The organism is Bacillus sp. FSL M7-0307, from assembly GCF_038627835.1.
Classification (GTDB): Bacteria; Bacillota; Bacilli; order Bacillales; family Bacillaceae; genus Bacillus; species Bacillus altitudinis.
In genome coordinates, this window is record NZ_CP152023.1 from 2,151,195 (window position 1) to 2,265,388 (window position 114,194).

The following is a 114,194-nucleotide window of genomic DNA, read 5'->3' on the forward strand; positions in this document are numbered from 1 at the left end:
ATGAGGAGGCGAAGGTAATTGGAAACAAAGCTTTTTTCACCTTGGACATTAAAAGGTGTCACACTCAAAAACCGCATCGTCATGTCCCCGATGTGTATGTATTCATCCTATGACCGTGATGGAAAATTACAGCCTTTCCACTTTGCACATTATATTTCCCGTGCGCAAGGTCAGGCCGGATTAATTATGGTCGAGGCAAGTGCTGTTTCACCTGAGGGAAGAATTAGTGATCAGGACCTCGGAATTTGGAGTGATGAGCACATTGAAGGATTTGCCTCATTAAACGAACAAATCAAAGCGTACGGAACAAAAACGGCCATCCAGCTAGCCCATGCAGGACGCAAGGCTGAGCTAGATGGTGACATTCTTGCTCCATCCAGCATTCCATTTGACGAGCAATCTAAAACACCTCTTGAGATGTCTATCGATCAAATAAAAGACACAGTTCAGGCGTTTCAAGATGCCGCTGTCCGCGCCAAGAAAGCTGGATTTGACATCATTGAGATTCATGGTGCGCATGGCTATTTGATTAACGAATTTCTCTCACCGCTTGCCAATCACCGGACAGATGAATATGGCGGTTCACCAGAAAATCGTTATCGCTTCTTGAGAGAAGTGGTTGATGCAGTCAATGAAGTGTGGGATGGACCATTATTTGTCCGTGTATCCGCTTCTGATTACACAACAAAAGGACTAGATATTGCAGATTATATTGGCATTGCCGCATGGCTGAAAGAGCAAGGAGTCGATCTAATTGATGTGAGCTCAGGCGCTGTGGTGCAAGCCAGTATTAAAACATTCCCCGGCTACCAAGTCACCTTTGCTGAGAAAATAAGAGAAGGTGCCGGCATCCAAACAGCCGCTGTCGGTATGATCACATCTGGTGTACAGGCCGAAGAAATTTTACAAAATCAGCGTGCTGACTTAATCTTTATCGGCAGAGAATTTTTACGAGATCCGTATTTCCCAAAAACAGCCGCTAAAGAGCTTCGTACATCCATCGAAAGCCCGCGCCAATACGATCGTGCTTGGTAACATCTCTAAGCAAAAAGGTGTCTATTTTTTGAAATAGGCATCTTTTTTGTTTTTAAGAGAAACATCTTTGCCTTTTGTGCCGTCTTTTAGCTAAAGAACCACTTAGAGGAGATGGAAGAATGAACTCGGCATTGATTGAAAGAACGTATCATATAGATGGACATCACTTTTATACAAGGCATCGTCAAGGGAAAAAGGAAGCCACCATTATTTTTGAAGCAGGATATGGAATTTCAGGCGATACGTGGGCGAATATCGCTCGTGATATTGACCCAGAGCTTGGTGTTTTCTTATATGACCGTTTAGGTAATGGAAAAAGCAGCGAAAGCAAAGAAGGAAGAACTTTGCATGATCTTGCGGATGATTTAGATACACTCTTACATCAAGCCAATATTCAGCCGCCATTTCTCATTGTGGCGCACTCATTTGGCTCTCTTGTCAGCCGCTTATGGGCAAGCCGCAGAAAAGAAGATGTTATCGGTATGGTCCTTCTAGACCCAGCAAGTGAGGATCAAGAGCAGGTCATTCTGCCGCTCTTATCAAAGGAAGAACGCACTTCATATATGACGCAGTTCACAGCAGAATGTACACATGAGGACTTTGAGCAAATGCTGCGTACGATCAAAGAGGAGCAAACGCATTATGGGATGATGCCCCTTCTTGTCATTTCATCAGGCAAAAGCCGCTTGTTTCATCCAGCACATGAAGCTTGGCTCAGGCTTCATAAACGAATGCTCACATTGTCATCCCAAAGCGGATGGATTCAGGCGCAGAACAGCTCGCACTATATTCATCACGATGAACCACATATTGTGCAGCTTGCGATTTATGATGTATGGTGTGCAGCAAAACAGCCTGTCTCTTATTATCAAACAGCTAACTAAAAACAAAAACTCCTTGACCGGACATCAGTCAAGGAGTTTTTTCGTTATACCGTTGGTGCTGATTGACTTTTCTCAGACAGCAGCTTTTCAATGCTGACAAGCTGAACGCATAACGTAAAGATGTCAATCGCCTGCTCTAGTTCTTCAAGCGTTGGGAACGTTGGCGCAATACGGATGTTACGATCAAGCGGGTCGTTTCCATAAGGATATGTCGCCCCTGCACCTGTTAGTGTCACACCGGCTTCTTTCGCTTTTTGCACAACAGCTTTTGCACAATGATCGAGTGTATTTAAGCTAATAAAATATCCGCCATTTGGTTTGTGCCACTCAGCGATGCCTGTTCCACCAAGCTTTTCATCAAGGATCGAAAGAACGAGGTCAAATTTCGGCTTAATAATCGCTGCATGCTTTTTCATATGTTCCTTCAATCCTTCTGGATTCTTGAAGAAACGAAGGTGTCTTAATTGATTGATTTTATCTGGCCCAATGGTTTGAACTGATAGCTGTTTTTGAATAAAGCTGACGTTGTCCTGACTAGATGCCATCAGTGCAACACCCGAGCCTGGGAACGTAATTTTAGAAGTAGAGGCGAACATAAACACACGGTTTGCATGTCCTGCTTTGTCTACTGCTTGAAAAATATCTTTTAACGTATCAGGCGTATCTGTTAGATGGTGGACTGCATAGGCATCATCCCAAAAAATACGGAAGTCGTCTGCTTTTGTATGCATGGAAGCAAGACGGTCGACAACCTCATCTGAATACGTAATGCCGTCAGGGTTGCTATATTTTGGTACACACCAAATCCCTTTGATGGCTTCATCTTCTGCAACCAATTTTTCTACCTGATCCATGTCAGGTCCATCCGACTTCATATCTACCGTAATCATCTCTATGTTAAAATGCTCACAAATGGCAAAATGACGATCATACCCTGGGCTTGGTGCTAAGAATTTTACCTTTGGAAGCTTGCCCCAAGGTGTTTTGCTGCCATATACGCCGTGAGTCATGGCACGGGCAATTGTGTCATGCATCATATTCAGGCTAGAATTACCGCCAATGATGATTTGTTCTGGCTTCAGATTGAGCACACTTGCAAAAAATTTCTTTGTTTCAGGAAGGCCTGTCAAGCCGCCATAGTTTCGCACATCTGTACCATCCTCAGCTGTCATTGCATCCTTTGATGTCACGACATCGAGCATGCCCATAGATAAATCGAGCTGTTTTGGTGAAGGTTTCCCTCTAGACATGTCTAAGTGTAAGTTTTTACTTTTGTACGTTTCATACTCTTTTTGTCGTGCTGCATATAGGTCATTTAATTCTGCTTCACTTAACGCTGTAAAACCGCTCATCTTTGATTGTGCCTCCCGTATTCTTCATAGTGTAATTCGTCATTTGTTTTTTCTTCACCATTTTACCACTACCTGAAAAAGAGCGTCATCATAAATATCAAAAAAATCACACAACTTTTTTTGACGATTCATCCAATTTTTACAGGGTACGGTCAATAGGAAAAGAAAAGAAATCATGTGCAGCTTCAGTCAGCGGGAATATATCGCGGGCTTCTTTGAGTAATTGTTTCAGTGACTCTTCCCCTTGGTACCGTGCACTAATATGGGTCAAAATCAGTCTTTTTGCGCCTGCTTCCTGCGCTGTTTTTGCTGCCTGTTCTGTCGTACTGTGATAATAATTATAGGCTAGTTCTGCATCTTCTTTCCCAAATGTTGCTTCATGGACTAACACATCCGCATTCTTGGCAAGCCTTGTTATATTCTCGCACAAACGGGTATCTCCTGAAAATGCAACGATTCTCCCTTTTTTAGGGGGTTCCAAATAATCGGTTCCATCAATCATTCTTCCATCTTCGAGTGTAACGGTTTCCCCATTTTTCAACTTCTGATACAAAGGTCCAGGTTTTACACCGATTTTTTTTAGGTCTTCGGCTTTTAGTGCGCCGGGTACATCTTTTTCCACGACCCGATAACCGTAAGCTGGGATCCCATGAGACACTCGTCTTGCTTCTACTTGAAAGGTCTCATCTTCAAAAACGATCCCTTCCTCTATTTCTATGATATGCAGCGGATAAGTCAAATGCGTTTGTGTCGCTGAAAGTGCCGCGTTTACAAAAGCTTTAATGCCGCTTGGACCATATATCGTCAATTCATCCTCTCCGCCTTGAAAGGACCTGCTGCCAAGCAGACCCGGGAGACCATATACATGATCACCGTGCATATGCGTGATAAAGATCTTCTCAATTTTTCTTGGTTTAATCGTTGTATGTAATATTTGATGCTGCGTCGCTTCTCCGCAATCAAAAAGCCACACGGCTTTTCTCTCTTCTAAAAGCTTCAGCGCAGTGCAAGTGACGTTTCTTGTTTTTGCAGGAATGCCTGCACCTGTTCCTAAAAAGAGCAGTTCCATTACGATTTCCTCCTACAGCCGGTATACAATCTCTTCATTCATATAGAATACATGAAGACAGGATAAATGTGAATTCAGCGGAATTTTTGAAAAAAGTCAAACTCGGGCAGAAAAAGTCGAATCAAATGTTTGCTTTACGAACAATGAACCTTTAAAATAAAGAAAATGTACATACATTCTCGGTTTTTACAACAATGCTACGAATAAAGTGAGGTACTTTTCGTGAATACAGAAACTAACTATCCAAAAGCAGTCATTGTCATTTTTGGCGCAACAGGAGACCTTGCAAAACGCAAGCTCTACCCTTCTATACATAGACTTTATCATAGCGGAAAGCTTGGAGATCAATTCGCCGTTGTAGGTGTTGGACGTCGTCCTTGGTCTCATGAAGACCTAAGAGCTGTGGTAAAAGAATCGGTCTCTTCTGATGATGCAGAAGCAAAAGCAGAGGAATTTATTTCTCATTTCTATTACCATGATTTTGATGTCTCAAGCCCTGCTTCCTATCAAGCACTGAACACGCTTCTTTCTGGTCTTGAAGATACATACAGTATCCCGAATAACCGGATGTTCTATTTAGCGATGGCACCAGAATTCTTCGGAACCATTGCGAAGTTTTTAAAAAGTGAAGGCGTATCAGAAACGACTGGATGGTCTCGACTTGTTATTGAAAAACCGTTTGGTCATGACCTGCCTAGTGCCAAAACATTAAATGAAGAGATCCGAGATGCATTTACAGAGGATCAAATTTATCGTATTGACCACTATCTTGGTAAACAGATGGTGCAAAACATTGAGGTCATTCGTTTTGCGAATGCGATCTTTGAACCGCTTTGGACAAACCGCTATATTTCAAACATTCAAATCACATCGAGTGAATCATTAGGTGTCGAAGACCGTGCGAGATATTACGAGAGTTCTGGTGCACTGAGAGATATGGTACAAAACCATATGCTTCAAATGGTTGCACTACTAGCCATGGAGCCACCGATTAAGCTCAATACAGAGGAAATCCGTAGCGAAAAACGGAAAGCATTGCGTGCGCTTCGTCCATTCTCGAAAGATGAAGTGGATCAATTCTTTGTCCGCGGACAATATGATGCAGGAACGATTGATGGCAATATGGTTCCTTCCTATCTTGAAGAGCAAAATGTGGACCCAAACTCCAACACAGAAACATTCGTTGCAGGGAAACTTCTCATCGATAACTTCAGATGGGCCGGGGTACCATTTTACATTCGTACAGGAAAACGTCTAGAAAAGAAATCCACTCAAATCGTCGTGCAATTTAAAGACATTCCGATGAACCTGTACTACGGAAACGGGAATTCCATGCATCCAAACTTACTTGTGATTCACATTCAGCCAGACGAAGGCATCACCCTTCACCTGAATGCTCGCAAGCTTGATGGCGGAACGTATGCTAAACCAATTAAGCTTGACTATCAAACAAATTACAACGACATCATGAATACACCAGAAGCGTATGAAAAGCTAATTCATGACTGTTTGCTAGGTGACGCAACAAACTTTGCCCACTGGGATGAAGTAGCACTGTCTTGGAACTTTGTTGATCCAATTTCAGAAAAATGGGCTGAAACCAAAACGTTAAAACCAAATTATCCTGCTGGTTCTATGGGACCAAAAGAAGCAGATCAGCTTCTTGAAAAAGATGGATATCACTGGTGGAATATATAAAATCAACAAAAAAAGAGCAGTCTCCCGATTGAGGGGGTTCTGCTCTTTTTTTAAAGTCGTGTTTTCGTAATTTCAACCGTTGAAAAATCAAATTTATCATAGCGATGATGGCTAAAGGAATATTCAAACGGCCGGCCTGTGTTTAAATAAGCCACCTGCTCCACTTCTAGCACCGGATCCGTAGGGTCACAGCCTAAATATTGCTGATCAAGCTGATCTGATTTAGCCGCTCTAATTTTTTTGTGCGCTCCTGCCACTTTTAAATGAAGTGTGTTTGTAATGTAGCTATAGATAGACCCCAATAAAACCTCTTCATCTATTCCCTTAATGACATTGACAGGCATAAAGGTTTTTTCTAATACATATGGCTCTTCTTCCACCAAACGGAGCCGAATAATGTCATAGACGGGTGTGCTTGAGTCAATGGATAAATGAGCTGCCACCTCTTCACTTGGAAAATGCACATCAAAGCGAATGATTTGGCTCGTCACGTTTTTATCTGCCATCACTTTCGTGAACCCTTTATTTTCATGACCTGATACGTTGATCGCACCTTGATTTAGCGCTGCCTTCACAATAAATGTGCCATGACCTCTTTTTCTAAAGAGCAGACCTTCCGCCACTAAAAGATCAAGCGCACGCTTCATCGTCATTCTGCTGCATTTAAATTCAGCGGCAAGCGAGTTTTCATCTGGAATGGGTTGATCTTCTGGATAATATGCTGTTCCTATTCTTTTTCTAATTTCTTCTGAAATGAGTTCGTACTTTGTCATCTCACACCACCAACTGACTTGTTTTTTCATATCCTATCATAGCGCTTTCTAGCCTTCCTCTCATTCTACACTAAGCCTAGTGCGCTTAAAAGGTTCGAGCCACTTTCATTTCAATCCTTTCATCTTTACATAAGAAAAATACTTGCCCTTTTCAAGGAAAGAGCAAGTATCTTGATTAGAAACCATTATTCTCTGAAACCGATTGAAACCAGTAGCCACTTTTTTTGATGGTACGTTTCCCGTCTTTCTCAAGGTCCACTGAGACAAATCCATAGCGATTTTTATAGGCATTCGACCATGACCAATTATCCATAAACGTCCACAGATGATAGCCTTTTACATGACTTCCTTCTTGAATGGCTTGATGCACCCATTTAAGATGCTCAGAAATAAAATCAATGCGGTAATCGTCATGAATCATTCCTTCTTCATCCTGAAACCGCTCTTCTCCTTCGACACCCATTCCATTTTCAGAAATAAAGCATTCAATATTCCCATAGTCTGTCTGGACTTTTTTCAATATATCGTAAATACCCTTTTCATAGATTTCCCAGCCGCGGTACACATTCATTTTTCTGCCCGGCATTTCAAAAGAATCGAAATAATGGTCTGGCATAAATGGTGCATCAGGGTGAGGCATATGTTCCTTTGCTTTCACTCTTCTTGGCTGATAATAGTTGATGCCGAGAAGGTCGATCGTGTTCTCTTGAATGAGTTCAAGGTCTCCTTCCTCCATAGCCGGCATCAATCCTTCTTTCTTTAACACGTCCACTAGCTTTTCAGGGAAATGTCCTTTCACAGCTGGATCTAGGAAGGACCGGTTAAAGAAGGCGTCAGCCATCTCAGCTGCTTCGACATCCCGCGGATTCTGGCTTCGCGGATACGAAGGAGTAAGGTTGAGGATAATGCCTATTTTCCCATCCTGCTTCATCTCTTTATAAGCCGCAATGGCCTTAGCATTTGATAAAATCTCATGAAATCCAACTTGCACTGCCTTTTGGAAATCAACTTCGTTCGGATAATGGAAGCTATACATATATCCACCCTCTACAGGAACAATCGGCTCGTTATGGGTAAACCATTTTTTCACCCGGTCGCCAAATAGCTGAAAACACAATGTCGCATAGCTGACATAATCGTCTACGACCTGCCTGTTTACCCATCCTCCCGTCTCCTGAAGCGCCATTGGCATATCAAAATGATACAAGTTCACAAAAGGTTCAATGTCACTCGCTATCAGTTCATTGATCACATCATTGTAAAAAGCCACAGCTTCTTCATTAACAGCCCCTTTTCCCTCAGGTAAAAGGCGTGACCATGAAATAGATAGACGAAACGAGTTGTGCCCAATCTCCTTCATGAGTCGGATATCCTCTTTGTATTTACGATAAAATTGCGAGGTCACACCTGGACCGACGCCCTGAAAAAAACGAGTCGGCTCTTTTTCAAACCAGTGATCCCAAATGTTCGGTCCCTTTCCATCTCCTGGATAACTGCCTTCTGTTTGCGTAGCAGAGGCAGAAGATCCCCACCAGAAACCTTCTGGAAATGTATATGATTGACTGTTAGTTTCCATCGACATGTATTGAGTCTCCTTCACCTTTGATGTTTGTTTGTTTCGTTTTTTCTGTCGTGACTATTTTTTCATTTTTCACATTCATACGATCAATAAATTTTAGGAACGGGAACCAAATGACAAACACAATCATTAAATTAAACAGCTGAAGCAGACCGCCCGCTAATGAATTTGTTGCCATGACTCCGCTAATAAAGATCGGTACTGTCCATGGAATATTCACGCCTGTCGGAGGCGGCACAATACCTGCGGCCATCGCAAAATAAGAAATACAAGTAATCACCATTGGCGCCAAAATCCATGGAATGAGAATAAGCGGGTTCATCACAATCGGTAAACCGAAGATAATGGGTTCATTGACGTTAAATAAACCTGGTCCTAAGCCGAGCTTTGCTACTTGTTTCAATTGCTTACTTTTAAGAAAAATTAAAATCGTAAACACAACAGCTAGCGTCATACCGGTTCCACCCATACCCACTGTATAGATTTCGATAAACTGCTTGCTGATGATGTTCGGAACCTCACCTGTTTTTGTGTAGCTTTCTAGATTTTGAATGGACAATGTATTCCAAATTGGGTCCATGACAGAGTTGATAATAATTTGGCCGTGGAGCCCAAAGAACCAAAGAATTTGTATAAAGAAAATAGCGATCAAGGTTGGAATGATACCGCTTCCAAGTCCGACAAGCGGCGCCTGAATCGCATTGTAAATCAAGTCATGCATGTTGGTTTTGAACCCTTGTGTAATGATGATATTGATCAGTAAAAAGGTTGTGAGTGTCAAAGTAGCCGGGATGAGTGCAGCAAAAGACTTAGAAACAGCTGGCGGAACCCCTTGCGGCATATTGATGACAAATTTCTTTTGGACAAAATAGCGATAAATTTCAGCAGACAAAAAGCCTGTGATCATTCCAAGGAACATTCCCTTTGCGCCCAAACGATCGACTGGGATGACGCCTGCAATGGATGCACCGCCCTCTTGTTCTAGTAAAAATGGCGTAAGGAGCAGAAAAGAGGCTAAAGCGATCACACCGCCAAAGACAGCTTCCACATCATAGCTTTTCGATAAATAGTAACCAATCCCAAATACAACAAACACACTCATAATGCTGATGGTCGCACTAGGTGCAATATTCAGTGCAGACTGAACACCTTCCAGTGCTGTTTGACTCATGATCTTATCTAAAAATGGCAGATTCATTAATACGACCATGATGGAACCAAAAATCGTTAATGGGAACGCAAGCATAAAGGCATCCCTTAATACCCCTAGATAGCGATTGTTGTTCAATCTCCCAGCAATCGGAACCAAAATCGCACTTATTTTATCAAACATTGGTTTCCCCCCTTGTTTACACCCTTTATTGTTTCAGTGATTGCAATATCGGTAAGAGCTCTCCCACAAGCTCTTTTATCGTCATCGTTGACATGAAATGATCTTCGGCATGCATGAGCAGCAAGGAGAATGAAATCGTTTCTCCGCTTGCCTCTTGCTGTACCATTTGAAAATGGATATCATGTGCATTCCGCAAATCATCTTCCGCTTCTTTGAGAAGGTCAGATGCTACTGTTTCATGACCTTCTCTAAATTGTTTAAGAGATTGAAGCAATTTGCTTCGTGCATTTCCGCTGTGTAAGATCAATTGAAAACTGATTTGTTCTTCCGTGAGTCCTTCGAGTGTTTTCTTTTCCATCCTTTAAGATTCCCCCATCAATGAAACCGCTTGTTCATACGCTTTTTGTCCATCTGCTAGCCCATACGCCTGCATATCGATGACCTCTACTTCAATCCCATATTTTTGAGCTTCTTTTTGAAGATCCCCTTTTAAAAAGCTCATTTGCGGTCCAATTAATACAACATCGGCATGTGCCATTTCTTTTCTCGCTTGGTCTTGTCCGACTGCCCAAATCTCTGCTTCTTCCCCTATAGACTCAGCATGTGCCTTCATCTTTGTGACTAGTAAACTCGTAGACATACCTGAACTGCATGCTAATAAAATACGTTTCATTTCTCTCACCCCATTGTTGTAATAAAAGCGCTTCCAGTTAATATTATATATTTTTATTTTTAAATGTCTAGACATTTAATTATATATGTCTGTATTTTATTTTAAAAATGACCGTATCAATACTCACAACAAGCTTTCAGAACAAAAAAGATCTCATCCAGATATGAACGAGACCCCTTTTCTTTTAAAAAATACTCTCCGAATGAACCATAAAGTAGCTTCTTCTTCAGAAGACAGTCTTTGAGAACTTTGTTAAAATAAGTGCTAATGACTTAGCTCATTCAAAAACCCAATTTTTCATCCCATAAATCATGAGAAGTAACTGCCCAGAGATGGAAACAGATTCTATTCCCACTCAATTTGATGGATAGGTAAACGTCTTTTGCTGCTACTTTTCGAATCTATTCATATCTTTGCAATCAAAAGGAGTGGATATCATGGCAGTCACTCATTTGTGTGAAGCCTGTAAAAGAAACAAGATTGATGTTGTAAAAATTTCTGATGAACCAGCTCAGCCTTATCGATTATGCAATGATTGTCACAGGCGGCTCTTAACCTATTCTTTACGTCCAATTGAATGGTATCACTTAGCGATCATCCACTCTCCAAAGAAATTTTTATTGCACGATGATTTTTATGAAGAAGACGGAGAGGCTTGTCAGCCAGAAGAAGATGTATTGGTCACAGCAGAAGAGAAAATACCCACATTACAAGCGGTTCAACATGATTTGGAGTCTTTATTAGATTTCTCAATCACAAGATGGTTTCTTCAATACGATGTCATCAATGCCCTGAAAAAACACGATACACAAAAAATGTTGATGTCTGTGAAAGCTAGATTTTATGGAACGGAAAATCATGAAGTCAAATCAAGAATGCTGGAGATCGCAGCTGATGTTTTAGGTACTGCAGCTTCGGATTGGGTAAGAGAGCTTTGGGAGAATGATGCCGATAAATTTTTTCATCCGCTTTCTTGGGCAGCAGCCAGTAGTTTACCAGCCGAGGAAGGAATGAGACGTATTTTTGATCAATTGAAATGTGTAAGTGAAAAGGAATTGCCAATGATGGCTCTCTCCAGCCTATATCGTTTCCGTTCACATCACATACTTGATTGGATGGAGTCTCATTGCTCCTCTTTTAACGACAGTTGGGGCAGGTTGGCATCAGCATGCTTTCCAACATGGCTCAGAATGAAATCTTGGCTAAACAAAGGAAGACCTTTCAGTTTAATTGCACTCGATACAATGGCGAACTCTCTAGCAGTTAAAAACGATCCATTTATCGAGAAGTTATCACCTAAAATACTTCGTACAGATATCAATGAAATAGAACCCATTTTATATGATTATCTTCAAAAAGATGGCGTTCCTCGTATCAAAACGAAAGTAGGCATCATCGTGAAGAACAAAGAAGCCATATTTGAAAAAGGCGAATAAATGGATAAAAGCGTGTGCAATGTTTATGCTCACGCTTTTCACTAGCATGACAACATACTAGATCATAATTTGATGTTGTGTTATCCTCTGAGCCCAGCCCGTGATCAACATATGCACGATTATCCTTTTCCTGCTTGGAATCCCGGGTACTTGGTCATACCGCCGTCTACATATAACGTCAACCCTGTCACATAGCTCGCCTCTTTTGATGCAAGCCAGACAGCACATGCTGCCACTTCTTCAGGCTTTCCGATATAGCCAATTGGTATCAGCTCAATGACGCCCTTTTTCAATGCTGGATCATCAAATTTTTCGGCATTGATGGGGGTATCAATTGCACCTGGTGCAATACTGTTTACGCGAATTTTTTTAGGGGCATATTCTAGTGCCAGCGTTTCTGTCAAAAGCTTGGCGCCTCCTTTACTTGCTGCATAATGGACAAAATGAGGCCACGGAATTTGCTGATGGACCGACGACATATTAATAATCGACCCCTCGATCCCATGTTCTGTCATATATTTTAATGCATCACGGCAGCCTAAAAACATACCTGTTAAATTGGTAGACATCACTTTGTTCCAATTATCTAGCGTCATTTCAGTTGAAGGAACTTCATTTTCTATTCCTGCATTATTGATCATGACATCAAGACTGCCATATGTATCAACAGCTTGATCAATCATCGCCTTCATATCCTCTTCTTTTGATACATCCCCTTGAATTTTGACAGCCTGTCCGCCACTTTTTTGAATCTCAGCAATCGTGTCGTCCGGGTTTTCTTTATCGGAGAAATAATTGATCACTACATTGGCTTTTTCTTGTCCAAACCGGCGCGCCATCGCCTGACCTATCCCTGTACCTGCTCCTGTGATGAGAACTGTTTTTTCTTCCAAATCTGGATACATTCGTTTAACCTCCTATTTTGTAAAACCTAGCAGCACACCACCTGCGATAATCATCAAGCAGCCTGCAATAACAAAGCTTGTTTTAGATGCTTTCTCTTTTAATAAATAAATACCGCCTAAAGTCGAGATGACAATTCCTGTTTGAGACATGGAAAAACTTACTGCTACGCCAATGAGCGGAATCGCCAAGAGAAGCCCTAGATTTCCTGTCGACCACACAAGACCAGCAATGATATTTCTGAATGTATATTTGCTAAATGGGTCTTGCTTTAGACTGATCGCTAACGATGAAAGCAGCATGCCGACAGATTGCGGAACGAGCGCAGACCAGCCATCTATATGAAACCATCTTAAAATGACAACATATCCGACGTAGCCTACGGTTGAGATGAGCAAAATGATGATTCCCTTTTTAAAATTGCCGCCTTCGTTCCCGCCACTCTTTTTTTGACCCAGTGATGTCATGACAACACCAGCAATAATAAATAAAATAGCACAAGAACCAATAAGTATGACCGTCATGGTTTGCCATTCTTTGAAGACGATGACACCAAATAATGTCGTGCTCACAAGCTGCATACCCGTTGATAAAGGAACAGCCTTTGACACCCCTAGAAAGGCGACACTTGAAAGCTGATTCATTTGCCCTATACTCCAAAAGATCCCAGAGATAACGGAAACCGCAAAAATAAGCGGTGTCAGTTCCGGCATTTTGATCAAATAGGCGCCGATTGAAAACAAAAAAGCGCCGAGGGTAATGCCGAGTGTTTGCTGATAGGCATTCCCGCCAAGTTTGACACTGATGAGAACAATACTTCCCCAAAATATCGCTGGGAGAAGTGCATATAAAATGCCCACTTCTATCCCTACTTTCTGTTCTTTTTTACTTAGCATCCCTCTTTTTCGGATTTTTAGCCGAATAGATGTAAACACAAAAAAGACCTTACCAAGGTAAGGTCTTTTGAGGTTTTATACTTATTTCATCCATTCAGTATGGAAGACGCCTTCTTTATCTGTGCGCTCATACGTATGTGCGCCGAAGTAGTCACGCTGTGCTTGAATTAAGTTAGCTGGAAGGACAGCTGTACGATAGCTATCAAAGTAAGCAAGTGCACTTGAGAATGAAGGAACAGGAACACCTTGTTCTACTGCAAGTGAAATCACTTTACGAAGTGATGATTGATAGCTTTCTACGATATCCTTGAAGTAAGGATCAAGCAATAGGTTTTTCAATTCAGGGTTACGGTCATAAGCTTCTTTGATTTGCTGCAGGAAGGCTGCACGAATGATACATCCACCACGGAAGATCATCGCAATTTCACCGTATTTCAAATCCCAGTTATACTCTTCAGACGCTGCTTTCATTTGCGCAAAACCTTGTGCATATGAGCAGATTTTACTCATGAAGAGAGCTTTTCTAACAGCTTCGATTAATGCTTGTTTATCTTCAGCTGATTGAGTTGGCTCAGGCCCTTGAATTAATTGACTTGCTTCCACACGCTCATCTTTCATCGCAGAAATAAAACGTGCGAAAACAGATTCCGTAATGATTGGAAGCGGGACACCTAAATCAAGTGAGCTTTGGCTTGTCCATTTTCCAGTTCCTTTTTGGCCGGCTTTATCTAAGATGACATCTACTAGTGGCTGGTTCGTTTCCTCATCCACTTTTGTGAAAATGTCAGCTGTGATTTCGATTAAGTAGCTGTCAAGTTCGCCTTTATTCCACTCTGAGAATACTTCATGAAGCTCCCCTGCTGATAAACCAGCGACATGCTTCAAGATAAAGTATGATTCAGAGATCAATTGCATGTCTCCGTACTCGATACCGTTATGAACCATTTTGACATAATGTCCTGCTCCATCTGGACCGATATACGTTGTACAAGGCTCACCATCTACTTTCGCAGAGATGGCTTCTAAAATTGGTTTCACTAGCTCGTGCGCTTCTTTTTGACCGCCAGGCATGATAGAAGGACCTTTAAGTGCGCCTTCTTCACCGCCAGAAACACCTGTTCCAATGAAGTGAATACCACTTTCCGCAAGCTCTTGGTTACGTCTTTGTGTATCCTTGTAATATGTATTTCCACCATCAATTAAAATGTCACCTTTCTCTAGGTGAGGAAGTAATGATTGAATGGTTGCATCTGTTGCTGCACCCGCTTTTACCATTAAAAGAATTTTACGCGGCGTTTCAAGCGATTGAACAAATTCTTCAATGCTGTATGTGCCTACAACGTTTTTCCCTTGTGATTCTTGAAGAAATTCTTCTGTTTTGCTGCTAGATCTGTTATAAACGGACACGGAGAAACCGCGGCTTTCAATATTTAGGGCAAGGTTTTTCCCCATAACGGCTAGTCCAACGACACCGATTTGTTGTTTTGACATAATTCTGACGTCCCTTCTAACACACTATATTGATTACTGCTGAAATGATGTACCCTTTGAAATTACCACAACATCACCTCTTTTATCAAGTTTTCAGGCTAGTCATTTCCTCTTTCGTCCTGAAAAAAGTCTTTATTAAAACTTGTACCACTTGTTTTGCTCTCTTTTTCCTTAATGGTCACCCCTCTTTGAATGAGTGGTTTACCGTATTTTTCTTTCAATCCGTCTAAAAGAGATTGGAGCGGTTCGTCTTTTGCATCTTCTGTATAAGAGAATAAATCAAGCTGCTTGACGGCTGATTTTCGTTCCACAAGATCGGTCCCCGTCACACCTAAAAGTCTTACTGGCTGGTCATTCCAATGCTTTAGGAATAGCTGCTTTGCCGCCTCAAATAGATCTTCCTTTCGATCAGTTGGATTCGTGAGTGTGACGCTCCGTGTGATATTTTTCCAGCTTGCATAACGAATCATAATGAGCAGCCGATTCGCCATCACTTCTTTTCTTCGTAATCTGGCACTCACCGATTGCGACAGTTTCTCTATTAATGAGACCAGTTCATCTGTATCATCAGAATCGTGAGGAAGAGTGGAAGAATTGCCGACAGATTTAAATTCGTATATTCTTTCTGGATCTACAATCCCGTCATGCTCTCCGTTTGCCTTTTGCTTTAACCTCGGTCCATTGATGCCTAATAACTCTTTCAGCGCATATTCATTCGCTTTCGCTAAATCTTCAATTGTATGAATTCCGATGGTTTTCAGCTTATCTGCCGTTTTCTGTCCAACCCCATGCATGTCACCTGCCGGGAGCGGCCAGAGCATTCTCGGGACATCTCGTTTACGCAAAATGGTAATGCCCATTGGCTTTTTCCAATTAGACGCCATCTTAGCTAGAAATTTATTTGGTGCAATGCCAATGCTAGAAGGAAGCATGAGCTCTTCTACTAGCCTCGTTTGAATATCATGAGCGGTTTTCACGGCATGCTCCGCATAAGGGGTATTGGTTAAATCAATATAGCCTTCATCAATTGAAACGGGTTCAACTAAGTCACTATATTCTCTTAGTATGGTAAACATTTCTTGTGAGGAGCTGCGGTACCGGTCGAAGTTGGGTGTACGCACAATCAGTCCCGGACAAAGCCGCTTCGCTTCCCAGAGTGGCATCGGGGGCTTCACACCGAGTGCTCTTGCCTCGTAGCTGCAGGTCACAACAATCCCTTTGCGCTCTTTTGCATTTCCGCTAATGGCTAATGGTTTCCCTCTCAGAGAAGGGTCATACGCCATTTCTACATTGGCATAAAAAGCATTCATGTCTATATGAAAAATAATATTTGACATTGGAATAACCCCATTTTCTTGTCTACTTATATTTTTAATCGGTTCAGATTGAATCAATCATTGTAGATTACATTTATCCTCAATTATACATTGATTTGATTCACCTTTCCTCAAAAAAACCTTCTCCTAAAAAAGAGAAGGCTCCACAATCATTTAAACTTTTTCTTCAATGATACTATTTTGATATTGAATATCCTCATAGGTTAACACTTCATGTTTACTCTGATAGAAATGTTTAACAACCGGCGAGGGCTGTTGATTAAAATTCATACTCAAACTTTGATTAGAGTAGTGTCCAGCTGGATCAATATAATATTTAAAATCAATTACTCTTTCCACATCAATTTCAGCATAAGCAATCCCCTCTGTTTCAGCTGGAACCATATCACTGATCGGTTCTCCATCTGGACCGTAAATGCACGTATGCCCACTCTTAAATGTCTCAAAGTAATCTCTTTGCTCCTGTGTTAAACAAATCATCTCTTTCATTTCCTCAGTATATATAGATGAAGTCATTAGCACAAATGTCTGTGTCGCGATGGCATAATATCGACTTGAAATCTCATCATCAAAATAACCTGGCCAGGATGCAACATGTACCTGCTCATTTTGGGCATTCATCGCCATAAGGTCTAACGGCACTTGATGCTCCCAACACATCAACCCACCAAGATTTCCAATCTCCGTTTGAAAAACCGGCATCATACTTCCGCTTCCATCACCCCAGATTAGTCTTTCTGCTACAGAAGCTCTCATTTTTCGGTGTTTTCCTATTAAATCCCCATTTGGATTAAACCAAAGTTGAGCTAAATAGAGAGAGCCACCATCTTTTTCACTGCATGATATGCAAACGTACGTTTTATTTCTTTTTGCTGCCTCACTTATTTTTTGAATGGCTAAGCTGGGGATTTCCACTGCATTTTTATACAATTCATGATAGAACTTTCTTGTATATTCTGGATGACCAATAAAAGCAAACCAAGGATAACCAGGCAAAAATGCCTCTGGGAATGCCACAAGCTTTGCACCATTTGAAGCTGCCTCGTCAATCATTTTACATGACTTCTCAACTGTTGCCTCCAAATTTAAATAGATGGGTGCTGCTTGTACCGCAGCTGCTCGAAATTTAGGGTAAATACTTGTCATATTTCAAAACCTCCATTTCTTCTATTCCACTTCATTATAAGAGAAGAACTATGAAGTTTGGATGACAATTACCATTTTAGTTAAATTAAGTATTTTATTTAATAGAGGAAACGAATGGTTCAGTTAGACATTTAACAATGTGTATAGTACACTGTGAGTAATGAAATGGATGTGATAATCATGATTATTGATACATTCAATGAAGTCTTTTTCCTTGTTGAATTCTTTACGATTATTCTTCCAGCGCTGACCGCCATCGGTATTGCTTTCTTATTAAAAGACTGCCGAATGAACGAGCACCTCGGAGGACATCGTTTAGAAGAGTTGGACGCATCTTGTTTGAATCGAACAGACTTTCTGTTTATCATATATGATCGCATTACAACTTGGATTAGTAAAGTCATTCGAATGAAAAGATCATCAAATGATGATGAAGACCATTCGCTTCCTCTCTCTTATTAGATTTTATTATTGAGGAGGAAACGAATTGAAACGTTTATTGACTATTTGTACGACTTTATTTTTGATGATGGTAGCGTCACCGGCATTTGCTGCGAGTGCGCAAACAAATACAAGCTCTGATGGGTTTTTCCATCATTATTTTGTTCAGCCTTTTTCTGAGTTGATTATCTGGCTTGCGAACTTTTTCCATGATGACTACGGTTTATCCATTATGTTCGTGACATTGATTGTCCGGCTGCTTATTTTCCCGCTTTTTGCAAACCAATTTAAAAAGCAGAGAGTGATGCAAGAGAAAATGGCACTCGTTAAACCTCAGATTGACCAAATACAAAGCAAATTGAAAAAAACGAAAGAACCTGAAAAACAAAAAGAACTGCAAATGGAAATGATGAAAGTATATAAAGACAACAATGTGAACCCGCTGGCAATGGGCTGTCTGCCGATGCTGATTCAAATTCCAATTGTTCTTGGCTTTTACTCGGCAATTCGCTCAACACCTGAGATCGCAACGCATTCGTTCTTATGGTTTAACTTAGGACAAACTGATCTTTTGGTGGCAATCTTTGCAGGGGCCATGTATTTCTTGCAATTTTATGTCACACAAAAATTCGCAAAGCAATCAGGCACCCAAACAGAAGCTGCACTGAAACAAGCAAAAATCATGGGCATGATTTTCCCAGTCATGATGCTGTTTCTATCAATTAATGCTCCCGCTGCTCTTCCTTTATATTGGATGACAAGTGGACTTTTACTCACCATTCAAACGATTATTTTAAATGTGATGTACCAAAAATCAAAAACAAAAGCTGCGGCAAACGATTCAATTAACCCAGCAGCTGAATAAATTATAGCCCCCTTACCTAAACATGATAAGGGGGCTATATTTGTCTTCTGTAGAGCGCAACAAATAAAAGATTCGTGAGCTCCGGCACGCAAAATGACCCCTTATCCATGGATAAGGGGCCTTTGTTTATGCCAATTCCTCTTTCAATCGCTCAGGCAATTGATCAAGATCCTCAATTTTCCCAAGAAACTTATTAGGGTCCACTTGTAAAATCATCTTGTTCTCTCTCTCAACGACGCCGAAGAAATATTCAGATGCTTTTGTGTTCATATGAAATGGCTTGATCTCACTTAGCTCGATATCAATGATATCTTTTGCATCAGAAACAAGGCAGCCAATCATTTGATCGTTTAATTCAAATAGTAGAACCTTAGACTGTTCGGTTACATCCAGAGGTTTTCCGTGCAGCATGACACCTGTGTCACTGACTGGAATGACCTCTCCTCTTAACGACATGAGTCCTTTAATCTCTTTTGGAAGGTTCGATACTTCTTGTAAATAAGGGACCTTCTCAATCGAGCGTATATGCTCTACGCTGATACCAAAATCCTCTTGTCCCACTTGGAAAATAATGATCTTTTGCGTGCTCACAGAGTCTCCTGCCTTTACGATGGATTTGTCGTTTCTTCGATAATGGCGAGAACCATTTCAGCTGTCTTGACTAATTCTTCAATCGGCATTTTCTCATTTTTCGTATGAATATCTTCATATCCAACAGCTAGGTTGACAGTTGGGATGCCATTTCCAGCAATGACGTTTGCATCACTGCCTCCCCCGCTTGTCTGTAGTTCTGAAGGGCGGCCAATTTTCGCAGCCGCTTTTTTCGCCACTTCAACGACTTGATCGCCGTGTGAGAATTTAAAGCCTGGATACATGATGTCAATTTGTACATCGGCACTTCCGCCCATTTCTTTAGCGGTTTTTTCAAAGGCTGCTTTCATTTTTGCTACTTGTGCTTCCATTTTTGCCGGTTCTAAAGAACGCGCCTCTGCCAGAATATCCACTTGATCACAGACAATATTCGTTTGTGTTCCACCTTCAAAACGGCCGATATTCGCCGTTGTTTCTTCATCAATACGGCCAAGCGGCATGCTGGCGATCGCTTTTGATGCAATCGTAATCGCAGAGACGCCTTTTTCTGGTGCCACACCTGCGTGAGCTGTCTTTCCGTAAATGGTTGCGCGTACTTTCGCCTGTGTTGGCGCAGCCACGATAATGTTACCGACCTTGCCATCTGAATCAAGGGCATAACCATATTTTGCTGTCATCAGTTTCGGATCTAACGCTTTTGCTCCTACAAGTCCTGATTCTTCACCAGCTGTAATGACAAATTCAATCTTGCCATGCGGTACATTTTTCTCTTTTAGGACACGGATCGCTTCAAACATTGCAGCAAGCCCTGTTTTATCGTCAGCACCAAGAATGGTTGTGCCATCTGTCTTGACATAGCCGTCTTCAATGACTGGCTTAACGCCATTACCTGGTACAACTGTATCCATATGAGAAGTAAAATAAATCGTATCTGCCTCTTGATTCCCTTCAAGTGTGCAAATAAGATTGCCTGCTCCGTGGCCGGTTGTCTCTTTTGAATCATCTTCAACTACATTAAGCCCTAAATCAGTAAATTTCTCTTTTAGGACTTCAACAATTTTTTCTTCATGTTTTGTTTCTGAATCGATTTGAACAAGTTCTAAAAATTCGTCTAATAAGCGTTTCTCATTGATCATGATGAAGCTCCTCCTCTTATAGCGGCATGTTTCCATGCTTTTTTAACGGTCTATCTTCTTCCTTACTGCGAAGCAGGTCAAATGAGCGAATGAGCCGCTCTCTCGTTTCATCTGGCATTAAAATATCGTCGATTAATCCTAATTGTGCTGCCTTCATGACACTAGGTTCATTGTCCACCTCACGCAAAGCAGGATGAACAATTTCGTCTGCAAACGATTTTCCCATGACATCAATTTCTGCCTCTGGCCATGCATATACAAAGTCAGCACCTAATCCCTTACTATTCATCGCAACGTATGCGCCGCCAAACGCCTTTCTCAAAATCACAGTGATTTTTGGAACGGTCGCCTCAGCATACGCATACAGAAGCTTTGCGCCGTGGCGGATAATGCCTGCATGCTCAGCTTTCTCACCTGGCAAAAAACCAGGAACGTCCACAAGGGTTAAAATGGGAATATGAAATGCATCGCAAAATCGAATAAACCGAGCCGCTTTATCAGCAGCATCGAGGTCAAGGCTTCCTGCCAGCACCTTAGGCTGATTGGCTACAAGACCAATGGAAGACCCTTGTAATCTGGCAAAACCTGTGACGATATTTTTGGAGAAACAACGCTGCGTTTCAAAAAATGAGCCGTGGTCGGTGATCGCTGTCACCACTTGTTTGACATCATAAGTGCGTGATGGCTCCTTTGGCAAGATGTTCCCAAGATCGCTTGCATCATGCTTTTGCACCTTACGATGAATGACAGGCCGTCGTTTCGTTGGTATGTACGTTAAAAGCGTTCGAACTGCTTTTAACACGTCTCTCTCATCTTTCCCTGTATAGTGCACATTCCCGCTTGTTTGATGCTGAACTGCTGCACCTCCAAGCCGGTCAGGACAGACCGTCTCTCCTGTTGCTTTTTCTATCACTTTCGGACCAGTTAAAAACATATGAGCTGTTTGCTCCGTCATGAATACAAAATCCGTCAATGCAGGTGAATAAACTGCACCTCCCGCACAGGAGCCTAAAATAACGGATATTTGCGGAATTTGACCAGAGTAAAGCACATTCCGTTTAAAAATCTGACCGTATCCCTCTAATGATACCACACCCTCTTGAATTCTCGCACCACCTGAGTCTTTTAGACCGATAACAGGCATTTGATTTTTAGCCGCCAAATCCATTAAAGCCGCTATTTTTTTCGCATGCATGTCCCCTAGTGAACCCCCGTACACGGTCGCATCTTGTGCATAAACGCCTACTTGTTTCCCATGAATCAGTCCCGTCCCAGTGACAACGCCATCCCCTAAATGTTCTGAGCGGGAGCCTTTAGCAAATGACTGGATTTCCATAAAGCTGCCTTCATCAAGAAGTTCATGAAGCCGCTGACGAACAGTCAGCTTTCCTTTGTTTCGGTGAGCCGCTGCTCGTTTTTCACCGCCACCCCTTAAAGCTTTCTCGCGCCATTCAGACAAGTCATTGAACGATTCATGCATCTTCCTATTTCTCTCCTTTCAATGGCGCACACAATTCAAATAGCACACCTGACGTTTCTTTTGGTGAAATAAACGCAATGCGCTTTCCGTTCGCACCATTTTGTGCGTCCTTTTGAATGAGCTGCATGCCGAGCTCGTCAAGTTGACTGAGATCAGCCTGAATGTCACCTGACTTTAATGCAATATGATGAAGCCCCTCTCCTCTTTTTGTTAAGAAGGTATGTAATGTGCTGTGATTTGACATCGGTTCAATCAACTCAATGTGCAGATTACCTAGGGAAGCAAAAGATACTTTGACCCCTTGATTCGGAAGTACTTCTATGTCTGAAAATTCCCAGTTAAACAGCCTGGAGAACATACATGCTGTTTTTTGAATAGAAAAAACGGCAATGGCAATATGATCGATTTGATTCATCCGTTCACTTCCTTTGTACATCACTTGTCGCCTGCGTAAAAACGAGCTAGAATAAAGAAAGGTGCGCTCGTCGCAAAAACATTTGATTATAGGGGTGCGATATGTCTCAGAAATTCATGAAATTTATGGTATTGCTCATGATTAGCTTACTGTTAATTTCTTCACTTTTAGCAGGAGCGGCAGCCTTTTTATAAAGTGTTGATAAAAAAGCAGACAAGCAGGTGATTCGTTTTTTAACGAATGGCCTGTTTGTCTTTAGCCAGTTTTTCAAATGCATCGCTTGATTTCGTGATCCATACTTTTGTACCAACTGGAAGCTGATCAAATAGCCGTTCTACATCTTGATTATGAAGACGTACACAGCCTGCCGTAATAAATTTCCCTATCGATGTCTCATCACTTGTTCCATGAATGCCATAGATTCTCCCGTCGGTTCCTCGCGCATCAAATCCAATCCACCTTCGGCCGAGTGGGTTATTCTTTGCGCCGCCTTCAATATTTTTTCTTCTGTAATAAGGATCTTTCGCTTTGATCATAATCGTAAATTCACCTTCTGGCGTTAAATCAGCTGTTTTGCCAGTAGAAGCCGGGTAGACTTTTTGAATTTTCCCATGATCAATATACGCAAGCTCATTCGTTTGTTTATTAATAATGACATACGGATCACCTGGAAGCGGGTTTTGCCCGAGCGGCCAGATGGGTGAAAGGGACATGGTCAGCACAGTATAAAATAAAAGACGCATAGGCTCCTCCTTTTTCATTAGATTGACCAATGAAGGAGGAACTCATGCGTCTTTATTCTTTCATCCCTTTAAAATAACTTTTCAGCACCAAATATTGTTCCATTTCCCCGAGAAAATGAAAGAGTGCGGCTCTAGCTTCAAATTCTTCACGTGTTTGCGGAAGCGGCAGTGCATCAAACTCTTCTTTCATATCAATCAGGCGTCTTAAGAACTTATGCGCCGTGTTCCCTGGGTGAATATGTTCTCGTAAATCTCTAATATATTCTGCAATGATTTGCCCATGCTCCGTTGTAACAGAAATGGACGTAATTTTCGGAAGCACCCGCTCAATGATTTCAAATTGCTTTTGTCTCATGTTGAAATAATGATAATACAGATTTTCATGTCTTAAGACATGGTTTTCAACATCACGGTATGCAAGAGCTTTCGCTTCTTTAATCAATTGATGCGTCTCTGGTATTTCTTTTCCTGTCCAGTCTTGTTTTCCGGTCATTAAATATTGCTCGATTTCTTCAAAGATTTTCGCAAAATTCGCTTCAATCTGTTCACTGTATTGTTTCAGCTTTTTATCAACGCTAGGCATATACAGGTTCATAATGAGTGCGACCCCTACACCAATGGTGATGAGTAAAAGCTCATTCCAGATGAGATGAAGCGTAATGCCTCCAGACATATACAAATGAAGGATAATCACTGAACTTGTGACAATCCCTTCTTTAATCCGAAGCAAGACCGTTGTTGGAATAAAGACGAGCAGCATTAGTCCAATGACGAAAGGATGATACCCAATCAGATCAAAAAATAAATAAGAAAATAAGATGGCAAGACTGCATGCGGCAAAGCGGGCCCCAGATGCGAGGAGTGACCTTTTTTTCGTCACCTGAATACATAAGATCGTAATAATGCCGGCAGCTGAATAGTTTTGCAGACCGAGCATTTGTGCAATGTAAATGGCTAGAGCTGTTCCTAATGCTGTTTTCAGCGTTCGGTAGCCGATTTTAAACATGATGTGATTCACTCTTTTCTGTCTACTTTTGTGAAATGATGAACTTTTTTTACTTTCCCCATTATAATCAAAAAAAGAAGGAGATGTTAAGTCTCCTCCTCGTTTTTTTCATTATAATATTTTTTGTAAGAAATCTTGAGCACGCTGTGAAGACGGAGATTCAAAGAATTCTACAGGATTTGCATCCTCTACAATTTTCCCATCATCCATAAAGATCACACGGTCTGCCACTTCTTTTGCAAAGCCCATTTCATGTGTGACGATCATCAGCGTCATCCCAGATTGAGCGAGCTCTTTCATGACCTCTAATACTTCCTTTACCATTTCTGGATCAAGAGCAGACGTCGGCTCGTCAAAAAGCATGATATCTGGTGTCATCGCAAGGGCACGTGCAATGGCGACACGCTGCTTTTGACCACCTGACAGCCGATTCGGATAATCATCTTTTTTCTCTAGAAGTCCGACCTTTTTTAAAAGCTCCTCTGCCTGCTTGATGCTGTCTTCCTTCGATTGGTTCTTTACATTCATTGGCGCATACGTAATATTTTCTAGCACTGTTTTGTGCGGGAATAAGTGAAAATGCTGAAACACCATACCAATATTTTCGCGCACTTTTAATGCATTTGTTTTTGGATTGGTAATTTCCGTCCCCTGAATCGTAATCACTCCAGAAGTCGGTTTTTCAAGTAAGTTAATACAGCGAAGAAATGTTGATTTTCCTGAACCAGACGGCCCGATGACAGCTACCACTTCGCCTTCTTTAATCGTGGTATCAATCCCTTTCAACACTTCATTTTTACCGAAAGATTTTGTGAGTTTCTCTATTTTAATCATTTGATTTTAACTTCCTTTCCACCGATTTGCCGACGAAGGTAAGAATAAGCACGATGACATAATAGATGAGACCCGCAAAAATAAGCGGTTCAAGATAGTTATAGGTGACGGCACCTGCTTGATAAGCTCGTCTCATGACATCGCCCAGTCCAATGACTGTGACAATCGCTGATTCTTTTGTCAGTGTAATCGTTTCGTTCACAAGTGCTGGTGAAATATTTTTGAATGCTTGCGGAAGCAATAAGTCCTTCATCATTTTAGCATACGGAATACCTAAAGCAACGGCCGCTTCTTTTTGCCCTTTATCAATGGCATTGATTCCTGCACGAATGATCTCAGAAACGTACGCCGCCGAGTTTAGTGAAAATGCGGCTACAGCTGCCCAGTATTGATCAATTTGAAAGCCGAGCAGCTGGGGAAGACCAAAATAAATAATCAAAAGCTGAAGCACAAGCGGTGTGCCTCGGAAGATTGACGTATAAAAATCTGCTAGCCAGATAAGCGGCTTAAATACACTAATTTTACAGAGCGTTAATAAGATTCCTAAAATAAAACCAAGGAACAATGATACCACAACAATAGAAAGCGTTACTTTAAGACCTTCTAAAATAAAGGGCATCTGAGGTATTACATCTTTAAAATCCATCATGATATTCTCCTTTTTTTCCTTCAGATAAAATCAAAGAATAAAACAGGAAAAAAGTTCAACACATGTTGAACTTTTCAGCGCTTTCTACTTGATTTTCATGAATGACGCTGATCCTTTTCCTGACTTACTTTTCATCAGCAAACCATTTTTTAATTAGTTTATCAAGTTCGCCATTATCCTTCATTTCTTTTAATGATTTATTGAATTTCGCTGTTAAGTCGCTATTTTTTTTGAATGCAATGGCTGAACCTTCGTTTGAGCTATTCAATCCAAACGCTTGGAAATCTTTTTCCTTTTTCAAGTAGCCAGCCGCTACTTTATCTTCAATAATGGCTGCATCAAAACGGCCTGCCTTAATTTCTTGAATGATATCAGAGATTTTATTACGATCTTCGACCGTTAAGTTATATTTCTTTTGCAATCCATTTGCTTCATCTTGCTGGATAGAACCTAATTGAACACCAACCGTTTTGTCTTTTAAATCTTTCTCTGTTTTCATACCGCTAGATTTCTTTGATACAACCAAGTTTTCAGCATTGTAGTAAACATCTGAGAAATCAACTTGTTTTTTACGCTTTTCAGTAGGTGTCATGCCTGCAAGCACAATATCAGCTTTATTTGTTTTAAGAGCTGACACGAGGCTTGCAAAGTCCATATCTTGAATTTCTAGCTTGTAGCCGTTCTTTTTCGCTAGAGCTGTAGCAAGGTCGACATCAAAACCGATAATTTTATCACCGTCTTTTGATTCAAATGGCGGATAATCTGCTGAAGTCGCCATAATGAGTGTTTTGTCGTCTCCTGATGCGTTTGAATTATTAGAAGAAGTTCCGCATGCTGCTAATGCAGCTGCAAGACCAGCTGTCATAAGTAATAATAACCACTTTTTCATATGATAATGCCTCCTAGTATTTAAAATCATGAGTAGATTTGAATATTTATTCACTATAATGTATTTTAAACACTTTCTTTTTGATATGCAATAGTATTTTGCTAAAATTATTTTGATTCGTATGTCATGTAAAACAAAAAAGCAGACCGATCAAAAGACCGGACTGCATTTGAATAATTCATTCAAAAGTAACATGTTACACTTCTTCGCAATACTCATCGAAAGCGGCTTGAAGTTTTGACACCACTTCCATCGGTTCATGTCCTTCGATTTCGTGACGTTCGACCATTTTAATGATTTTCCCGTCTTTTAATAGAGCAAATGATGGTGAAGATGGCGGGAAGCCTTCAAAGTATTCACGTGCTCTTGCGGTAGCTTCTTTGTCCTGTCCAGCAAACACTGTGAGCAATTGATCTGGACGCTTATCGTAATGAACAGAATAACCAGCCGCTGGTCTTGCAATACCGCCTGCACAGCCGCACACTGAATTCACCATAACAAGTGTCGTTCCTTTTTTCGTTAGCGCTTCATCAACTTCTTCAGCTGTTGTCAGTTCCGTATAGCCTGCCTGTTTAATTTCTTCTCGTGCTTGTTTCACAATATCATTCATAAATAAATTAAAATCAATATTCATAACCGTCCACTCCTTCTACGTACCAAACCATTTTAACTACATCATATCAAGGAAAACGCCGGCGGGCAAATGTCTTGTTTCGCCCCCTTCACTTTTTTCAAACGTCGTTTATGACCTGTGGAATTGGGGAAAAGTGATAATAAAGTGATGAAAGGGAGAACTGCGTGATGGCACAATTCAAAAAAGCGATACTCATTTATAACGGAAATGCTGGACAAAAAAACATGGAAAAAACACTAGGTCAAACAGTGCCTCTTCTTTCTTTACATATTGATGAACTCATCCTTAAGCCTACAAAACAGCCGAATGATGCCTATCATTTCTGCCGCGAGATGGATGAGTCGATTGAATTGTTGATTATACTAGGCGGAGACGGAACCGTCCATGAATGTATGAATGGAATTGGCGGTTTAGAAAAAAGGCCAGCTGTAGCGATCTTACCTGGCGGGACGTGCAATGACTTTTCTAGAACGCTGGGCATCCCGCAGCAGATGCCAAAGGCCGCTCAAATGGTGATAGATGGCACTGAAAAAAAGGTCGATTTAATCAAGGCAGATGATCGATACCTTTTAAATTTTTGGGGGATTGGTCTCATCGCAGATACCTCAAACAATATTAATGATAAAGAAAAAGCTGTCCTCGGAAAAATCAGCTACTTCACGAGCGCTCTTCGAACCCTTCAGCAGACAGAACCTTTCTACGTACGCATTGAAACCGAAGAGGAAAACTGGGAAGAAGAAGCTGTGATTGTCCTTGTCATGAATGGGCACTTTATCGGTACAAATAAAATAGATCTGCCAAATGCTTCAATTGATGATGGAAAAGCCGAAATTTTAATTTGCAGAAATACGAGTTTCTCTGCTTTAAAAGAGATTTTTTCAATGAACCGCGAAGAGCTAGAAGATTTTAAAGGTGACCTGTCTCTTATTCAAGCATCCCGCATTCATATTCATACAAAAGAGGAAATGGATGCAGATACAGATGGTGAGGTATATATGACTGCTCCTTCTTCCCTTGAAGTATTAAAACAGCATTTGACCTTTATTGTTCCAGCAGAATAAAAAGCGCCTGCATCATTTCGATGCGGGCGTTTTTTTGATATAACGTCTGTATAAATATTCAAGTGCATACCCTAGCAGTGTACCTATAAGAAGGGAAATGCCTAATAAACTATTGGCGACTCCTTTAAATCCACCTATCATCAACAAGCAATAGGCGATTTGAATGATTGAAACGATTGATATGATTAGCAGTAAGCGTTCAGGATGATTGCGTGATTTGGAAATATACCGAAGAAAAGCGAACGCAATGGCTGTTATAAACATCAGACCAATCGTAAGAAAAGCAAAGAAATCTAATCCAGACATCTCATCGCTCCTTTCTGATTGATATGGAAATCCCCCTCTCATTGTGAGAAGGGGACATATAAATGAGCTTAATAGACGGACGTCTCTTCGTCAATGCCTTCAAGAATTTGTTTAATTCTTTGCAGGAATCTACCGCATACAAGACCATCGAGTACTCTATGATCTAATGAAAGACAAAGATTCACCATATCTCTTGCGGCAATCATACCATTTACAATCATCGGGCGCTTTACAATAGATTCTACTTGTAAAATGGCTGCTTGCGGATAGTTAATGATCCCCATTGATTGAACTGAACCAAATGATCCTGTGTTGTTCACAGTGAAAGTGCCGCCTTCCATGTCACTTTGCTTCAGTTTGCCTTGTCTGACCTTGGAAGCAAGTTCATGAATTTCTTTGGCGATTCCCTTAATCGTTTTCTCATCCGCATCTTTAATCACTGGGACAAAAAGAGCGTCATCTGTTGCAACAGCAATGGAGACGTTGATCGCTTTCTTTTGAACAATTTTATCTCCAGCCCACATGCTGTTCATTTCAGGAAATTCCTTTAAGGCCTGAGCCACTGCTTTGACAAAGAATGCAAAGAACGTCAAATTAAAGCCTTCTTTTGCTTTGAATTGATCTTTTAGCTGATTTCTTCTTGTCACAAGGTTTGTCACATCCACTTCCATCATCGTCCAGGCATGTGGAATTTCATGCTTGCTTCTTAGCATATTTGCGGCAATCGCCTGTCTAATCGGTGTGACCGGCAGTTCAACATCTCCAGGCATTGAAGAGATGGAAGGAGCCGCTTTTGCTTGTGACGGCTTCGCAGGCTCCGTTTGACCCGTACTATCACTCACAGGTGCTGCCGTTTCTTGTGCGCCTCCACTTTCGATAAGCTTCAGCAAATCTTTTCTTGTGATTCTGCCGCCAGCTCCCGTTCCTTGAACAGCCGCTAAATCAATTCCGTGCTCATCTGCTAAACGCAGGACTGCCGGAGAGTATCGTTTCTTTTGACTCTGATCCACATTTGTTTGGTCAGGTTCTGGTGCTTCATCTTGCGCAGGCGCCTCTTCTGTTTTCGCACTCTGCTGCGCACTGCCTTCTACTTCAATTTCACAAAACACTTCTCCTACTTGAAGTGTATCACCCTCTGCAGCCGCTAGTTTAGTGATTGTTCCTGTAAAGGATGACGGAACCTCTGCATTTACTTTATCTGTCATAACTTCCGCAATCGGATCGTATTTATTCACATGATCGCCAGGTGAAACGAGCCATTTGCTAATGGTTCCTTCTGTTACACTTTCACCAAGCTGAGGCATTTTCATTTGTTCAGTTGCCACTTTGAAACCCTCCTCTTTCTTAAAACGCCGCTAGTTCTCTCATTTCAGCTTCTACCTTATCCGGATTAACCATGAAGAATTTCTCCATTGTCGGTGCATAAGGCATTGCAGGGATATCAGGTCCTGCTAGACGTTTAATTGGCGCATCTAAATCAAACAAGCAGTGCTCTGAAATGATGGCAGCCACTTCACTCATGATGCTTCCTTCTTTTGTATCTTCTGTTAACAAGAGTACTTTCCCTGTTTTTGATGCCGCTTCAATAATCGCTTCTTGATCAAGCGGGTACACTGTACGTAAATCGAGAATATGAGCAGAAATTCCGTCCTTCGCAAGGCGCTCTGCTGCTTGGAGGGCAAAATGAACACAAAGGCCATATGTAATGACCGTAATGTCATCGCCTTCTCGTTTCACATCCGCTTTTCCAATAGGGAGCGTATAATCCTCTTCAGGCACTTCTCCTTTAATGAGACGGTATGCACGTTTGTGTTCAAAGAACAATACAGGATCTGGATCACGCACTGCGGCTTTTAACAACCCTTTGACATCATAAGGTGTAGAAGGCATCACAATCTTTAAGCCTGGCTGATTGGCAAAAATGGCTTCGACCGATTGTGAATGATAAAGCGCCCCGTGTACGCCGCCCCCGTAAGGAGCACGAATGACCATTGGGCAGCTCCAATCATTATTGGAACGATATCTAATTTTTGCAGCCTCTGAAATGATTTGGTTGATGGCTGGCATAATAAAATCCGCAAATTGCATCTCCGCGATCGGACGCATTCCATACATAGCAGCTCCAATACCTACACCTGCAATCGCTGATTCGGCAAGAGGTGTATCCATGACGCGCGCTTCTCCAAATTGCTCGTAAAGACCCGCTGTTGCTTTAAATACGCCGCCTTTTTTCCCGACATCCTCTCCGAGCACAAACACTTTCGGATCTCGCTCCATTTCTTCTTTCATCGCTAATGTGATAGCGTCTATATATGACATAACAGGCATTTTTCTTCCCCCTTACTCCGCATACACGTAACGAAGTGCGCTTTCTGCCTCGGCATAAGCTGCGTTTTCCGCTTCATCAGTGGCTTCGTTTACGATTTGCATAATTTCTTTGGTCATGTCTTCTTTCATTTCAGAAGTCATGACATTTCCTTCGATTAAGTACGTTTCATATTGAATGAGCGGATCTTTCTTTCTTGCTTCGAGCACTTCTTCCTTTTCTCGATAGCTAGAATCATCGTCATCACTTGAATGCGCAGTTAACCGGTAAGAAATGGTTTCGATCAATGTTGGGCCTTCGCCTCTTGCCGCACGGTCTCTCGCTTCTTTGACCGCTGCATACACTTCAAGCGGATCATTTCCATCAACCGTCACACCAGGCATTCCGTACCCTATTGCACGATCTGAAATACGCTCACATGCCACTTGTTTGTCATACGGGACAGAAATCGCATACTTATTGTTTTCACACATGAAAATAACAGGCAACTTATGCACCGCAGCAAAGTTGGCGCCTTCGTGGAAGTCTCCTTGGTTTGAAGAGCCTTCACCGAACGTGACAAAGCTAACAAAGTTCTTTTGCTCTAGACGCCCGGCAAGTGCGATGCCAACCGCATGAGGAACCTGTGTTGTCACAGGTGATGATCCAGTCACAATTCGGTTTGATCTTTGCCCAAAATGACCTGGCATCTGTCTCCCGCCTGAGTTTGGATCGTCTTTTTTCGCAAAACCAGACATCATTAAATCTTTCGCCGTCATCCCGAATGCAAGGACAACCCCCATATCACGGTAATAAGGTAAAACGTAATCCTCTTCCCTATTGAGGGCAAAAGCGGCACCGACTTGCTGCGCTTCCTGTCCTTGACAAGAGATGACGAATGGAATTTTTCCAGAACGGTTTAAAAGCCACATCCGTTCATCAATTTTTCTTGCTAAAAGCATGGTTCTATATATATCAATCGCTTGTTCATCTGATAATCCTAATTCCTGATGACGCATGTTACTCATCATGTTTCCCTCCTTGATTAAAAATGGATCGCCTTTCCGTCAACAGCCAGTGCTGCCTCGCCAATTGCTTCTGACAAGGTTGGGTGCGGGTGGATCGTCTGCCCCACTTCCCACGGAGTTGCATCTAATACTTTGGCTAATCCAGCTTCAGATATCATATCTGTTACATGAGGACCAATCATATGAATCCCTAAGATATCATCTGTCTTTTGGTCAGCAATGATTTTGACAAATCCATCAGACTCTCCAAATACAAGCGCTTTTCCAATCGCCATGAAGGGAAACTTCCCAATCTTGACTTCGTAGCCTTGCTCTTTTGCCGCCTGTTCAGTCAGCCCAACACTAGCGGTTTCTGGGTGAGAGTAAACACATTTAGACACGAGCGTTTCATCAAGCGGCTTTGGATCTTGACCAGCCATATGTTCTACTGCAATCATGCCTTCATGTGATGCGACATGCGCCAGCTGAAGACCGCCAATGACATCACCTATTGCGTAAATATGCGACTCTTTCGTTTGATAATGCTCATTCACGACAATGCCTTGCTTTTCTGTCTGAATGTCCGTGTTTTCAAGACCTATGCCTTCCACGTTTGGCACTCGGCCAACTGAAAGAAGCAGTTTCTCTGCTTCAAACGACTGAGTGTCTCCACCTTGTTCCACTTGGATCTTGACGAGATTCTCGTGCTTTTCGGCAGTATCTGGCAGAACCTTCGCATTTGTCACTAAGGTAATCCCTTTCTTCGTCAAAAGCTTTTCCATTTCTTTAGAAATATCTTGATCCTCTGTTGGCAAAATGCGATCTGCAAATTCGATCACTGTGACTTTTACGCCAAAATCGTTAAGCATGGAAGCCCACTCGATCCCAATCACGCCTCCGCCGACAATCAGCATGGACTGAGGAAGTTCTTGCAGTTCAAGTGCTTCATCTGATGTAAGGATGTGTGTTCCATCCGCTTCAAGCCCAGGCAGGACGCGCGGTCTTGATCCAGTCGCAATGATGACCTGCTTTGGAATCAGCATTTCATTTTCATCGCCATTCGCCATTTCTACCGAGATGGTGCCTGGCATTGGCGAAAAGATCGAAGGGCCTAGGATACGCCCTATTCCTTCGTATACATCAATTTTCCCTTGTTTCATTAAGTGTTTGACGCCGCCTGCTAATTTGTCGACAATCTCTGTTTTTCTTTTTTGTACGTTGGCAAATTGTAAGGCAATTCCGCTTGCTTCAACGCCAAATTCAGCGGCACGTTTGACCGTTTGATAGACTTCTGCACTTCTAAGAAGCGCTTTAGATGGGATACAGCCTTTATGAAGACATGTTCCACCGAGCTTTGATTTTTCTACGACTGCTGTTTTCAATCCAAGTTGAGAGGCACGAATGGCTGCTACATAGCCGCCTGTGCCTCCACCAAGAATGACGAGGTCATATTCAGTTGCCATGACTTGTCACTCCTTTCTCCGCCTTTTGATCATTTGGGTATTCTTTTGGTGTTTCTTCTTCTTTTAAAATACGAAGCGCCCCTTCTGCTAAGGATTGCAATTCATTTTCACCCGGGTACACAACAACATCTGAAATCCAGTCAATGTATCCTCTAATGCTTGACGTAATTTGTTTGCTGTACGCAAGGCCGCCTGTTAACACAATGACGTCTACAGCTCCTTTTAAGACCGCACTAGCCGCACCGATTTCTTTGGCAATTTGATAGCACATCGCTTCATAAATAAGCGCCGCACGCTCATCACCTGCTTCGATCATGCGCTCTACTTTTACTGCATCTGTCGTACCAAGATAGCCCGCAAGACCGCCTTCACCAATAATGCGTTTGAGCATTTCCTCTTGCGAATATTCACCAGAAAAGCATAAATTGACAAGGTCACCTGTTGGAAGAGTACCTGCCCGCTCTGGGCTGAAAGGACCCTCGCCATGAAGACCGTTATTCACATCAATGACTTTTCCTTTTTGATGTACACCAATCGTAATTCCGCCGCCCATATGGGTAATGATCATGTTCAAATCTTCATAACGTTTTCCAAACGAAGCAGCCGTTTTTCTTGCGACTGCTTTTTGATTTAACGCATGAAAAATGCTTTTCCGCTCAATTGTTGGCAGTCCTGAAATACGAGCAATCGGCTGTAGTTCATCTACGACTACTGGGTCCACAATAAAAGCTGGGATGTTAAGACCAAGTGCAATTTCTCGGGCAATGATTCCGCCTAGATTAGAGGCGTGCTGGCCAGCATACCCTTCTTTTAGATCTTCAACCATTTGCTCATTTACTTCATATGTGCCACCTTCAATCGGACGAAGAAGACCACCGCGTGCGCAAACTGCATCAAACTTTGAGATGTTCATCCCCTGTTCATGCAGTGTTTTCAAAATGGTTTCTTTACGGAAAGAAAATTGATCAATGATATGAGGAAACTGCTTGATTTCCTCATCTGTATGTCTTAATGTCGTTTCAAAAATAGATCGTTCATTATGAAACACACCGATTTTTGTTGAGGTAGAGCCAGGATTAATCGTGAGAATACGCCATTCTTTTGTCAGCAAAAACAAAACCTCCGTTTCAACTCATTCATCCATTTAGCGACGACTTAAAATATGTTGACCATTTTGCAGGAATTGGCTTCTTGATTTGCGCATTCTTTCAATTCGCTCTTCAGCCAATCGGTCTGCCGCTTTATAAGTTGGAATGGCATCACGGTTAGAGATTTCAATCACTCGCTCAATGTTTTGGTAAATGCCTTCTACTTTTTTCATTGCACGATCTGCATTATAGCCATAAAGCTCATCTGCAACGTTAATCACACCGCCTGCATTGATGACATAATCCGGTGCATACACGATGCCCATTTCATGAATAAGATCTCCATGATGTGTTTCTCTCAGCTGGTTATTCGCTGCACCTGCAATGACTTTTGCCTTTAATTTAGGAATCGTCACATCGTTAATGGTTGCACCGAGTGCACATGGTGCGTAAATATCACATTCTTGATCATAAATATCATCAGGGTCTACCGCTTTTGCACCGAAGTCTTCTACAGCTCGCTGAACTGAGTCTTTGTTGATATCAGTGACGATGAGCTGTGCGCCTTCTTCATGCAGGTGTTTACATAGGTTGTAAGCCACGTTTCCAACACCTTGAACGGCAATTGTTTTTCCTTCTAGTGAATCTGTACCGAATGCTGCTTTTGCAGCTGCTTTCATCCCTTTATATACACCGTAAGCAGTCACTGGAGATGGGTTTCCTGAAGAACCAAATGCAGGAGAGATTCCTGTGACAAAGTCTGTTTCTTCATGGATAAGATCCATATCTTCTACCGTTGTACCGACATCTTCAGCGGTGATATAACGGCCATTTAATCCTTGAATGTAACGGCCAAAAGCACGGAACATTTCTTCATTCTTGTCTTTTCTCGGATCACCGATGATGACCGTTTTACCGCCGCCAAGGTTAAGCCCTGCCGCCGCATTTTTATAGGTCATACCTCTTGCAAGACGCAAGGCATCTTCGATAGCTGCTTCTTCATTTTCATATGTCCACATTCTTGTTCCGCCGAGTGCTGGCCCAAGTGTTGTATCATGAATGGCAATGATGGCTTTTAAACCAGACTGTTCATCCTGACAAAATACAAGCTGTTCATAATCGTATCGTTCCATATATTTAAAAAGTTCCATTTTCTTTTCCTCCTATTACTTTCACTTAATTTGATGTACAGATGGCAAGTGCAATTGAATAGAGCTTACTTTCTGCTGAATCAGACCGGCTTGTTAAAGCAATCGGGGCCTTCGCTCCTGCCACCACAGCCCCCACTTTTGCATGAGCAAAGTAGATGAGAGATTTATAAAGAATGTTGCCTGCTTCAATGGTTGGCACAAGCAAAATATCAGCATGACCAGCCACGTCACTCGTAATATTTTTATGAGAAGCTGCCGTTTGAGAGATGGCATTATCTAAAGCAAGCGGCCCATCAATCAGGCAACCAGAAATTTGACCTCTTCGATTCATTTGCGCAAGGCTTGCAGCTGTGAGTGTCGAATCCATCGCTGGGTTTACGACTTCTACCGCTGATAATACCGCCACTTTGGGCATATCATTTCCGACAGCTTGTGCGACTTGAACGGAATTCATCGTAATTTCTTTCAGCATATTTAAATCAGGCGCAATGTTCATCGCAGAATCCGTCACATAGATAAAACGGTCAAAGCCCGGTACTTCGAAGGCTGCAACATGTGAAAGGACACTCGCTGTCCGAAGCCCATACTCTTTATTTAGGACAGCTTTTAACAATACGGCTGTCGGGACATGACCCTTCATGAGAATATCTGCATGATTTTCACTTACTGCCTGAACGGCAATTTTGGCAGATTCTTCGGGTGAATCTGAATGAATAATATCTATCCAGTCTTCATTGATCTCATGCTGTTTGACTAGCTCCTTTAGGTTGCGTTTGTTTCCAACCAGCAGGAAGCGAGCGACTTTTCGTTCGATTGCCATTTTGATGGCATGAAGCACTTCTTCGTCTTCTGCATGAGCCACAGCCGCTGTTTTATTCTGCAGCTGCGAGGCTTTGATAATCAGATCGTCAAGCTTCATACTTGCCCACCTTTCCTTGTGCTCGGTTCCTCTTTTTATATGCAAGTTCCGTGCCAGCTTGAAATGTGTGAAAAATAAACCTTTTCGCAAAGAAATCATGCAATTTCTTGCAGGTTACATGCATGTTACTGCATGCTATCTTTTGCAAGCTGATACTTATCCATTTTATAGTAAAGATTTCGAATGCTGATCCCTAACGTTTTTGCTGTTTTTGTACGATTGAATTGATGTTTTTCAAGGGTTTGTTTGATCAGCTGCGCTTCAAATGCTTCTACAGCATCCGAGAGCGTCTCCCCCTCAAATTGACTAACAGCCAGTTCCTGCTGCTCTTTTTCATCATGCTCTTCTGACTCCATGAAGGCGATATGTGCTTCATCGATCCATTCTTCTTGCGGATTCAAAAAGATCATAGCTCGTCCAAGCACATTTTCAAGCTCTCTCACGTTGCCTGGCCAGCTATATGATCGAAGTCTATTAAGCGCACGATCTGTTAAGCCACTGACGTTTCGCCCATAGTCTAAATTGATCTTCTGAATGAGGCGTTTACTTAATGATTCAATATCTTCGAGACGCTGTCTGAGTGGTGGAATCGATATCGGGTATCTGTTCATTCGATAATATAAATCCTCTCTGAACTTACCTTCTGCCATCGCCTTTTCAATATTGACATTTGTCGCTGTGATCACACGCACATCGACCGGTATCGCTTTCGTTCCGCCTACCCGAACAATTTCTTTTTCTTGCATGACACGCAGCAATTTCGCTTGTGTACTTGGCGTCATTTCACCGATTTCATCTAAAAAGATGCTGCCTTGATTGGCTTCTTCAAACAGCCCTTTTTTCCCGCCGCGCCTTGCACCAGAAAACGCTCCTTCCTCGTAGCCAAACAGTTCTGACTCTAAAAGAGTTTCTGATAAGGCAGCACAGTTGACACGGACAAAGCGGTTGTACTTGCGATCACTTTCATTGTGAATGGCATGCGCAAACAGCTCTTTCCCAGTACCTGATTCTCCGCGGAGTAAAATGGTTGCCGGCGTTTTTGCGCCCAGCTTTGCCTGCTCAAGTGCGACAAGCATTTGTTCACTTTCTCCAATAATGTCTTCAAATGTGTACTTTGCTTCAAGTGTTCGGATGAGCTGTCTTGCTTTATTTAATTCATTCGTCAATGATTGGATTTCGGATACATCGTGAATGACCCCGACACTGCCTTTTAGAATGCCGTCAACAATAACAGGTGCTACATTGACGATGACATCTTTTTTGTTTGGACCAACCTTCATTCTGACGCCTCGAACAGGTCTTCTTGTTTCAAGCACCTTTAAGTGCATGCTTTCCCCTTCGGAAATATCAGCTCCTGCTGGTTTACCCACGACCTCTTTATCCGTTAAACCGGTCATTTTCGTATAAGCACGGTTGATCAAGATACCTTTCCCCTGCTCATCGACAACCGATATGGCTTCATCTGATGATTGAATAATCGCCTCAAGCATCGTTCTTACTTCTTTGAGGTTCGTTACTTCCTCCGCAAGCTCCACCGCATCTGTTATGTCTTTAAAGATGGATAAAGCACCTAACATTCTCCCCGCGTCATCAATAATCGGCAGACGGGTGGTCACAATTTGAATTTGCTGATTCAAAAATTGTTTTTGGTTAAATTCCGGCTCCCTTGACCTTAATATATCGGGAAGTTTCGTGTTCGGAATCACTTCTCGAATGTGACGGCCAATCGCATCCTTTTGCGAGCACCCCACCATTTTGGCAGCCGATCGATTAAACAGGACCACTTCTTCATCCATATTAATAAAAATCATGCCATCATTCGTTGCATTAAAAATGCGGTCATGTTTATAGGTTTGTTCCTTCAATATTTGAATAAGCTGTTGTTTCTCTGCCATTAATTCTGAAATGACGTATGCCATTGAGCTTGGCACAATCACAGCATGCTCTGGTTTTTGTTCAATTAGTTCCTTCAGTACAGCAGAACTGCCTGTGGTTTCAATGATGATATCAATGTCATCTTTTATGTATTCTTTCCAATCCGTCGTCGTCTCAATTCCATTCTTTTTCGCTTCATCCATCCCCGGTGCCTCGAGATCAAGGTCGGCGATCGCAATGATTTGAACCGTATTTGTTTTCAGCAATGTTTCAAGCAGTGCTGATCCACCTTGTCCTGCACCGACAATCAAGACTCTCTGCATCCCGTTACCCCTTTATATGAAAAATTTTGCACACCATATATTTCCGTTGCAAAAAATTGCACAACACCTATATTACCACGTTTTCCTTTCTTGACAAAATATTTTTTGAATTAGACAATGGAAGTAAATGACGTTTAAGGGGACATTCGATGGGAAGACTACTCGCATTAGTGATTATTTTAATACCTGGAGCCTTTGCAGCACTTGGCATTAAGCTGCTGCGTGACACTGTTTTCGGCATCATCATTGCACCATTTCCATATTTATGGCTGCAAGGAATTGCAGGGTTGTTATTTTTAGGGGGAGGTCTTTATGTTGTTGCAGGATTTATTTTATATAGAGACCGTAAACGAAATAAAGTAACAACTCGTTTTAAGCAAAGATAAGCATGAAAAAGACCCGCTGTTGATAGCAGGTCTTTATTTCATTTCTTCTCTTATTTTGACGGCACGATCAGGAAAATCTGTAAAGATTCCATCAACACCCAAGGTCAACATATTTTTTATTTGCTTCTCACTGTTTACAGTAAACGGTCTGATCACTTGTTGGTCCGCATGGAGAGCGGATACAACTTCTTTTGTCACCCCAGCGCCCTTTATATTCGGATGGTACCCCTTTGCCGGTATTGTTTTTAAATACATCTCCGGCTGATGAATCACATCCATCGTGAGGACCGCCAGTTCAATGTGCGGCATCAGCTTGTGAAAAAGAGCTAAACTGCCGTGATGAAATGATGAGACAAGCACACGATCCTCTATTTGAAAGTGCTCAATTTGCTCTTTTACTTTCTCTTCAATCCCTGGATATCGATAAATAGAGTTTTTTAATTCAATGTTGATCATAAAGGATGGTCGCTGCGTCACTAGCTCTAATACTTCTTCTAAAAGAGGAATGGAGACCGCACCCGTTTCTTCATAGAAAGAATGACTGGCATCCCCTCTTTTTAACTCTTCATATGTATAGTCTTTCACTAACCCTTTCATATTGGTCGTTCGATTCAGCTTTTCATCGTGAATGACAGCCAGTCTGCCGTCTTTGGTGAGCTGAACATCAAGCTCAATTCCATCCGCTCCAGAATGGAGTGCGTGCTCAAAGGCAATCATGGTGTTCTCTGGATAGTTTCCTTTAAAGCCTCTATGTGCAAAAATTTTCGTCATATGCCACCTCTAAATATGATGATTACCTATATTATGACGTGTCTGTTTTCGTTTTTCCAGTTTGAGCACATAAAAAAACCTCTTCTGATTAGAGAGAAGAGGTTGACAGGTAAATTCGATCACGTAATCGCTCTGATGGCTTGCTCTGTCGTCTCTGCGTCAAGAGCAAAAAGGGAAGAAACAACTGCGACTGCTGTAACGATTGTTACACCTAACAACAACTTTTTCATAAGATAACCTCCACTTTCTTTTGAAGTATTTGTGCATCGAATTTCTTTTCAAGAAAACGAATGGCATTTTGATAATCATTTCGTTCCTTGAAGTATTTCGATATTTGTTCAGACAAATCCTCAAGCTCCACATATAATCTATTTTTTTCTATGTAGTCTAATTTTTCAGAGAATACGTCTGCCGCTCCACTATTTTCGCACATCAGATCCAAAATTTCAAATTTTACTATATATTCATTATTTTGGATATCGCAGCTATATTGAATCCCCTCTTTAATATATTCTTTCGCCTCATGATCTCCTAAATGAACTAAGGCATTTGCGAGAACATATAAAGATTGGATGAAATAATGGCTATTGTCGCGATGAATTTGAATGCTCATCCCTTTTTTGGCGTATTGTGCGCTTTTTTCATAATCATGTTTTGCGTAATAAAGAACCGCTAAATTGTGATAGCACTTCCCAATCAGCACTTCATTGTTAATGCGCTTACTTTTCTCAAGTGCCTCTTGGTACTTTTCCTCAGCTTCATCAAACTGTAGTAAATCAATACAGTTGCTCGCATGTAAGATTAAGCTGTCAATCGCCTGCGCGGTATATTCCTCATGCGCTTTAAACGTATCAATGGCTTTTTTAATATGATTAATGGAAATGAAATTTTGCTTCAGTTCGTAATAAATGGAAGCGACTTTATGATGAAAAGTCCCTACTTCAAGATCTTCATTCACACGTTTTAGACGCTGCTCTGCAATCTTATAAAAACTAATCGCCTCATCATATTTTTTGACATAGGCGGCATATTGGCCTTTATAAAAGTAAAAATAAAAATTAATAATGTCATCTGCTTTTTCATCCAGCGTTCCGACACTTTTCATAATCTGATTGGCTTTTTCAATATTTCCAAGTAACATTTCATGTCTGCCGTCGACTAGCTGATAATAAAGAAGAACTTCTCGGTCCTCATCTGTATTTTTTAGCAAATTCTGAATTTTCTCTTTATAGACAGCAGATTTTTCTAGGTCATTCTGAGAAATGACCCTCGTCCACTTGCTAATTTCGTTCGCAACCTCAGCAGAGTGGATTTTCAGCTTTCCCATAACCTCACCCTCTTCTTTTCATTATTATAGCATAGTAAAAGAATGTGAAAATTATTAAATTCGACAATGGGAATATTCAGTTCAAATGGCACAATCTCTAAGAAGCCAGTGACTTTAAAACGCCAACCAATCGGGTCAATAGAAATAGAACTTTCGATCTCATTTGCTTTATTTACCAATTACATAAGACCTTTTCCTCTCATCCTTTTTCTTACGAATGAGCGTTTTCTTCTTCTATAAGCCAGTTGATTAGCGTAGCTGATTACCACTATTTTATGTCCTATTCATTTCTTTCATGCTTCATTTTTCATTTTATTCTGAAAATAAAGCGACCCGTTTGTCCAATTTAAACATTAAAGATGATTTTATCAACATATCCATTTTTTAGCAATATTTTACAAAAATAAAAAAACGCCTCATTGAAGAAACGTTTTTTTATGGACGTTGACTTAGCTTGCTCTATGCTCTAAACGCAGACGATCAGCCACCATCGCAATAAATTCTGAATTGGTTGGTTTGGCTTTTGACATGCTGACTGTGTAACCAAAGAGTGAGGAAATGGAGTCAATATTCCCTCTGCTCCAAGCCACTTCAATGGCATGACGAATCGCTCGTTCTACCCTGCTGGCTGTCGTGTTAAATTTCTTTGCAATGTCTGGGTACAATACTTTTGTAATACTGCCGAGTAGTTCAATATCATTGTACACCATCGAAATGGCTTCTCTTAAGTATAAATAGCCTTTAATATGAGCTGGCACGCCAATCTCATGAATAATTGTCGTAATGCTCGCATCTAAGTTCTTACGTTTCGGTTCAGTTTTGCTGCGAAGGACACTGTTTTGGATAGATGAAGATCGATGGCTGACTTGTGTGCCGTTTCCACTGACTTGACGAATATGACCTACGAGGTTTTCCATATCGAATGGTTTCAAAATGAAATAGGATGCGCCCAAATCGACCGCTTTTTTCGTTACGTCTTCTTGTCCGAAAGCCGTCAGCATAATGACACTTGGCTGTTTGGTCATTTCATTGTTTTCACGGAGGCGTTCCAGTACAGCAAGACCGTCTAAATGAGGCATGATAATATCTAAGAGGAGAACGTCGGGCTCTTTATCTTTAAATAATGTCAGACATTCCTGACCATTATACGCCACGCCAAGTACTTCCATATCTTCCTGTCCCTCAATATACTCTGTCAAAAGGCCAACAAGTTCTCGATTGTCATCAGCTACACACACTTTAATTTTCTCCACGTTCTTTCCTCCCCAATGTCGATTCCTTAGTCTTTTGCATTTCTCTTCTGAGTGTTCAATTCGACAAAACCATGCTATCCCCTTTAAAAAAGTTTAATTTTCCGAATAATAGAGCATTATCTAGCTTTTTCTACGTTTTTCTTAATGAATCGACGATTATTGCAATTTGACAATACACTGTTTTCCATTTTGTCGAAAAATCTCTTTTTCCTTATTTTATAACATGATGGAAGAGAAAGAAAGGGTAGAAAAAAACTGCCGGAAGATTCGCGGCAGTTTTTCGTCAGCTTGCTTTTTTGTTTTTTTGATAAAGATCAATTCCTGCTTCTGACAGCATCCATTCAATGTGTACGCCGTATCCGCTTGTCGGGTCATTGACGAACACGTGAGTGACCGCTCCAATGACTTTGCCATTTTGGATGATCGGACTTCCGCTCATTCCTTGAACGATCCCGCCCGTTTTGCTTAATAAGCGCTCATCCGTTACTTTAAGCACCATTCCTTTTGTTGCCGGGAATTTTTGCGGTGTTGTGCTGACGATTTTAATATCAAATTTCTCTACTTTATCATGGTCCACAACCGTTAATATTTCGGCTGGACCTTCTTTTACTTCATTTGATAATGCAACTGGAAGTGGTTTGTCTGCTACATGATTTTCAAGTTTTTCGGTTAATGTACCAAATATACCGAATGGACTGTTACGTGAAATATCACCTATCGTTTTTCTTTCGGAAGAAAACCTGGCCAATTTTTCTCCAGGGTTGCCTCCTGTCCCTTTTTCAATGGATGTGACGGTTGATCTGACAATTTCACCATTGTCGACCACGATTGGTTTTTTTGTATCCATGTCAGAAATCACATGCCCAAGGGCGCCATATTTTTTAGAAGATGGTTCAAAGAAGGTCATCGTCCCGATTCCTGCTGCGGAATCACGAATATAAAGACCGATTCGATAAGTACCTTCACTTGCATCTTTCGCGGGTGTTAATGTCGTTTGAAAGGTTTTATGGTCTCTTTTTATGAGTAAATGAAGGGTTTCCCCCGTTTTTCCGGCTTTCTGAATAAATGGGGTGAGGTCATTCATCTTCTCCATTTTGTGACCATTGATCTCAATGATCATATCCCCTGATTGAATGCCTGCGGCTTCACCTGGTGATTTTTTGCCGTCTGCTGTTGTGATTTGATGAAAACCGACAACGAGAACTCCGACAGAGTGGAGTTTGACGCCAATGGATTGTCCTCCAGGAATGACTTTTAATTCGGGAAGAACATCGACTTTTGTTTTCTTAATAGGAAATCCTTTAAAATCATAAACAATTTCGGCTTTTCCCGCCTTTTGTCCCGTTACTTCAAGTTGATTCTTTTTCTCTGAAAGACTAAAGGCTGGTGAAGAAGCATTGGCTGACGCTTCAATTGATGTATCAATCGAATGCTTCTCGTGTTCAAATACTGCGACAGTTGTTGGAATGCTGATATATTCCTTCACTATGCTCATAAACCCTGTACTTATTAAAGAAACAAGGAGAATCACACCAATGGCTTTTCTCATCTTTTCGGGCATTCATTTTTCACTCTCCTCGCTCCTTACCCACACCAGAACATTAATGTTTTGGCTACATCTTTACTTTTGCCTTCTTAGCGAGGATTTATAACCGGCACCTTTAGAAAATGATTGGATAAATTGATAAAAGAAAAAGACGATTTCATGCGTATATACGGCGAATATGAGACAATATAAAAAAGGTAGCTGTTGTTTCAGCTACCCTGTCGTTTTGACATCATTTGCTTGGTGCAGTAATTCTTTTGCATGCTGTTTTGTGAGCTCAGTGACTTCTACACCAGCAATCATTCGGCCGATTTCACTCACTTTTTCATCATCACTTAGTGGTTTGACGTTCGTCATTGTTCTACCAGCTTTAGCGCGTTTAGAAATAAAAAGATGTGTATCAGCCATTGCTGCGACTTGCGGCAGATGGGTAATACAGAGTACTTGTGAGCCTGCTGCAACTTTATAAATTTTTTCAGCAATGGCTTGTGCGACTCTGCCGCTAACGCCTGTATCCACTTCATCAAATATAATGGACGTCACTTCTTGTTTCGCTGAGAAAATACTTTTCACTGCCAGCATGACACGTGAAATTTCTCCTCCAGATGCTACTTTTGACAAAGATTTCATCGGTTCACCCGGATTTGTAGAAATGACAAATTGCGCTTGATCTATGCCATTTTTCCCGAGCTGTACGGGTTTTCCATCTAAAAGCGGGCAGTCCGTACTGCCAAATGGTGCATATCGAATCGTAAAAGCGGTATCAAAAGAAGACTTCTCCATATATAAATCCTTCAATTCAGCTTGAATGTGCTTCGCCAGTTTTTTCGCCCATTTTTTACGGAGCTCTGACACGTTGAGCGCTTCAAGCAATGCATCCCGGCTTATCGCGTCAAGTTTGTTTTTAAGTGTCTGCAAATGGCTATCTCGATTTTGGATTTGGTCTATCTCCTCTTCAATCTTAGCCGCATATTCTAAAATTTCCTCAACGGTTGTGCCGTACTTTCGCTTCAGCTGCTTCATCTCATTTAACCTAGACTCAATAAAATCAAGACGGGCTGGGTCAAATTCTAATTGATCAAGCATGCTGCGCATTTGAAAAGTAGAATCTTCTAATAAATAATAGGAGTTTGACACTTGCTCAGAGAGCTTTTTCAGATCGTCGTTGATCTCAGAAACTTGCTCAAGCTCGCTTGAAGCCATTCCAACCCAATCAAGTCCTCCCTGCTCATTACGCAGAGCATTATATGCGTTTTGAAGCGAGGAAAAGATTTTTTCAAAATTGCTGATTTGATGACGTTCCTCTTGAAGCTTCTCATCTTCTCCAGGCTCTAATTGTGCCGCTTCAATCTCTTCCAGCTGAAATTGCAATAAGTCTAACCGGTGAACCATTTCCTGTTCATTTTCAGACAGCTGTTTGAGCTTTTGCGCTGTCTTCATATATTGATCATACGCTTCTTGATACTGTGAGAGAGCAGGTGCAATTTCATCTGCTCCAAATTGATCAAGCAAATGCAAATGATTTTCATCTTCCATTAACAGCTGATTATCGTGCTGTCCATGTATATCAAGCAAAAGCCGGCCAACTTCTCTTAAAAGCGAGATGGTGACAAGCTTACCATTAATGCGGCAAATGCTTTTCCCACTTTGATTGATATCACGGCGAAGAATCATCATTTCATCAGATGCATCAATTCCTTGCTCCTCACAAAGGGCAAATACAGGATGATCTGCTGGTACAAGAAAAAGACCTTCCAGCTCTGCTTTTTTTTCGCCATAACGGACAAATTCGGATGATCCTCTTCCCCCTACGAGAAGTGAGACAGCGTCAATCATGATTGATTTTCCGGCACCTGTTTCCCCTGTTAGAACTGTGAGTCCTTTTTCAAACGAAACCGTTAACTCCTCAATGATTGCAAAGTTTTTAATGGTTAGTTCTGCTAACACTCATTTGACACCTCTTTTTGTAAACCTGATCTCTTTATAGAAGCTCTAAGATTTTGGACGAAACGGTATCCGTATCGTCTGGCGTGCGGCAAATGATTAAGATGGTATCATCCCCACAAATGGTTCCCATAATTTCTTCCCAATCTAAATTATCCATTAAAGCACCGATGGCTTGAGCGTTCCCAGGCATTGTTTTTAGAACGATTAAATGACTGGCAGCATCCATTTTAATAAATGCGTCCATTAAGGAACGCTTTAATTTTGATAGCGGGTTAAACCGCTGATCTGCAGGAAGGCTGTATTTATATGTTCCATTATTTGTTGGCACTTTGACTAAATGCAGTTCTTTGATATCTCTTGATACGGTCGCCTGTGTGATGTTATATCCATCCGCTTTCAAAATATCGACTAATTCGTCTTGTGTTTCGATTTCTTGGCTTGCGATAATTTCTCTAATCTTAATATGTCTTTGACCTTTGTTCATTTTGACCCCCCTAGGCGTTAGAATCTCAGTTTGTCTTTACGTTCTATGTTATATGATGCACACTTCAAAAAACAAGCATTACGTGAGAAACGGTCAATTCTGATCTTTTGACCATGTAAAAAGGAATAATAGCGAGCTATTATTCCTTTCAGCATGTAGACAAACCCTCGCATTCTTTGTCAGTCCTGCGCTCTGGTGCTCACGAATGCCAAATTCGCTCCGCGCCAGTACTCGTCCTTCCTAGACTGCAAAGGTTTTCTATCACGCTGAAAAGAAGACAAAGGGCTAAAATCAAGTTCATTTTAGCCCTTTGTCAACAATCTAAAAGGAATAATAGCGAGCTATTATTCCTTTTGTTTCAATAATTCATGTGTCAGCCGGCTCAGGACTGTTTTTCTTTTCTTTCAATACGGCATGGGCTTCTTTGACGACTTTTTCAAGTTCAGATACTGGAAGTGCCGTATTCTCTTCTTGATCGGGATGCAGGACCAAGTGGAGGAGAAATTCGATATTTCCATCTCCACCTGTAATCGGTGAAAACGAAACATCCTTTACATCATAGCCTTCTTTTGCAGCAAATTGATTCATTTCTTCTAGCACACCAAGATGTACAGAAGGTTCTCGCACAATGCCTTTTTTTCCAACAAGCTCTCTGCCCGCTTCAAACTGCGGCTTTACTAGCGCAATACAGTCGCCGCCTGGGATAAGAATATGCTTTAATGCGGGAAGAATGAGTTTGAGCGAGATAAATGATACATCAATAGATGCAACCTCTGGTAATCCTTCGGTGAAATCTGCCGGAACAGAATGGCGGAAGTTGGTGCGTTCCATGACGATCACCCGATCATCCTGTCGTAATTTCCACGCAAGCTGATTGTAGCCAACATCCACAGCATAGGATTTGACTGCTCCATTTTGGAGTGCGCAATCTGTAAATCCCCCTGTTGATGAGCCGATATCAATTAAAAGCTTTCCTTCAACGGTTAAATCAAATTCTTGAAGTGCCTTTTCGAGCTTTAGCCCACCTCGGCTGACATATTTCAGCGGATTCCCCTTCACAGTCAGCGGGGTATCACGAGCGATTTTTTCTCCTGGCTTATCCAAACGGTTTTCATTTGAGTAAACGATCCCTGCCATAATGGCGCGTTTTGCTTTCTCTCTCGTTTCCATTAGTCCTTGTTCGACTAATAAAACGTCAAGTCGTTCTTTCTTTGATGTCATGATCCAATTCCTTTTCTTGGTGCTGCGGGAAGCAGGTCACGTAACGTTTCAGCAGCCTGTGTTTTCGTCAGTCCAATTTCCTCAAGTAGCGCATCGACACTTCCATGCTCAATAAATTCATCTGGAATGCCCATACGTTCTACTTTTATATGAGACGCTTTTTTGTCGTGAATATATTCTAGTACGCTGCTGCCAAATCCACCCTGAAGCACCGCTTCTTCTATTGTTAAAATTGGCAAACCTTCAGACAGTATCTCATTTAACATGCCTTCATCAAGAGGCTTAATGAAACGTGCATTGACAACACGAATTGATTTTCCTTCTTTTTGCAGTTCTTCTGCTGCCTGCAGCGCCATTTTAATGGTTGTACCGAATGTTAAAATGACAGCATCTTTCCCGGGACGAAGAACTTCCCAAGAACCAATTGGGATGGTTTTCAGCTGTTCATCCATTTTGACGCCTAGTCCATTTCCACGCGGGAAGCGCATGGCAATTGGACCATCATCATATTGAATGGCTGTGTTGACCATGTGCTGTCCTTCATTTTCATCCTTTGGCATCATGAGAACCATATTCGGCATATGACGCATGAAAGCAATGTCAAACACACCTTGATGCGTTTCTCCATCTGCACCGACAAGACCTGCACGGTCAATTCCAATGAACACATTGAGATTTTGACGGCAAATATCATGCAGCACTTGGTCATAGGCTCTTTGGAGGAACGTTGAATAAATCGCTAAAAATGGCTTCATGTCCTGTGTAGCAAGTCCAGCTGCCATTGTTGCAGCGTGCTGCTCTGCAATTCCAACATCAAACATTCGCTCTGGGAATTCTTTTGCAAACCCTTCAAGCTTTGAGCCAACGGGCATTGCAGGTGTAATTGCGACAATTCGCCCATCTTCCCGTGCCAGCTTTCTGACGGTTTCACTGACGAGACCACTCCATGACGGTGCGGCTGCTGTCGGTTTCACAAAGTCACCTGTGTCGATTTTGTATGGTCCTGTTCCGTGCCATGTACCGATTTTATCAGATTCGGCCGGCTTATAGCCTTTTCCTTTTTTCGTGATGACATGAAGGAGAACCGGGCCTTTTGTTTTCTTTGCATACTCAAGATTCTCAAACAAATCTTCATAGGAATGTCCATCTACTGGTCCTAAGTAAGTAAAGCCCATTTCCTCAAAGAACATACCAGAGACAAGCAAATACTTCAGACTGTCCTTGATACGTTCTGCTGTTGCAGCAAGCTTCCCGCCTACTGCTGGGATACGCTTGAATAAGTATTCAAGCTCGTCCTTTACCCATTGGTATTTACCAGCTGTACGTAGTCTGCCAAGCATTGTATGGATCGCACCAACGTTTGGCGCAATACTCATTTCATTGTCGTTTAAGATCACAATCATGTCTTTTTTTTCATCCCCGATATGGTTCAGTGCTTCTAACGCCATACCGCCGGTTAGTGCACCATCGCCGATAATCGGGAGAATGTATTCATCTGTTCCTTTAATGTCACGCGCTGCCGCCATTCCCATTGCACCAGATAATGAGGTTGAACTGTGTCCAGTCTCCCAAACATCATGTTCACTTTCATTTCGTTTAGGGAAACCGCAGAGCCCTTTATATTGACGAAGTGTATCAAACTCGGCGCCTCTTCCAGTTAACAGCTTGTGAACGTAAGACTGATGTCCAACATCCCAAAGAAATTTGTCTTTCGGGCTGTCAAATACTTTGTGAAGTGCAACAGTAAGTTCAACGACACCAAGGTTTGGACCAATGTGCCCACCAGAGTTCGCTAACGACTCAATTAAAAACGTGCGAATGTCCGCACTAAGCTCCTCTAATTCTGCATTTGACATTCCTTTTAGAAACGTTGGATTTTTTATTGATAAAAGATCCAATCAGGATCAACTCGCTTTCAACAAAATTTCTATCTACATATATAATGCCTTATTCCTATGAAAACCAATTCAGGAATAAGAGTTGTCTCATCATGATAAACTGTTTACAGTTTACCACAATTGCTCGAGGACCCTCAAATCTAGGCTGTTTTTAGTGATCTCGTGAGGCAATCAGATCGCATAAATCATGCAGCAAGTTTTGCTCTAACTCAAGATTTGAGACAATTTCTTTCGCACGAGTGATATGTTCATCCAGCTTTTCTTTTGCTCCTGAAAGCGTTAATAAAGAAGGATATGTCGACTTTTCATTTGCTGTATCGGAGCCGATCCGCTTTCCTATTTTCTCTTCGCTGCCTTCAAGATCTAAAATATCATCACGGATTTGAAAAGCAATACCAATATGATAGCTGAATTCTCTCAGCTTTTCGATCTCATCATCAGGTGCACCTGCCAGTATCGCACCAGCAACCACACTAAAGGTGAGTAGCTTTCCTGTTTTGCGCGCATGAATCGATTCTAGTTCAGAAAGAGGAATTTGTTTCTGTTCTGCTTCCATATCATCAAATTGCCCGCCAACCATTCCGAGTGCACCTGCTGATGTAACAAGTTCATCGATGATTCTAAGCTTTTGATCAGCAGGTACATCGTCAGATAATTGCGATGTAATCAGACGGAAGCTTTCAGTGAGCAGCGCATCACCTGCAAGAACGGCTGTTGCCTCGCCATATACTTTATGGTTGGTCGGCTTTCCTCTGCGCAGATCATCATCGTCCATACAAGGAAGATCATCATGTATCAAGGAATACGTATGAATCATTTCCACTGCGCAGCCTACTGGTATACCGTCTTCTTCCCTTTTTCCATACGCATTTAAAAGAGCAAGAACAAGCACAGGACGCAGTCTTTTTCCGCCAGCTTTCAGAGAATAAAGCATAGAAGATTTCAGCTCTTCTGGAATAGACAATTCCTGCACATATGTAAATAAATAATCTTCAATTGCTTGTTTTCGTGTTGTTAAAAATTCGTTTAAGTTACTTGTCACCAGCATCTGCCTCCTTCACTGAAAAAGGAGCCAGTTCACCGTCCTCTTTTAAAATGAAATCCATTTGCTTTTCAACATGCTGTAATTTTTCATGGCAAAGTTTTGAGAGTGTCATGCCCTCTTGGAAATAGTGGATGGCTTGTTCAAGCGGTACATCGCCTTCTTCGAGCTTTCCCACAATCTCTTCAAGTCCTTTCATGGCCTCTTCAAATGTCATTTGTTCTTCTTTTTGTTTATTTGATTCTGTCATGATGATTGCCCTCCTTCTCAATAACCTCACAAATCAGACGTCCATCCTTCATTGTAATCGTCAGTTGATCCTTCGTTTCTACTTGATTCACACTTTTAATGAGCTCATCTTCTTTATAGGCTAAACTATAGCCTCTTTCCATGACTTGAAGCGGATTTAATGCATTTAGTTTACCAAGAACCGATTGGAACTGCGAATGAATTGATTTCATTTGCACATTCATGCTCCGAGTGAGCTGTTCTGTTTCATTGGCGTGGCGTTTTTTCGCCTGAAGCAGCTGCTCTTTTGGATGAAGCGGCTTCAGCCTATATGTTTGGCGGTCAAGTTGACTGCGTTTTTGTTCCATTTGTCTTGTCAGCTGTTTTTGAAAACGATCAAATACCATATCAAATTGCTGCTCTTTTTGCTCTTGTAATCGCTTTGGAAAACGGAAAGCATAAGAGGATTGAAGTGCCACAAGACGGTCTTTTGCTTGTGACGTTCGATTTTTTACCGCTCTTGTTAACCGAATGTCGATTGATTTGATTCGTTCGATTAAGTCGGCGGTGCTTGGAACAGCTAGTTCTGCTGCTCCTGTTGGTGTGGGTGCTCTCATGTCTGCAGTGAAATCACTAATGGTAAAGTCTGTTTCGTGCCCAACCGCAGAAATGATTGGAATGTCTGATGCGAAGATCGCTCTTGCGACTGCTTCTTCATTAAAGGCCCAAAGTTCTTCAATCGATCCTCCGCCTCTCCCGACAATCAAGACATCACAAAGCTGTTTTTCATTGGCTTCTTTAATCCGTTCCACAATCGAACGCGGAGCATTTTCTCCTTGGACTAATGCCGGAAGCACAATGATCTTGGCCTGCTGATAGCGCCGATTGATCGTGGTAATGACATCTCGAACAGCTGCTCCTGTTGGGGATGTAATAACACCAACAACCTCTGGAAATTCAGGAATTGTTTTTTTATAGCGCTCATCAAATAAGCCTTCACTTGCTAGTTTCTTCTTCAGCTCTTCATAGGCAAGATGAAGAGCACCAACACCATCAGGCTGCATTTCTTTTGCATATAATTGATAGCTTCCGCTCGGTTCGTAGACTTGAATTCCGCCACGTACGAACACTTTCATTCCGCTCTTTGGTGAAAAAGGTAGCTTGGACGCGGAGCGCTGGAACATAACAGCTTGCATACGTGCATTTTCGTCCTTTAAGGTGAAATAAACATGCCCCCTTGAATGAATCTTCACATTTGATAACTCACCTTTGATCCAAATATCTTCTAAATGAGGGTCAACATCAAATTTTCTTTTTATGTATTTTGTAAGGGCTGTGACCGTCACAAAGGCTTTTTCACTCATGACGTATTCCTCCTCTTCAAAAACGCACATTCATCCACCGGCAGCACGCAGGTGGATGAATGGATCAAGCTTATGATAATGTACGTTTTGCTGATTTAACCGTATTGTGTGCAAGCATCGTAATTGTCATTGGACCCACTCCGCCAGGGACTGGTGTGATGTATGAAGCTTTTTCTTTTGCTGCTTCAAAGTCAACGTCCCCTACAAGTTTCCCTGTTTCTAGACGATTGACTCCTACATCAATGACAATAGCGCCTTCTTTAATTTGGTCAGCTTTAATAAAGTTTGCTCGACCGACGGCAACAACTAAAATGTCCGCTTTTAACGTATGTTCTGAAATGTTCGCCGTTCTTGAATGACAGTAGGTGACGGTTGCATTTTCATTTAATAGCAATTGTCCAACTGGTTTGCCGACGATATTGCTTCGTCCTACAACGACCACTTCTTTACCAGAGAGATCCACACCTGTTTTGTTCAATAATTCAACAATACCTGCTGGTGTGCAAGGGAGGAATGTGTCTTCCCCAAGTAGCATTTTCCCGATATTCAGCGGATGAAAACCATCTACGTCTTTCTCTGGTGAAATTCGTTCAATGACGGCTTTTTCAGAAATATGTTTTGGCAGTGGAAGCTGAACAAGAATTCCGTGGAATTGATCATTTGCATTGTACTGATCAATCATCTTTAGCAATTCCTCTTCTGTTAAAGAAGCATCTAAATGATCAAGCTGGAAATGCATGCCCATGGCTTCTGCTGCTTTTTTCTTCCCGCGTACGTAAGAAAGTGAAGCCGGATCATCACCGATTAGAATAACGGCAAGACCAGGTGTGACTCCTTTTTGTTTTAGCTCTTCTACTTCTTTTGCTAATTGTTCACGCTTTTCTTTTGCTGTTTCTTTCCCATCGATGATTGTTGCTGTCATGTCGAATCCTCCTATTACTGCTTTAGGTCGTTTTTAATGTTTGAAAGTACACCATTTACAAATTTCGTCGCCTTATCGTCACCGAACAATTTAGCCAGTTCAATGGCTTCATTCATTGAAACACTCACCGGGATATCTTCTTGATATACCATTTCGTACACAGACAGCCTTAAAATGGCTCTGTCTACGTTCGCAATACGATCAAGTTTCCAATTCACAAGATGCTGTGAAATCATGTCATCGAGCTTGTCCTTTTGTTCGAGCACACCGAAAACCAGTTCCTCGAAAAAAGGATCTGATTCTTGTTCATCCAGCGCATGTGTAATGGCCTCTTTCGGATCAATATTGCTGACATCAATTTGAAATAATGTTTGTAGCGCCTTTTCTCTTGCAGTTCTTCTTTTCATTATTTACTCCTTTAACCACTTTATCCGCTTGTCGTTAAGCCATACAGAGATCATAACATATTTTGACCGTAGTCGCACCAAGATCCATGCGAGCTATGACGAAAAACGAATCTCTCCATGCGTGACGTAATCATCATGCGGAATTTCCCCAAAAATGGGCTTTAAAAAACCAAAGAGGCAATGCCTCCTTGGTTTCACTTCAACCCTTTTTACATTTCTTGATCAACTTCAGCTTCAGCTGTTTTTGTATCAAATTGAATGCCGACGACATGAATGTTGATTTCATTAATCGTTAAGGCCGTCATGTTTAAAAGGGTTTGACGGATATTTTCTTGAACAGCAGTGGATACCTTTGGAATGGATAGGCCAAATTCAACCACACAATACACATCAATTGTGATGCCTTCATCAGAGACATCTACTTTCACACCTTTACGGTGATTTTTCTTCCCAAAGCGTTCTGCCACATCAGCAGCGAAGTTGCCGCGCATTTCCGCAATTCCTTCGACCTCTGATGCAGCGATCCCAGCAATGACTTCAATCACTTCTGGCGCAATTTGCACTTTTCCCAATTGATCTTCATCAAGGTTCATTTCAAGCAAATTGTTTTCTGACACGATCATTCACCTCCGAAAGCTGTTATTATTTCATAATTTGATACGTTTCTAAAAACTTCGTATTAAAATTACCGCTCACAAATGTTTCGTGCTCTAGTAATCTGAGGTGGAATGGAATCGTTGTGTAGACTCCTTCAATGACGAATTCTTGAAGCGCACGTTTCATTCTTGCAATTGCTTCTTCTCTCGTTTTACCATATGTGATCACTTTCGCAATCATACTATCGTAATATGGCGGAATCACATAACCAGGATAAGCGGCAGAATCAATACGTACTCCTAAACCGCCTGGCGGAAGGTACATTTTAATTTCACCAGCAGAAGGCATGAAGTTTTTCTCAGGGTTCTCTGCATTAATACGACATTCAATCGCCCAGCCTTCGTATACGACATCCTCTTGCGTAAGGGAAAGCTTTTCACCTGAAGCTACTTTGATCTGTTCTTTGATCAAATCAACACCAGTGACCATTTCCGTTACAGGATGCTCTACTTGGATACGTGTATTCATTTCCATGAAGTAAAACTTCTCTTCATTATAATCGTAAATGAATTCAACCGTTCCAGCACCTGTGTATTCAACAGCTTCGGCTGCTTTTACGGCAGCTTCACCCATTTGCTCACGAATATCTGCATTTAGTGCAGGTGATGGCGTTTCTTCCAAAAGCTTTTGCATTCTTCTTTGGATAGAACAATCACGTTCACCTAAGTGAATGGTATTCCCATGCTGATCAGCAAGGACTTGCATTTCAACGTGTCTAAAGTCTTCAATGAATTTCTCCAAATAGACACCTGGGTTCCCGAAGTTTTGTGCTGCTTCCTGCTGCGTGATGGTGACACCGTTAATGAGCTCTTCTTCTGTGCGAGCCACACGGATACCTTTACCACCGCCGCCTGCAGTTGCTTTAATAATGACAGGATACCCAATACCAGCTGCTGTTGAAACAGCATCATCAAGATCTTTTACAATTCCTTGAGAACCAGGGACAATTGGAACACCAGCTTGCTTCATTGTTTCTCTTGCCACATCTTTCGTTCCCATTTTGGAAATTGCTGACGCAGTTGGTCCAACAAAGATGACATTACATTCCTCGCAAAGCTCTGCAAAGTCTGCATTTTCAGCAAGGAAACCATATCCTGGATGGATGGCATCTGTACCTGTTAGTTTTGCCACACTGACAATATTTGTCACATTTAAATAACTATCTTTTGAAGCAGTCGGTCCGATGCAATATGCTTCATCAGCCATTTGAACATGCAGCGCATCACGATCCGCTTCAGAAAATACCGCAACTGTTTCAATTCCAAGCTCTTTACAAGCACGGATGATTCTAACTGCGATTTCTCCTCTGTTTGCAATTAATAGCTTTTTAATCATGATCGTACTCCTTACTCTGCTTTCACTAGAAAGAGGGGTTGTCCGAATTCTACAAGCTGACCGTTTTCAGCTAATACTTCGACGATTTCGCCTTTTACTTCTGCTTCGATTTCATTAAACAGTTTCATCGCTTCAACGATACATACAACTGAGTTTTCCTTCACTTTAGAACCTGTTGTCACATATGGATCTGCTTCTGGTGAAGAAGAAGCGTAAAATGTGCCAACCATTGGGGATGTGATTTTATGCAGGTTTTCAGACGCAGTTGCCTCTTGTGCAGGGGCTTCGGTCTGAGCTGGAGCTTGTGCTTTAGGAGCTTGTTGAGCTGGAGCTGCTTGGACAGGAGCCACTGGTGCTTGTGCCGCAACTTGCTGAACGACTTCTTTATTTTTCTTTAACTTGATTTTTGCACCTTCATTTTCGTACGTAAATTCATCAATTGTTGATTCGTCAATTAATTTAATTAGTTCATGAATCTCTTCAATTTTTAACATGGATTTGCACCCCTATGTATGGATTTATCTTTTTTTATAGGCTAGTACTAAAAGTACATACTATAACCATCTTACAGGAGGATTTCGTTGAATTCAACTATTAATGTGATGACACTCCTCGCACAAGCACCTGAAAAAGGGCGTCAACCCGCATGAAAAAACGCCCTTTTCAGAAAAGGGCGCTTGTGCATTTTTTATTGATTCGATGGCTCAAAAGTGACGGCTACGTTATCAAGCCCTCTCATTTCTTTTGTGACCAAATCAATAATATCTGCTGCTTGGGACTTTGATTTTTTATCAGAACGAACCGTGATGTTCACTTTATCTCCTTCTGCGCTGACGAGCGCATCTTTATATCCTTTTGTTTTGATTAATGTCTCCAGCTGACGCTCTGTTCCTTCTGCCTCACTAAGCGCTGTCATTTGATCATAAGCTTCACTTTTCTCTTGCGCTGTTGCATCATCGCTAGACACGATTTCGTTATACTCTTCACGCTGCTTGCTGCGCTTATCTTCCAGTTCAAGTCTGTAGGTTGTGAAAAGTTCATCGTCGGTCTGCTCTGAAACAGCCTTTCCTTCTTCTCCACTTGTTTCAACATCTTCTTGTTTCGCATTGGTTTCTTTGTCAGTTGATTTCTCTTCTGCGTTCTTTTCGGTTCCTTTGTCAGTCCCTTTTTCTGGCTCAGCCTTTTTCTCTTCCATTCCTTTTGATTTTGTATCTTCTACTGTCACAGCATTCTCACCTTGTGGAGACATGATATAGTACACACTTAATACGACAACTAAACTTAGCATCGTTAATAGCCAAACCGTTTGTTTTTTTAACATCATTCCGAATCCTCCTTGATTTTTTTAGGGGCAACAGCCACTCTATGGCTCGGTACATCAAGCACTCGTGTAACCGCTTCAATGATGGTTTTCTTTATTTGAACGTTGTCTACTCCTTGAGCAACAACGAGGACACCTCGAATGGCTGGCTTTTTCGTTTGGACAACAACAGGTGTTTCTTCATTTCCATTTTTAATAATGACAATCTCTTCTTCTTTTGTTTGATCCGTGACACTTCGCACGCCGCCTTCTTTGTCTGTTTCCTCGGTCGTAGTGCTTTTATTGGATTTGTTTTTTTCAAACACTTTTAAAGAAGTTGCGTCTACATTTACCACAATGGAAACATCCTCAACACCAATGATCGTTTCTAAAATCTCTTTCAGCTGATTTTCGTATTCTTGTTCAACATCCTCTATCGAGTTGTTTGACTTACCTGAAGAGGATGGTTTGAACACCGCCTGCTCTTCTGAGGATGTTTTTTTAGACGCAGGAACAGCAGCCTCTTGTTTGCTTGATGGCGGTGACAGAATCTGACTGACTAACATGAATGACACGCCGATGATGAAGACAAGCAGTAAGTAATGGTGCTTCGTTAATTTTGGTTTCCCTTCACCTTTTTCAGGTGCTTGGAACATTGATTTCAGTTTTTGTCTCCAGTCTTTGTTATTCATGATCTGCTGCGTCACCTCCCTCAATGTTCAGCGCAATGTGTTCAGGCCGTGTATTCCATACATCTGCAAGCGTCTCTTTCACCCTCGCCATCTCTTTTGCTGACGCCCCGGCGCTTTCCTCCTTTTGCCTGGAGAGATCAATGTCGACCTTTGCCACCGTTTCTACAGCATCACCTGTGAGCGGGACAAGGACTGCTTTGATGCGAAATTGATCTGCCTCCATATTCTGATCAAGGTGCTCCTCATCTGCCAACACTTCTACGTGTTTCATTTCATAGCTCTCCTTCTCCAGTGGCTCCTTTGCGCTTTTTTCTAGTTGGACAGCCATTTGCTTTAAAATATATGCACGCTGTGAAGCTTGTATTTCTTTTTTTTCTAAATTCATCTGATTTTTTATTTCTTCTGATTGCGCTTGGTCCTTCCCTTTCATGATTTCTGAGAAAATTTGGTCAGGATCTGCCCGGAATAACGCAAAGATCGGATTGAGCATCACCACAATTAACAGTAAGCTGACGACCATTTTTGCATACTTCTGCATGCTTGAATTGGGAAGCAAAAGATCAATCACAATCGCAAATAAAATAAATAGGATAATACTTGTGATCCATTCTGTGAGAAAACTCAAATGGTGTCCCCTCCTTACTTCATCATCATGGTGAGGTTGCCAGCTGTGATGATAACGGTAATGCTTAAAAAGAACATAAGCGATACAACAGCTAATGCAGCAAATATATAAAGAACACTTTTTGAAATGACATCAAGGCAGCTTATAATCGGCCCGCCCCCTAAAGGCTGAAGAATCGCAGCGGCCAATTTATAAATCAGAGCGAGCGACAGCACTTTAATCGCTGGGAAAGCCGCAATTGAAATCAAAATGGCGACGCCTACAAGACCAACCGTATTTTTCAGCAGCACAGAAGCGCTGATGACGGTATCTGTCGCATCAGTAAACATTCTGCCAAGGACAGGGATGAAATTTCCGGTAATAAATTTGGCTGTGCGAAGAGCGATGCCATCAGTGATAGCAGCAGATGCCCCCTGTACAGAAATGACGCCGAGGAATACGGTTAAAAAAACAGCAAGCCCCCCAATAGCTACATTTCTTAACAGCTGGGCAAGCTGGGTCACTTTGTATTGTTCGGTCAATGTACTGACGATGCTCAAGATCGCTGATAAAAAGATGAGCGGAAGAACGACATATTGAATAAAAACACCGCTCGTGTTCATTAAAAACAAAATCACAGGATGAAAGAATCCGGCTGAGACAAGCCCGCCTGATGAGGCAATAAGTGCTAATAAAAGAGGAATAAGAGCAAGAATAAAACTAGTCATCGTTTGAATGGCTTCTGTTGCATAAGAGATCGCAACATGAAAACTGTTTAATGCAATAATGATAAGCACCATATAAACAAGAGCGTATGCAACTTTACTAACAGTGCTTTGCTCAAACGCATTTTGTAAAAGCTGCAAAAGCGAACAAAAGATGGTGAGTAATATAAGTGTGCCTAAGAGCTTTCCATTGGCAATCAGCTCATGAAACAGATAATGAACAAAAGCCTTCAGCCACGTTTGGGGAGATAGCTCTTTATCGCCATCGATCATTTCCTTCACTGTACCTTTTTGGCTTTCAGGCAGAAAGCCGCCATACTCGTCCAATATCGTTTCCCAAAAGTCACTGATAGAATGAAGCTCTAAGGCATCAGCCTGTCCACCCGCAACTTCTTCTGCGACCGGTTCTTCACTTGATAAAGGCACACTTTCTTCTGCACCTGCATACGGAACGATCATCCAAAAGAACATCATAAACCCCAGCACAGCTGTCACCCGTTTCATCATCATCACCTCTTTTCCATCAAGTCATAGACGGGATCATACCTAGGATCGTCTCAATGATGACCGTTAAAATCGGTACCGCCATGACCAAAATAAGAATCTTGCCGCCAAGCTCTATTTTTGAAGCGATGGCGCCTTGTCCAGCATCCTTTGTGAGCTGGGCACCAAATTCTGCAATATAGGCAATGCCAATGATTTTCAAAATGGTTTCAACGTATTTCATATTGACGCCTGCACTTGCTGCAATTTTTTCAATCATGGAGATAATGGCATAGATTTGATCGATTAAATAAAGGAAAATGACACACCCAGTAAACACAACAAGCATAAAGGCGAAGGTTGGCTTTTGTTCTTTGACGATTAATGCTAGAAAAGTAGCGATTAAACCAAGTCCAACAATTTGAATGATTTCGATTTGTAAGCCCTCCCCTATCCTTGAAATAGAAATACGGCTTTAATCTTCTTAAACAAATCATCCACAATGGTAGCAACCATAAATAAAATGTAGATAAATCCAAGCAGTGTCACCCACTGTGCGTACTCTTTTTTCCCCATTTGATCTAAAATCGTATGGAGAAAAGCCACGACGATACCCACTCCCGCAATTTGGAATATGACGTTTACATCAACGCCCATGCTCTCGACTCCCTTCCTCTCACATCAATAACAGAATCAGTAGTAACCCACTTAGAAAACCAAGACTTCTCACCATTTTTTCATTTTTTGCTTGGGCGACTTCAGCTTCTTTCTCCTCTGATTCCAAATGGCCTAAAGCTAGCTTGATATATTTTTGTTGAGCCGTCACATCATGCTGACCAAGGGTTTCTCCAAAGTGCTTCAGCGCCTCATATTCGCCTTTTTTTAATACGGTTTTTTTCCATACATCCTCTAGACTTTCATTCCATGCATGCCTCGCAGAAAAAGTTCCGACGTTGAGTTTTTCTGCAAATTGTTCAAATAGCCGATTCACAGGCGGTCCTACTTGGGACGCAATTTGGTCAGCGGCTCTAGCTAAAGGAGTTTGACCATACATAATTTCAGCTTCAAGAGATTGGAGTGCAAATCGGAGCTGGCGGATTTGCTTTGGCCGATCACTGTACCGCTTCGCAAACTCGAATCCTCCCCATGTCGTAGCCGCAACAATGAAAATAGCACCAATAAGCTTTAACATACGTCCACTCCCCGCCTCCGCTTCAGCTCTTGTCCATCTTGGTCAAATATCCGTCCGATCGTGCCAGGCCCTTTTTCTCTATTTAATTCCACATATCGCTCAAACACACGAAGCTGCCATAACGGTTCAAATGATGGCCGTTTAGATAAGTCTTCAAGTGAATACCCATGAGCTGAGACGATAATGGTGACTCCAGCATGGATTGCTTCTAACAGTGCCTGTACATCTTCACTTTTTCCGATTTCATCGACAATGATGACTTCCGGGCTCATGGATCTGATCATCATCATTAATCCTTCAGCCTTTGGGCACGCATCAAGTACATCAATCCGGTGCCCAAAAGAATGCTGCGGCACTCCTCTTATACAACCTGCGATTTCAGATCGTTCATCTACAATCCCTGTTTTTCTAGGAGAAATGGCTGTTGTTCCTGTACTGACAAGACGTGCTAGATCACGCAGCAATGTCGTTTTCCCGGTTTGCGGCGGACCTATAATCAGTGTGTTACACCAATGTTTTTCATATAAATAAGGGAGAAACGGCAAAGCAATTCCGATCTTCTCTTTTGCGATGCGAATATTAAATGAAGAAATATCTCTTAAGCCTTTGACGAATCCATTTTCGACGATGACCTTTCCAGCAAGCCCAACCCGATGTCCGCCAGATATGGTGATATAGCCCTGTTTTAACTCTTCCTCAAGTGTGTACATGCTGTAATTACTGAGCCTGCCTAATAGCTGAGCCGCATCTTCACCTGTTGTATGATAGGAAAGAAAGCGTGGTTTTCCACCTTGCATCAGCTCAATCGGGCGATCGGTGCGAATGCGGATTTCTTCTATTTGCGCCCACTCTGCTTCTTTTAACACGCTGAGTTCTTGTCCAATTGAGTGCGGGAGAATATCCAACAAACTCCGCAACGAATTCCCCTCCTTTTTTTCTTCTCTAAAATGTATGATGCATGCCGTTAATTATGCCAAGCCATTTCACTTATAAATTCCAACAAGAATAAATACGACACCAATGAAAATAAACACAAGCTTCGCATAGGATAACTGCCCTGCAATTTGATAGATTCCAATCGTCATCGTGATAATAAAAATGAGCGGCCCGATGATCGCTAATATACTATTGATGACAACCGCTTTACGCACATCATTTGTCACTAAAATGAGGATGGCGGCCGTCAGTTCAATCGCGGCAGATAAAAACCTCATCCCTGCCATGGCAGCGACTGATGGGTGTATGCCCGGGAGAAATTGTTTCATATAGAACCTCCAGCTTTTTTTACACTATATGCTTCACTAGCTAGAAGTAGTCTTGTTTTTCAAAAGGAAGAGAGATGGATGAGAGAATAGAGTAAGGGGTGTCATAACGAGGCGTCCTATTTTTCCAAATAAAAAAAGACTGTAAACACGAGGTTTACAGTCTCAGATAGTTGACAAAGGGCTAAAATGAACTTGATTTTAGCCCTTTGTCTTCTTTTCAGCGTGATAGAAAACCTTTGGAGTCTAGGAAGAACGAGCACTGGCGCGGAGCGAATTTGACATTCGTGAGCACCAGCGCGCAGGACTGACAAAGAATGCGAGGGTTTGCCTACACGCTGAGACTGTAAACACGAGGTTTACAGTCTCTCTCCGTTCATTACGCTCTTGAAACGTATGAACCGTCAGATGTATTGATCACTAGTTTATCACCTTGGTTCACAAAGAAAGGAACGTTCACGATTAAACCAGTTTCTGTTTTTGCAGGTTTTGATCCACCTGATGTCGTATCACCTTTAATACCAGGCTCTGTTTCTACTACTTCTAGTTCTACAGTGTTTGGAAGTTCCACTCCAAGTGTTTCATCACCGTACATGACGATTTGAACCGACATATTTTCAAGCAAATATTTCAACTCATCTTTGATTTGCGCTTCGCTTAGTTCAAGCTGTTCGTATGAACTTGTATCCATGAATACATGCTGATCGCCATTTGCATATAAATATTGCATTGTTTTTGTTTCAATTTGAGCTTTCGCTACTTTTTCACCTGCACGGAATGTTTTTTCTTGAATCGCACCTGTACGCAGGTTACGCAGTTTCGAACGGACAAACGCTGCGCCTTTTCCTGGTTTTACGTGTTGGAAATCCACTACACGCCAAATACCGCCGTCCACTTCAATTGTCAGGCCTGTACGAAAATCGTTTACTGAAATCATTTTGTCATCCTCCTACATTTCACCATCATAATATGATAAGTTCTTTCGGTGAGTGGGTCAATCGTTTATTGCCGTCAGCTGTCAGGACAATATCATCCTCAATTCTCACGCCGCCGACATCCGGCAAGTAAATGCCTGGTTCAACTGTCACAACCATTCCCTCTTCTAACACGACATCTGAGCGTGAGGAAAGGCCAGGTGCTTCATGTACTTCCATACCAAGCCCATGTCCAGTCGAATGCCCGAAGTATTGACCGTAGCCATACTTTTCAATGATGTCTCGTGTGATGCGATCAGCTTCTTTTCCTGTTAAGCCTGGCTTGATTTTATCCACACCAGCGTTTTCTGCTTCTAATACGATATGATAAATTTCCTTTAATTTGTCGCTTGGTGTTCCTACAGCAATGGTTCTTGTCATGTCTGAACAATAGCCTTTATAATAGGCACCGAAATCCAGTGTCACCAAGTCACCAGATTCAATCACCTTTTCGCTCGCTCTCCCGTGTGGCAGGCTTGAACGAACGCCAGAGGCAACAATCATATCGAATGAAGATCCTTCTGCCCCTTCTTTTCTCATGAAAAATTCAAGCTCGTTCATGACCGCAATTTCTGTCAGGCCCGGCTTGATGTACGTGAGAATATGATCAAAGGCATGATCTGCAATCTTCGCAGCTTCCTCTAATATCTTAATCTCTTCATTAGACTTAATCAAGCGCAACTTTTCAACTGATTCCGAGACTGGAACAAGCTCGATACCGCTTGCTTTCCCCGAGTACTGCTGGTAGGTGGCAAATGTCATATGGTTTTGTTCAAAACCAAGACGTTTCACCCCAAATTCGTTTGCCGTTTGGACAGCAGTTTCCACAATGTTTCCTTTATGTTCAATGATGTCATAGCCCTTTACTTGATCCTTGGCTTGCTCTGTGTAACGAAAATCCGTAATAAAGGCGGCTCGATCCTTTGAAACGATGGCAAGACCCGCTGATCCAGTAAAACTCGTCATATAATGTAAATTAAAGCTGCTCGTAATCACTAAACCATCTATGTCTAATTCGGCTAAAAGTTTTCTTAGTTTTTCAAGTTTCATGATACTGCTCCCCCTTCACTGACTAAATAACGAATCGCCAATTTATATCCTTCTAAACCAAGTCCAACGATTTGACCTTGGCATACTGGAGCAAGAACCGAATGATGGCGGAATTCCTCTCTCTTATGAACATTTGTGATATGTACTTCGATGACAGGTAACGTAATACTTGCAATGGCATCTCTCAGTGCATAACTATAGTGGGTAAAAGCACCCGGGTTAAACACGACGCCATCGTACTGATCTTCTGCTTCATGGAGCGCATCGACCAAATCTCCCTCGTGATTCGATTGAAAGAACGTCAATTGAATATTCGCTCTTTCTGCAAACTGAAACAAATCCGTTTCTAAATCTGTTAATGTTTTACTTCCATAAACTCCTGGCTCTCTCTTGCCGAGCCTATTTAAGTTGGGCCCATTCAGCACTAGAAAATGAGGCATATGACCACTCCTTCACCCTAATTCACTCTATATCGATGTCTGTTTCTTTTTCCTTAGAAACCTTTCGTTTCCAAAAATAATTTTATCATATGAAAGGTGGATTTACACTTTATTCTGTCTTTTTCCCGAGTGCTCTTGCAAGCTTCTGACTCGTTAATTCATTGTATTCAAATGAAATACTGTATCCGACAAACATGCCATATAAAATATATAGGCAAAATGTCGTCACAATGGTGCTTTGCTGCAAATCTTGCACTTGCTTCACATCGGGGAATATAGGATTAAATACATAAAAAACAAGCAGCCACAAAATCCCTCCATAAATCAGTCCCATCCAAAAACCTTTGATCCGTTTGAGCAGTCCATAATAAATAAAGGCTGCCCCAATAGATAAAATCCCTAAAAGAACAATACTCATAAATGTACCAAGTCCGCCTTTTTTCCATTCACCAAGCACAAATGGCTGCAACAGCATATTTGGACTCACCTCTGAAAAATGAAACATATGGGTCAGAAATCCGATAAAGCCCCAAAAAACTCCGCCGACAAAACCTGTGGCTGCTGCCCTTGCCACCATTGAAGACGTTTGTACTGATTGATTTTTTTCTTCTTGGTTTTTCTTTTCATCACGTTTCATATGAACACCTCCAGCAAGTAGTATGTCCAAAATGTCATGAAAAAAAAGGATTTCCGTGCGAGAGTGTAAAATTTTTATAACAGGGTATACTGGCTAAAAAGAGGTAGATAGAATTCTAGTAGATAATCGACCTGTGAGCTAGTGATTTCCCCTCTTTTCCTGTACAATAAAGGTATAAGGAAATGCATGTAAATTACAGGAAACAGGCAGGTTGATGAAATATGTCCAATCAAACAAAACCTCCAGCATATGGAGGGCAGGCAGTTGTGGAAGGTGTCATGTTCGGAGGTAAAAAGAACTATGTGACAGCGATCCGGCGTAAGGATCAATCCATTGAGTTTTTAAAGCTTCCCCGGACCTCCAATAAACGAACCGCCTTTCTTAAGAAAATCCCTTTTGTCAGGGGTGTTGCTGCACTTGTTGAAGCAAGCGCAAACGGCAGTAAGCACTTAAACTTCTCCAGCGAGCGCTATGACTTAGATCCTTCTGAAGATCATTCTCTTGAAAAAGAACAAAAAAGCTCGAAATTATCAATGATCTTCGGCATTGCTGTGATCGGAGTTCTCTCTCTTCTTTTTAGTAAATTTGTCTTTACTTTAGTGCCTGTCTTTTTAGCCGAACTTGTGCGTCCGGTGTTTTCTGGAAACTTCGCACAAATTGCAGTGGAAACATTCTTTAAATTGATCCTGTTATTAGGCTATATTTACTTTATTTCCATGACCCCTTTAATTAAAAGGGTATTTCAATATCATGGGGCAGAACATAAAGTCATAAACTGCTATGAACAGAATCTTGACATCACAGTGGAAAATGTCCAAAGCCAATCTCGCCTGCATTATCGATGCGGAAGCAGCTTTATTTTATTCACTGTCATTGTCGGCATGTTCGTCTATTTACTCGTACCGACAGATCCTTTATGGGTGAGAGTTCTGAATCGTCTGGCGCTTATTCCGGTTGTTTTGGGCATTTCATTTGAAGTGCTTCAGCTCACAAACAAACTCCGTGACGTGCCAGTGCTTAAAGTGCTTGGCTATCCTGGCCTTTGGCTGCAATTGCTCACAACAAAAGAACCCTCTGATGATCAAGTCGAGGTAGCCATTGCAAGTTTTAATGAACTTCTTCGTTTAGAGGAAGCATCTGCGAAACAAGCATCAGATTCTGCTCATCAAGTGATCTAGTTTATAAATCCGGTAAATTCTTTCGGAGGTGGACAGTTATGAATCGCCGAGTACATCCTGCTTTTACCATTATTTTCGCTTTAGGTGTTTTGGGATTTGTGTATTTACTCACAACGAATCCAAGCAGACTCTTTACAATGCTGCTATCAGTTGTGATCATTGGAGCGGTTATGTTCTTCCTATTTAGATGGCTGATGAATCGAAGAACTGGAACAGAAGGAAATCTTTATCGTAAAGCAGTCAAACAATCAAAACGTCGCTACCAGCAGCCTAAACCAAAAACGAAAAGCCAGATGAAAAACCGGGTCACTCATTTGCGAAGCGTGCCGACTGACCACAAGTCGAAGCCCGTCCTTCTCAAAAAGAAAAGCCAAACACATTTGACAGTGATTGAAGGCAAGAAAAACAAAAAGAAAAATCGCGCCTTATTTTAAAATGTCCAGCTCTTTAAAAATTGCTCGGCCTTCTGTCTGCCTAGATCGACGAGCGCCCTTTTCTTTTCTGTCATGAGATGAAAATCAGTGGCAATGACGTGTTCTACAGGAATAAAAATAATATGACGTTCGTGTTTTGTGGCAATATGTCTTTCGTCATGAGCACCACGCATCGTTTCAAATAGAGCGCCAAACAGTTCAAACGCATTGCGGATGGAATGTTGAGGGCGTTCTTTTTCGTTTGGGGTTAATGTGACACCGACAAACGGTCTTTTTTTCTCTTCTGCAAATAGCCAAATGGGAAAGTTGCTGAGCACGCCGCCATCCACTATGGTACAAATTCCCTTTGAAGACCTCAGTTTGACAGGTTCGAAAAAATACGGCAGACTGCAGCTCATCCGAATGGCCCTGGCAACAGAAAACCGTTCTGGATTTAACCCATAGGAAGGAAGGTCATCTGGAAGGACGAGGATTTTGCCATTTGTTAAATCAGAAGCGACGATTTTGAGCGTATCTTTTTTCAGATCCCCAAATACGGTGACGCCTTTTCGTTTTAACACGTCTGTCAGCCATTTTTCTAGACGGTCACCTTTGTAAAGACCAAGACGCCAATAAATAGACACCCACCTGAGCATTTTAAACGGGATGAATTGACACCTTCGGTCAAGCAATTGATGCTCATCCATTTCGTCTAACAGCTCCCGAATCTCCTGACTCGTAAAACCCGCTGCGATGAGTGAAGCAATGATCGCTCCCGCACTTGTTCCAGCGAGACGGACAAATTGAAATCCTCTTGCTTCAAGCGCTTCATAGGCGCCTGCAAGTGCTGCACCCTTAATGCCTCCACCTGAGAACACACCATCTATCTTCATCAAGGAGCCCCCTTTTCTGTCACACTATTAATAGTGTAGGAGCAATTGCCTTTCATTAGAACTATATTCAAAAAGGACACCCATCGCCAGGTGTCCTTTTTCTTAAGATTCTTGATTTGTTTGTTCATTTTTCTTTTGAATCGCTTTCAGCTGAACAGATCGCTCATCGTTTTCTTCAAAGAATTGGACGAGGTCGCCAATACGGTCAATGCTGTTCCAGCTGAGATGATGCTCAATACCTTCTACATCATCATAAATTTTCTCTTCATCTACACCAATGATTCTTAAAAATTGCTCTAGCAGTTCATGTCTGTATACGAGACGTTTTCCAATTTTTTTGCCTTTCGGGGTTAAAATTAGACCACGATATTTCTCATAAATGAGGTATTCATCTTTATCTAGCTTCTGAACCATTTTTGTTACAGAGGAGGGATGGACAGCGAGGGCTTCTGCAATATCAGATACTCTTGCATATCCTTTTTCTTCTATCAGCATATAAATTTGTTCAATATAATCTTCCATACTAGGTGTAGTCATAAAACCCCTCCAAAATGCACCTTTACTTAATAATCATAACAATTCTACACCATCGCCCATTAAAAAACAAGAAGAGTCCTTCGTCTTAACGCTTGTAATTCCAATCATCTGTGGCGTATTTCGTTTTGGCGAGGTGATGAACAAATGCCAACTCTTCATCTGTCAGCTCATAAGGCACAAGCTCGATATTTAATCCTTTTTCAAATCCTCGTTTAAATGCAACACGCGCATCGTCTATCGTACATGTTCGATCTGAAATTTCATTGATCGCCACCGCTTTGTTTTTAAAGCTGCGCTGCATCCGCTCTCTCACCCGATCGTTTGGATAAAGAAATAAATCAAACAATTTATCCTCATCAAGATCAATTAAAATCGAGCCATGCTGGAGGATCACACCTTTTTGTCTTGTTTGCGCACTGCCTGCTACTTTTCTGCCTTCTACAACAAGCTCGTACCATGAAGGCGCATCAAAACATACAGACGATCTTGGATTTTTTAAGCTTTCTTTTTCTTTTTCTGTACGAGGAATAGCAAAATACGCATCGAGTCCCAGTTCTTTAAAGCCCTCTAAAATCCCTTCTGAAATGACGCGGTATGCCTCTGTCACCGTCGCCGGCATCTCTGGATGCTCTTCTGATACGATCACACTGTAGGTCAATTCCTGATCATGAAGAACGCCGCGGCCTCCTGTAGGCCTGCGGACAAATCCAAGACCATAGCGCTCAACCGCTTCCATGTTGATTTCTTTTTCAACATGTTGAAAATATCCAACAGATAATGTCGCTGGATTCCAACCATAAAAACGGATCACAGGCGGGATCAGCTTCTCACTATGCCAATAAAGCAAGGCTTCGTCCATGGCCATGTTAAAGGCAGGGTCTTGGTTTCCTGTATCAATGAAACACCATTTCTCTTTTTGCATATAAAATCCCTTCTCTTTTACGTAGTCAATGTTAGATGATGGTGGTGACCACCGATTTTCTCTCTTCATCAGTCTATCAAATAGGGAAGGAATTGAAAATAATTCTTACCATTTATGATGACAAGTTTCTTTTGCTTTACTATAATAGTATTTGTCTAAAACGTACCATCAGACAGGTGACTGTGCTGATGCTCAAGAAGGAGTCGAGTCGTATTGCCAATATTCAACTATATCGTCCTCTCACTTTGTGGACTTTTCGTTCTTTATTCCATCGGCAGTTACATTTATCAGCAGCGCATTATGAAAACGCTGACGGAAGCAGAATTTATCAAAGGTTACCGCAAAGCCCAACTCATTGATGTGAGAGAACCAAATGAGTTTGAAGGTGGACATATTTTAGGCGCAAGAAACATTCCCCTTTCACAATTAAAGCAGCGCAAAAATGAAATACGCCCTGACAAGCCTGTTTATCTCTATTGCCAAAATAATTTGAGAAGCGGAAAGGCTGCTCAAACGTTACGTAAAAATGGCTGTCGTGAGATTTATAATTTAAAGGGCGGCTTTAAAAAATGGGGCGGCCGCATTAAAACAAAGAACTAACAAAAAAGACTCTGGGAGCTATTGCCCCCATGAGTCTTTTTATTTTCTTTCAAAAACTAGCACTGGATTCCGTGCTGCCTTTGTTTCATCCATTCGTTTCACAACGGTTGTATGTGGTGCTTCCTGTACGATTTCTGGGTTCTCTTCCGCTTCTTTTGCGATTTGAATCATCGCTTCAATAAATGCATCAAGGGTTTCTTTTGATTCTGTTTCAGTTGGTTCAATCATGATACATTCCTCTACATTTAGCGGGAAGTAAATTGTTGGCGGATGATAGCCAAAATCAAGTAATCGTTTGGCAATATCAAGTGTCCGCACACCTAGTTTCTTTTGACGTTTACCTGAAAGGACAAATTCATGCTTACAGTGGCGGTCAAATGGCAAATCATAATGAGCACATAAGCGGCGCATCATATAGTTTGCATTCAACACCGCATGATCAGTTACAGCCTTTAAGCCGTCTGGTCCCATAGAGCGGATATACGCATACGCTCTGACATTGATGCCAAAGTTGCCATAGAACGGTTTCACACGGCCGATGGATTCTGGACGATCGTAATCAAAGAAATAACGATCATCTTTCTTCACAAGCACTGGCTTTGGCAAATATGGAATCAAATCCTTTTTCACGCCAACTGGACCTGAACCAGGGCCTCCTCCTCCGTGTGGACCTGTAAAGGTTTTATGAAGATTTAAGTGAACCACATCAAATCCCATATCCCCCGGTCTTGCTCTGCTTAATACGGCATTTAAGTTCGCTCCATCATAATAAAGCTTCCCGCCTGCTCCGTGGACGATTTCAGCCATTTCTAAAATATTTTCTTCAAAAAGGCCAAGTGTATTTGGATTTGTGAGCATGAGAGCCGCCGTTTCTTCATTGACAACACGGCGCAGGTCGTCTAAATCGACAAGCCCATGTTCATTAGATGCCACCGTAATCGTTTCAAATCCAGCTACTGTTGCAGATGCGGGATTTGTCCCATGAGCAGAATCAGGCACGATGACTTTTGTTCGTTTATGATCTCCTCTTGCTTCATGGTATGCACGAATCATCATGAGCCCCGTCCATTCGCCATGTGCTCCTGCCGCAGGCTGTAATGTCACAGCGTCCATTCCTGTAATTTCTTCTAAATGGTCACCTAAATCATAAAGTAACTCTAATGCACCTTGCACAGTGTCTGCCTCTTGAAGTGGATGCACATGCGAGAAGCCTGCAAGACGTGCCACCTTTTCGTTAATCTTTGGATTATATTTCATCGTACAAGAGCCTAGAGGATAAAAGCCAGAATCGACCCCGTGATTACGTCTAGATAATGCTGTGTAGTGACGCATAATATCCAGTTCAGAAACCTCTGGCAGCTCCGCATCTTCATGGCGGATATACGTTTCATCAAATAAATCTGGGAGCTTCTCCTCAGGTACGTCTAAATCAGGCAGGCTGTAACCAATTCTTCCTTCTTTGGATAATTCAAAAATAAGCGGCTGATCTTGTTTATTCATGACGATCCCCCAATTCCTTGATGAACGTATCAATTTCTTCTTTTGTTCTTAGTTCTGTCACAGCGACAAGCATATGCTGCTGAAGCTCTGGATAATCCCGTCCCAAGTCATATCCGCCGATGATTCCTTTTTCAAGTAATCGTTTATTGGCTTCTTTCACAGGTTCATTCAGTTTCAACACAAATTCATTAAAATGAGCGCCCTCTATTTCAGCCTGTAACCCGTGTTTTTCTGCCTGCGTCTTGGCATAATGGGCTTTTTGTACGTTTTGATAGGCAATGTCTTTGATACCTGTTTTTCCAAGCGCCGTCATCGCAACAGAAGCGGCTAACGCATTTAATGCTTGGTTTGAACAAATATTTGAAGTCGCTTTGTCTCTTCGGATATGCTGCTCGCGCGCTTGAAGGGTCAGCACAAATCCTCGCACACCGTTCTCGTCTTCTGTTTGTCCGACTAAACGCCCCGGCACTTTCCGCATTAATTTTTTCGTCACAGCGAAATATCCACAATGAGGTCCGCCAAATGCAGCTGGAATGCCAAATGGCTGCGCATCACCAACGACAATATCTGCTCCAAGCTTTCCTGGAGGTGTCAGTAAACCAAGTGCAAGCGGGTTACTTGAGACGATGAACAGACTTTTCCCTTTATGTGCAATCGGTTCAATGTCTTTTAACGGTTCGACAACACCGAAGAAGTTTGGGTATTGTACAAGGACCGCTGCTGTTTCCTCGCAGACGGCTTCTTCTAATGCAGCTAGATCGGTCTGACCTTTTCGCGCAGGTACCTCGACGACTTCAATATGCTGTCCTTTCGCATATGTTTTCAGCACCGCTCTTGATTCAGGATGAACCGTTTCAGAGACCACAATCTTTTTCTTCTTTGTATGTCCTGCAGCCAGCATCGCCGCTTCAGCTAATGCCGTTCCGCCATCATACATCGAGGAGTTGGCAAGATCCATACCGGTCAGCTCAGCAATCATTGTTTGAAATTCAAAGATTGCTTGCAATTCACCTTGAGAAATTTCAGGCTGATAAGGTGTGTACGCTGTATAAAATTCAGAACGTGAAATCACATGGTCGACAATCACAGGCTGGTAATGATCATACACACCAGCACCTAAAAACGAGGCATAGGCCACTGTATCTTTATTTTTTGCAGCAAGACGAGACAATTCCCGCACTAGCTCTGTTTCAGATGCGGCTTCTTTGATGTTGTATGCACCTTTGAATCTGACTTTCTCTGGGATATCTGAGAAAAGCTCATCAATCGACTGAACACCGATGACATCCAGCATTTCTTTTTGATCTTGCTCTGTTTGCGGCAAATACCTGTGCTTCATCCTCTATTCCTCCTCGTTATTTGGCTCTTTTATAAAATGGTGTGGCGACGATTTTGGCTTTTAGACGTTTTTTACGAACTTGCACTTCCACTTCTGTCCCAAGCTGCGCCTCTGATGTTTCAATCAAGGCAAGCCCAATATTTTTCTTTAATGTTGGAGATTGTGTACCGGTTGTGACTACACCAATCTGCTTATCTCCTGAGAAGACTGGATAGTCTGTCCGCGGAATCCCCTTATCTATCATTTCAATCCCGACAAGCTTTCGCTTCGGACCTTCTTCTTTTTGTTTTTTAAGTGCATCTTTTCCGATGAAATCTGCTTCTTTATCCGTTTTAACAGCAAAACCAATGCCGCCTTCTAAAGGAGAAATATCCTTTGTGAGCTCTTGGCCATAAAGCGGGAGTCTTGCTTCAAATCTTAAGGTGTCACGTGCACCGAGTCCACATGGAATCAGTCCTTTCGGCTGTCCTGCTTCTAATAAAGCGGTCCAAAGGTGAACAGCATCTTCTGACTGGCAGTAGATTTCAAAGCCATCTTCTCCTGTGTAGCCGGTTCTTGATACAAGCACCTCTTTTTGCGCAATGATTGCTTTTGATAAAAACGTAAATGGCTTCAGTGATGTTACCTCTTCATCCGCAACACCTTTGATGATGTCAGCAGCAAGAGGTCCTTGAAGGGCTAACAAGGCGGTTTGATCAGAGACATTTTTAATCGAAACGTCTTCCTCACCTTGATGTTTCAGCAGCCAATCCACATCTTTTTCAATATTTGAAGCATTGATCACAAGCAAATAGTTGTTCTTTTCTTTTTGGTAGACGAGCAGATCATCCACCGTTCCGCCATCTTCATAACACATGGCTGTATATAGTGCCTTACCGTCTGTCAGCTTTGACAGATCATTGGTTAATAACCTTTGTAAAAAAGGAAGGGCTCCCTGACCTGTGACTTCCACCTCACCCATGTGAGACACGTCAAACAGTCCTGCTTTTGTTCGAACAGCTTCATGTTCTTCTTTAATGGAAGAAAATTGGACAGGTAATTCCCAGCCCCCGAAGTCAATGGTTTTTGCGCCAAACGTTTCATACGCATGAAAAAGCGGTGTTCGTTTCAACATCAATCGTTTCCCCCTTTTTTCTTACAGTGCACATTACAAGCTGAATTTTCAGAAAAAAATCACAGCAAAAAAGGACAGAGCGCTCCCTTTTATCAAAAAGAAGTCTCTGTCCTTGCACCTGAAAGTTTACAGCACAACATCATTGTGCGTTTTCCCCTTTGGTGGTTTGCTAAAAATCGCTGCGCAAACACTCTCCAGAGTTGCGTCCGGTAAGAGTACTTTTGCCTGAGAGATTCACTGAACCAATTCAGCTTGCTCCTTCGGCGCCTGTCAGTGCAAAATAACCGCTAGGTCTCTCCCCATACCATCATCCGCTCATATTCTTCACCTTTATTGGACATACTATCAAAATGGGTGACTTATTCTCTAGATCACTTACCAACATCCTACCATTAGAAATGGATGAAGAGCAACAGAAAAATCATTAACATTTTTAAAATAATCATTCATTATCGTTCGCTTTTATTGATATATAACATCTTTTAAATCGCTATCAAAAAATGAAGCGTTTAAAAACAGAACGATTTTATCATCACTCTACCAGAAAGGCAGGCGGTCACATTGAATATTCAAACGATATTTGATCAAAAATGGGCAAGTGAATTTCAAAAGCGGCTTACAGCAGACGGTCCCTGGGCGAATTGGGATATGTACCGTTTAGCAGCACAGGTACAAAAAGTGACAGCCATTGATTCATTTGAAGGACTGCAAGCACCTGCGCACCTGCCTGCATTTACTCCTTTAAAACACCAGCTCGAAGTCGCTAGAAGAGTCGTAGAAGAGATGAATGGGAAAGCCATTTTAGCAGATGAAGTGGGTCTTGGAAAAACCGTTGAAGCAGGACTGATTATCAAAGAATACATGATTCGCGGACTTGCCAAAAAGATTCTCATTCTCGTACCCGCCTCCCTTGTGTCCCAATGGGTACAAGAACTGCGGACGAAATTTTACATAGATGCTGTCGAGCAAAAGAAGAGCTATGTGTGGGAGCAGTGCGATGTTGTGGTTTCCTCAATTGATACAGCCAAAAGACAGCCGCATCGAGACACGATCTTATCCATCTCCTACGATATGGTCATTATTGATGAAGCACACAAACTGAAAAACAATAAAACGAAAAACTATGAGTTTGTGAGAAATTTGAATAAAAAGTTCTGCCTACTGCTCACAGCCACACCTATCCAAAATCGGATAGGAGAAATTTTTAATCTCGTCTCTCTGTTGAAGCCAGGCCATTTAGGTAATGAAACACAATTTAAAGACCTCTTTGCCAAAAAAGATCTTCAACTTGAAGACCATGACCGGCTAAAACAGTTAGTCAATAAAGTCATGATTCGGAACCGGAGACAAGACACTGGCATCGAGTGGTCAAAGCGTCATGTGAAGACAATTTCTATTGATTTCTCCCCAACAGAACAAGCATTATATGATGAAATTTGTAAGTTAAAAGAAAACCCTTCCTATACGAAGCACATGTTTTCAATTATGACCTTAGAACGAGAATGCTGTTCGAGCCGTGAGGCCGTCTATATGACCATCAAAAAAATGCAAGAAGAGGAAAAACACATTCTAGGCGCTTCTGCGATGATGCAAATCATGGAGAAAATCAACCAGGTAGAACAAAATTCTAAAGCACTTGAAGTCGTTAAACTCATTCAGCAATTAAATGAAAAAGTCATTATTTTCACTGAATACCGTGCGACACAAATTTATTTACAATGGTTTCTCCAGCAAAACGGCATCAGTTCGGTCCCTTTTCGAGGCGGGTTTAAACGGAGTAAAAAAGACTGGATGAAAGATTTATTTAGAGAGCGGGCGCAAGTGCTCATCGCGACAGAAGCAGGCGGCGAGGGGATCAACCTTCAGTTTTGCAACCAAATCATCAACTACGACCTTCCGTGGAACCCAATGCGCTTGGAACAAAGAATTGGACGTATTCACCGGCTCGGTCAGGAGCGGGGTGTTCACATTTACAATATGGCAACTAGCGGGACAGTCGAAGAACATATTTTAAAACTTTTATATGAAAAAATTCAGCTGTTTGAAAACGTCATTGGCGATCTAGATGATATTTTAACCCGAATTGATATCCAAGATGCTGAAACAGAATTGCATCAAATTCTCTTCCAGCACGAGTCTGACGTAGACATGAAAAAGAAATTAACCCAATTTGCTTCCTATTTAACAGAAGCACAAACACCGCTTTTAGAAGAAAGACAGCAAGGTTCATAAAGGAGAGTTGACAAATGGAGCAGCGCGAGATTCACACATTTCTTCTCCGTTTCTTTCAGGCAAATCAATGCGACATACTTGAAGAAAGTGCAGGGCACCTGACCGTACAACTGACAATCGAAATGGATAAATTGATCATGAACCGCCCTTTTTATTGGCATTGGCTCGAAAAAACGGGAGGCGTACCTGAGCCGCGGCAATTGACTTTGATTACCGATCAAAAAAAAGCTGATGACTCGGTCGAAGGAGAATTTGTCCACTTCGGCTCCCCTCGTTTATTCCAAATATTCGAGGCTGTGAAACAGCAAGGCCGTTTTATTCGGCTGTACGAAAAAGTCAGACCGCTCACAAACAGCCAGATCGCACTGGAGCCGTGGCTTGGTCTCAATGTCAAAATATCCTATCTGGCAGACCGTAAAAAAGATAAACTGCTGTCTCTTGGACTTCATCTAATACGCGGAGAAGTCATCGAACAATTTCAAGAGAAGCTGGAAGCGCGTGAGCTATCGTCTCAAATTCCTGATTATTGCTTCACAATGAGTACGATGATTAAGCCAGAGAGCGGCGTCAAACGGCTTTACAGCCTGATGGAACGTTATGCCAATGAAGAGCCGGATGATTGGGCGGTAAGAGCTGTTCAAAAGTGGAAAGAAGACTCGGAACTTTTAAACCAATTTTATGAAGGGACTTCAGACACATCTGTAGAATATGAAATAGAAAGACAAGCACTTAAAACTTTATACGAACCAAAAATCAGTCTTACGATTGAAAATGGCGGACTTTTTTACTTACAGCAAAAAAGAGGAGGCTGACTTAGCGAGTCTCCCTCCCTTTCATGTGATATCAAATTTTCGATCAATCAAAAGCAACGTTTGTCTGTTTGTATTGGGCGGAAACATGACGCAAGCAATCTATGAGGTCTTATCACCTGTGTTTTTCCATTTCATGCGTTAAGTGCCTGAAATACACGATTCAGTATTTTAGGAGGGTATTTGTATGGAAAAGAAAACGAAGTTATTAGACAGTGAATGGGTTCAATTATTACGCGAAGCGCGCAAAGCAGGACTAACAGTTGAAGAAGTCCGTCATTTTCTCAAATCACGCGAAAAGTCCTCTGAGTCTCCCCCTATGGCAAGAAGTCATTCTATCAAACCTTTCTGAATGTGCTATAATATCGAAAGGAAGGTGATGACATTGATTGGCCAGCGTATTAAACAATACCGCAATGAAAAAGGCTACTCACTATCAGAACTGGCCGAAAAGGCTGGGGTAGCGAAGTCTTATTTAAGTTCAATAGAAAGAAACTTGCAAACAAACCCCTCCATTCAATTTCTTGAAAAAGTCTCCGCTGTTCTGGACGTCTCGGTTCATACACTGTTAAACGAAAATGATGAAACCGAATACGATGGTCAATTAGATAGTGAATGGGAAAAACTAGTTCGAGATGCAATGACATCAGGGGTTTCGAAAAAGCAATTTCGTGAATTTTTAGATTATCAAATCTGGAAAAAAAAGCAAGAAGAGGAGTAATGCGCATGTTTTAGCGCATACTCCTCCAATTGCTATGCAGATCTTGTTATCAGTCTAAAGACTGACTTTATTTTTTATCTTCGCTGTGTGCTTTTTCGTTTTCTTTCACGTAGCCTTTTTCATCCGTATGCTTTTTTGGATTGATCGTTAAACCATTCCACTGAGTCGCTTCGAAGGAAAGATCAATTTGAATCGCATCGCCTTGGTATTTATTTTGGATATAGTGACCCGCTTTATCCTTCGTCTGGTCATTGACAAATTCAATGATCATTTCCATTTTATCGTAATCAAACGGATTCTTTGGAATGCCGTCATACTCTGGAGCTGTTGACCCATCAACGGTGGCAACATTAATTTTACCACTTTCATGTAAAAACTTCTCATCGACGGCATGACGAAGCTTTTCAAATGCGGTCTGATCCTGCTTTGACGTTAATAAATGCAGGTCAAGCAGGTTTGCATGGTCTAAAATAATATTTTTCGGGTATCCATTCCCACCTTCGGCTCCAACCGTTAGAACACTCACCTGAAATTGGCTGAGGAATTCTTCAGCTGTATTCTTCCCGCCATTTTTCGCTGATGTTCCATCTTGAAATTGGCTGTAATCAAGACTCATCAGGACTTGATTAATTGCAAGAGACCCTTTATTTTCAAAATTAAATTCCTTCTTTATACGGTCACCGGGTTTTATGTTCGCAAGGTTGATGGCGCCGGAATTCTCTTTTGCAGATAGATTCAGCTCTCCTGTAGAGTAGACCGCGTTTGCCGTCTCAACATCATTAAATGCAGCCCACGTTCCCCCTCCAATTAAAGCAAGACCTAATGCTCCCGATAAAACACCTAAACGAATTGATTTTTTCATTGCCATGATTGAACCCCCTAATAAATTGTTTTATTGAAACCTGATTTAGGTTACAAACGAAAATTTATGCTTGTTCCTCTGACATATGTAACTCAGCCGTATGTCTTCGATGTTTGGCAGCACCAACAAAATGAATGGTTGAATAAACAAGCAGCATCACCCCTGGAATGATGAGCAAAAGAGCGGTCCCAGCAGAAGTTCCTGCATACGAAAGAAGCTTTCCTGCATAAGGAATGTTCACTCCCGTATACTGCGCAGTCACTTGATTCGCTTTGACGAGCGTGCCGTCTTGATACATATTGTGGTCTCCTTTTGTCTCAAAGGCTTTATTTACTCCTTTTCCTTTCACCCCAACAATGCGGTGAGTCACAAAGGATTGGTCTTGCTTCGTTTGAAACGTAATAATATCCCCTTTTTTGAGTGCTTCAGGTGAGGTGACATGTTTCACGACAATCAATGAACCAGTCGAAAATTCCGGTTCCATTGATCCAGATAATACTTGCTTGAACTCATAACCAAAAATCTGAGGATCTCCTCCTGTTGTTCTTGATGACAACACGACAATAATACACACAATCATCATCGTGAAGACCAGCGCGTAAAGAATACTCCCAGACATTTTCATCCACTTTTTCATACCTTTCTCCCCTTTACATATCATGTTTCATTCAGCAGGCAAACCCTATTTAGGACGCCTTTTCTTGACAGTTCGAAAGCTGCATATGTTGAGACGTAAAGAATGGCTTTTCAGAACCACCAAACCCTTTAGGATAATAGATTTTAAACAAATAGATTCCATTTGTTTTTGCTTTAACTGCCGTGACAGTCGTCGTTTCTTCTGATGAGAGGGACTGTATAGCACCTTTTTCAATAACATGGCCATCTTGTAATGGCATCTGAGCACTCTCTACTTTATACAGTTCCCACTTCCATTCAGAGTGCGCGATGGGTTGTCCAATATTTTTTAGTGACATGCTCAACTTTTGAGGCGCACAGACTGTCCCCTCAATGATCGTTTGATCGATCAGTTTCAAATGGCTTCTATCCCATTTCTTCGGCTGACAATGCTGATCTGTCTCTTCGAAATTTTCACATGTTTTCATGACAAAATTCGAATGCTCGACATCGTTAAAAGAAGCATTAGTAGACGTAATAAAAAAAGAAGTGAAAATCAAACAAATAGCACAAAATAGTACAAAGAGCGGCTGTTTCATTGATTCTTTCAACTCCTTGAACAATTGTTCTTTAAAAAGAACGATTACACTCAGTATAAGGAATTACCTATAAAATCCAAAACGTCAAATTAGTCCATTTTGTTCTTAAACAAGAACATTACCGAGAAAATTCTTCCATTTTCTCATTCTTTCGCCATATTCAATATTTTTTTCTGTGACATTTGTACTTCTTAAAAATTTACATAAAAGTGCAGGATTTGGTCAGGATAATAATTGGTGAGGTGATGTTAGTTGAAATATGGAAGAATCATGATCATGCTCAGTTTACTGTTAAGCCCTTCGATCCAAAGCGCCCATCTAGCGGAGGCAAAAGGAATCACTGCTGCCGCAGATCAATGGGAAACAAGGGCAGTCAAAGAAGCAAAAAAACGGTATCCGTTAGCACATGTTTTATTCAAACAAAAAGTGTGGGATCGGCACCGGGAGAAAGAATCCGTGAAGCAATATCATATTACGTTGAAAGATCAGGCCAAAGAATTTGGGGTATATGTCACCATTTCCTATAACCCATACTCGAACAAGGTCAATAAAGTCATTGTTGTCGAAGAATACAGCTAAAATGGCATTAAAAAACCGCCTGCTGGCGGCTTTTTACTTTTGTCGATGACGATGACGTTGACTTTTTTTTAGCATCATTGAGAAGCCAAAAGGCAGAACACCAAATAAACGCTGAGAAAATGGTGGTTTTGTCTCCATTTTTTCCTGTTTATGTTCTTTCCGCTCGTCACGTGGTGTATTCATATATTTAATAATTTCCTGCGTCATATATTTTACGTAATCATTTGTCTTCATCGAACACTCACCTCTTCTTCCTTAAAGTGTTACCAAGAAGAGTATCGTTTTATACACTCGCTAATAAGTGCTGATCCATTGATTGATTTCTCCTGTCTCCTTATTCATCTCTAGTTCCCGCTCGTCAGTTACACCACCATTTGTTTCGATGTTAACCAAGAGGCGGACTATCTTTTTTCTGTGATCGCACCCAATTCGCTTCAATGTCACTCGGCCTTCTTCTGTGACAATTGGGCTCAATGGCTGATCACAAATCCGATTTAATTTATTTGCGGCTTCATTTAGACCCATTCGAAATAACTGCTGTTTTTGATAAAAAGAAATCGTGAGCTCTGCACTTTTCAACTCTTTTTGAAACCCAATGGTCATCGAGCCTAGAATCAATAAAAATAAAAGATTGACAGCAAGTACGTGTGGATAAATAAACCCATCTTCTCTTTTCACGTTTTAGGAATCACTCCTTTGTAAGTGAAAAAAACAGCTTCATGTACTTGACCAAATACATCTGTGACTTGGAGAGTGGTGGTTTGCTGTTTTGTTCTTACATGGAATTGTTTCACCTTTTGTAATAAAGGGAGATGACCTGCCTGATCCGTTCGTTTACGAAGCATCTCTTGATATGGCTCAATCGTCACCACCCGCCCTTGATTTGACATGTACTCCAGTGCTGTTCCTTCTTTCACCGCTCTTACAGCGACAGCACAATTTAGATCCTCCTCTAATTGCAGGACAGTTTGTTTCCACTCCAATTGTGAAAACTTATTGATTTCTGCAAACGGATGAGCTTTTTCAGTAATTGATAAAAGCAGCATGCAGCCAAAAGAAAGCAGCAAAAATAGCTGCAATTGCCATATTGCTTGTGCGAGTGTAAAGCCTTGTTCATCGCTCCAAATGCCAAAAGCAAATCGTCTGCTTTTTTTGTACTTTGTATGAAACACATCCCTTCTCCTGACCCCAAATGAATTCATATGTGATCTCGCCTCGTTTCTTTGTACTTGTTTTCTTTTGACCTTCTATAAAAGCTTTATTCATATACTCATGTAAAATTTGATAAGCTTCCAGTTTGGCTCTTAATTCTTCTTTCCCTATTGTCAGTTTTTCAAAGGATGGCACGAGCACAAGAGCAGCAAATAGAAAGAGATGGCAAGAAAAGAGCATCTCAAACGTACTAAATCCTTTATTGTTTCTGAACATGAATTCGCCCGCTCCCTAAGTAAATCGTGAGTTTATATATTTGACTGCCAAATTGAACAATGAGAGAACCGCCGCTATTGGGATGTCCGTTTTTATTAAAGTGAAGGCCTTGTTGGAATGTAGAGTGCTTAATGGTACCTTTTTTGTGTGCATGAGAAGCAATGATCTGCTTACTATTCTGCTCGATGACTTGATAAGATACATTGGTCGGGTGAAACTCAACAGTTACTCGTGTTTTTTTAATAAATGCAGTATAAGATGCCAATTGAAGATCTTGTTTTAGCAAGTTCACTTGCTTTTTTGCTTCAGCACTTTCTAATATATTGGGAACTTTTCCACCTATTATCGATAATAAGATAGAGAAAATCATGACGATCAAGAGCTGCTCAATGAGTGTAAATCCTTTCTCCTGGAAAAGCGATTTATTCATTTTTCACATCCCCATTTTGAATGAAAATTGCCTTTCCATTCGGACAAGTTAATCCCTTTTTGACATAGCCTTCTTTTTCTAATTCAGCTAAAGATGGCGTCTTGCCATCATGCTCTAATTCATATGCCATTACCTGTGTACTCACCATTGATTTCAGCCCTTCACAGCCCTTTGCTTGAATGCTTTGATGATGCCGAGTGATATTTGGAATGGTGATCAATAAAAGAATGGAGATCACAAGCATGACAATTAACATTTCTAACAGTGTAAATCCTTTATCATTCATGCCTTAGTCCTCCTTTTCACACTTGTTCCATTAGTTGATACATTGGTAAAAGAATAGATAAATACACAATGAGTATAAGAAATGCTGTTAAGCCATAGATGACAGGCTGCAGCCATGAAACCCATTTTTCAATTTTCAATTCTGCATTCTCTAAAAGAAATTGACTATATGTGTACATTTCTCTTGCTAGCATCCCGCTTGCTTCCCCATGATTGATGACAGCTGCAAAATGCCTTTCGAAAAAAGGGGACCGGCTTATTTGATCTTCCATACTCTCACCCTTTCTTAACTCTCCTATCATTTGTTCAGACATTTCTTGAAGGAAGGGTAAATAGGTCTGCTGTTTAAAAGCTTGCAAACTTTCGTAAATCGATAACCCAGCTTGAAGAAGTCCGCTTAGTTGAAGGGAAAAAAGATACGTATGCGTCAGCTGCACCCCTTTAAATACCACCGGCAGCCTGCTGATGGCTTTTAGTTTCTCAAGGGTCGATTTTTTCTTAAAAAAGAGCTCATAATATCCAAAAAGACAGATACATATACAACCGATCATGAGCAGCAAAGCGTGTAGGAATTGGAAGAGGCCAAACATTCCTTGAATGAGCCATGACATGCTTGTATTCATAGATGAATATAATAAAGAAAATTGAGGAACGATCATTTGCTGAACAATGATGAGCACAACAAAAACCGTAAACATAAGAAAAATTGGATATCGTAACATGCGCTTGAATGTGTCTATCTGCATAATTTTTCTCTCTAAAAAACGGGCGCTTTGTTCAAGAGCTCGCGCTAGGCTGCCATGTTTCTCTGAAAAACAAAGAATAGCGACGGCTTCTCGCTGAAAATGAAGTCGCTCAAGCACAACGTAAAAAGGCTCTCCTTCAAGCAGCCACTGAATGCCTGGCGTTAATCGCTGCTGCTGTTTTTTTGATAATTGAATATTCACCATCGTTAATGCCTCAACCAATGTATATCCGGCTTGAATCAATTGAGCCAGTTTCGATAAGAATTCAGCTTGTTCTTTTTTAGACCAGGCTTTAGAGGCTCGCTTCTTCATAAACCCAGCGATGATATGTGCTTTTTGATAAATAGCCGAGTGCCACTCCTTTCCGAATTAATCTTTGCAGTGTTTCGTATGACGAATGAGCGTACTCTCCTTTTGCCTCTTTGATACACTCACCAAGCTCCTTTCCGTAAAGCAATTCAAATACATTTGTTCGTCTGACTGACCGATTTAGTTTGCAATAAAGCTCACACGTTTCGCCGCAAAATGGACATGCGAGTTCGATTAACCGCTGAGCAGCAATGGCAACCATTGTTTGTTCGAGTTCATTCATCGTCACTCCAAATTCCAGCATTCGATAAAGAGCTCCTTTTGCATTTTTTGCATGCAGTGTGCTCATGACTAAATGACCTGTCAAAGCTGCTCTAATAGCTGTTCTGGCTGTTTCCGCATCTCTTATTTCTCCAAGCACAATCATATCTGGATCATGTCTTAAAATAGCGCGTAAACCTGCCGCATACGTGATACCAGCTTTTTCATTTACTTGAACCTGCAGCACTTCTTCATTTCTTGTTTCCACAGGATCTTCAAGGGTAATAATATTTCGATTAAAATGTTTTTTGGCAAACTGGATCAATGAATAAAGTGTTGTCGTTTTCCCTGAATTTGTTGGTCCAGTAAATAAAATGAGCCCATGCGAATGATTCAGAAACGATAATAATCTCGCTGAAGCCTTCGGGAACAGTGACAAATACTTTGTTTTCGGCACATGATCCTGCGGTAAAATCCGAATCACTAGACTTTCATCATTTACAGTCGGTAGTGTAGAGAGCCGAACAAACACTTGACCGCGTCTTAGCATCACAGCCAATGACCCATTTTGTGGTCTCCTTCTTTCACCAATATCCATAGAAGATAAAAATTTGAAATGAGCAATGAGCCGCTCTCCGCTCTTTTTGTCAATGATCCGCTGCTGAATGAGGTCAGCGTCTACACGAAAAGAGACTGAAGCTTCCTTTTCTCTCGGAACAATATGCACATCAGATGCTCTCATGCGGCATGCCTCTTCTAGCAGCTCTTGTCCCAAATATTCAATACCATACAAGTGGTTCACTCCTTTCAGTGACCCCATTGTATGATGGCAGAACGTACCTGACAAAAGCGTATTTTATGATTTTCATGACTGAAAAGATGTGAAAATGTTCAATTTGAGGTGTATTTCATCTATAAATAACAGAAGCGCATATCAAAAAACTTGACTTTTACAACAACGGGTTCCGTTCAGAGGAGAAAATATAAAAGAAGTGCTATTGGCACCTCTTTTTTGATGATCATCATTATTTCATTTTGTTCTTTCATTATGGATGATCTGTTACAAGGAGGTGTCTCCAAATTTAATCCTCCTTAATAGGTTACTGATTTGAAGATAAAGAATATCCTTTCGTGTCTGATTTATGGATAAAAAAAGAGACCAAATCTGTATGCGAATTGGTCATCTCATTCATATGCTCATTATATTGTTTCTCCTCGTCAACGGACCCGTTACTTTTATTAGTAACATTTTTTGGTTCACGTTGCTTCTTGCTGCTGCTCTTCAAAGATACGAAATCCTCTTTTTTCTAAAGCTTTTGCAAGGCTGTGTTCAGTATTTACTTTTGAGAAATCAATGCCCAGTTTCACTACAGTTTGAGCGATTTCTGGGCGAATGCCTGATATAATCGTCTCAATTCCTAGCAACTTCGCACTATCAACCACTTTAAACAGCTGATAAGCAACCATCGTATCAACAACGGGAACGCCAGATATATCAATAAATAAATGGGTTAGACGCAGTCTAGATGCCTGTTCTAGCACTGATTCCAAAATGATTTTTGCCCTGTACGTATCAATTTCACCAATCAGCGGCAAAATACCGATCTCTTTTGAAACTGGAATAACAGGCGCACTAAGTTCTTGAATCATTTCTCTTTGTGCATTAAGCTGATTGATTGTCACGCGGTCATACTCTTCTGATAAACGTGCAATCATGTCATCAAATGTGGCGTGAAAATGCTGATTCCAATCGCACACATCTTTGAGCGTCACTTCAAGCTCTGTTTGTTGTGTAAAGGTCTCAATTCTGGAACAAAAAATGTGGCGGAACACCTTAAATTGTCCGATGATTTCATATAAAGGTACTTCATGAACAGCTCGATCGCGGGCAATATCAACTGACCACTTTTTTAGATGATCTTCTACTTTATCTGATAGCGTGACTAACGTTGCTGCAATGGTTTGGATAAATGCTGTGTTTTGTTCTTTCAGCTTCTTTTCTGTCTCCTCTGAAGCATGTTTGGAGTATAATGAGCCTTCTTCTGTTCTTGTTTTCAGCCATTCTTCGGTCATGACAGGGGCTTCTTTAAGAATAAATTCATATAATTGCTCAGATTTTTCGTTTTTCATTTCTGTCGTTCGCTCCTTTTTCACTTACAACTAGTGACAACCAACTTTTTATGTATAAATGACCGCAGATGGTGAACAATAGCATTACACGTTTCATATTGGGCTATAGCCAAGTGGTAAGGCAATGGACTTTGACTCCGTGATCGTTGGTTCGAACCCAGCTAGCCCAGTTCAGCACAAAAACGAAGACGGCTGAAACATCATTCAGCTGATCTTCGTTTTTGATTAGGAAACCGATTGATGAATCGCTTTCTTTTTTGAAATTTTCATGAGTTCCCCTGGATTATAGCCGACCACTAATTTATTTCCATCAATGATGATGGGTCTCCGGAGCAGCTTTGGCTTTTCAATGAGAAGCTGAAGTACCTCATTTACTTTTAGATCATTAATATTTAAATTTAAGCTTTTAAAAGCTTGGCTTCGAGTAGCTAAAATTTCATCCATTCCTTCTGTTGTTAAGGAAAGGATTTTTTTTAATTCGTCTAGAGTTGGCGTTTCTCTGAAAAGGTGACGCTCTTTAAAATCAATTTGATTGGCCTTTAACCAATGTTTTGTTTTGCGGCAAGACGTGCAGCTTGGGTATGAATAAAAAGTAATGTCACTCATTAGTCTTCCTCCTTAGGTCGTTAACCTTTTCTCTTATGGACTAAGTACCCTCATAAATTTAGGCATAAACACTTTTTCATCACTTTTTCAAAAAAATTTTTTCTAACGAAAGAATGAATGTTCACACGTTGTCAAAAATGTAAATGTTTACATAACAAGTGATCATCAGCTATAATATGAATCAAAGGGGTTTTTTAAGGGGAGGGAAAGAAATGAATCGCATGTTCCGCGTTCTTGGCTTTTGGACGGGTATTTTTGCTGTCATGTTCTATTTAGGACATATGAAAGATGCATCCTTGCTGTTCTTCGGTCAAACCGTTCTTTTTGTATTTTTATCCTACTTGAATTTATCCGAAAGAATGTATATTTACATTTTCGGAGCGTACTTGACGATTTTCTTTGCCGGATTTACATATTATTCGATTTTCATCATGGTTCCCGGTACCGGACATTAATAGAAAAAAGCATCTCTTTTGAAAGAGATGCTTTTTTCGTGCGTGCTATTATAAAGAAAACCCATTGATAAACGGATTTTGCTCCTGTTCTGTAAGCACAGTTGTTTCCTCGCCATGTCCACTTAACACAAGAGTTGATTCTGGCAATGACAACAATTTGTCATGTATCGATTGAAGTAGCACGTCTTGATTACCACCCGTTAAATCAGTTCTCCCGATACCGCCTTGGAATAAAGTATCACCAGAAATCACAAATCCCTCTTCCGCTGAATAGTAAGACACACTGCCAGGTGAATGACCTGGTGTGTGGAACATTTCTAATGTAAACGATCCAATTTGAAGAGGTCCTTCTGACGTAATCAATTGTTCCGCTTCTTTGACCGTAATTCCGTTACCAATTAGTCGAGCTGAACCGTTTAGCTGAGCATTTGTCAGCCATTCTTTTTCCTTTTCATGGACATAAAGCGGAATTCCCCATTCTTGACGCACCTCATCTGCTGCACCAATATGATCAAAATGGGCATGTGTCAGTAAGACTGCAAGTGGTTTCAGCTGTTTTTCTTTCACATAAGAAATTAGCTTTTGCGCTTCACCGCCTGGATCAAAAATTAAACATTCTCCTTGTTCATTTTTCCAAATATATGCGTTCGCTTGCACATAGCCTAGTGGCATTCTTCTCCAATTCATTTTCATCACCTACTACTTTTTTCATTCTTTTTTATTATGAAGGCTATTCAATAAAAATTCAAACAATCGTCAACTTGAATGTACTCGACAAGCTTTATGAAAACGGTTAAAATGAAAAGAAAGGAAATCAAGGGGATTGATGACAAAGGGGGACTTTCATATGATGCTCGTCATTATTTTTGGTCTAGTCACGATTTTAGCCGCTCTCGGCATCTATCGCTCACTCAAAAAAGTGAACGTACTGGCCATTGCTTTCGCTGGCGCCACATTTTTGGTTTTTGGATGGTTTACCGTCATGACCATCATCTATAGCGGTTATCCAACTGCACATTAAAAGCCTGCAATTAGCAGGCTTTTTCTATTGATTCAAATGTTTATTCACGCTTTCTAATTTGCTTGAAAGGGTGGTCGTTTGATCTCTTCTGTCATCTATGCGGATATTGGTTGCTACTCGGTGTAAACCCTTTTCAAATGGAGCCTCATGAATACGCTGAATGACCTCAAATAAAACGGATAGCTCCCCTTCAATTAATGTATTCATTGGTGTGAGCTGATATTTGATTTTCCCTTCTTGTTGAAAGCCCTCTAACAGTCTTTGTACGTCTGCTACATATGCACTCACGCTTGGTGTCTCAGTGCCTATTGGAATGATGGTGACATCTGCTATCGCCATGGTTCTTGCTCCTTTCAATGACATCCTATTTCTTTCTCGTTCTCATTGTAACCCATCGTGATTCAAAAATGCCATGATCATGTGGCGTTTAAGCTTGGTTTGTCCCGTTCTATCGTCAAATCTGATCTCTCTACCTTCCCAATATTTGTAAAAAGGAGCAGGCATATACCTGATATGGCTTCGATCAGTCCACCAGCTGCAATGACATATCCTGAACCGAATAACGTCGCCATATAGCCACCAATGAGAGCGCCTAACGGTATCATTAAATACGAGATCATGTTAATAATCGCATACACTTGCGGCTGATCCTCCGCTTTTACTGACAATTGAATCATCGTATGTTCAGGTACATTGACTGCACTGATGGCTGCACCTAAGGCAAATGCAGATATAAACACAAGTGGTAATAAGGCATTCATCCCTGTAATGAAAAATGCAATTCCATCAACGATCCCTGCCCCGATAAACAACAGACCGTATCGATTCACTTTCACCTTTGTTAAAACGAATCCCATCAAAAATGCACCTAATGCCGTGGTCACTTTGATGAATGAATATACTACTGGTCCACTATGTAAATCTTCTGTTAAATAAATAACCGACAATGCCTCCCACGGTGCCGCAGCAAAATTGGAGCAGACACAAAAAATGGCTAATGGAAACAAAATATGATGACTTTTCACAAGTGAAAATCCCCTTATTAATCGTTTTCCGTATGATAATCCTTTTTTTCCTTTATCCATGATCGCTTCCGTTTTATATGTAATCAGCAAAACCAGCAAAGCGGACATGAGGTAAAGAGGAATAATCACAAGCATTGTATATCCTACCCCTACAAATGCAATCATGACACCACAAATCGTCACAGTCACAAGCCTGACCACATGACTGGCTGATTGAATGGTTGCATTCGCCTTTTGTATCACATCTTCATGCACAAGCTTTGGAATAATAGACACCGAAGCTGGTTCATAGGAACCACCAGTCGCTGAATGCAGCAACATACCGCCAATGATGAGTGCTAAAGGAGAAAAATCATAAAAGTAACTCACCACAATCACAAGTATAATCGCCGCCCGAGTTAAATCAGCAAAGCACATCCAAAATTTCAATTGATGCGGCTTCATCATTGGGGTAATAAACGGCCCAATAATGGCTTGAGGGACAAAACTAACGGCAATAAAAAATGCTGTTCCAATTGCTCCTTTTCCCCCTAGCACTAAAAGCCACAAAATGGTGTTAAAAGATAAACTATCAGCAGTAATTTTACACATTTTAGAAACAAATAGATAAGTAAAATTCCGTTTCCACAGGCTTTGAGCATTCAATCATCGACATCTCCCTAATTCATATCCTTTTTTTTACATCCACTCTTTCACAATAGCTTACAGGGATGCTCTCGTCAATCACATCAGCACGGTTTTTATTGACCATAAGAAATTGATTGGTTTGAACGTATTAAAAGATTGTTGACAAAGGGCGAAAATGAACTTGATTTTAGCCCTTTGTCTTCTTTTCAGCGTGATAGAAAACCTTTGCAGCCCTAGGAAGGACGAGTACTGGTGCGGAGCGAATTTCACATTCGTGAGCACCGGCACGCTGGACTGACAAAGAATGCGAGGGTTTGTCTACACGCTGAAAGCACCAATTAGGTGCTTTTAATACTTACATGCTTCCCACAATAACCGCTTTGTTTTTTCATAGATCGAATCAAATTGACTCATAGAAAGCGGGTTCTTACCTCGCCCAAGTTCCACCGTATAGCCCTCACTTTTACATTGATAAATAAACCAATCTCGATAACCTGCATAGCTATCAAGATATTGAATCGCTTTGTAACCACTCACCCGTTCTAACCGTTCGACCGTCTCTTTTGAAATGGCCGGTTCGTGGCCAAGAAAACCCCAGTATATCTCTTCTCCTTGTGTATGAAGGGCAATTAACCGGTCAAAGCGTTTTCGTAAGGCGAGATGTGCCATTGCTTTCGCTTCTGGTTCTGTTAACGGCTGATGCCCTGGGAAATCCCTATAAGACGGTGCCTTCGGCTTATTACGATAATATTCGATTTCCCAATAAGCAGGAAATTGATTGTTTAAATCAATTCCTCGAATATTTGCCTTCCATTCTCGATAATCGGAAAATCCTCCATTTAGCGGCGCGAACTCCTCACGGCACAGCCCTAAAGATTCTGGACCATTGCGAACCAAATCAACACCGTCTGGATTTACCATGGGTACAATAGATAAAGCAGTGGTCTGCAATATACGAACCGCTTCATGATGTCTTGCTTGCACTGGGTCCGAGGCCGCTAAACAAAGTGATTTAAGCCATTTTAATAAAACAGAGGTCGTGATCCATTCATTTGCATGAAAAGAGGCATTAACATGTATGGAATGTAAATGTTGTACAGGCTCCGTACGGATTTCATAAATGGGCGTATCAAGCACTGATTGACCAATCACACTCATCTGAAGAAAAGGAAAAACAGCTTTCAAATATTGAAGCTCCCGTTCTAAGTGAGCGCTATCATATTCAAATGTTCCGCTGATCCAATCATCTGATTGCTGGAGCCGGTAAGGCGCAATGAAGCTTTGCACCTCACCTACCGATTGAAATGAATGGGTCCCTTCTGGAAGTCTATACCCCGGTAAAAGGAGGTGCTCCGTATTTGACTGGTTGGACAAACGGAAAGCTTCTTTCCCTATACCAAGCTGCTTTGCCACATCCTCCTTCCTTGCTTCACCCAGATGCCATTCAATTGTGCCAAACGACTTTTTCATTTACATCCCTCCTCTCACACTATATGAACCAGTAAGTAAAAAAAGAAAACCTCTGCATGTAAATAGCAGAGGTTTTCTTTTAAATTAAGACGCCTTTTTTAGCTCAGTGTCATCTTCTTTTTTAGATGGTGAATGGTCCGAGTTGTTTCGGTCATAAAATCTAAGGAGATCTCCATAGATAATTTGATCAGAGAATTGAAGCTCCTGTTTTGCTTTTTCTTCATAAGACTGACAACCAGACTCATCTTCTCTCGGCTCACCCGTTTCTTTGTTGTAGCACACACCGGCTGTGAAAACACTGTCCTTCGTAATAAAACTTCCATCTCGAAGCACTGTGAAGTCATTTGTATCTTTTGATAATAGGTCATGACCAAATTGAATTTGCTTGCTTGTATCGATTCCTAGAAGGTTCATGACTGTTGGACGGATATCCACTTGGCCGCCAACTGTATCAATCTCTTTTGGATGTTTATCCGTGATACCAGGAATGTGTACAACAAATGGTACTTTTTGAAGCTGAACTTCTTCAAAAGGTGTAATGTCTTTGTTTAAGAATTGTCCCATTGCTTCGTTATGGTTTTCAGAAATCCCGTAGTGATCCCCATATAACACAAAAATGGAGTTATCGTATAACCCTGCTTCCTTCATTTTTTTAAAGAAAAGCTTTAGTGCCTCATCTTGATAACGCACTGTAGGGAAGTATTTGTTCAACGTTTTGCTCTTTGAGTCATATTCATCAATGAGCTTATCTTCTTCATCTAAGTCAAATGGAAAATGGTTCGTTAATGTAATCAATCTCGTATAGAACGGCTGCGGGATCGTTTTCATTAAATCTACTGACTGCTCAAAAAACGGACCATCTTTTAGTCCCCAGCCAACTGAATTTTCTTCATTTACATCGAATGATTTAATATCAAAAAATTTGTCGTAGCCAAAGCTGTCATAGATCAGGTCACGGTTCCAGAAACTTTTGTTATTCGCATGAATAACAGAAGAATGATAGCCTTCCTCTTTTAACAACTCAGGTGCGGCTTTGAACTCGTTGCTTGGATTTGTGAAAAATACAGCTCCTCTTCCAAGCGGATAGAGTGAATTATCAACAATAAACTCGGAGTCGGATGTTTTCCCTTGACCCGTTTGATGATAGAAATTACTGAAATTGTAGCTTTTCTTGATCAATTTGTTTAAGAACGGCGTGATCTCTTTCCCATTTAATTTTTCATTGACCACAAAGCTCTGAGTAGACTCAAGTGAGACAAGGATGACATTTCGTCCTTTTGCTTGACCAAACGTCTTTTCATTACGATCTGTTTGATTTGCGCTTACATAGTTTTCAATTTCCGTTAAGCTATTGCTGTCGGCAAGTGCTCGCTGAGCGGATTGCTTCGATTGCAGAACCCCATCATAAATATGGAAGTTATATAAGCTGATGTTTTTCACTAGCATCTCACGGTCAAATGAACGAGTTAACAGCTCTGGTCTTTCTGTTTCAGCCAGACCAAGGTTAAAAAAGAAAGTGGCTGCCACAAATAAATAATAAGCTGCACGTCCCTTACGTGAAATCGTTACATCTGTTCTAAAGGAAGGCTGTTTTTTATAGAGCCAAATTAAAATGATGATATCAACAAACATCAGAAAATCAACTGGTTCAATTAAAGAGGTAATACTTGACCCGAGGTCACCCATATTGTTTGTTTGAAATAGGACGGGGATGGTTAGAAAATCACTGTAGAATCGATAAAATACAATGTTAGCTAACAAAATAAATGTCAGAACAAAACTCGTCACGATGATATATCGATTGCGATTTTTTTCTTTAAAGAATAAACCGATACCGAAGATAAACAAGAGAAAGCTAAGCGGATTAATAAACAGGATAAATTCCTGCATGAAATTTTCAATTTTGATATTAAAGCTAGATTTATAGATAACATAGGTTTTCACCCACATTAACAAAGTCGCAATCAGTAAAAATGACATCGCCTTTAATCTTTTCTTTCGCATTGTAACCTCCTTATGCTAAAAACGCACTCAGGTTAGGGACATCCCCAATTATTGGTGCTTCTTCAAAAATAACTAAAGTATATCTTATCCTGTCTATGCTGGAAAATCAATGTCTTTTTCCCCATGACAAACTTATGAATATGCTAATCATTCAATTTCATGCCTATCTATCGCTGATTTTAATAAAAATGACATCATTATGACATTTTTGTTCAAGACAGCCACTTGTTTTTTGCCATCCATGCACCGCCGATTACGCCTGCATCGTTTCCTAGTGAGGCAATTACCACTTCAACATCCTCAGCACATGGGGGGAAGGCATGATGTTTGACGACACGCTCTACTTTACTGCGAAGAAGCTCGCCCGCTTTAGATACACCCCCGCCAATGACGATTTTTGTTGGGTTTAAGGCACTAGCCAGATTCGCAAGGACAAGACCAAGATGGGTTGTCACTTCATCTACGACACGCATCCCCAGTTCGTCTCCGTTTTCTGCTGCCTCAAATACATCCTTTGCAGACAGCGAAGTAAGTGAACCAAGTGATGATGTATGGCTCTTTGTTTGTAATGTATCCTTTGCGATTCGGACGATACCTGTGGCAGACGCAATGGTTTCAATACAGCCTGTTCTCCCGCAGTTACATGGTGCTCCTTGAAATGGAACGGCACAAATATGACCAATTTCTCCACCAGCACCTGTTTCGCCTTGAACCACTTCTCCATTGACAATAATACCGCCGCCAACTCCTGTTCCCAGTGTAACCATCAGGATGTTTTTGGCGCCATCACCTGCACCCTTCCACATTTCACCGAGTGCAGCAATATTCGCATCATTTTCGATGACAGATGGAAGTCCTGTCTCTGCCTCTAAATGGTCTTTCAAGGGATAGTTTGTCCAGCCCAGATTCGTTGTTTTATAGACAATTCCGGATACTTTATCCACTGGTCCAGGTGCTCCCATACCGATCCCAATTAGTGCTGATTTCGGCATGCTGATCTCAACTAGTTTATGGTCAATTGACTTGGCAATGTCGACTGTAATTGTCTGCCCAGATTTATCCGTAGGAATCTCCCACTTATGCTGAATTTCACCATAAAGATTAATAAACGCAAGCTTAATTGTCGTACCGCCAAGATCAACTCCTACAAACCAATCCCCTGTCATATGTCCTCCACCTTCACATTGTTTTTCGATTTAATTTGGCTAGTTCCATTTGAAGGATGGTCATTGCGTTTGACCATTCAGTTCGATCGATGATACCCGATGTGTACATTTCCTTCAATTCATCTGCCATAAATTCTAATTCCACTTCACGATCTCCGAAATACACGTAATTTCCAAATCTCATGAGCAGCTGCTGTACATCATATAACGTTTTCATTATTTTCACCATTTCTCTAAATCAACAGATAGGATAAGCGTATTCATAAATACGCTTTCAGTCAAGTCATTCAACGTGTTTGAGTGTTTTCAATATATTGTTTCAACTTTAAAAATTGGTCATTTTGCGGATCTTGTTTTAATGCTTTTTCGATGAAGTCGTCTGCTTCCGCTGTCTCGCCTTTTTCTACATATAACAACGATAAGTGATACAATTTATTCGGCTCATTTGGATCTTTTTCAAGCGACTTTTGCAAATACTCAATGGCCTTGTCAAGATGTCCAAGCTGCGCTTCGGAAAGCGCATATATATGAAGTGCTTCAGCTGAGGCATCCTTTTGCTTTACATATTCCTCTAGACGCTGACTTGCTTCGCTATAGTTCTTTTCATCAAATAAACTCGCTGCCTCGCTAGTTGCCGCCGCTTCTTTTTGATCGTCTGCTGAATGAAACCCTGTATACAATCCAAAGCCGCCAATAAGAAGGAGAAGAAGACTAGCAAGAAGCATTTTGACAGGCTGAAACTGTTTAGGAAGCCGGACCGCTAAAGCGGCTAAAAATCCGCCAGCAAGCCCCCCAAGATGCCCTGCATTATCAATCCCTGATACAGTGAAACCTATCCCTAAGTTGATGAGGATAATCACGATAATATTTGTCCCCATCGTACGAAAGAAGAGCTTCCGGTTAGAGATCGCTAAATATAACAATGCGCCTAAACAGCCAAAGATCGCACCTGATGCTCCTGCTGCGATGGCTGTATTAAACACAAAGCTCGCTATGGAGCCAAAGATGCCGGAAATTAAATAAATCAGCAAAAATCTTCCTGAACCATAAATTCTCTCAACAGCCGCTCCAACGGACCAAAGAGCAAATGTATTAAAGAGTAAATGCGTCAAACCAATGTGTAAAAACATAGGTGTCACAAAACGCCACCATTCACCCTCTAAAATCAGCACATTATTTTTCGCACCGAATGCTGTTAAAGTGGCTGTATTGGTACTTCCACCAGATAATTCAAGTAAAAGAAACATCACCACTTGAACTGCAATTAACAAATAGGTAAAAATCGGTCTGCCATTTTGAAAAACGGCCCGTTCTCGTTCACGCTGCTTTTCCTGATCTTGAAATGCCTGAAGCACGTTCATTTTAAGCTGCATCACATCTTCGACTGTATCTGCCTTCGCCTCTTCTACATCAATCGAAAGTGATGTATTCAGCCATTTTTGCAGCTCGTGTCCATCGTTTTGAAGGGTTTCTTCATTCAGTAAAACAGGTGTCACCGTCACCTTTTGCTGTTTTTGCGGTTGACCGTTTATGTCTTCCCAATCATCTACTGGATGATCAGCTGTAAATTGTAGCTGCAGGAGATGAAGAGAACGTTTACGCATGGCTTCTCTCAACTGATTCATCCGAAAGGCCTGCTCTTCCATATCTCGAACGATCTCCTGTCTAAAATTCACATCTCTTCTATATAGACGGATGAGATCATATCCTGAGTTTCGTGGTGCTTCAAAAAAGATTTCATCTTCTGGGTACGGACTTTGAATCATCTCGTATCCTTTTTGTCTGAGTTCATCAATCACTCGCCAAAATAGACTATCTATGACATTCATTCATTCGCGCTCCATTTTTTACATTATTATAGCAAGAATTACTCTTATACGCATTTCTCAACAAAAAAATCCCGGCTTTTGCGGGATTAGAATGCTTGGCGAATAAATTTCGTCCGAAAATATGGGATTTTCATCAGCCATTTAATAAAAAAGTGACGCACTTGGTTTTGACCTAAGATCAAATTCATGAGCCGATAACGATTTTGCACAAGAACGAATGCAAACAGTGTGAACACAATGCTCCAAATCATTTTATTCATCATATTCCCTCCTATGTTCGTATCGTGGCTTAAATAGGATTTGTTTATGCATGAACCCTCATTTTTATCGCTGACAATGGCGTCTTTTATTAGTCAGTTTTCACAGCCTAATCCCTTGTTCTTTTGATTGAATATAAAACTCTTCTCCATACTCTGTTTGAAGATAAGATACATCAAATTGTTGAAGGTCAATCAAATCCTTGAACGTATGAGGCAGTTTACCATTCCACTCTAACTCTTCGATCTTGTGCGGGAAGTTGTGATCGTTTGGATTTGGTGTATGGATATATACTGCGTCTAATGCAGGATCTTGTTCGTAAATACAAATCCATGTTTGATATGGCTTTTCAAAACCTTCAAGCAGCTTGAGTGTTCTATTGTACAAGGCGACATGAGCTTTAATATGCTCTCTTCTTATTTTCAAGCTATTTTTCCCAACACCCCAAAAATCAAGATGGGTATGAAAAAAATCGAACCAATAATCATGATCAAGTTGTAAGTCAAAAGTATTCACTTCCTCCCACAAATTAAGGAAGTATCTTTTCTTTCCTCGAAATTTTTTCAAAACATGCCTCCTACTAGCTAAAATGCCATGAACTAATGAAACGATCTCAACACAAAAAGCCCGTTTTTGGACAATGAGCGGGCTTTCACTTTTGATATAACGTACCTTTTTCACTGACAATCATAGACACCGGGATGTCGTGCGTTTCAGCCGGAATATGCCTCGTCTGCTGTAAAGACAAACAAAGGGCAATGGTTACCCCGTGGTAGTCCGCTAAGTAGCGATCATAATAGCCGCCACCAAACCCAATCCGGTAACCACGTTGATCGAAGCACACCCCAGGAACAATGATCAAATCAATGGCTTCTTTATGTACAGCTGTAGACTCAAGAGGGTCTGGCTCCAATAGCCCAAAGTAGCTGGATGTCATCTTTGTTTCAGGTGTATATTCATAAAACACCATCTCTTTTGTTTTCGGAAAACAGGTGGGAATACAAACTGTTTTTCCTTCTTCCCACGCTTTTTCAATCAGAGGCATTGTCGGTATTTCTTTTCCCCTAGACATAGTCAAAGCAATCGTTTTCACCTGTTTCCATGCTGGCAGCTGCAACAAGTGTTCATGAAGTAGAGCGGCGTGGCGATTGAACTCTTCAGCGCTTATCTGATCAAGCATGGCCAATGTTTGAAGGCGGAGCTCCTTTTTCATACAGGTTCATCTCCCATCATAAAAAAACAGCAGGAAAATTCCCTGCTGCTTACTTTGTTTCACGATGTAAAGTTTGTTTTTTATCACGTGAGCAATACTTTTTGAATTCAACGCGATCTGGATTGTTTCGCTTATTCTTTTTAGTAATATAGTTACGCTCACCGCATTCAGTGCAAGCTAGAGTAATATTTACGCGCATGTTTTTCCCTCCAAACTAAAATCAATTCACATTCAGACCTAACTATAATACCACTTCTAGCTAAGGAATGCTAGAATGTTTTTTCACCAATTTCATTTTTCAATGCATTCCACCCGCATCCTGATCCATATTGTCTGGTCATGTGATGAAAAATCGCCTTCTCCCCTATAAAAACACGTTCTTTGTCGTACTGTATACATGAGAACCCCCTCTTTGTTCCACAGCTTTTTTTCATCTGATCCGTCTTCTTTTATTTTAACAGCGGGCAAGGTTTTCATACTCGGTTTCCCTATAAAAAGAAAAATGATGAAAAAAAGGTGATTTTTTCAGCAATTCCTTTTGAAACTAGCTTTTTTATGGTATAAAAAAGAAGGGTCGAAAACTGTCTGAAACAAACATGAGAGCCTTTTTTGGCTTTCAGCATTAAAATATGAATAAAAGGTGATGAAACATGGAAATTGCAATTATCGGATTGCTTGTTGTCAGTATTGTACTGATCGCATTCTCATATTTTCAAAGAGAGCCGATTAAAGAAGTCGAACAAGAACTTGAAACACTTCAACTATCTGCAATGCAAGAAATCTATAAACTGAAAAAGAAAATGAAGGTTCTTGAAGAAGAATTGCTTGAAACAAACATCGTTGTCCGCAAGCATTCAGAAATTGATCCATCTATTGCAAGACAAATCATTTCAAAGCATCAAAATGGCATGTCTCCTGAGGCCATTGCGCGCGCTGAGCATGTATCTGTAGAAGATGTGAACATGATCATTAAAGACAACGAGAGGGTGCTTGTATGACAAAAAAAAGCATCCAAACGTTTGCAGCAGGTATGATTCTTGCAACTGGTGTTCTGGCGATCGTCTTTTTCCTTACTGGAAAAGATGAAGCGGCAGCTGATTCTACAACAAAAGAAACCCTTGCAGCGAAAGTGACAGACACTGACGTGAAAAATTACTTAGACTCTAAAAAAGAAGTCTCCGTCAGCCGTGAAACATATCAACAACTTCTTGATTATAAAGAAAAAGCGCTGAAAGCAAATGAAGACGGCGATTCTCAGAACGATAAACAAACAACGGACAAACCAAAAGGCAAAACGGTTAAATTCGTGATTAAAAACGGTATGAGCACAAGTGATGTTTCAGACATGCTTGAAAAGGACGGAATCATCAACTCGTCTAAAGATTTTAATGATTACGTGATAGACGCAGGCTACCATAAAGAAATTCGTGCCGGCAAATTCAATTTAAAAACAGGTATGACATTCAAACAAATCGTCAAAGCCTTAACAAAATAACATCAAAAACCCCCTGGCGGCATTGACCTCCAGGGGGTTTTTGATTATCCAAATCGTCCTGATATATAATCATTTGTTCTTTGATCATTTGGCTCTGAGAACATCACATTCGTATCATTGACCTCAACAAGCTCGCCCATCAAGAAGAACGCTGTTCGGTCGGATACCCTTGCCGCTTGCTGCATATTATGCGTCACAATGGCAATCGTATATTTCTCTTTCAGTTTCATGATTAATTCTTCAATCTTTAATGTTGAAACAGGATCAAGCGCAGATGTTGGTTCATCCATTAATAGAATATCCGGGCTTGTGGCAATGGCTCTTGCGATACAAAGACGCTGCTGCTGACCGCCGGAAAGACCTAATGCAGGCGCACTTAATCGATCTTTCACTTCATCCCAAAGGGCAACATCACGAAGCGCTTTTTCAGCAATTTCTTTCAATTGCTGCTTGCTCTTCACCCCGTGAATTCTTGGCCCGTAGACGACATTATCAAAGATAGATTGAGGGAATGGGTTTCCTTTTTGAAAGACCATCCCGACGTTTTTACGCAGTTCCACTAGATCGACACGGCCTTTTAAAATATTGTCACCGTTATACATCATATCCCCGGTGATTTTCACACCTGGCACTGTTTTGACCATGAGATTTAAGGTCTTTATAAATGTTGACTTTCCGCAGCCGGACGGACCGATAATCGCTGTGACCTCATGCTCTTTAATGTCTAAATCAATATGCTTCAGTGCGTGATGCTGTCCGTACCAAAGGTTCATATCATTCACACGAAACACTTCTTTTTTGGCTGTTTCAGTTGCTACTGCATTCATCAAAATCCACCCGCCTTATCCGAATCGACCATTAATATAGTCTTCTGTTTTTTGCTGCTCAGGACGTGTAAAGATACGTTCAGTCGCATCGTATTCCACTAGATCACCGTTCAGGAAAAAGGCTGTATGATCAGATACACGTAACGCTTGCTGCATATTATGTGTGACAATGACAATCGAATAATCATGTTTCAATTCCGATAATAGCTCTTCAATTTTTGCATTTGAGATCGGGTCTAAGGCAGAAGCCGGTTCATCTAATAAAAGCACGCTAGGTTTCATCGCAAGGGTACGTGCAATACAGAGACGCTGCTGCTGGCCACCTGATAATGATAAGGCAGAGCGGTGCAAACGATCTTTGACCTCATCCCATAGCGCTGCCTTTGTTAAGCTTTCTTCTACCGCATCATCAAGCACTGATTTCCTTTTTTCACCCGCATATTTTAGCGCATGCGTAATGTTGTTGTAGATAGATTTAGGAAATGGATTTGGCTTTTGGAAGACCATCCCGATTTCTCTTCTTAAATTCACCACATTAATACGGTCATCCAAAATATTTAACCCTTCGTACATGATCGCCCCTTCACTTCGTGCACCTGGAATCAGGTCGTTCATGCGGTTAATGCTGCGTAAAAAAGTCGATTTTCCGCACCCTGATGGGCCGATTAGTGCAGTGATTGCATTTTTTTCAATTTCAAATGAAATTTGATTGACCGCTCTTTTTTCACCATAATAAATACTTAAATCCTGCACCTGTAGAATCTGTTCCGCTTGAAGTGGAGCCTTTTTTGCTGCAATCTCTTTTTTTTCTGCTAGCATTTGAACCATATCCCCTTCACACCTCTCACTATTTATTTTGACGTAAGCTTCTTATGAATAAATGAACCAAGCCATCTAGCTGCTAAGTTGAATACTAATACAGAGAGCACAAGTACGGCTGATGCACCATTTGCAATGGCCTCTGCATCTGGAATAATCCCCTGTGTATTGACGTTCCATATATGAACGGCTAATGTTTCTGCCGGTCTAAAAATATTCAGTGGTGACGTATCGGAGAAAGGACTCCAGTTTGTAAAATCAAGACGCGGTGTTGAAAGACCTGCTGTGAAAAGAAGAGCAGCCGCCTCACCGAAAACTCTTCCCGATGCTAAAATCGCTCCTGTAATAATGGATGGAATCGCACCTGGGATCAGAACCGTCTTCACTGTATGCCACTTTGTCACACCGAGCGCAAGCGATGCTTCCTTTTGATCCTTCGGTACAGATCGAAGTGCATCTTCTGTCACCCTGACCATCACTGGCAGATTAAAGACAGTCAGCGCAAGGGCTCCTCCGATGATCGTATAGCCCCATCCTGTTAAATTAACAAACATCAGCAAACCAAACATACCGATGACGATCGATGGCAGAGACGATAACACTTCAATACATGTACGAATAAAATCAGTCACTTTGTTTTGAGGTGCATATTCTGCCATGTACACCCCACCGCCCACGCCAAGAGGCACAGTAAACAGCATCGTAATAAATAGAATGTAAAACGAGTTAAACAGCTGATCCCTGATACCGCCGCCAGAGCCAATCGCACTTGAGCGGGTAGTCAAAAAGTCAAAATTTAATTCTTTGGCACCGTTGAAGATGATATAAGAAAACAAGCCAACAAGTATCGCCGTAATAATGACGGCACATAATCCAAAAACGATTGTGGCAAAACGATCGGTCATTTTGCTATTCATTAAATCTTCCTCCTAGATGACAAGTATCTGATAATGAGTATGAACATAAATGATACAACTAGAAGGACAAGTCCCATTGACCAAAGTGTATTGTTTTCAACACTTCCATACGTTGTATGTCCCATGTTTAACGTAATAATGGTTGTTAATGTACCAGCTGTGTCCATAATACTTTCTGGTAGATTACGCGTGTTTCCAATGACCATCTGAACGGCAAGGGCTTCTCCAAATGCTCTTGCCATTCCAAGCACGACCGCTGTCATTAATGTCGGAAGCGCTGCCGGTACAAGAACACGTCTGATCGTTTGCCATCTTGTTGCGCCTAATGCATACGATCCCTCACGTAAACTTTTTGGAAGTGAAGCCATTGCATCAGTTGCAATGGATGTAACAGTCGGCAGAATCATAATAGACAGGACAATCGTTCCTGCTAAAACACTGTGCCCTGAACCGCTTGACTTGAAGTGTCCAATAAACGGCACCAATACTGTAAGACCTATGAATCCGTAAACAACGGATGGAATCCCTACAAGCAGTTCAATCACTGGCTGGAGAATTTTTCGTCCCCATGCAGGTGCAATTTCTGTCATAAAGATCGCTCCTGCGATGCCTAGCGGTGCTGCTATGAGTGCTGATAGAAGCGTGACAGCGATTGATCCAAAGATAAACGGAAATGCGCCGTATTGCGGATTTTCTGCTGTAGGGTTCCAATTGATACTGGTTAAGAACTCAATTGGGCTTACACCATTTACGATGAAAGATTGTAAACCCTTAATACCAAGGAAGATTGTGATGGCAATTGATACAGCAATCATTAAGAATGCGCAAAACTTCACCAAAATACTTCCTCTTACTTCATCCATTTGCCTATTTTTTTTCGAGCTGATCAGTCGATCGCTCGCTTCTGTATGTTCTATCTGTTTCATCTTTTTCTACACTCCTATGAATGTCATAAAAGGAAAAGTGAAAAGCTCCACTTTTCCTTCATCATCAATTCAAGACCTTTTACTTATCTGTTTGTTTGCCTGTTGCGTCTCTTTCTACTTTCATATTAGAGACTGAGATGTAGCCTTGGTCTTTAACGATTTCTTTTTGTACTTCGTCACTCATCAAGTAATCTAAAAATTGTTTTGCTAAACCTTCTGGCTCACCTTTTGTATAAGAGTGCTCGTATGCCCAAATTGTATATTTACCGCTTTCTACATTGCTTTCTTCTGGTTTCACACCATCAATGCTAAGCGGTGTAATTTTGTCATCTGTTAAATAAGAGAATGCTAGGTACCCAATCGCACCTGGTGTTTCTGCAATCAACTTTTTCACTGTATTTGAAGAATCCTCTGTGATTCCTTCTGCAGGTGTCGCGCCGTCAAGTGCATATTTCACAAATGTTGCACGAGTTCCTGATGAGTCAGGTCTGTTCACAAGTGTGATTTTTTGGTCTTTCCCGCCAAGCTCTTTCCAGTTTTTGATTTTACCAGTGAAGATTTTTTTCAATTCGTCCTTTGTGATGTCTTTGACACCAACTTCAGGGTTAACAGCTGCAGCCATTCCAACAACTGCTACTTTGTGGTCTTTTAAAGCTTTTGCGTCGATTCCGTCTTTCTCTTCTGCGAATACATCTGAGTTCCCAATTTGTACAGATCCTTCTGATACTTGAGAAAGTCCTGTTCCTGAACCGCCGGCTTGTACTTGAATATCGGCTTTTGGATGTTTATCCATGAATTTTTCTGCTGCCGCAAGAACTAAAGGCTGCATCGCAGATGATCCTGAGATGGTAATGGAACCTGATGCCTCATCTTTGTTTGAAGCATTTCCTTTACTGTCTTTTGAATCTCCGCTTGAGCTGCTGTTTCCGCATGCTGTGACGAATGCTAACAATGCGATAGTAAGGAAAGTAAGCAGCCATAATTTGTTCTTTTTCATTTCAAGAATACCCCCTGAATAATTTGTCCTACGAGTAATACATTAAAGGTTCTTTATTAATTTCGTTTAAATGGAATGTTAAGGTTTTGTAAATGTCGAAGATTTGTAGAGAAATTGCGGGGTTTTTTATGATTTTTGTCAATTTATATCGAAAAGTTTGAAGAAAATATAAAAAAACGCCCACAAAAAGTGAGCGTTTTTACCTAGAATAGGTCTAGTTATTTGTTTCTGCTTCATTTTCAATTTTGTTTTTGTTCTTCGCTTGTGTGTCGTTGCTTTCCTGTTTCGATTTCAGTTCAAAGTACTTGTCTAATACTTGTTCACCAATATCATTTGTAATCGGATAGCGCTGGTTGTAATCTTGATACACCCAAGGCACGACAACTGAAATCGCTACTTCTGGATTATCAGCAGGCGCATACGCAACAAGTGTTGTGTTATATGTCGGTGTGCCGCGTTTGCTTTTAATCGGGCCGTCATAGAATGATTGAGCGGTCCCTGTTTTGCCAGCTGGATTATATTTTTTGTTGCCAAAGTTCGAATATGCTGTCCCTCTTGGGTTCTGCATCACAAGCTTGAATCCTTGCTGTACGCGTTTGATCTCATCACTTGTCATATCGAGCTTATTCAGTACATCCGGCTTGACGGACTCCGTTACAGCCCCAATGCCTCTTTGCGGATCTGGCTCTCTCACTTCTTTTACGAGCTGAGGACGTAAACGATAGCCGCCATTGGCAATCGTTGAAACGTATTGCGCCATTTGTAGCGGTGTAAACGTGTCATATTGTCCAATCGCATAGTCAAGTAAAAGACCGGATTGTGTAGACGTTCCACGATAGCCAGTTGCTTCGTTTGGCAGGTCAATACCTGTCTCAACTCCAAGACCAAATTTACTAAAATTGTAACGGAACGTATCAAACGCCTTTGTATCAATTGGGAGCGGCTGATTCTTACGATATTCCCCTTTCCCGATTGCAATCGCTGTTTTAAACATATACACGTTTGATGAACGTTCTAGTGCGGTTAAATCATTAATGAGTCCCATATTTTGATAGGATTTTTTCGGCGGTGACTGAGCGATATAGAGCGGTTCATCGTATTGGGTGCTTCCAATGTGAAGGACGCCTGTTTTATAACCTGTCAGTACAGTTGCCCCTTTTACTGCTGATCCCATCGCATATGATGATGTCATCGTTCCTAGTGCATAGTCATCAAATTTGTATGTCCCATTCTTATTGGTAATCTGTTTACCCGCAATCGAGAGCACTTCCCCATTTCTCGGGTCCATCATGACAACAAACGCACGATCAAGAAGTTCTGTTCCGCCTCTTTGCTTCGCACTTTTCAAGTTCTTTTCGATGATTTTTTCCACCGCTTTTTGCAGCTGAATATCAATCGTCAGCACAAGGTCTTTCCCGCTCTTTCCTTCTGTTAACACTTTAGAGCTTGTGACATTGCCTTCTTTATCCGTTGTACTTTGTTCTTTTTCTTTTTGACCTTGTAGCACATCTTCATATTGATATTCAAGATAGCTTTTTCCTACACGATCATTTCGGCTGTAGCCGAGAGATAGATAATGTTCAAGCAGTGATGACGGAAGACCTTCATCACTTGAAGACACACTGCCGAGCATACTGCGGAGCAGTCCTTTATAAGGATAGCTGCGTGACCAGTCTGTTGTGACATCTACACCTGGTAGCTCGTCCAAATGCTCAGAGACGTAAGCAATTTCACTTGGTTTAACGTCTTCATTTTTTATGAATTGAGGCGTAAGTGCATAGCCTGCATCCATTTGTCTTTTAATCGCAAGCACTTGCAAATCTTTTTTCGTCAGTTGATTTAATTCCTTGTCTGTGATGCGTTTCAGCTGGAGCTCGTATAGTTTATCATCAGAGACCTTATCGTCACCCTTTAAATCGGCTTCTTTTTGAACAAGCTTTTTCGCTTCATTCGGATGGGTTAAGATCCAGAAATCTTTTTTATCACGATCTGTGATTTTCTTCGTACTTACGTGAATCATATCCGCTAATTTTGTTGCCACTTTGAGCCGCTCTTCTTGTGAAGTCGTCGAGGTTCTCGTATATGTAATGGCATTTAGCGCTTTATTGCTGACAATCGTGTTATAGTTTCGATCATAAATTTTTCCGCGCGGAGCAGATGAACTGACATTCACGTCTTCTTGTTTTTCTGCCTGCTTTTTATAATCTTCTCCATTCACAATCTGCACAAAACCGAGTCTGACCACAACACCGGTAAAAATAATGAACGCAGCTAAAAATAATAAATTCAGCCGGATCGGAAGTGTTTTGCGCCCTTCCTTCGCGTCTTTTTTGTTTTTCTTGTTTCTCATCACATCACCTTTTCTATCAAGAAAGAAATGGCACCCCTTTTTATGTATAAAAGGTGCCATCATCATTTTAGCGGTTTTTCTATCATTTATCTAGAAATTTGATGTTCCATTGGTAAGAAATTTTACCTTTCTCCCTTCATAAGGTTCGTTTGAGAAACAGGCTTTTGACCGTCAGCCTCTTCTATATCAGCTGTTTTCTCTTTTAAATGAATGTCCTTTACAAAATAATAAATAAGGGTGTGCCCCGCTCCGAGTATGACAAGTGAAGCAGGAATCCCAAGCCGATCGCCCAGTAAGGTGACAGATAAAAGAAAAAAGACAATCGAACAAATACGCCCTGCATTTAAAAATAGTTCTCTGACGACAATATATTCAATTCGGGCTTTTCTTGCATATCTGGCATGACCGATGACATCGTAAGTTAAAGAGACATACGGAACTAGCAGAAGCGGGTAGCCGATCGCAATGGCTACTGCGTACATAAGCAGTGATACATAGGACAAGTGAAAGACGATTAAAAATAAAGCGCCGTATAAAATAAGCCCGCCAAACATAATCGCTTTTTTGCGCCATTTTTTCTTAATCAAACGAGTAGCAAAAAAATAGGCAAAAAAGGCAACACCTGAATTGACTAGACCAAATGTGCCTAAAGCAAGCTCACTGTTTGTTGCAATAAACACAAAGACACTGATTAAAAAGACAAACACGCCTTCACGGAGCCCCTGAAAAAAGTGAGCAGTTGTGATCTTACGCCAATTCTCGTCCGCATGGCGCTCTTTCCAAATTTGCTTAATGATAAATTTTCCTTTTGATTGTCTCCTCTTGAGGAAAAAACTCATCACAACCGCTAGTGAAAACAAAAAAAGCGATAAAGTGAAAATTACTGTATAGCCTGTATCATCCGTTAATTGAGAAATGACAATTCCTGCAATGAGCGGCCCGATCATACCGGCTGTAGAGGTAAGCACTCCTAAAAATCCATTAAAGAAATCCCTTGTTTCAGGTTCAGTAATCTCAAAAGTGAGCACGTTAAAGGCAAGCCAGTAAAAACCATAGCCGATTCCAAGCACACTGCCTAATAACACGAGCCGAGCTGCCGCTTGCTCTCCTGCCATGAGAACAATTAAGTAAAAAGCGGCTAAGAAGATGACACCGAAACGAAGGACAAATGCACGATCTATTTTTTTAGCGAGCCGTCCAGCAAATAAAAAGGTAATGGGCTGAAGGACAACAATTGCCAAGTTATAAATCGCAAGGTCTGTAAATCGCCCAGACTGTTTCCATAAATACACGTTCACAAACGTATTCGAAAGCGCAATCGCAAGTGCGTATAATCCGCCAATCGTGAGGAGGAGCAATAAATCTCTTGTGACATCCATGTCCCCGAACATTTTCTTTAATCTGCTCATATCATTCATTCTCCTTTTCTACACAATAGTCTGTCTCATCAAAAGGCAGATATGTAAAAAAAGGAGGGAAAATATAAAAAGACCCGCTCTCAGAGAGAAGCAGGTCTTTTCAAATCAAATCATTTATTTAGCTTCGCTGTAAAGGCGAGCCACTTCATCCCAGTTCACAACATTCCAGAATGCTGAAATGTAATCAGGACGACGGTTTTGGTAGTTTAGGTAGTAAGCATGCTCCCAAACGTCTAGTCCTAGGATTGGTGTTTTTCCTTCAGTTAAAGGAGAATCTTGGTTTGGTGTGCTTGTGATTTCAAGTTTGCCATTGTTCACAACAAGCCATGCCCAACCAGAACCAAAGCGTCCTGCAGCTGCTGCAGCGAAATCAGATTTGAATTTTTCAAATCCGCCTAATTCTTTTTCGATCGCATCTGCAAGTTCACCAGTTGGTGCGCCGCCACCGTTTGGTGAAAGAAGCGTCCAGAATAATGAGTGGTTCGCATGTCCTCCGCCATTGTTACGTACAGCTGTACGAATGTTTTCAGGCACAGAGTTCAAGTTAGCCACTAGCTCTTCAATTGATTGATCTTCAAGAGCTGATACACCTTCGATTGCTTTGTTTAAGTTTGTTACATAAGTGTTATGGTGTTTTGTGTGGTGAATCGTCATTGTTTCCTTGTCGATATGTGGTTCTAATGCATCGTAAGCATATGGTAATTCTGGAAGTTTAAAAGCCATGGTTAAATTCCTCCTTAGAAATGTATGTACTGAAATGCTTCCTTAGTAAGCAAGCAATTCACCCTAATCAAAGAGTATCAAAAGAAACGGCTTGTTTCAACGTTATTGCTCATGATCTGAAACATTTCAGTGTTTATTTTGTATTTAACCCTTCAGAAAGAGTTTTAAACACCGATTTTCCATTTAGCGAAGCACATAAAACAAAAAGATTCCCAGCATCAGTGCTTGAATCAACCCTTTTGCAAATACGCCTGACACAAAACCAATTAATGAGCCAAGCCCAACTTTCACACTTGTCTTCAGATCTTTTTGATGAACGAGCAGCTCTGCGATGACACTGCCGATAAATGGACCAATGATAATTCCAGCAATCGGAATCACAAAAGGACCGGCTAAAAGCCCAATGGTACTTCCCCAAATGGCCGCCCGGCTGCCGCCAAAGCGTTTCACCCCAATCAGATTGGAGACATAATCCGCGGCAAATAACACAGCTGTAAACATGGCTTGAATGAGCCAAAAGGTGAGCGTCAATTTCTCAAAGCTAAAAAAGAACCCATATAAAATAAACCCAAGAACCATGAAAACCACACTAGGAATGATTGGATAGACAAGTCCCACAAACGCAATGATAAATGCACAGCCGATCAAAATCCAATACAGCACGTCCAATCCGCAGCCGCCTCCTTTTTATATGCTGTATACATTATGCCTCATTCCTTCTATCTTAACCAGCAATGAAGGCCGTACTTGTACTGGATGGATAGACATTGATACAATGTGAGAAATAGAAAAGAATGTAGGAAGTGAATCGGTTGAACGTATTTAGTTTATTGTTAAAAGGAATTTATTCACCAAAAGATATTGCCAGAGCACGTTTTACTGGGATTGGAAAGGCCATTTTATTCATCTTTATCCTTTCGATCATCGCAGCTGTCCCCCAGGGCTATCATATGAGCAAAGAGATTTCAAATGCGATGTCAGGATTTCAGCATGTGATAAAAAAAGATTTACCCGACTTTTCCATTGAAAAAGGAACGCTTCAAGCGGATCAAAGCACGCCGATCGAAAAAGAAGAAAACGGCATCACGATTATCTTTGATCCCGCTGAAAAAATAAAATCAAGTGAGCTTGAATCAAAACAAACAGCCATTGCGTTATTGAAAGAAAAAGCAGTGATTGCCATTGACGGACAAATGACAGATATTCCATACCAGCTGCTTGGCGGAACACTCACAAAAGATGAACTTGCCAGCGTCACAAACCAGAATCAAGCGATCATTATCCCTGTCATTTGTGTCCTGCTGTACCTATCTACTGCTGCTCTCATGTTCATCAGCGCAACATTCCTAGCCATGCTTGGTACATTTATTAAACGAATGCAGCAAAAAGAGCTGTCCTTTCAAATGCTTTGGAAGCTCTCTGCCTATTCACTCACATTAACAACCGTCTTTTTCGCCATCATGAGTGCATTAAACACGCCGGTTGCGAACTCATTTTTATTAAATTGGGTGATTAACTTTATTTTCTTATATCTTGTCGTTAAAGAAATACCTGCAAAAAAATAAGCTCCCTCATTTCGGGGAGCTTTTTTATTTGTTTTGACCCTATGACTCATCTGGATGGATGATCGCAAACAAATAGTGATCCTCCCACTTATCATTGATCTTTACTTTTTTACGATGAAGTCCCTCATTTTCAAACCCTGTCTTCTCAAGCACACGAATGGAACCAATGTTAGATGGTTTTACGCCAGCCTCAATACGGTGAAGGTACAGTTCATAAAAGGCATAATCGATAATCAAACGAATCGCCTCTGTCATATACCCCTTCCCGCCTTGCCTTTCATCAAGCACATATCCAAGCAATGCCCCTTGAATCGGTCCTCTTTCAACAGAATGGAGTGAGATCGTTCCAATTAATGCATCTGTTTCATTTAAGAAAATACCGTGCATATAGGCTTCATCTTTTGCACGCCTTTGCATACTGCGGTTAATCCGTTCCTTTTGACGAGGTACAGTAAAAAAATCATCCTGAACCAAAGGTGTAAATTGCTGAAAATAGGTGCGATTCTCTCGTTCAAGTGTTAATAGAGCTTCTGCATCACTTTCTGTTAGTGTTCTTACATATATATTCTGACTGATTTTCTTCATATACTCTCCCCCTTTTTTTATTTTATCATAATAAAGAAAGCGCTTCGGCTTATCAAAGATTTTTCCGATTACAAGTCATACTAGAACTCACTAGAACAGCCCTTCCCTAGCTTTTTCACTCTTTTTGGTTCTATCAACTCAGGACATGCATACACTGAAGTAAACTCTTAAAAGCGGTGAGTAAAATGCGGCGAATTATTTTTTTACTAGTCAGTTTGTTTGTCCTCTTTATTATCTTTTTTGATTTGAAAAATGGAACGATCCCCGTTCAGGAAGGCCCTGCTGTTCCCGCCAGCGCCTTTCAAACAGCTGATAAACAGGCATATAAAACTGTCACTGTTAAACAAGGTCAAACCGTCGTCTCTATCGTACATACAAGTAAGCCATTAGATGAAGTGATCGAAGACTTTGAAGCACTGAATAAAGGCGTCAAAGCGAACGAAATTCGGGCAGGCAGCACATACAAGTTTCCGGTCTATAAGAGATAAAACGTTAATTCCTTGTCATTCATACGAAGAGACTGTTACAATATGAGATGTAAAACACGTCGTACACTGCAAACGAATTGCATGTACACTAAGGAGCGATTGACAAGTGAGTGAAGTCACACATCGTACAAAAACGCGTCCCGTCAAAGTGGGACCTTTAACTATAGGTGGAAACAATGAAGTCGTCATTCAAAGTATGGCGACAACCAAAACACATGATGTCGAAGCGACAGTAGCTGAAATTAAACGTTTAGAAGAAGCTGGCTGTCAAATCGTGCGTGTCGCATGCCCAGATGAGCGTGCAGCAAATGCGATTGCGGACATTAAAAAACAAATCAACATTCCCCTTGTTGTCGACATTCATTTTGACTACAAGCTTGCACTGAAAGCGATTGAAGCAGGTGCAGACAAAATTCGTATCAACCCAGGAAACATCGGAAGACGAGAAAAAGTCGAAGCTGTTGTGAAAGCGGCAAAAGAAAAAGGCATTCCAATTCGTATTGGGGTAAACGCCGGTTCGCTCGAGAAAAAGATTCTTGATAAATACGGCTATCCAACAGCAGATGGTATGGTTGAAAGTGCACTGCATCACATTAAAATTTTAGAAGACCTAGACTTTCATGACATCATTGTCAGTATGAAAGCATCTGATGTAAACCTTGCGATTGAGGCATACGAAAAAGCGGCAAAAGCCTTTGATTATCCTCTTCATCTTGGGATTACAGAATCAGGTACGTTATTTGCAGGTACTGTCAAAAGTGCAGCTGGTCTTGGCGCAATCTTGAATATGGGGATTGGTAACACACTCCGTATTTCATTAAGTGCTGACCCGGTCGAAGAGGTCAAAGTGGCACGTGAATTATTAAAATCATTTGGTCTTGCATCAAATGCAGCAACACTCATCTCTTGTCCAACTTGTGGACGAATTGAAATTGACCTCATTAGCATTGCAAATGAAGTCGAAGAATATATTTCTAAAATTAAAGCACCAATTAAAGTTGCTGTTCTCGGATGTGCTGTAAACGGTCCGGGTGAAGCGCGTGAAGCTGATATCGGCATCGCTGGTGCTAGAGGTGAAGGCCTCTTATTCCGCAAAGGTGAAATTGTTCGGAAAGTACCAGAAGAAACAATGGTCGAAGAACTGAAAAAAGAAATCGATAAAATCGCTGAAGAACATTATGCGAAAATGGAAGCTGAAAAAGCAAAACAAGCGAACGCATAACAAAGAACGCCTGACATCACTGTCAGGCGTTTTTCTGTTCCTGTCCTGTTAAAAGAACGGGGTGATAAAGATGCCGAGGATGACGGAAACGATTCCGATCCCGATTGACCATGCGCCAAGCGCATGTGCTCCTTTTCTTCTTGCAATATAACCAACGACGATTGCCGCTACGCCTAATAGCACCGGCAAGACAAATAGTGAGATAATCGCGATCGCGAGTGCTGTATAGCCTATCCCCTTACTGCCTGAATCGTCACCTACATGGTCACGTTCTCTTCTGTCTTCACGATCTCTCGATGCTTGATATGGCTCTGCAATTTCAGCAGCTGTTTCCTCTAAATAGCCATCATCATTACTAAAGTGTGTGTCGATTTCACGATCATTTCTTCTGAAATCTTCGTCTCTTTCCATGATCAATTCCCCCTTTTGGTTAATAGAAAGGAGCTTTTTTAGTATGAGCAAAAATGTCTGTTTCATGTTTGCTAAAACTTGCTGGAAATGTGAATTGATTATGTTACACTTTAAGAGGATAAATATGAGGAGTGTGGGCATGTTACGTTTAGGAATTGATATCGATGGCACAGTCACGGCGCAGGACACCTTTGTCCCCTACTTAAATGAGTCGTTTCAATGTGACATCACACTAGATGATATGACGGAATATGATTTGACGAAGCTTTTAAAGATTTCAAATGAAGAATTTTGGGGCTGGATGAATGAGTATGAGCCTCTTATTTATAAACAGGCAAAGCCTGCCGAGGGTGCAAAAGAAATCCTCAATCAAATGAAACATCATCATCAATTGATTTATATCACAGCCAGAAGGCAGCATCACTCAGACATCACCTACAAATGGTTTGAGGAGAATCATGTCCATTATGACGACATCGAGCTTGTTGGCGGACATCATAAGGTGGCAGCTGTTCAAAAACATAAGATCGATGTGTTTTTTGAAGATCACCATGGCAATGCCACAATGATTGCAAAAGAAGCTGACATTCCAGTGATTCTGTTTAACTCACCGTATAATCAAATGCCAATTGATGAACGGATCATTCGGGTTAATAACTGGCAAGAAGCATCCCAATGGATCAAACAGTATGAAAAGCGTCTGCAAACTGCTTACTAAAACAGATTAAAAGCCGATACGTTTTTAATGTATCGGCTTCAGATTGTTGACAAAGGGCTAAAATGAACTTTATTTTAGCCCTTTGTCTTCGTTTCAGCGTGATAGAAAACCTTTGCAGCCCTAGGAAGGACGAGTACTGGAGCGGAGCGAATTTGACATTCGTGAGCACCGGAACGCAGGACTGACAAAGAATGCGAGGGTTTGTCTACACGCTGAAGCCGATACGTTTAATGTATCGGCTTTTGGATTGTACGATAATGTCCTTCTTTTATTAAAAAATGGTAAAGTGCACCCATCATGCCTGCCTGATTGAAGTAGTAGCACGTTTCCAGTGTCACCTGTATGTTTTTCCATGCATGCAAAGTATGTAAATGTTTCTCAATGTTTGGAATCAAATCGGGCCTTGCACTCACGCCCCCGCCAATGAGGATTTTCTCTGGATTGAGAACAGTTGCCACATTGTAAATGCCAATTGCGATTCGTTTGTACCACTGATCGATCATCTTCTCAATGGCCGGATCATGCTTGGCTTTTTCAAAGATCTCTTGACCGTCGATTTGCTGACTTTGTGGAATTCCCTGCTGCTCTTTGTAGCTTCGTATCAATCCAGCTGTCGAAGCACTGCTGTTGAGTGTCGTAAACTGACCGTTTTCTGTTTCTGTCAGCATCATGCCAAATTCACCGCCGCGAAAAGAGGCACCGCGAACAAGCTCTCCGCCTGCAAAAATACCGCCGCCGACACCAGTCCCAAGCGTCATACATATAAAGCTGTCACACTCTTTCGCATGACCACTAAATTTTTCAGCCAGAGCTGCACAGTTCGCATCATTTTCTACTTCTACACGAAGTGATGTTTTTTCTTCCAAAAGCGTTTTGACATTTTGGCCATTTAAAGCAATAATCGCTCCTGCAAATTCCGTATAACCCGTTTGACTGTCAACAAACCCCGGAAGACTCATCGCAATCCCTTTGATATCCCAAGTCCTTTGATACTCTTTCACCACGTTCTCCATGTCCTCTAAAAACGGCTCAAGCTGCCGGCAGTTTGTTTCGTAGTCGCCGCTCGTGATCAGCTCACCATTTCGATCCATGACCCCATGCTTTGTTTTTGTCCCGCCTACATCGAATACGATATAATACGCCACTTTTGACCCCTCCCCCTATTTCTAAAGACTCAAATCTGCTTCTATAGATGATCTGTTGTTCTCATTTTAATGAAACAGCTATCCTTTGTAAAACGTTTTCAACATGACAAAACAAAAAGCCAGCCCATCGGCTGGCTTCTTTCATGAATGAACTTCCTTCGGTTCGCAAGAAGGACACGTTCCGTAAATCTCAAATTTATGTCCGCTAATGTGATAATCCTCTAGATCAGCATCAAGCTTGTCCATAGGGCAAGCGTCGATTTCCTTTGTTTTACCGCATGTCAAACAAATAAAGTGGTGATGATGATGGGAAAACGAACATTTAAAACGGAACAGTTTCTCCCCTGATAATTCCGTTGTCTCTAATATCCCAAGATCTTCATATAAAGACAGGTTTCGATAAATCGTATCAAAGCTAAGCCCTGGGTAGTCTTCACTTAATGCTGTTAATACATTTTTAGCGGTCAAGTATTTATCAG

The 114,194-nt window shown here is 41.3% G+C and carries 129 protein-coding genes, 1 tRNA gene and 1 riboswitch (1 of these 131 only partly in view); of the genes, 26 read left to right on the top strand and 104 right to left on the bottom strand.

From position 1 onward, the window contains the following. Positions 1–18 precede the first annotated feature (18 nt). Together namA and MHI41_RS10955 are read left to right on the top strand one after the other, a co-directional pair. Complete coding sequence (namA, locus tag MHI41_RS10950; protein WP_024718910.1) at positions 19–1,035, top strand: NADPH dehydrogenase NamA; 1,017 nt, start codon at positions 19–21, stop codon at positions 1,033–1,035. A gap of 119 nt (positions 1,036–1,154) precedes the next feature. Further along, a complete protein-coding gene (locus MHI41_RS10955) occupies positions 1,155–1,919 on the top strand; it encodes an alpha/beta hydrolase (protein WP_272511688.1) in 765 nt (254 codons plus the stop codon). 44 nt (positions 1,920–1,963) lie between these two features. Here MHI41_RS10955 and MHI41_RS10960 read toward each other — a convergent pair whose 3' ends face one another. Both MHI41_RS10960 and rnz read right to left on the bottom strand, forming a co-directional pair. Beyond that, on the bottom strand, positions 1,964–3,271 hold the full coding sequence (locus MHI41_RS10960) for an aminotransferase class I/II-fold pyridoxal phosphate-dependent enzyme (RefSeq protein ID WP_272511689.1): 1,308 nt from the start codon (positions 3,269–3,271) through the stop codon (positions 1,964–1,966). 139 nt (positions 3,272–3,410) lie between these two features. Next, positions 3,411–4,340 carry a ribonuclease Z gene (gene rnz, locus MHI41_RS10965; protein ID WP_039165882.1) on the bottom strand — a complete coding sequence of 310 codons (930 nt, stop codon included), beginning with the start codon at positions 4,338–4,340 and terminating at the stop codon, positions 3,411–3,413. 222 nt (positions 4,341–4,562) lie between these two features. On the opposite strand from rnz, the gene zwf reads away from it, so the two are divergent. Further along, positions 4,563–6,038 (top strand): glucose-6-phosphate dehydrogenase, encoded by a 1,476-nt coding sequence (zwf, locus tag MHI41_RS10970; protein WP_008342269.1) that lies wholly within the window; start codon positions 4,563–4,565, stop codon positions 6,036–6,038. Between the two features lie 50 nt (positions 6,039–6,088). Here zwf and MHI41_RS10975 read toward each other — a convergent pair whose 3' ends face one another. The 5 genes from MHI41_RS10975 to MHI41_RS10995 all read right to left on the bottom strand — a co-directional run bounded on the left by MHI41_RS10975 (position 6,089) and on the right by MHI41_RS10995 (position 10,396). Next, positions 6,089–6,811, bottom strand: a complete 723-nt coding sequence (locus tag MHI41_RS10975; RefSeq protein WP_017357941.1) for a GntR family transcriptional regulator — start codon at positions 6,809–6,811, stop codon at positions 6,089–6,091. A 175-nt stretch (positions 6,812–6,986) separates the two neighbouring features. Then, entirely contained in the window at positions 6,987–8,393 is a 1,407-nt protein-coding gene (locus MHI41_RS10980; RefSeq protein WP_342494192.1) for a glycoside hydrolase family 1 protein, read from the bottom strand. Beyond that, complete coding sequence (celB, locus tag MHI41_RS10985; protein ID WP_007501108.1) at positions 8,377–9,723, bottom strand: PTS cellobiose transporter subunit IIC; 1,347 nt, start codon at positions 9,721–9,723, stop codon at positions 8,377–8,379. The genes MHI41_RS10980 and celB overlap by 17 nt, the downstream gene beginning before the upstream one ends. A gap of 25 nt (positions 9,724–9,748) precedes the next feature. Then, positions 9,749–10,081 carry a PTS lactose/cellobiose transporter subunit IIA gene (locus MHI41_RS10990; RefSeq protein WP_017357943.1) on the bottom strand — a complete coding sequence of 111 codons (333 nt, stop codon included), beginning with the start codon at positions 10,079–10,081 and terminating at the stop codon, positions 9,749–9,751. A gap of 3 nt (positions 10,082–10,084) precedes the next feature. Beyond that, positions 10,085–10,396: a PTS sugar transporter subunit IIB gene (locus MHI41_RS10995; protein WP_008342261.1), complete on the bottom strand. Its 312-nt coding sequence runs from the start codon at positions 10,394–10,396 to the stop codon at positions 10,085–10,087. A gap of 437 nt (positions 10,397–10,833) precedes the next feature. On the opposite strand from MHI41_RS10995, the gene MHI41_RS11000 reads away from it, so the two are divergent. Then, a complete protein-coding gene (locus MHI41_RS11000) occupies positions 10,834–11,832 on the top strand; it encodes a hypothetical protein (RefSeq protein WP_342494193.1) in 999 nt (332 codons plus the stop codon). 119 nt (positions 11,833–11,951) lie between these two features. On the opposite strand, the gene MHI41_RS11005 is transcribed toward MHI41_RS11000, so the two are convergent. The 5 genes from MHI41_RS11005 to MHI41_RS11025 form a co-directional block, all read right to left on the bottom strand. Further along, the gene (locus MHI41_RS11005; RefSeq protein WP_342494194.1) at positions 11,952–12,737 is read right to left on the bottom strand and encodes an SDR family oxidoreductase; all 786 of its coding nucleotides are present in this window, start codon (positions 12,735–12,737) and stop codon (positions 11,952–11,954) included. A 12-nt stretch (positions 12,738–12,749) separates the two neighbouring features. Then, positions 12,750–13,595 (bottom strand): GRP family sugar transporter, encoded by an 846-nt coding sequence (locus tag MHI41_RS11010; RefSeq protein ID WP_024718904.1) that lies wholly within the window; start codon positions 13,593–13,595, stop codon positions 12,750–12,752. A 117-nt stretch (positions 13,596–13,712) separates the two neighbouring features. Next, complete coding sequence (gndA, locus tag MHI41_RS11015) at positions 13,713–15,122, bottom strand: NADP-dependent phosphogluconate dehydrogenase (protein WP_008342251.1); 1,410 nt, start codon at positions 15,120–15,122, stop codon at positions 13,713–13,715. Positions 15,123–15,220: 98 nt separating this feature from the next. After that, positions 15,221–16,465, bottom strand: coding sequence for a DNA polymerase IV (locus MHI41_RS11020; RefSeq protein WP_282833939.1), 1,245 nt, complete (start codon positions 16,463–16,465; stop codon positions 15,221–15,223). A gap of 147 nt (positions 16,466–16,612) precedes the next feature. Next, positions 16,613–17,605 (bottom strand): carbon-nitrogen hydrolase family protein, encoded by a 993-nt coding sequence (locus MHI41_RS11025; protein WP_342494195.1) that lies wholly within the window; start codon positions 17,603–17,605, stop codon positions 16,613–16,615. Positions 17,606–17,785: 180 nt separating this feature from the next. Here MHI41_RS11025 and MHI41_RS11030 point away from each other — a divergent pair, with 180 nt between their 5' ends. Together MHI41_RS11030 and MHI41_RS11035 are read left to right on the top strand one after the other, a co-directional pair. After that, on the top strand, positions 17,786–18,067 hold the full coding sequence (locus MHI41_RS11030) for a hypothetical protein (protein WP_008342247.1): 282 nt from the start codon (positions 17,786–17,788) through the stop codon (positions 18,065–18,067). 25 nt (positions 18,068–18,092) lie between these two features. Next, on the top strand, positions 18,093–18,911 hold the full coding sequence (locus tag MHI41_RS11035; protein WP_007501121.1) for a membrane protein insertase YidC: 819 nt from the start codon (positions 18,093–18,095) through the stop codon (positions 18,909–18,911). Positions 18,912–19,037: 126 nt separating this feature from the next. Here MHI41_RS11035 and MHI41_RS11040 read toward each other — a convergent pair whose 3' ends face one another. From MHI41_RS11040 to mce, 4 genes are read right to left on the bottom strand one after another with little or no spacing between them, the layout of a single operon-like run. Next, the gene (locus MHI41_RS11040) at positions 19,038–19,502 is read right to left on the bottom strand and encodes a chemotaxis protein CheW (protein ID WP_008342245.1); all 465 of its coding nucleotides are present in this window, start codon (positions 19,500–19,502) and stop codon (positions 19,038–19,040) included. Positions 19,503–19,516: 14 nt separating this feature from the next. Beyond that, complete coding sequence (locus MHI41_RS11045) at positions 19,517–20,638, bottom strand: M20/M25/M40 family metallo-hydrolase (protein WP_342494196.1); 1,122 nt, start codon at positions 20,636–20,638, stop codon at positions 19,517–19,519. A 16-nt stretch (positions 20,639–20,654) separates the two neighbouring features. Continuing rightward, entirely contained in the window at positions 20,655–22,118 is a 1,464-nt protein-coding gene (locus tag MHI41_RS11050; protein WP_017367565.1) for an acyl-CoA carboxylase subunit beta, read from the bottom strand. Positions 22,119–22,122: 4 nt separating this feature from the next. Continuing rightward, positions 22,123–22,533 (bottom strand): methylmalonyl-CoA epimerase, encoded by a 411-nt coding sequence (gene mce, locus MHI41_RS11055; protein WP_038475269.1) that lies wholly within the window; start codon positions 22,531–22,533, stop codon positions 22,123–22,125. Positions 22,534–22,634: 101 nt separating this feature from the next. Here mce and prli42 point away from each other — a divergent pair, with 101 nt between their 5' ends. Continuing rightward, entirely contained in the window at positions 22,635–22,727 is a 93-nt protein-coding gene (gene prli42 / locus MHI41_RS11060) for a stressosome-associated protein Prli42 (RefSeq protein WP_017357951.1), read from the top strand. Between the two features lie 39 nt (positions 22,728–22,766). Here prli42 and MHI41_RS11065 read toward each other — a convergent pair whose 3' ends face one another. The 6 genes from MHI41_RS11065 to MHI41_RS11090 form a co-directional block, all read right to left on the bottom strand. After that, on the bottom strand, positions 22,767–23,276 hold the full coding sequence (locus tag MHI41_RS11065) for a L,D-transpeptidase (protein WP_025207596.1): 510 nt from the start codon (positions 23,274–23,276) through the stop codon (positions 22,767–22,769). A gap of 52 nt (positions 23,277–23,328) precedes the next feature. Further along, positions 23,329–24,282: an aromatic acid exporter family protein gene (locus tag MHI41_RS11070; RefSeq protein WP_007501130.1), complete on the bottom strand. Its 954-nt coding sequence runs from the start codon at positions 24,280–24,282 to the stop codon at positions 23,329–23,331. 111 nt (positions 24,283–24,393) lie between these two features. Continuing rightward, positions 24,394–25,116: an amino acid ABC transporter ATP-binding protein gene (locus MHI41_RS11075; protein ID WP_017357952.1), complete on the bottom strand. Its 723-nt coding sequence runs from the start codon at positions 25,114–25,116 to the stop codon at positions 24,394–24,396. Beyond that, positions 25,109–25,768: an amino acid ABC transporter permease gene (locus tag MHI41_RS11080; RefSeq protein WP_024718895.1), complete on the bottom strand. Its 660-nt coding sequence runs from the start codon at positions 25,766–25,768 to the stop codon at positions 25,109–25,111. Before MHI41_RS11080 ends, MHI41_RS11075 begins: the two co-directional genes overlap by 8 nt. Positions 25,769–25,889: 121 nt before the next feature. Next, the gene (locus MHI41_RS11085) at positions 25,890–26,654 is read right to left on the bottom strand and encodes a transporter substrate-binding domain-containing protein (protein ID WP_017357953.1); all 765 of its coding nucleotides are present in this window, start codon (positions 26,652–26,654) and stop codon (positions 25,890–25,892) included. Between the two features lie 196 nt (positions 26,655–26,850). Then, positions 26,851–27,288: a BrxA/BrxB family bacilliredoxin gene (locus tag MHI41_RS11090; RefSeq protein ID WP_007501138.1), complete on the bottom strand. Its 438-nt coding sequence runs from the start codon at positions 27,286–27,288 to the stop codon at positions 26,851–26,853. Positions 27,289–27,455: 167 nt separating this feature from the next. Here MHI41_RS11090 and MHI41_RS11095 point away from each other — a divergent pair, with 167 nt between their 5' ends. After that, complete coding sequence (locus MHI41_RS11095; RefSeq protein WP_008342237.1) at positions 27,456–28,349, top strand: YegS/Rv2252/BmrU family lipid kinase; 894 nt, start codon at positions 27,456–27,458, stop codon at positions 28,347–28,349. Between the two features lie 12 nt (positions 28,350–28,361). On the opposite strand, the gene MHI41_RS11100 is transcribed toward MHI41_RS11095, so the two are convergent. The 9 genes from MHI41_RS11100 to MHI41_RS11140 form a co-directional block, all read right to left on the bottom strand. Beyond that, positions 28,362–28,655, bottom strand: coding sequence for a YesK-like family protein (locus MHI41_RS11100; RefSeq protein ID WP_008342236.1), 294 nt, complete (start codon positions 28,653–28,655; stop codon positions 28,362–28,364). 68 nt (positions 28,656–28,723) lie between these two features. Then, positions 28,724–29,980: a dihydrolipoamide acetyltransferase family protein gene (locus tag MHI41_RS11105; RefSeq protein ID WP_113747199.1), complete on the bottom strand. Its 1,257-nt coding sequence runs from the start codon at positions 29,978–29,980 to the stop codon at positions 28,724–28,726. A 19-nt stretch (positions 29,981–29,999) separates the two neighbouring features. Then, positions 30,000–30,983 (bottom strand): alpha-ketoacid dehydrogenase subunit beta, encoded by a 984-nt coding sequence (locus tag MHI41_RS11110; protein ID WP_007501148.1) that lies wholly within the window; start codon positions 30,981–30,983, stop codon positions 30,000–30,002. A 12-nt stretch (positions 30,984–30,995) separates the two neighbouring features. Next, positions 30,996–31,988 (bottom strand): thiamine pyrophosphate-dependent dehydrogenase E1 component subunit alpha, encoded by a 993-nt coding sequence (locus tag MHI41_RS11115; protein ID WP_039964007.1) that lies wholly within the window; start codon positions 31,986–31,988, stop codon positions 30,996–30,998. A 17-nt stretch (positions 31,989–32,005) separates the two neighbouring features. Continuing rightward, positions 32,006–33,430, bottom strand: coding sequence for a dihydrolipoyl dehydrogenase (gene lpdA / locus MHI41_RS11120; RefSeq protein WP_065460681.1), 1,425 nt, complete (start codon positions 33,428–33,430; stop codon positions 32,006–32,008). Further along, on the bottom strand, positions 33,420–34,547 hold the full coding sequence (gene buk, locus MHI41_RS11125; protein ID WP_139761155.1) for a butyrate kinase: 1,128 nt from the start codon (positions 34,545–34,547) through the stop codon (positions 33,420–33,422). The genes lpdA and buk overlap by 11 nt, the downstream gene beginning before the upstream one ends. A 27-nt stretch (positions 34,548–34,574) precedes the next feature. Further along, positions 34,575–35,669: a branched-chain amino acid dehydrogenase gene (gene bcd / locus MHI41_RS11130; protein WP_007501155.1), complete on the bottom strand. Its 1,095-nt coding sequence runs from the start codon at positions 35,667–35,669 to the stop codon at positions 34,575–34,577. A 25-nt stretch (positions 35,670–35,694) separates the two neighbouring features. Then, positions 35,695–36,588 carry a phosphate butyryltransferase gene (gene yqiS, locus MHI41_RS11135; protein ID WP_046343939.1) on the bottom strand — a complete coding sequence of 298 codons (894 nt, stop codon included), beginning with the start codon at positions 36,586–36,588 and terminating at the stop codon, positions 35,695–35,697. A gap of 125 nt (positions 36,589–36,713) precedes the next feature. Continuing rightward, positions 36,714–38,786: a sigma-54-dependent Fis family transcriptional regulator gene (locus tag MHI41_RS11140; RefSeq protein WP_008342230.1), complete on the bottom strand. Its 2,073-nt coding sequence runs from the start codon at positions 38,784–38,786 to the stop codon at positions 36,714–36,716. A gap of 149 nt (positions 38,787–38,935) precedes the next feature. Between MHI41_RS11140 and MHI41_RS11145 the strand changes: the two genes are divergently transcribed. Continuing rightward, complete coding sequence (locus tag MHI41_RS11145) at positions 38,936–39,172, top strand: DUF2627 domain-containing protein (protein WP_008342229.1); 237 nt, start codon at positions 38,936–38,938, stop codon at positions 39,170–39,172. Positions 39,173–39,205: 33 nt separating this feature from the next. Here the strand turns inward: MHI41_RS11145 and MHI41_RS11150 are convergent, their stop codons facing one another. The 29 genes from MHI41_RS11150 to MHI41_RS11290 form a co-directional block, all read right to left on the bottom strand. Then, positions 39,206–39,943: a glycerophosphodiester phosphodiesterase gene (locus MHI41_RS11150; protein WP_008342228.1), complete on the bottom strand. Its 738-nt coding sequence runs from the start codon at positions 39,941–39,943 to the stop codon at positions 39,206–39,208. A 226-nt stretch (positions 39,944–40,169) separates the two neighbouring features. After that, complete coding sequence (locus tag MHI41_RS11155; RefSeq protein WP_007501159.1) at positions 40,170–41,270, bottom strand: Rap family tetratricopeptide repeat protein; 1,101 nt, start codon at positions 41,268–41,270, stop codon at positions 40,170–40,172. 449 nt (positions 41,271–41,719) lie between these two features. Next, complete coding sequence (gene spo0A / locus MHI41_RS11160) at positions 41,720–42,523, bottom strand: sporulation transcription factor Spo0A (RefSeq protein WP_081114343.1); 804 nt, start codon at positions 42,521–42,523, stop codon at positions 41,720–41,722. Positions 42,524–42,806: 283 nt separating this feature from the next. Beyond that, positions 42,807–44,084: a SpoIVB peptidase gene (gene spoIVB, locus MHI41_RS11165; RefSeq protein WP_025207604.1), complete on the bottom strand. Its 1,278-nt coding sequence runs from the start codon at positions 44,082–44,084 to the stop codon at positions 42,807–42,809. 198 nt (positions 44,085–44,282) lie between these two features. Beyond that, positions 44,283–46,016, bottom strand: coding sequence for a DNA repair protein RecN (gene recN / locus MHI41_RS11170; protein ID WP_041506971.1), 1,734 nt, complete (start codon positions 46,014–46,016; stop codon positions 44,283–44,285). Positions 46,017–46,050: 34 nt separating this feature from the next. Then, positions 46,051–46,500: a transcriptional regulator ArgR gene (argR, locus tag MHI41_RS11175; protein ID WP_007501163.1), complete on the bottom strand. Its 450-nt coding sequence runs from the start codon at positions 46,498–46,500 to the stop codon at positions 46,051–46,053. Positions 46,501–46,866: 366 nt separating this feature from the next. Then, entirely contained in the window at positions 46,867–47,721 is an 855-nt protein-coding gene (locus MHI41_RS11180) for a TlyA family RNA methyltransferase (RefSeq protein ID WP_007501164.1), read from the bottom strand. Continuing rightward, positions 47,718–49,619 (bottom strand): 1-deoxy-D-xylulose-5-phosphate synthase, encoded by a 1,902-nt coding sequence (dxs, locus tag MHI41_RS11185; protein WP_056705228.1) that lies wholly within the window; start codon positions 49,617–49,619, stop codon positions 47,718–47,720. Before dxs ends, MHI41_RS11180 begins: the two co-directional genes overlap by 4 nt. A gap of 151 nt (positions 49,620–49,770) precedes the next feature. After that, a complete protein-coding gene (locus MHI41_RS11190) occupies positions 49,771–50,661 on the bottom strand; it encodes a polyprenyl synthetase family protein (RefSeq protein ID WP_008342221.1) in 891 nt (296 codons plus the stop codon). Continuing rightward, the gene (locus tag MHI41_RS11195; protein ID WP_003215880.1) at positions 50,651–50,911 is read right to left on the bottom strand and encodes an exodeoxyribonuclease VII small subunit; all 261 of its coding nucleotides are present in this window, start codon (positions 50,909–50,911) and stop codon (positions 50,651–50,653) included. Before MHI41_RS11195 ends, MHI41_RS11190 begins: the two co-directional genes overlap by 11 nt. Further along, complete coding sequence (gene xseA, locus MHI41_RS11200; RefSeq protein WP_342494197.1) at positions 50,895–52,253, bottom strand: exodeoxyribonuclease VII large subunit; 1,359 nt, start codon at positions 52,251–52,253, stop codon at positions 50,895–50,897. Before xseA ends, MHI41_RS11195 begins: the two co-directional genes overlap by 17 nt. 70 nt (positions 52,254–52,323) lie before the next feature. Further along, positions 52,324–53,175: a bifunctional methylenetetrahydrofolate dehydrogenase/methenyltetrahydrofolate cyclohydrolase FolD gene (gene folD, locus MHI41_RS11205; RefSeq protein WP_007501171.1), complete on the bottom strand. Its 852-nt coding sequence runs from the start codon at positions 53,173–53,175 to the stop codon at positions 52,324–52,326. 14 nt (positions 53,176–53,189) lie between these two features. After that, positions 53,190–53,582 (bottom strand): transcription antitermination factor NusB, encoded by a 393-nt coding sequence (gene nusB, locus MHI41_RS11210; protein WP_342494198.1) that lies wholly within the window; start codon positions 53,580–53,582, stop codon positions 53,190–53,192. A gap of 209 nt (positions 53,583–53,791) precedes the next feature. Beyond that, positions 53,792–54,199, bottom strand: coding sequence for an Asp23/Gls24 family envelope stress response protein (locus MHI41_RS11215; protein ID WP_017357965.1), 408 nt, complete (start codon positions 54,197–54,199; stop codon positions 53,792–53,794). Between the two features lie 25 nt (positions 54,200–54,224). Beyond that, the gene (gene accC / locus MHI41_RS11220; RefSeq protein ID WP_342494199.1) at positions 54,225–55,574 is read right to left on the bottom strand and encodes an acetyl-CoA carboxylase biotin carboxylase subunit; all 1,350 of its coding nucleotides are present in this window, start codon (positions 55,572–55,574) and stop codon (positions 54,225–54,227) included. Between the two features lie 11 nt (positions 55,575–55,585). Then, on the bottom strand, positions 55,586–56,068 hold the full coding sequence (gene accB, locus MHI41_RS11225) for an acetyl-CoA carboxylase biotin carboxyl carrier protein (protein ID WP_019743732.1): 483 nt from the start codon (positions 56,066–56,068) through the stop codon (positions 55,586–55,588). Between the two features lie 194 nt (positions 56,069–56,262). Then, the gene (locus tag MHI41_RS11230; RefSeq protein ID WP_024718861.1) at positions 56,263–56,895 is read right to left on the bottom strand and encodes a SpoIIIAH-like family protein; all 633 of its coding nucleotides are present in this window, start codon (positions 56,893–56,895) and stop codon (positions 56,263–56,265) included. Next, complete coding sequence (gene spoIIIAG / locus MHI41_RS11235) at positions 56,895–57,566, bottom strand: stage III sporulation protein AG (protein ID WP_025207609.1); 672 nt, start codon at positions 57,564–57,566, stop codon at positions 56,895–56,897. Before spoIIIAG ends, MHI41_RS11230 begins: the two co-directional genes overlap by 1 nt. Continuing rightward, positions 57,559–58,191, bottom strand: a complete 633-nt coding sequence (gene spoIIIAF, locus MHI41_RS11240) for a stage III sporulation protein AF (protein ID WP_007501185.1) — start codon at positions 58,189–58,191, stop codon at positions 57,559–57,561. The genes spoIIIAG and spoIIIAF overlap by 8 nt, the downstream gene beginning before the upstream one ends. A 14-nt stretch (positions 58,192–58,205) precedes the next feature. After that, positions 58,206–59,354, bottom strand: a complete 1,149-nt coding sequence (gene spoIIIAE, locus MHI41_RS11245; RefSeq protein ID WP_230677075.1) for a stage III sporulation protein AE — start codon at positions 59,352–59,354, stop codon at positions 58,206–58,208. Between the two features lie 64 nt (positions 59,355–59,418). Further along, positions 59,419–59,832 carry a stage III sporulation protein AD gene (gene spoIIIAD, locus MHI41_RS11250; RefSeq protein WP_087978339.1) on the bottom strand — a complete coding sequence of 138 codons (414 nt, stop codon included), beginning with the start codon at positions 59,830–59,832 and terminating at the stop codon, positions 59,419–59,421. Then, positions 59,829–60,035: a stage III sporulation protein AC gene (gene spoIIIAC / locus MHI41_RS11255; RefSeq protein ID WP_003153142.1), complete on the bottom strand. Its 207-nt coding sequence runs from the start codon at positions 60,033–60,035 to the stop codon at positions 59,829–59,831. The genes spoIIIAD and spoIIIAC overlap by 4 nt, the downstream gene beginning before the upstream one ends. A gap of 19 nt (positions 60,036–60,054) precedes the next feature. Then, positions 60,055–60,570: a stage III sporulation protein SpoIIIAB gene (spoIIIAB, locus tag MHI41_RS11260; protein ID WP_007501189.1), complete on the bottom strand. Its 516-nt coding sequence runs from the start codon at positions 60,568–60,570 to the stop codon at positions 60,055–60,057. Then, positions 60,564–61,487, bottom strand: coding sequence for a stage III sporulation protein AA (gene spoIIIAA / locus MHI41_RS11265; RefSeq protein WP_057079320.1), 924 nt, complete (start codon positions 61,485–61,487; stop codon positions 60,564–60,566). The genes spoIIIAB and spoIIIAA overlap by 7 nt, the downstream gene beginning before the upstream one ends. A 66-nt stretch (positions 61,488–61,553) precedes the next feature. Then, positions 61,554–61,835, bottom strand: coding sequence for a YqhV family protein (locus MHI41_RS11270; protein WP_017367580.1), 282 nt, complete (start codon positions 61,833–61,835; stop codon positions 61,554–61,556). Between the two features lie 376 nt (positions 61,836–62,211). Beyond that, on the bottom strand, positions 62,212–62,769 hold the full coding sequence (efp, locus tag MHI41_RS11275) for an elongation factor P (protein WP_007501192.1): 558 nt from the start codon (positions 62,767–62,769) through the stop codon (positions 62,212–62,214). A 25-nt stretch (positions 62,770–62,794) separates the two neighbouring features. Continuing rightward, entirely contained in the window at positions 62,795–63,856 is a 1,062-nt protein-coding gene (locus MHI41_RS11280; protein WP_007501193.1) for a Xaa-Pro peptidase family protein, read from the bottom strand. Then, entirely contained in the window at positions 63,853–64,296 is a 444-nt protein-coding gene (gene aroQ, locus MHI41_RS11285; RefSeq protein WP_007501195.1) for a type II 3-dehydroquinate dehydratase, read from the bottom strand. The genes MHI41_RS11280 and aroQ overlap by 4 nt, the downstream gene beginning before the upstream one ends. Positions 64,297–64,405: 109 nt before the next feature. Then, on the bottom strand, positions 64,406–64,933 hold the full coding sequence (locus tag MHI41_RS11290) for a YqhR family membrane protein (protein ID WP_017367582.1): 528 nt from the start codon (positions 64,931–64,933) through the stop codon (positions 64,406–64,408). Between the two features lie 221 nt (positions 64,934–65,154). Here MHI41_RS11290 and MHI41_RS11295 point away from each other — a divergent pair, with 221 nt between their 5' ends. Next, positions 65,155–66,111, top strand: coding sequence for a DUF1385 domain-containing protein (locus tag MHI41_RS11295; protein WP_007501199.1), 957 nt, complete (start codon positions 65,155–65,157; stop codon positions 66,109–66,111). Between the two features lie 38 nt (positions 66,112–66,149). Next, positions 66,150–66,545, top strand: a complete 396-nt coding sequence (locus tag MHI41_RS11300; protein WP_008342206.1) for an SA1362 family protein — start codon at positions 66,150–66,152, stop codon at positions 66,543–66,545. Here MHI41_RS11300 and MHI41_RS11305 read toward each other — a convergent pair. From MHI41_RS11305 to MHI41_RS11315, 3 genes are all read right to left on the bottom strand, one after another. Then, positions 66,542–67,417: a patatin-like phospholipase family protein gene (locus MHI41_RS11305; protein WP_017357971.1), complete on the bottom strand. Its 876-nt coding sequence runs from the start codon at positions 67,415–67,417 to the stop codon at positions 66,542–66,544. The two genes, MHI41_RS11300 and MHI41_RS11305, sit on opposite strands and share 4 nt — an antisense overlap. 102 nt (positions 67,418–67,519) lie before the next feature. Further along, a complete protein-coding gene (gene mntR, locus MHI41_RS11310; protein ID WP_003215946.1) occupies positions 67,520–67,954 on the bottom strand; it encodes a transcriptional regulator MntR in 435 nt (144 codons plus the stop codon). Positions 67,955–68,039: 85 nt separating this feature from the next. After that, positions 68,040–68,876, bottom strand: coding sequence for a biotin/lipoate A/B protein ligase family protein (locus MHI41_RS11315; RefSeq protein ID WP_017357972.1), 837 nt, complete (start codon positions 68,874–68,876; stop codon positions 68,040–68,042). A gap of 219 nt (positions 68,877–69,095) precedes the next feature. Between MHI41_RS11315 and MHI41_RS11320 the strand changes: the two genes are divergently transcribed. Beyond that, complete coding sequence (locus MHI41_RS11320; RefSeq protein WP_024718853.1) at positions 69,096–69,476, top strand: rhodanese-like domain-containing protein; 381 nt, start codon at positions 69,096–69,098, stop codon at positions 69,474–69,476. Between the two features lie 39 nt (positions 69,477–69,515). On the opposite strand, the gene gcvPB is transcribed toward MHI41_RS11320, so the two are convergent. Genes gcvPB through gcvT form a run of 3 tightly spaced genes read right to left on the bottom strand, consistent with a single transcriptional unit; the run spans position 69,516 to position 73,429 of the window. Beyond that, the gene (gene gcvPB, locus MHI41_RS11325) at positions 69,516–70,976 is read right to left on the bottom strand and encodes an aminomethyl-transferring glycine dehydrogenase subunit GcvPB (RefSeq protein WP_017357973.1); all 1,461 of its coding nucleotides are present in this window, start codon (positions 70,974–70,976) and stop codon (positions 69,516–69,518) included. Continuing rightward, complete coding sequence (gene gcvPA, locus MHI41_RS11330) at positions 70,969–72,315, bottom strand: aminomethyl-transferring glycine dehydrogenase subunit GcvPA (protein ID WP_017357974.1); 1,347 nt, start codon at positions 72,313–72,315, stop codon at positions 70,969–70,971. Before gcvPA ends, gcvPB begins: the two co-directional genes overlap by 8 nt. Positions 72,316–72,331: 16 nt before the next feature. Then, complete coding sequence (gcvT, locus tag MHI41_RS11335; RefSeq protein WP_017357975.1) at positions 72,332–73,429, bottom strand: glycine cleavage system aminomethyltransferase GcvT; 1,098 nt, start codon at positions 73,427–73,429, stop codon at positions 72,332–72,334. A gap of 203 nt (positions 73,430–73,632) precedes the next feature. Beyond that, positions 73,633–73,740, bottom strand: a riboswitch (glycine riboswitch). A gap of 250 nt (positions 73,741–73,990) precedes the next feature. On the opposite strand from gcvT, the gene MHI41_RS11340 reads away from it, so the two are divergent. The 4 genes from MHI41_RS11340 (at position 73,991) to MHI41_RS11355 (ending at position 77,191) form a co-directional block, all read left to right on the top strand. Further along, entirely contained in the window at positions 73,991–75,661 is a 1,671-nt protein-coding gene (locus MHI41_RS11340) for an SNF2-related protein (protein WP_342494200.1), read from the top strand. Between the two features lie 14 nt (positions 75,662–75,675). Then, positions 75,676–76,473: a YqhG family protein gene (locus MHI41_RS11345; protein ID WP_035702783.1), complete on the top strand. Its 798-nt coding sequence runs from the start codon at positions 75,676–75,678 to the stop codon at positions 76,471–76,473. A gap of 184 nt (positions 76,474–76,657) precedes the next feature. Then, positions 76,658–76,822: an anti-repressor SinI family protein gene (locus MHI41_RS11350; RefSeq protein WP_008342197.1), complete on the top strand. Its 165-nt coding sequence runs from the start codon at positions 76,658–76,660 to the stop codon at positions 76,820–76,822. 33 nt (positions 76,823–76,855) lie between these two features. Further along, positions 76,856–77,191 (top strand): helix-turn-helix domain-containing protein, encoded by a 336-nt coding sequence (locus MHI41_RS11355; RefSeq protein ID WP_017357978.1) that lies wholly within the window; start codon positions 76,856–76,858, stop codon positions 77,189–77,191. A 67-nt stretch (positions 77,192–77,258) separates the two neighbouring features. On the opposite strand, the gene MHI41_RS11360 is transcribed toward MHI41_RS11355, so the two are convergent. Genes MHI41_RS11360 through tapA form a run of 3 tightly spaced genes read right to left on the bottom strand, consistent with a single transcriptional unit; the run spans position 77,259 to position 79,267 of the window. Next, a complete protein-coding gene (locus MHI41_RS11360) occupies positions 77,259–78,059 on the bottom strand; it encodes a TasA family protein (RefSeq protein WP_035390805.1) in 801 nt (266 codons plus the stop codon). A 58-nt stretch (positions 78,060–78,117) separates the two neighbouring features. After that, entirely contained in the window at positions 78,118–78,690 is a 573-nt protein-coding gene (locus MHI41_RS11365; RefSeq protein WP_041091749.1) for a signal peptidase I, read from the bottom strand. A 49-nt stretch (positions 78,691–78,739) separates the two neighbouring features. Further along, complete coding sequence (gene tapA, locus MHI41_RS11370; RefSeq protein ID WP_046527018.1) at positions 78,740–79,267, bottom strand: amyloid fiber anchoring/assembly protein TapA; 528 nt, start codon at positions 79,265–79,267, stop codon at positions 78,740–78,742. A 252-nt stretch (positions 79,268–79,519) separates the two neighbouring features. On the opposite strand from tapA, the gene MHI41_RS11375 reads away from it, so the two are divergent. Next, positions 79,520–79,846 (top strand): DUF3889 domain-containing protein, encoded by a 327-nt coding sequence (locus MHI41_RS11375; RefSeq protein WP_017367590.1) that lies wholly within the window; start codon positions 79,520–79,522, stop codon positions 79,844–79,846. A 33-nt stretch (positions 79,847–79,879) separates the two neighbouring features. Here MHI41_RS11375 and MHI41_RS11380 read toward each other — a convergent pair whose 3' ends face one another. The 9 genes from MHI41_RS11380 to MHI41_RS11420 all read right to left on the bottom strand — a co-directional run bounded on the left by MHI41_RS11380 (position 79,880) and on the right by MHI41_RS11420 (position 85,435). Next, a complete protein-coding gene (locus MHI41_RS11380) occupies positions 79,880–80,080 on the bottom strand; it encodes a YqzE family protein (protein WP_046343970.1) in 201 nt (66 codons plus the stop codon). 60 nt (positions 80,081–80,140) lie between these two features. After that, on the bottom strand, positions 80,141–80,524 hold the full coding sequence (gene comGG / locus MHI41_RS11385; protein WP_272511702.1) for a competence type IV pilus minor pilin ComGG: 384 nt from the start codon (positions 80,522–80,524) through the stop codon (positions 80,141–80,143). Further along, positions 80,521–81,018, bottom strand: a complete 498-nt coding sequence (gene comGF, locus MHI41_RS11390; protein ID WP_065460694.1) for a competence type IV pilus minor pilin ComGF — start codon at positions 81,016–81,018, stop codon at positions 80,521–80,523. Before comGF ends, comGG begins: the two co-directional genes overlap by 4 nt. Then, positions 80,960–81,274 (bottom strand): competence type IV pilus minor pilin ComGE, encoded by a 315-nt coding sequence (gene comGE, locus MHI41_RS11395; RefSeq protein WP_065460696.1) that lies wholly within the window; start codon positions 81,272–81,274, stop codon positions 80,960–80,962. The genes comGF and comGE overlap by 59 nt, the downstream gene beginning before the upstream one ends. Further along, positions 81,258–81,704, bottom strand: a complete 447-nt coding sequence (gene comGD / locus MHI41_RS11400) for a competence type IV pilus minor pilin ComGD (RefSeq protein ID WP_073413947.1) — start codon at positions 81,702–81,704, stop codon at positions 81,258–81,260. The genes comGE and comGD overlap by 17 nt, the downstream gene beginning before the upstream one ends. Beyond that, positions 81,697–81,990: a competence type IV pilus major pilin ComGC gene (comGC, locus tag MHI41_RS11405; RefSeq protein ID WP_008342186.1), complete on the bottom strand. Its 294-nt coding sequence runs from the start codon at positions 81,988–81,990 to the stop codon at positions 81,697–81,699. Before comGC ends, comGD begins: the two co-directional genes overlap by 8 nt. 16 nt (positions 81,991–82,006) lie before the next feature. Next, on the bottom strand, positions 82,007–83,047 hold the full coding sequence (comGB, locus tag MHI41_RS11410) for a competence type IV pilus assembly protein ComGB (protein ID WP_282833861.1): 1,041 nt from the start codon (positions 83,045–83,047) through the stop codon (positions 82,007–82,009). Then, a complete protein-coding gene (gene comGA / locus MHI41_RS11415; protein ID WP_282833860.1) occupies positions 83,028–84,098 on the bottom strand; it encodes a competence type IV pilus ATPase ComGA in 1,071 nt (356 codons plus the stop codon). The genes comGB and comGA overlap by 20 nt, the downstream gene beginning before the upstream one ends. 464 nt (positions 84,099–84,562) lie before the next feature. Next, the gene (locus tag MHI41_RS11420; protein WP_035390819.1) at positions 84,563–85,435 is read right to left on the bottom strand and encodes an STAS domain-containing protein; all 873 of its coding nucleotides are present in this window, start codon (positions 85,433–85,435) and stop codon (positions 84,563–84,565) included. Positions 85,436–85,534: 99 nt separating this feature from the next. Between MHI41_RS11420 and MHI41_RS11425 the strand changes: the two genes are divergently transcribed. Then, positions 85,535–85,605 (top strand) — tRNA-Gln (locus MHI41_RS11425). A gap of 55 nt (positions 85,606–85,660) precedes the next feature. Here the strand turns inward: MHI41_RS11425 and MHI41_RS11430 are convergent. Then, positions 85,661–86,041, bottom strand: a complete 381-nt coding sequence (locus tag MHI41_RS11430) for a Spx/MgsR family RNA polymerase-binding regulatory protein (protein ID WP_007501232.1) — start codon at positions 86,039–86,041, stop codon at positions 85,661–85,663. Between the two features lie 212 nt (positions 86,042–86,253). Between MHI41_RS11430 and MHI41_RS11435 the strand changes: the two genes are divergently transcribed. Beyond that, a complete protein-coding gene (locus MHI41_RS11435) occupies positions 86,254–86,496 on the top strand; it encodes a DUF2626 domain-containing protein (protein ID WP_003217440.1) in 243 nt (80 codons plus the stop codon). Positions 86,497–86,544: 48 nt separating this feature from the next. On the opposite strand, the gene MHI41_RS11440 is transcribed toward MHI41_RS11435, so the two are convergent. Then, positions 86,545–87,183 (bottom strand): MBL fold metallo-hydrolase, encoded by a 639-nt coding sequence (locus tag MHI41_RS11440; RefSeq protein WP_017357989.1) that lies wholly within the window; start codon positions 87,181–87,183, stop codon positions 86,545–86,547. A gap of 160 nt (positions 87,184–87,343) precedes the next feature. Here MHI41_RS11440 and MHI41_RS11445 point away from each other — a divergent pair, with 160 nt between their 5' ends. Next, positions 87,344–87,517 (top strand): DUF2759 domain-containing protein, encoded by a 174-nt coding sequence (locus MHI41_RS11445; RefSeq protein ID WP_003217333.1) that lies wholly within the window; start codon positions 87,344–87,346, stop codon positions 87,515–87,517. Positions 87,518–87,541: 24 nt separating this feature from the next. On the opposite strand, the gene MHI41_RS11450 is transcribed toward MHI41_RS11445, so the two are convergent. The 11 genes from MHI41_RS11450 to rpmG all read right to left on the bottom strand — a co-directional run bounded on the left by MHI41_RS11450 (position 87,542) and on the right by rpmG (position 97,308). Beyond that, positions 87,542–87,856, bottom strand: a complete 315-nt coding sequence (locus MHI41_RS11450; RefSeq protein WP_017367597.1) for an MTH1187 family thiamine-binding protein — start codon at positions 87,854–87,856, stop codon at positions 87,542–87,544. Positions 87,857–87,933: 77 nt separating this feature from the next. After that, positions 87,934–89,187, bottom strand: a complete 1,254-nt coding sequence (locus MHI41_RS11455) for an MFS transporter (RefSeq protein WP_081114337.1) — start codon at positions 89,185–89,187, stop codon at positions 87,934–87,936. Positions 89,188–89,517: 330 nt separating this feature from the next. Beyond that, the gene (locus MHI41_RS11460) at positions 89,518–90,639 is read right to left on the bottom strand and encodes a M14 family metallocarboxypeptidase (protein ID WP_282833859.1); all 1,122 of its coding nucleotides are present in this window, start codon (positions 90,637–90,639) and stop codon (positions 89,518–89,520) included. A gap of 84 nt (positions 90,640–90,723) precedes the next feature. After that, positions 90,724–92,643, bottom strand: coding sequence for an LTA synthase family protein (locus tag MHI41_RS11465; RefSeq protein ID WP_282833858.1), 1,920 nt, complete (start codon positions 92,641–92,643; stop codon positions 90,724–90,726). Between the two features lie 212 nt (positions 92,644–92,855). Further along, entirely contained in the window at positions 92,856–93,809 is a 954-nt protein-coding gene (locus MHI41_RS11470) for an ROK family glucokinase (protein WP_007501244.1), read from the bottom strand. Between the two features lie 13 nt (positions 93,810–93,822). Next, positions 93,823–94,026, bottom strand: a complete 204-nt coding sequence (locus tag MHI41_RS11475; RefSeq protein WP_008342322.1) for a YqgQ family protein — start codon at positions 94,024–94,026, stop codon at positions 93,823–93,825. A 70-nt stretch (positions 94,027–94,096) separates the two neighbouring features. Continuing rightward, the gene (locus MHI41_RS11480; protein WP_342494201.1) at positions 94,097–95,638 is read right to left on the bottom strand and encodes a rhomboid family intramembrane serine protease; all 1,542 of its coding nucleotides are present in this window, start codon (positions 95,636–95,638) and stop codon (positions 94,097–94,099) included. An 86-nt stretch (positions 95,639–95,724) separates the two neighbouring features. Then, the gene (locus MHI41_RS11485) at positions 95,725–95,898 is read right to left on the bottom strand and encodes a hypothetical protein (RefSeq protein ID WP_017367602.1); all 174 of its coding nucleotides are present in this window, start codon (positions 95,896–95,898) and stop codon (positions 95,725–95,727) included. A gap of 100 nt (positions 95,899–95,998) precedes the next feature. Beyond that, positions 95,999–96,463 (bottom strand): hypothetical protein, encoded by a 465-nt coding sequence (locus tag MHI41_RS11490; RefSeq protein ID WP_342494202.1) that lies wholly within the window; start codon positions 96,461–96,463, stop codon positions 95,999–96,001. An 85-nt stretch (positions 96,464–96,548) separates the two neighbouring features. After that, complete coding sequence (locus tag MHI41_RS11495; RefSeq protein ID WP_342494203.1) at positions 96,549–97,109, bottom strand: 5-formyltetrahydrofolate cyclo-ligase; 561 nt, start codon at positions 97,107–97,109, stop codon at positions 96,549–96,551. Between the two features lie 49 nt (positions 97,110–97,158). Then, the gene (gene rpmG / locus MHI41_RS11500; protein WP_008360061.1) at positions 97,159–97,308 is read right to left on the bottom strand and encodes a 50S ribosomal protein L33; all 150 of its coding nucleotides are present in this window, start codon (positions 97,306–97,308) and stop codon (positions 97,159–97,161) included. 451 nt (positions 97,309–97,759) lie between these two features. On the opposite strand from rpmG, the gene MHI41_RS11505 reads away from it, so the two are divergent. Continuing rightward, positions 97,760–98,107, top strand: a complete 348-nt coding sequence (locus MHI41_RS11505; protein ID WP_003217285.1) for a hypothetical protein — start codon at positions 97,760–97,762, stop codon at positions 98,105–98,107. Beyond that, the gene (locus MHI41_RS11510) at positions 98,104–98,604 is read left to right on the top strand and encodes an endolytic transglycosylase MltG (protein ID WP_008342335.1); all 501 of its coding nucleotides are present in this window, start codon (positions 98,104–98,106) and stop codon (positions 98,602–98,604) included. The genes MHI41_RS11505 and MHI41_RS11510 overlap by 4 nt, the downstream gene beginning before the upstream one ends. Positions 98,605–98,648: 44 nt before the next feature. Here the strand turns inward: MHI41_RS11510 and pstB (MHI41_RS11515) are convergent, their stop codons facing one another. From pstB (MHI41_RS11515) to MHI41_RS11555, 9 genes are all read right to left on the bottom strand, one after another. Further along, entirely contained in the window at positions 98,649–99,431 is a 783-nt protein-coding gene (pstB, locus tag MHI41_RS11515; protein WP_017367606.1) for a phosphate ABC transporter ATP-binding protein PstB, read from the bottom strand. Between the two features lie 15 nt (positions 99,432–99,446). Beyond that, positions 99,447–100,250 (bottom strand): phosphate ABC transporter ATP-binding protein PstB, encoded by an 804-nt coding sequence (gene pstB, locus MHI41_RS11520; RefSeq protein ID WP_197077750.1) that lies wholly within the window; start codon positions 100,248–100,250, stop codon positions 99,447–99,449. A gap of 32 nt (positions 100,251–100,282) precedes the next feature. Further along, on the bottom strand, positions 100,283–101,167 hold the full coding sequence (gene pstA, locus MHI41_RS11525; RefSeq protein ID WP_035390827.1) for a phosphate ABC transporter permease PstA: 885 nt from the start codon (positions 101,165–101,167) through the stop codon (positions 100,283–100,285). Next, positions 101,167–102,093 (bottom strand): phosphate ABC transporter permease subunit PstC, encoded by a 927-nt coding sequence (gene pstC, locus MHI41_RS11530; protein WP_017357999.1) that lies wholly within the window; start codon positions 102,091–102,093, stop codon positions 101,167–101,169. Before pstC ends, pstA begins: the two co-directional genes overlap by 1 nt. Before the next feature lie 79 nt (positions 102,094–102,172). After that, a complete protein-coding gene (locus tag MHI41_RS11535) occupies positions 102,173–103,090 on the bottom strand; it encodes a phosphate ABC transporter substrate-binding protein (RefSeq protein WP_017367609.1) in 918 nt (305 codons plus the stop codon). 214 nt (positions 103,091–103,304) lie between these two features. Continuing rightward, positions 103,305–105,440: a penicillin-binding protein 2 gene (locus MHI41_RS11540; protein WP_017358000.1), complete on the bottom strand. Its 2,136-nt coding sequence runs from the start codon at positions 105,438–105,440 to the stop codon at positions 103,305–103,307. Positions 105,441–105,562: 122 nt separating this feature from the next. Further along, complete coding sequence (locus MHI41_RS11545) at positions 105,563–106,849, bottom strand: MFS transporter (protein WP_025207632.1); 1,287 nt, start codon at positions 106,847–106,849, stop codon at positions 105,563–105,565. A 123-nt stretch (positions 106,850–106,972) separates the two neighbouring features. Then, positions 106,973–107,581 (bottom strand): superoxide dismutase SodA, encoded by a 609-nt coding sequence (gene sodA / locus MHI41_RS11550; protein WP_007501264.1) that lies wholly within the window; start codon positions 107,579–107,581, stop codon positions 106,973–106,975. A gap of 183 nt (positions 107,582–107,764) precedes the next feature. After that, positions 107,765–108,250 (bottom strand): DUF456 domain-containing protein, encoded by a 486-nt coding sequence (locus tag MHI41_RS11555; protein WP_041091011.1) that lies wholly within the window; start codon positions 108,248–108,250, stop codon positions 107,765–107,767. A 143-nt stretch (positions 108,251–108,393) separates the two neighbouring features. On the opposite strand from MHI41_RS11555, the gene MHI41_RS11560 reads away from it, so the two are divergent. Then, on the top strand, positions 108,394–109,146 hold the full coding sequence (locus tag MHI41_RS11560) for a DUF1189 domain-containing protein (protein ID WP_035390831.1): 753 nt from the start codon (positions 108,394–108,396) through the stop codon (positions 109,144–109,146). A 39-nt stretch (positions 109,147–109,185) separates the two neighbouring features. Here the strand turns inward: MHI41_RS11560 and MHI41_RS11565 are convergent, their stop codons facing one another. Beyond that, positions 109,186–109,731 carry a GNAT family protein gene (locus tag MHI41_RS11565; RefSeq protein ID WP_050827411.1) on the bottom strand — a complete coding sequence of 182 codons (546 nt, stop codon included), beginning with the start codon at positions 109,729–109,731 and terminating at the stop codon, positions 109,186–109,188. A gap of 185 nt (positions 109,732–109,916) precedes the next feature. Here MHI41_RS11565 and MHI41_RS11570 point away from each other — a divergent pair, with 185 nt between their 5' ends. Both MHI41_RS11570 and ispG read left to right on the top strand, forming a co-directional pair. After that, a complete protein-coding gene (locus tag MHI41_RS11570; protein WP_019743867.1) occupies positions 109,917–110,219 on the top strand; it encodes a hypothetical protein in 303 nt (100 codons plus the stop codon). 106 nt (positions 110,220–110,325) lie between these two features. Next, positions 110,326–111,441, top strand: a complete 1,116-nt coding sequence (gene ispG, locus MHI41_RS11575; protein WP_008342357.1) for a flavodoxin-dependent (E)-4-hydroxy-3-methylbut-2-enyl-diphosphate synthase — start codon at positions 110,326–110,328, stop codon at positions 111,439–111,441. Between the two features lie 48 nt (positions 111,442–111,489). Here the strand turns inward: ispG and MHI41_RS11580 are convergent, their stop codons facing one another. After that, entirely contained in the window at positions 111,490–111,852 is a 363-nt protein-coding gene (locus tag MHI41_RS11580) for a DUF308 domain-containing protein (RefSeq protein WP_008342359.1), read from the bottom strand. 139 nt (positions 111,853–111,991) lie between these two features. On the opposite strand from MHI41_RS11580, the gene MHI41_RS11585 reads away from it, so the two are divergent. Continuing rightward, positions 111,992–112,570, top strand: a complete 579-nt coding sequence (locus MHI41_RS11585; protein WP_025207634.1) for a nucleotidase — start codon at positions 111,992–111,994, stop codon at positions 112,568–112,570. A gap of 227 nt (positions 112,571–112,797) precedes the next feature. On the opposite strand, the gene MHI41_RS11590 is transcribed toward MHI41_RS11585, so the two are convergent. Continuing rightward, positions 112,798–113,715: an ROK family protein gene (locus tag MHI41_RS11590; RefSeq protein WP_048001535.1), complete on the bottom strand. Its 918-nt coding sequence runs from the start codon at positions 113,713–113,715 to the stop codon at positions 112,798–112,800. A gap of 141 nt (positions 113,716–113,856) precedes the next feature. Next, a protein-coding gene (locus tag MHI41_RS11595; protein ID WP_003217433.1) for a Fur family transcriptional regulator crosses the window boundary here: on the bottom strand, positions 113,857–114,194 show its 3' portion. The gene runs 91 nt beyond the window's last position; the window shows 338 of its 429 coding nt (coding positions 92–429); the start codon falls outside the window, past its right edge; the stop codon is at positions 113,857–113,859.

What these genes read in the sequence shown, in the direction of transcription:
- spoIIIAC (WP_003153142.1), bottom strand. Translation starts at nt 60,035, where the DNA reads ATGGGCGTTGATGTAAACGTCATATTCCAAATTGCGGGAGTGGGTATC.
- MHI41_RS11280 (WP_007501193.1), bottom strand. Translation starts at nt 63,856, where the DNA reads ATGAAACTTGAAAAACTAAGAAAACTTTTAGCCGAATTAGACATAGAT.
- spoIVB (WP_025207604.1), bottom strand. Translation starts at nt 44,084, where the DNA reads ATGCCCGAAAAGATGAGAAAAGCCATTGGTGTGATTCTCCTTGTTTCT.
- MHI41_RS11305 (WP_017357971.1), bottom strand. Translation starts at nt 67,417, where the DNA reads ATGAAGATAGATGGTGTGTTCTCAGGTGGAGGCATTAAGGGTGCAGCA.
- MHI41_RS10990 (WP_017357943.1), bottom strand. Translation starts at nt 10,081, where the DNA reads ATGGAAAAGAAAACACTCGAAGGACTCACGGAAGAACAAATCAGTTTT.
- aroQ (WP_007501195.1), bottom strand. Translation starts at nt 64,296, where the DNA reads ATGCCTCATTTTCTAGTGCTGAATGGGCCCAACTTAAATAGGCTCGGC.
- MHI41_RS11470 (WP_007501244.1), bottom strand. Translation starts at nt 93,809, where the DNA reads ATGACAGGGGATTGGTTTGTAGGAGTTGATCTTGGCGGTACGACAATT.
- MHI41_RS11460 (WP_282833859.1), bottom strand. Translation starts at nt 90,639, where the DNA reads ATGAAAAAGTCGTTTGGCACAATTGAATGGCATCTGGGTGAAGCAAGG.
- MHI41_RS11480 (WP_342494201.1), bottom strand. Translation starts at nt 95,638, where the DNA reads ATGAATGTCATAGATAGTCTATTTTGGCGAGTGATTGATGAACTCAGA.
- gcvPA (WP_017357974.1), bottom strand. Translation starts at nt 72,315, where the DNA reads ATGAAGCACAGGTATTTGCCGCAAACAGAGCAAGATCAAAAAGAAATG.
- comGB (WP_282833861.1), bottom strand. Translation starts at nt 83,047, where the DNA reads ATGAAGAAGCGAGCCTCTAAAGCCTGGTCTAAAAAAGAACAAGCTGAA.
- MHI41_RS11505 (WP_003217285.1), top strand. Translation starts at nt 97,760, where the DNA reads ATGGAAATTGCAATTATCGGATTGCTTGTTGTCAGTATTGTACTGATC.
- MHI41_RS11365 (WP_041091749.1), bottom strand. Translation starts at nt 78,690, where the DNA reads ATGAAAAAGTGGATGAAAATGTCTGGGAGTATTCTTTACGCGCTGGTC.
- MHI41_RS11585 (WP_025207634.1), top strand. Translation starts at nt 111,992, where the DNA reads ATGTTACGTTTAGGAATTGATATCGATGGCACAGTCACGGCGCAGGAC.
- MHI41_RS11110 (WP_007501148.1), bottom strand. Translation starts at nt 30,983, where the DNA reads ATGCCTGTTATGTCATATATAGACGCTATCACATTAGCGATGAAAGAA.
- bcd (WP_007501155.1), bottom strand. Translation starts at nt 35,669, where the DNA reads ATGGAACTTTTTAAATATATGGAACGATACGATTATGAACAGCTTGTA.
- spoIIIAB (WP_007501189.1), bottom strand. Translation starts at nt 60,570, where the DNA reads ATGTTAAAGCTTATTGGTGCTATTTTCATTGTTGCGGCTACGACATGG.
- MHI41_RS11580 (WP_008342359.1), bottom strand. Translation starts at nt 111,852, where the DNA reads ATGGAAAGAGACGAAGATTTCAGAAGAAATGATCGTGAAATCGACACA.
- yqiS (WP_046343939.1), bottom strand. Translation starts at nt 36,588, where the DNA reads ATGAAGCTTGACGATCTGATTATCAAAGCCTCGCAGCTGCAGAATAAA.
- comGD (WP_073413947.1), bottom strand. Translation starts at nt 81,704, where the DNA reads ATGAATAAATCGCTTTTCCAGGAGAAAGGATTTACACTCATTGAGCAG.
- folD (WP_007501171.1), bottom strand. Translation starts at nt 53,175, where the DNA reads ATGACAGCAACAATCATCGATGGGAAAGAAACAGCAAAAGAAAAGCGT.
- gndA (WP_008342251.1), bottom strand. Translation starts at nt 15,122, where the DNA reads ATGTCAAAACAACAAATCGGTGTCGTTGGACTAGCCGTTATGGGGAAA.
- pstB (WP_017367606.1), bottom strand. Translation starts at nt 99,431, where the DNA reads ATGAATGCAGTAGCAACTGAAACAGCCAAAAAAGAAGTGTTTCGTGTG.
- nusB (WP_342494198.1), bottom strand. Translation starts at nt 53,582, where the DNA reads ATGAAAAGAAGAACTGCAAGAGAAAAGGCGCTACAAACATTATTTCAA.
- MHI41_RS11380 (WP_046343970.1), bottom strand. Translation starts at nt 80,080, where the DNA reads ATGAAGACAAATGATTACGTAAAATATATGACGCAGGAAATTATTAAA.
- MHI41_RS11435 (WP_003217440.1), top strand. Translation starts at nt 86,254, where the DNA reads ATGAATCGCATGTTCCGCGTTCTTGGCTTTTGGACGGGTATTTTTGCT.
- MHI41_RS11565 (WP_050827411.1), bottom strand. Translation starts at nt 109,731, where the DNA reads ATGAAGAAAATCAGTCAGAATATATATGTAAGAACACTAACAGAAAGT.
- MHI41_RS11485 (WP_017367602.1), bottom strand. Translation starts at nt 95,898, where the DNA reads ATGAATAAAATGATTTGGAGCATTGTGTTCACACTGTTTGCATTCGTT.
- MHI41_RS11570 (WP_019743867.1), top strand. Translation starts at nt 109,917, where the DNA reads ATGCGGCGAATTATTTTTTTACTAGTCAGTTTGTTTGTCCTCTTTATT.
- xseA (WP_342494197.1), bottom strand. Translation starts at nt 52,253, where the DNA reads ATGAGTGAAAAAGCCTTTGTGACGGTCACAGCCCTTACAAAATACATA.
- efp (WP_007501192.1), bottom strand. Translation starts at nt 62,769, where the DNA reads ATGATTTCAGTAAACGATTTTCGTACAGGCCTGACAATTGAAGTGGAC.
- spoIIIAE (WP_230677075.1), bottom strand. Translation starts at nt 59,354, where the DNA reads ATGATCGTTCCGTATGCAGGTGCAGAAGAAAGTGTGCCTTTATCAAGT.
- celB (WP_007501108.1), bottom strand. Translation starts at nt 9,723, where the DNA reads ATGTTTGATAAAATAAGTGCGATTTTGGTTCCGATTGCTGGGAGATTG.
- MHI41_RS11540 (WP_017358000.1), bottom strand. Translation starts at nt 105,440, where the DNA reads ATGAGAAACAAGAAAAACAAAAAAGACGCGAAGGAAGGGCGCAAAACA.
- MHI41_RS11230 (WP_024718861.1), bottom strand. Translation starts at nt 56,895, where the DNA reads ATGTTAAAAAAACAAACGGTTTGGCTATTAACGATGCTAAGTTTAGTT.
- MHI41_RS11150 (WP_008342228.1), bottom strand. Translation starts at nt 39,943, where the DNA reads ATGACGAAAATTTTTGCACATAGAGGCTTTAAAGGAAACTATCCAGAG.
- MHI41_RS10980 (WP_342494192.1), bottom strand. Translation starts at nt 8,393, where the DNA reads ATGTCGATGGAAACTAACAGTCAATCATATACATTTCCAGAAGGTTTC.
- pstC (WP_017357999.1), bottom strand. Translation starts at nt 102,093, where the DNA reads ATGAAACAGATAGAACATACAGAAGCGAGCGATCGACTGATCAGCTCG.
- MHI41_RS11445 (WP_003217333.1), top strand. Translation starts at nt 87,344, where the DNA reads ATGATGCTCGTCATTATTTTTGGTCTAGTCACGATTTTAGCCGCTCTC.
- gcvT (WP_017357975.1), bottom strand. Translation starts at nt 73,429, where the DNA reads ATGTTGAAACGAACACCGCTTTTTCATGCGTATGAAACGTTTGGCGCA.
- MHI41_RS10960 (WP_272511689.1), bottom strand. Translation starts at nt 3,271, where the DNA reads ATGAGCGGTTTTACAGCGTTAAGTGAAGCAGAATTAAATGACCTATAT.
- rpmG (WP_008360061.1), bottom strand. Translation starts at nt 97,308, where the DNA reads ATGCGCGTAAATATTACTCTAGCTTGCACTGAATGCGGTGAGCGTAAC.
- MHI41_RS11195 (WP_003215880.1), bottom strand. Translation starts at nt 50,911, where the DNA reads ATGACAGAATCAAATAAACAAAAAGAAGAACAAATGACATTTGAAGAG.
- MHI41_RS11450 (WP_017367597.1), bottom strand. Translation starts at nt 87,856, where the DNA reads ATGGCGATAGCAGATGTCACCATCATTCCAATAGGCACTGAGACACCA.
- MHI41_RS10975 (WP_017357941.1), bottom strand. Translation starts at nt 6,811, where the DNA reads ATGACAAAGTACGAACTCATTTCAGAAGAAATTAGAAAAAGAATAGGA.
- MHI41_RS11000 (WP_342494193.1), top strand. Translation starts at nt 10,834, where the DNA reads ATGGCAGTCACTCATTTGTGTGAAGCCTGTAAAAGAAACAAGATTGAT.
- MHI41_RS11100 (WP_008342236.1), bottom strand. Translation starts at nt 28,655, where the DNA reads ATGTCTGGATTAGATTTCTTTGCTTTTCTTACGATTGGTCTGATGTTT.
- MHI41_RS10995 (WP_008342261.1), bottom strand. Translation starts at nt 10,396, where the DNA reads ATGAAACGTATTTTATTAGCATGCAGTTCAGGTATGTCTACGAGTTTA.
- MHI41_RS11360 (WP_035390805.1), bottom strand. Translation starts at nt 78,059, where the DNA reads ATGGCAATGAAAAAATCAATTCGTTTAGGTGTTTTATCGGGAGCATTA.
- MHI41_RS11140 (WP_008342230.1), bottom strand. Translation starts at nt 38,786, where the DNA reads ATGCAGAGAGTCTTGATTGTCGGTGCAGGACAAGGTGGATCAGCACTG.
- MHI41_RS10955 (WP_272511688.1), top strand. Translation starts at nt 1,155, where the DNA reads ATGAACTCGGCATTGATTGAAAGAACGTATCATATAGATGGACATCAC.
- MHI41_RS11290 (WP_017367582.1), bottom strand. Translation starts at nt 64,933, where the DNA reads ATGAAACGTGATGAAAAGAAAAACCAAGAAGAAAAAAATCAATCAGTA.
- MHI41_RS11115 (WP_039964007.1), bottom strand. Translation starts at nt 31,988, where the DNA reads ATGAGTAACATGCGTCATCAGGAATTAGGATTATCAGATGAACAAGCG.
- MHI41_RS11430 (WP_007501232.1), bottom strand. Translation starts at nt 86,041, where the DNA reads ATGAGTGACATTACTTTTTATTCATACCCAAGCTGCACGTCTTGCCGC.
- MHI41_RS11075 (WP_017357952.1), bottom strand. Translation starts at nt 25,116, where the DNA reads ATGATTAAAATAGAGAAACTCACAAAATCTTTCGGTAAAAATGAAGTG.
- spoIIIAG (WP_025207609.1), bottom strand. Translation starts at nt 57,566, where the DNA reads ATGAATAACAAAGACTGGAGACAAAAACTGAAATCAATGTTCCAAGCA.
- MHI41_RS11300 (WP_008342206.1), top strand. Translation starts at nt 66,150, where the DNA reads ATGAATCGCCGAGTACATCCTGCTTTTACCATTATTTTCGCTTTAGGT.
- MHI41_RS11085 (WP_017357953.1), bottom strand. Translation starts at nt 26,654, where the DNA reads ATGAAAAAGTGGTTATTATTACTTATGACAGCTGGTCTTGCAGCTGCA.
- sodA (WP_007501264.1), bottom strand. Translation starts at nt 107,581, where the DNA reads ATGGCTTTTAAACTTCCAGAATTACCATATGCTTACGATGCATTAGAA.
- prli42 (WP_017357951.1), top strand. Translation starts at nt 22,635, where the DNA reads ATGTCTCAGAAATTCATGAAATTTATGGTATTGCTCATGATTAGCTTA.
- MHI41_RS11005 (WP_342494194.1), bottom strand. Translation starts at nt 12,737, where the DNA reads ATGTATCCAGATTTGGAAGAAAAAACAGTTCTCATCACAGGAGCAGGT.
- MHI41_RS11295 (WP_007501199.1), top strand. Translation starts at nt 65,155, where the DNA reads ATGTCCAATCAAACAAAACCTCCAGCATATGGAGGGCAGGCAGTTGTG.
- rnz (WP_039165882.1), bottom strand. Translation starts at nt 4,340, where the DNA reads ATGGAACTGCTCTTTTTAGGAACAGGTGCAGGCATTCCTGCAAAAACA.
- lpdA (WP_065460681.1), bottom strand. Translation starts at nt 33,430, where the DNA reads ATGGCAACTGAATATGACCTCGTCATTCTTGGTGGAGGCACAGGCGGC.
- MHI41_RS11050 (WP_017367565.1), bottom strand. Translation starts at nt 22,118, where the DNA reads ATGCATGAATCGTTCAATGACTTGTCTGAATGGCGCGAGAAAGCTTTA.
- MHI41_RS11475 (WP_008342322.1), bottom strand. Translation starts at nt 94,026, where the DNA reads ATGAAAACGTTATATGATGTACAGCAGCTGCTCATGAGATTTGGAAAT.
- MHI41_RS11345 (WP_035702783.1), top strand. Translation starts at nt 75,676, where the DNA reads ATGGAGCAGCGCGAGATTCACACATTTCTTCTCCGTTTCTTTCAGGCA.
- MHI41_RS11350 (WP_008342197.1), top strand. Translation starts at nt 76,658, where the DNA reads ATGGAAAAGAAAACGAAGTTATTAGACAGTGAATGGGTTCAATTATTA.
- MHI41_RS11090 (WP_007501138.1), bottom strand. Translation starts at nt 27,288, where the DNA reads ATGAATATTGATTTTAATTTATTTATGAATGATATTGTGAAACAAGCA.
- MHI41_RS11025 (WP_342494195.1), bottom strand. Translation starts at nt 17,605, where the DNA reads ATGACAAGTATTTACCCTAAATTTCGAGCAGCTGCGGTACAAGCAGCA.
- accB (WP_019743732.1), bottom strand. Translation starts at nt 56,068, where the DNA reads ATGTTAAAAATTGAAGAGATTCATGAACTAATTAAATTAATTGACGAA.
- mce (WP_038475269.1), bottom strand. Translation starts at nt 22,533, where the DNA reads ATGAATCAAATCGATCATATTGCCATTGCCGTTTTTTCTATTCAAAAA.
- MHI41_RS11095 (WP_008342237.1), top strand. Translation starts at nt 27,456, where the DNA reads ATGGCACAATTCAAAAAAGCGATACTCATTTATAACGGAAATGCTGGA.
- MHI41_RS11495 (WP_342494203.1), bottom strand. Translation starts at nt 97,109, where the DNA reads ATGAAAAAGGAGCTCCGCCTTCAAACATTGGCCATGCTTGATCAGATA.
- comGE (WP_065460696.1), bottom strand. Translation starts at nt 81,274, where the DNA reads ATGTTCAGAAACAATAAAGGATTTAGTACGTTTGAGATGCTCTTTTCT.
- pstB (WP_197077750.1), bottom strand. Translation starts at nt 100,250, where the DNA reads ATGCTAGCAGAAAAAAAAGAGATTGCAGCAAAAAAGGCTCCACTTCAA.
- accC (WP_342494199.1), bottom strand. Translation starts at nt 55,574, where the DNA reads ATGATTAAAAAGCTATTAATTGCAAACAGAGGAGAAATCGCAGTTAGA.
- mntR (WP_003215946.1), bottom strand. Translation starts at nt 67,954, where the DNA reads ATGACTACACCTAGTATGGAAGATTATATTGAACAAATTTATATGCTG.
- argR (WP_007501163.1), bottom strand. Translation starts at nt 46,500, where the DNA reads ATGAACAAAGGTCAAAGACATATTAAGATTAGAGAAATTATCGCAAGC.
- gcvPB (WP_017357973.1), bottom strand. Translation starts at nt 70,976, where the DNA reads ATGAATAAACAAGATCAGCCGCTTATTTTTGAATTATCCAAAGAAGGA.
- MHI41_RS11315 (WP_017357972.1), bottom strand. Translation starts at nt 68,876, where the DNA reads ATGCAAAAAGAGAAATGGTGTTTCATTGATACAGGAAACCAAGACCCT.
- MHI41_RS11045 (WP_342494196.1), bottom strand. Translation starts at nt 20,638, where the DNA reads ATGATCAATGAGAAACGCTTATTAGACGAATTTTTAGAACTTGTTCAA.
- MHI41_RS11070 (WP_007501130.1), bottom strand. Translation starts at nt 24,282, where the DNA reads ATGTTTAAAATCGGCTACCGAACGCTGAAAACAGCATTAGGAACAGCT.
- MHI41_RS11535 (WP_017367609.1), bottom strand. Translation starts at nt 103,090, where the DNA reads ATGAAAAAGAACAAATTATGGCTGCTTACTTTCCTTACTATCGCATTG.
- MHI41_RS11270 (WP_017367580.1), bottom strand. Translation starts at nt 61,835, where the DNA reads ATGAAACAATTTCTCCCGGGCATACACCCATCAGTCGCTGCCATGGCA.
- MHI41_RS11510 (WP_008342335.1), top strand. Translation starts at nt 98,104, where the DNA reads ATGACAAAAAAAAGCATCCAAACGTTTGCAGCAGGTATGATTCTTGCA.
- MHI41_RS11465 (WP_282833858.1), bottom strand. Translation starts at nt 92,643, where the DNA reads ATGCGAAAGAAAAGATTAAAGGCGATGTCATTTTTACTGATTGCGACT.
- MHI41_RS11065 (WP_025207596.1), bottom strand. Translation starts at nt 23,276, where the DNA reads ATGCGTCTTTTATTTTATACTGTGCTGACCATGTCCCTTTCACCCATC.
- pstA (WP_035390827.1), bottom strand. Translation starts at nt 101,167, where the DNA reads ATGAATAGCAAAATGACCGATCGTTTTGCCACAATCGTTTTTGGATTA.
- MHI41_RS11545 (WP_025207632.1), bottom strand. Translation starts at nt 106,849, where the DNA reads ATGAGCAGATTAAAGAAAATGTTCGGGGACATGGATGTCACAAGAGAT.
- MHI41_RS11440 (WP_017357989.1), bottom strand. Translation starts at nt 87,183, where the DNA reads ATGAATTGGAGAAGAATGCCACTAGGCTATGTGCAAGCGAACGCATAT.
- MHI41_RS11030 (WP_008342247.1), top strand. Translation starts at nt 17,786, where the DNA reads ATGATTATTGATACATTCAATGAAGTCTTTTTCCTTGTTGAATTCTTT.
- MHI41_RS11420 (WP_035390819.1), bottom strand. Translation starts at nt 85,435, where the DNA reads ATGAAAAACGAAAAATCTGAGCAATTATATGAATTTATTCTTAAAGAA.
- MHI41_RS11180 (WP_007501164.1), bottom strand. Translation starts at nt 47,721, where the DNA reads ATGACATCAAAGAAAGAACGACTTGACGTTTTATTAGTCGAACAAGGA.
- MHI41_RS11155 (WP_007501159.1), bottom strand. Translation starts at nt 41,270, where the DNA reads ATGGGAAAGCTGAAAATCCACTCTGCTGAGGTTGCGAACGAAATTAGC.
- comGC (WP_008342186.1), bottom strand. Translation starts at nt 81,990, where the DNA reads ATGAATGATAAAGGATTTACACTGTTAGAAATGTTAATTGTCATGCTT.
- tapA (WP_046527018.1), bottom strand. Translation starts at nt 79,267, where the DNA reads ATGAAACAGCCGCTCTTTGTACTATTTTGTGCTATTTGTTTGATTTTC.
- MHI41_RS11145 (WP_008342229.1), top strand. Translation starts at nt 38,936, where the DNA reads ATGGGAAGACTACTCGCATTAGTGATTATTTTAATACCTGGAGCCTTT.